Annotated in this window: 74 protein-coding genes and 3 tRNA genes; 47 read left to right on the top strand and 30 right to left on the bottom strand. The window is 67.0% G+C overall.

Translation table 11 applies throughout. From position 1 onward, the window contains the following. Positions 1 to 133: 133 nt before the first annotated feature. Positions 134 to 1,396: an MFS transporter gene (locus tag ATE62_RS11395; RefSeq protein WP_058808550.1), complete on the top strand. Its 1,263-nt coding sequence runs from the start codon at positions 134 to 136 to the stop codon at positions 1,394 to 1,396. A gap of 181 nt (positions 1,397 to 1,577) precedes the next feature. Here ATE62_RS11395 and rsmD read toward each other — a convergent pair whose 3' ends face one another. Next, on the bottom strand, positions 1,578 to 2,120 hold the full coding sequence (gene rsmD, locus ATE62_RS11400; protein ID WP_058808549.1) for a 16S rRNA (guanine(966)-N(2))-methyltransferase RsmD: 543 nt from the start codon (positions 2,118 to 2,120) through the stop codon (positions 1,578 to 1,580). Then, positions 2,120 to 2,977, bottom strand: a complete 858-nt coding sequence (locus ATE62_RS11405) for a pseudouridine synthase (protein WP_058808548.1) — start codon at positions 2,975 to 2,977, stop codon at positions 2,120 to 2,122. The genes rsmD and ATE62_RS11405 overlap by 1 nt, the downstream gene beginning before the upstream one ends. Before the next feature lie 155 nt (positions 2,978 to 3,132). Here ATE62_RS11405 and ATE62_RS11410 point away from each other — a divergent pair, with 155 nt between their 5' ends. From ATE62_RS11410 to ATE62_RS11420, 3 genes are all read left to right on the top strand, one after another. After that, on the top strand, positions 3,133 to 3,570 hold the full coding sequence (locus ATE62_RS11410; RefSeq protein WP_058808547.1) for a response regulator: 438 nt from the start codon (positions 3,133 to 3,135) through the stop codon (positions 3,568 to 3,570). A 229-nt stretch (positions 3,571 to 3,799) separates the two neighbouring features. Further along, positions 3,800 to 5,356, top strand: a complete 1,557-nt coding sequence (locus ATE62_RS11415; protein WP_156420570.1) for an AmpG family muropeptide MFS transporter — start codon at positions 3,800 to 3,802, stop codon at positions 5,354 to 5,356. 4 nt (positions 5,357 to 5,360) lie between these two features. Beyond that, the gene (locus ATE62_RS11420; RefSeq protein ID WP_058808546.1) at positions 5,361 to 6,104 is read left to right on the top strand and encodes a tetratricopeptide repeat protein; all 744 of its coding nucleotides are present in this window, start codon (positions 5,361 to 5,363) and stop codon (positions 6,102 to 6,104) included. Positions 6,105 to 6,172: 68 nt separating this feature from the next. On the opposite strand, the gene ATE62_RS11425 is transcribed toward ATE62_RS11420, so the two are convergent. After that, positions 6,173 to 7,336, bottom strand: coding sequence for a CaiB/BaiF CoA transferase family protein (locus tag ATE62_RS11425; protein WP_058808545.1), 1,164 nt, complete (start codon positions 7,334 to 7,336; stop codon positions 6,173 to 6,175). 118 nt (positions 7,337 to 7,454) lie between these two features. Between ATE62_RS11425 and ATE62_RS11430 the strand changes: the two genes are divergently transcribed. From ATE62_RS11430 to ATE62_RS11460, 7 genes are all read left to right on the top strand, one after another. Continuing rightward, on the top strand, positions 7,455 to 8,372 hold the full coding sequence (locus ATE62_RS11430) for a hydroxymethylglutaryl-CoA lyase (RefSeq protein ID WP_231736247.1): 918 nt from the start codon (positions 7,455 to 7,457) through the stop codon (positions 8,370 to 8,372). Positions 8,373 to 8,447: 75 nt separating this feature from the next. Continuing rightward, positions 8,448 to 8,852, top strand: a complete 405-nt coding sequence (locus tag ATE62_RS11435) for a hypothetical protein (protein WP_156420569.1) — start codon at positions 8,448 to 8,450, stop codon at positions 8,850 to 8,852. Between the two features lies 1 nt (position 8,853). Continuing rightward, a complete protein-coding gene (kdsA, locus tag ATE62_RS11440) occupies positions 8,854 to 9,711 on the top strand; it encodes a 3-deoxy-8-phosphooctulonate synthase (RefSeq protein ID WP_058808542.1) in 858 nt (285 codons plus the stop codon). 72 nt (positions 9,712 to 9,783) lie between these two features. Continuing rightward, entirely contained in the window at positions 9,784 to 11,046 is a 1,263-nt protein-coding gene (locus ATE62_RS11445; protein ID WP_058808541.1) for a capsule biosynthesis protein, read from the top strand. 6 nt (positions 11,047 to 11,052) lie between these two features. Further along, a complete protein-coding gene (locus tag ATE62_RS11450) occupies positions 11,053 to 12,216 on the top strand; it encodes a glycosyltransferase family 4 protein (protein WP_058808540.1) in 1,164 nt (387 codons plus the stop codon). Continuing rightward, the gene (locus ATE62_RS11455; protein ID WP_197411689.1) at positions 12,213 to 13,013 is read left to right on the top strand and encodes an ABC transporter permease; all 801 of its coding nucleotides are present in this window, start codon (positions 12,213 to 12,215) and stop codon (positions 13,011 to 13,013) included. Before ATE62_RS11450 ends, ATE62_RS11455 begins: the two co-directional genes overlap by 4 nt. 11 nt (positions 13,014 to 13,024) lie before the next feature. Further along, the gene (locus ATE62_RS11460; protein WP_058808539.1) at positions 13,025 to 14,182 is read left to right on the top strand and encodes a hypothetical protein; all 1,158 of its coding nucleotides are present in this window, start codon (positions 13,025 to 13,027) and stop codon (positions 14,180 to 14,182) included. A gap of 6 nt (positions 14,183 to 14,188) precedes the next feature. Here the strand turns inward: ATE62_RS11460 and ATE62_RS11465 are convergent, their stop codons facing one another. Next, positions 14,189 to 14,839 carry an ABC transporter ATP-binding protein gene (locus ATE62_RS11465; protein ID WP_058808538.1) on the bottom strand — a complete coding sequence of 217 codons (651 nt, stop codon included), beginning with the start codon at positions 14,837 to 14,839 and terminating at the stop codon, positions 14,189 to 14,191. A gap of 46 nt (positions 14,840 to 14,885) precedes the next feature. On the opposite strand from ATE62_RS11465, the gene ATE62_RS11470 reads away from it, so the two are divergent. From ATE62_RS11470 to kdsB, 10 genes are all read left to right on the top strand, one after another. Then, entirely contained in the window at positions 14,886 to 15,971 is a 1,086-nt protein-coding gene (locus ATE62_RS11470; RefSeq protein WP_058808537.1) for a glycosyltransferase family 4 protein, read from the top strand. A gap of 51 nt (positions 15,972 to 16,022) precedes the next feature. Next, positions 16,023 to 17,342, top strand: a complete 1,320-nt coding sequence (locus ATE62_RS11475) for a glycosyltransferase family 4 protein (RefSeq protein WP_058808536.1) — start codon at positions 16,023 to 16,025, stop codon at positions 17,340 to 17,342. 5 nt (positions 17,343 to 17,347) lie between these two features. After that, on the top strand, positions 17,348 to 18,466 hold the full coding sequence (locus ATE62_RS11480; protein WP_058808535.1) for a polysaccharide biosynthesis/export family protein: 1,119 nt from the start codon (positions 17,348 to 17,350) through the stop codon (positions 18,464 to 18,466). Positions 18,467 to 18,557: 91 nt separating this feature from the next. Then, the gene (locus ATE62_RS11485) at positions 18,558 to 20,084 is read left to right on the top strand and encodes a capsular polysaccharide export protein, LipB/KpsS family (protein ID WP_156420567.1); all 1,527 of its coding nucleotides are present in this window, start codon (positions 18,558 to 18,560) and stop codon (positions 20,082 to 20,084) included. Positions 20,085 to 20,134: 50 nt separating this feature from the next. Further along, positions 20,135 to 20,983, top strand: a complete 849-nt coding sequence (locus ATE62_RS11490; protein ID WP_058808533.1) for an FkbM family methyltransferase — start codon at positions 20,135 to 20,137, stop codon at positions 20,981 to 20,983. Between the two features lie 53 nt (positions 20,984 to 21,036). Then, the gene (locus ATE62_RS11495; RefSeq protein ID WP_058808532.1) at positions 21,037 to 24,648 is read left to right on the top strand and encodes a calcium-binding protein; all 3,612 of its coding nucleotides are present in this window, start codon (positions 21,037 to 21,039) and stop codon (positions 24,646 to 24,648) included. Positions 24,649 to 24,710: 62 nt separating this feature from the next. Further along, entirely contained in the window at positions 24,711 to 28,820 is a 4,110-nt protein-coding gene (locus ATE62_RS11500; protein ID WP_058808531.1) for a hypothetical protein, read from the top strand. Between the two features lie 55 nt (positions 28,821 to 28,875). After that, a complete protein-coding gene (locus tag ATE62_RS24025) occupies positions 28,876 to 31,821 on the top strand; it encodes a M10 family metallopeptidase C-terminal domain-containing protein (protein ID WP_058808530.1) in 2,946 nt (981 codons plus the stop codon). A 13-nt stretch (positions 31,822 to 31,834) separates the two neighbouring features. Next, positions 31,835 to 32,833 (top strand): SIS domain-containing protein, encoded by a 999-nt coding sequence (locus tag ATE62_RS11510; RefSeq protein WP_058808529.1) that lies wholly within the window; start codon positions 31,835 to 31,837, stop codon positions 32,831 to 32,833. After that, positions 32,830 to 33,621 (top strand): 3-deoxy-manno-octulosonate cytidylyltransferase, encoded by a 792-nt coding sequence (gene kdsB, locus ATE62_RS11515; RefSeq protein ID WP_058808528.1) that lies wholly within the window; start codon positions 32,830 to 32,832, stop codon positions 33,619 to 33,621. The genes ATE62_RS11510 and kdsB overlap by 4 nt, the downstream gene beginning before the upstream one ends. 10 nt (positions 33,622 to 33,631) lie before the next feature. Here kdsB and ATE62_RS11520 read toward each other — a convergent pair whose 3' ends face one another. The 4 genes from ATE62_RS11520 to folK form a co-directional block, all read right to left on the bottom strand. Continuing rightward, positions 33,632 to 34,966, bottom strand: coding sequence for an HlyD family type I secretion periplasmic adaptor subunit (locus tag ATE62_RS11520; RefSeq protein ID WP_058808527.1), 1,335 nt, complete (start codon positions 34,964 to 34,966; stop codon positions 33,632 to 33,634). A 7-nt stretch (positions 34,967 to 34,973) separates the two neighbouring features. Next, a complete protein-coding gene (locus tag ATE62_RS11525; RefSeq protein ID WP_197411688.1) occupies positions 34,974 to 36,695 on the bottom strand; it encodes a type I secretion system permease/ATPase in 1,722 nt (573 codons plus the stop codon). 279 nt (positions 36,696 to 36,974) lie between these two features. Further along, a tRNA-Lys gene (locus ATE62_RS11530) sits at positions 36,975 to 37,050 on the bottom strand. 42 nt (positions 37,051 to 37,092) lie between these two features. Beyond that, on the bottom strand, positions 37,093 to 37,614 hold the full coding sequence (gene folK / locus ATE62_RS11535) for a 2-amino-4-hydroxy-6-hydroxymethyldihydropteridine diphosphokinase (RefSeq protein WP_058808525.1): 522 nt from the start codon (positions 37,612 to 37,614) through the stop codon (positions 37,093 to 37,095). Between the two features lie 23 nt (positions 37,615 to 37,637). Here folK and ATE62_RS11540 point away from each other — a divergent pair, with 23 nt between their 5' ends. After that, positions 37,638 to 38,327 carry a uracil-DNA glycosylase gene (locus ATE62_RS11540; protein ID WP_058808524.1) on the top strand — a complete coding sequence of 230 codons (690 nt, stop codon included), beginning with the start codon at positions 37,638 to 37,640 and terminating at the stop codon, positions 38,325 to 38,327. Here the strand turns inward: ATE62_RS11540 and ATE62_RS11545 are convergent. Beyond that, positions 38,288 to 38,764 carry an RNA pyrophosphohydrolase gene (locus ATE62_RS11545; protein WP_058808523.1) on the bottom strand — a complete coding sequence of 159 codons (477 nt, stop codon included), beginning with the start codon at positions 38,762 to 38,764 and terminating at the stop codon, positions 38,288 to 38,290. The genes ATE62_RS11540 and ATE62_RS11545 overlap by 40 nt on opposite strands. After that, on the bottom strand, positions 38,761 to 39,708 hold the full coding sequence (locus ATE62_RS11550; RefSeq protein ID WP_058808522.1) for an alpha/beta hydrolase: 948 nt from the start codon (positions 39,706 to 39,708) through the stop codon (positions 38,761 to 38,763). Before ATE62_RS11550 ends, ATE62_RS11545 begins: the two co-directional genes overlap by 4 nt. A gap of 186 nt (positions 39,709 to 39,894) precedes the next feature. Between ATE62_RS11550 and ATE62_RS11555 the strand changes: the two genes are divergently transcribed. From ATE62_RS11555 to ATE62_RS11575, 5 genes are all read left to right on the top strand, one after another. Continuing rightward, entirely contained in the window at positions 39,895 to 41,757 is a 1,863-nt protein-coding gene (locus ATE62_RS11555) for a 2-oxoacid:acceptor oxidoreductase subunit alpha (protein ID WP_058808521.1), read from the top strand. After that, positions 41,754 to 42,791: a 2-oxoacid:ferredoxin oxidoreductase subunit beta gene (locus ATE62_RS11560; RefSeq protein ID WP_058808520.1), complete on the top strand. Its 1,038-nt coding sequence runs from the start codon at positions 41,754 to 41,756 to the stop codon at positions 42,789 to 42,791. The genes ATE62_RS11555 and ATE62_RS11560 overlap by 4 nt, the downstream gene beginning before the upstream one ends. A gap of 60 nt (positions 42,792 to 42,851) precedes the next feature. Then, positions 42,852 to 43,238, top strand: coding sequence for a GxxExxY protein (locus ATE62_RS11565; RefSeq protein WP_058808519.1), 387 nt, complete (start codon positions 42,852 to 42,854; stop codon positions 43,236 to 43,238). Between the two features lie 72 nt (positions 43,239 to 43,310). Beyond that, a complete protein-coding gene (locus ATE62_RS11570; RefSeq protein ID WP_058808518.1) occupies positions 43,311 to 44,261 on the top strand; it encodes a metal-dependent hydrolase in 951 nt (316 codons plus the stop codon). Further along, the gene (locus tag ATE62_RS11575; RefSeq protein WP_058808517.1) at positions 44,258 to 45,634 is read left to right on the top strand and encodes a cryptochrome/photolyase family protein; all 1,377 of its coding nucleotides are present in this window, start codon (positions 44,258 to 44,260) and stop codon (positions 45,632 to 45,634) included. The genes ATE62_RS11570 and ATE62_RS11575 overlap by 4 nt, the downstream gene beginning before the upstream one ends. On the opposite strand, the gene ATE62_RS11580 is transcribed toward ATE62_RS11575, so the two are convergent. Continuing rightward, a complete protein-coding gene (locus tag ATE62_RS11580; protein WP_058808516.1) occupies positions 45,624 to 46,037 on the bottom strand; it encodes a hypothetical protein in 414 nt (137 codons plus the stop codon). The two genes, ATE62_RS11575 and ATE62_RS11580, sit on opposite strands and share 11 nt — an antisense overlap. Before the next feature lie 101 nt (positions 46,038 to 46,138). Here ATE62_RS11580 and ATE62_RS11585 point away from each other — a divergent pair, with 101 nt between their 5' ends. Together ATE62_RS11585 and ATE62_RS11590 are read left to right on the top strand one after the other, a co-directional pair. Continuing rightward, positions 46,139 to 47,419, top strand: coding sequence for an SAM-dependent methyltransferase (locus ATE62_RS11585; RefSeq protein WP_058808551.1), 1,281 nt, complete (start codon positions 46,139 to 46,141; stop codon positions 47,417 to 47,419). A gap of 23 nt (positions 47,420 to 47,442) precedes the next feature. Next, complete coding sequence (locus tag ATE62_RS11590) at positions 47,443 to 48,615, top strand: serine hydrolase domain-containing protein (protein WP_058808515.1); 1,173 nt, start codon at positions 47,443 to 47,445, stop codon at positions 48,613 to 48,615. Here ATE62_RS11590 and ATE62_RS11595 read toward each other — a convergent pair. The 3 genes from ATE62_RS11595 to purF all read right to left on the bottom strand — a co-directional run bounded on the left by ATE62_RS11595 (position 48,612) and on the right by purF (position 51,266). Further along, complete coding sequence (locus tag ATE62_RS11595; RefSeq protein ID WP_058808514.1) at positions 48,612 to 49,007, bottom strand: hypothetical protein; 396 nt, start codon at positions 49,005 to 49,007, stop codon at positions 48,612 to 48,614. The two genes, ATE62_RS11590 and ATE62_RS11595, sit on opposite strands and share 4 nt — an antisense overlap. Before the next feature lie 62 nt (positions 49,008 to 49,069). Continuing rightward, entirely contained in the window at positions 49,070 to 49,804 is a 735-nt protein-coding gene (locus ATE62_RS11600) for an SDR family NAD(P)-dependent oxidoreductase (RefSeq protein WP_058808513.1), read from the bottom strand. Between the two features lie 4 nt (positions 49,805 to 49,808). Then, positions 49,809 to 51,266: an amidophosphoribosyltransferase gene (gene purF, locus ATE62_RS11605; protein WP_058808512.1), complete on the bottom strand. Its 1,458-nt coding sequence runs from the start codon at positions 51,264 to 51,266 to the stop codon at positions 49,809 to 49,811. 120 nt (positions 51,267 to 51,386) lie between these two features. Between purF and hisI the strand changes: the two genes are divergently transcribed. The 6 genes from hisI to ATE62_RS11635 all read left to right on the top strand — a co-directional run bounded on the left by hisI (position 51,387) and on the right by ATE62_RS11635 (position 57,725). Next, positions 51,387 to 51,767, top strand: coding sequence for a phosphoribosyl-AMP cyclohydrolase (gene hisI, locus ATE62_RS11610; protein ID WP_058808511.1), 381 nt, complete (start codon positions 51,387 to 51,389; stop codon positions 51,765 to 51,767). Beyond that, positions 51,754 to 52,278 carry a hypothetical protein gene (locus ATE62_RS11615; protein ID WP_082662768.1) on the top strand — a complete coding sequence of 175 codons (525 nt, stop codon included), beginning with the start codon at positions 51,754 to 51,756 and terminating at the stop codon, positions 52,276 to 52,278. Before hisI ends, ATE62_RS11615 begins: the two co-directional genes overlap by 14 nt. Positions 52,279 to 52,343: 65 nt before the next feature. Continuing rightward, positions 52,344 to 52,775, top strand: a complete 432-nt coding sequence (locus ATE62_RS11620) for a MerR family transcriptional regulator (protein ID WP_058808509.1) — start codon at positions 52,344 to 52,346, stop codon at positions 52,773 to 52,775. 66 nt (positions 52,776 to 52,841) lie between these two features. Continuing rightward, entirely contained in the window at positions 52,842 to 54,644 is a 1,803-nt protein-coding gene (locus ATE62_RS11625; RefSeq protein WP_058808508.1) for an acyl-CoA dehydrogenase C-terminal domain-containing protein, read from the top strand. A gap of 506 nt (positions 54,645 to 55,150) precedes the next feature. Further along, a complete protein-coding gene (locus ATE62_RS11630; RefSeq protein WP_058809417.1) occupies positions 55,151 to 56,638 on the top strand; it encodes a phospholipase D-like domain-containing protein in 1,488 nt (495 codons plus the stop codon). Positions 56,639 to 56,702: 64 nt separating this feature from the next. After that, positions 56,703 to 57,725 carry a TIR domain-containing protein gene (locus tag ATE62_RS11635; protein WP_058809416.1) on the top strand — a complete coding sequence of 341 codons (1,023 nt, stop codon included), beginning with the start codon at positions 56,703 to 56,705 and terminating at the stop codon, positions 57,723 to 57,725. Here the strand turns inward: ATE62_RS11635 and ATE62_RS11640 are convergent, their stop codons facing one another. The 5 genes from ATE62_RS11640 to ATE62_RS11660 all read right to left on the bottom strand — a co-directional run bounded on the left by ATE62_RS11640 (position 57,726) and on the right by ATE62_RS11660 (position 63,495). Further along, positions 57,726 to 58,577 (bottom strand): HpcH/HpaI aldolase/citrate lyase family protein, encoded by an 852-nt coding sequence (locus tag ATE62_RS11640; RefSeq protein WP_058809415.1) that lies wholly within the window; start codon positions 58,575 to 58,577, stop codon positions 57,726 to 57,728. An 85-nt stretch (positions 58,578 to 58,662) separates the two neighbouring features. After that, a complete protein-coding gene (locus ATE62_RS11645) occupies positions 58,663 to 59,115 on the bottom strand; it encodes a MaoC family dehydratase (RefSeq protein ID WP_058809414.1) in 453 nt (150 codons plus the stop codon). After that, positions 59,115 to 60,956 (bottom strand): acetyl/propionyl/methylcrotonyl-CoA carboxylase subunit alpha, encoded by a 1,842-nt coding sequence (locus ATE62_RS11650; RefSeq protein WP_058809413.1) that lies wholly within the window; start codon positions 60,954 to 60,956, stop codon positions 59,115 to 59,117. The genes ATE62_RS11645 and ATE62_RS11650 overlap by 1 nt, the downstream gene beginning before the upstream one ends. Continuing rightward, positions 60,953 to 61,399 carry an endonuclease domain-containing protein gene (locus ATE62_RS11655; RefSeq protein ID WP_058809427.1) on the bottom strand — a complete coding sequence of 149 codons (447 nt, stop codon included), beginning with the start codon at positions 61,397 to 61,399 and terminating at the stop codon, positions 60,953 to 60,955. The genes ATE62_RS11650 and ATE62_RS11655 overlap by 4 nt, the downstream gene beginning before the upstream one ends. Before the next feature lie 497 nt (positions 61,400 to 61,896). Then, a complete protein-coding gene (locus ATE62_RS11660) occupies positions 61,897 to 63,495 on the bottom strand; it encodes a carboxyl transferase domain-containing protein (protein ID WP_058809412.1) in 1,599 nt (532 codons plus the stop codon). Positions 63,496 to 63,641: 146 nt separating this feature from the next. On the opposite strand from ATE62_RS11660, the gene ATE62_RS11665 reads away from it, so the two are divergent. After that, positions 63,642 to 65,729: a M13 family metallopeptidase gene (locus ATE62_RS11665; protein WP_058809411.1), complete on the top strand. Its 2,088-nt coding sequence runs from the start codon at positions 63,642 to 63,644 to the stop codon at positions 65,727 to 65,729. Positions 65,730 to 65,802: 73 nt separating this feature from the next. Here ATE62_RS11665 and ATE62_RS11670 read toward each other — a convergent pair whose 3' ends face one another. Further along, positions 65,803 to 66,276, bottom strand: coding sequence for an Lrp/AsnC family transcriptional regulator (locus ATE62_RS11670; RefSeq protein ID WP_058809426.1), 474 nt, complete (start codon positions 66,274 to 66,276; stop codon positions 65,803 to 65,805). 167 nt (positions 66,277 to 66,443) lie between these two features. Here ATE62_RS11670 and ATE62_RS11675 point away from each other — a divergent pair, with 167 nt between their 5' ends. The 4 genes from ATE62_RS11675 (at position 66,444) to ATE62_RS11690 (ending at position 70,839) form a co-directional block, all read left to right on the top strand. Then, positions 66,444 to 68,114 carry a histidine kinase dimerization/phospho-acceptor domain-containing protein gene (locus ATE62_RS11675; RefSeq protein ID WP_231736248.1) on the top strand — a complete coding sequence of 557 codons (1,671 nt, stop codon included), beginning with the start codon at positions 66,444 to 66,446 and terminating at the stop codon, positions 68,112 to 68,114. Positions 68,115 to 68,173: 59 nt separating this feature from the next. Next, on the top strand, positions 68,174 to 69,169 hold the full coding sequence (locus ATE62_RS11680; protein WP_058809410.1) for a polysaccharide deacetylase family protein: 996 nt from the start codon (positions 68,174 to 68,176) through the stop codon (positions 69,167 to 69,169). A 57-nt stretch (positions 69,170 to 69,226) separates the two neighbouring features. Beyond that, a tRNA-Ile gene (locus ATE62_RS11685) sits at positions 69,227 to 69,302 on the top strand. A 58-nt stretch (positions 69,303 to 69,360) separates the two neighbouring features. Next, positions 69,361 to 70,839 carry a M20 family peptidase gene (locus tag ATE62_RS11690; RefSeq protein ID WP_231736249.1) on the top strand — a complete coding sequence of 493 codons (1,479 nt, stop codon included), beginning with the start codon at positions 69,361 to 69,363 and terminating at the stop codon, positions 70,837 to 70,839. A 17-nt stretch (positions 70,840 to 70,856) separates the two neighbouring features. Here the strand turns inward: ATE62_RS11690 and ATE62_RS11695 are convergent. The 3 genes from ATE62_RS11695 to ATE62_RS11705 form a co-directional block, all read right to left on the bottom strand. Beyond that, a tRNA-Pro gene (locus ATE62_RS11695) sits at positions 70,857 to 70,933 on the bottom strand. A gap of 368 nt (positions 70,934 to 71,301) precedes the next feature. After that, the gene (locus ATE62_RS11700) at positions 71,302 to 71,589 is read right to left on the bottom strand and encodes a hypothetical protein (RefSeq protein WP_058809409.1); all 288 of its coding nucleotides are present in this window, start codon (positions 71,587 to 71,589) and stop codon (positions 71,302 to 71,304) included. A gap of 145 nt (positions 71,590 to 71,734) precedes the next feature. Then, entirely contained in the window at positions 71,735 to 73,153 is a 1,419-nt protein-coding gene (locus tag ATE62_RS11705; RefSeq protein ID WP_058809423.1) for a M28 family peptidase, read from the bottom strand. 129 nt (positions 73,154 to 73,282) lie between these two features. Here ATE62_RS11705 and ettA point away from each other — a divergent pair, with 129 nt between their 5' ends. Continuing rightward, positions 73,283 to 74,962 (top strand): energy-dependent translational throttle protein EttA, encoded by a 1,680-nt coding sequence (gene ettA, locus ATE62_RS11710; RefSeq protein ID WP_058809408.1) that lies wholly within the window; start codon positions 73,283 to 73,285, stop codon positions 74,960 to 74,962. Between the two features lie 8 nt (positions 74,963 to 74,970). Continuing rightward, on the top strand, positions 74,971 to 75,414 hold the full coding sequence (locus ATE62_RS11715; protein WP_058809407.1) for a PaaI family thioesterase: 444 nt from the start codon (positions 74,971 to 74,973) through the stop codon (positions 75,412 to 75,414). Positions 75,415 to 75,451: 37 nt separating this feature from the next. Here the strand turns inward: ATE62_RS11715 and ATE62_RS11720 are convergent, their stop codons facing one another. From ATE62_RS11720 to ATE62_RS11730, 3 genes are all read right to left on the bottom strand, one after another. Further along, positions 75,452 to 76,156 carry a DUF899 family protein gene (locus tag ATE62_RS11720; RefSeq protein WP_058809406.1) on the bottom strand — a complete coding sequence of 235 codons (705 nt, stop codon included), beginning with the start codon at positions 76,154 to 76,156 and terminating at the stop codon, positions 75,452 to 75,454. 137 nt (positions 76,157 to 76,293) lie between these two features. Further along, complete coding sequence (locus ATE62_RS11725; RefSeq protein ID WP_058809405.1) at positions 76,294 to 76,872, bottom strand: DUF2846 domain-containing protein; 579 nt, start codon at positions 76,870 to 76,872, stop codon at positions 76,294 to 76,296. Between the two features lie 40 nt (positions 76,873 to 76,912). After that, entirely contained in the window at positions 76,913 to 77,551 is a 639-nt protein-coding gene (locus ATE62_RS11730) for a carbonic anhydrase (protein ID WP_058809404.1), read from the bottom strand. 62 nt (positions 77,552 to 77,613) lie between these two features. Here ATE62_RS11730 and lipA point away from each other — a divergent pair, with 62 nt between their 5' ends. Continuing rightward, positions 77,614 to 78,549, top strand: a complete 936-nt coding sequence (lipA, locus tag ATE62_RS11735) for a lipoyl synthase (protein WP_058809403.1) — start codon at positions 77,614 to 77,616, stop codon at positions 78,547 to 78,549. Next, complete coding sequence (locus tag ATE62_RS11740; protein WP_082662766.1) at positions 78,550 to 78,990, top strand: type II toxin-antitoxin system RatA family toxin; 441 nt, start codon at positions 78,550 to 78,552, stop codon at positions 78,988 to 78,990. A 221-nt stretch (positions 78,991 to 79,211) separates the two neighbouring features. On the opposite strand, the gene ATE62_RS11745 is transcribed toward ATE62_RS11740, so the two are convergent. The 4 genes from ATE62_RS11745 to ispF form a co-directional block, all read right to left on the bottom strand. Continuing rightward, the gene (locus tag ATE62_RS11745) at positions 79,212 to 79,994 is read right to left on the bottom strand and encodes an SMI1/KNR4 family protein (protein ID WP_197411726.1); all 783 of its coding nucleotides are present in this window, start codon (positions 79,992 to 79,994) and stop codon (positions 79,212 to 79,214) included. Between the two features lie 64 nt (positions 79,995 to 80,058). Continuing rightward, on the bottom strand, positions 80,059 to 80,607 hold the full coding sequence (locus ATE62_RS11750) for a CinA family protein (protein ID WP_058809400.1): 549 nt from the start codon (positions 80,605 to 80,607) through the stop codon (positions 80,059 to 80,061). Between the two features lie 5 nt (positions 80,608 to 80,612). Beyond that, on the bottom strand, positions 80,613 to 81,149 hold the full coding sequence (locus ATE62_RS11755) for a hypothetical protein (protein ID WP_058818518.1): 537 nt from the start codon (positions 81,147 to 81,149) through the stop codon (positions 80,613 to 80,615). Position 81,150: 1 nt separating this feature from the next. After that, on the bottom strand, positions 81,151 to 82,299 hold the full coding sequence (gene ispF, locus ATE62_RS11760) for a 2-C-methyl-D-erythritol 2,4-cyclodiphosphate synthase (protein ID WP_058809398.1): 1,149 nt from the start codon (positions 82,297 to 82,299) through the stop codon (positions 81,151 to 81,153). A gap of 98 nt (positions 82,300 to 82,397) precedes the next feature. Here ispF and dusB point away from each other — a divergent pair, with 98 nt between their 5' ends. The 3 genes from dusB to ntrC are packed head-to-tail and all read left to right on the top strand — an operon-like array spanning position 82,398 to position 85,910. Then, entirely contained in the window at positions 82,398 to 83,396 is a 999-nt protein-coding gene (gene dusB, locus ATE62_RS11765; protein ID WP_058809397.1) for a tRNA dihydrouridine synthase DusB, read from the top strand. 10 nt (positions 83,397 to 83,406) lie between these two features. After that, a complete protein-coding gene (locus ATE62_RS11770; RefSeq protein WP_058809396.1) occupies positions 83,407 to 84,498 on the top strand; it encodes a two-component system sensor histidine kinase NtrB in 1,092 nt (363 codons plus the stop codon). Next, the gene (ntrC, locus tag ATE62_RS11775) at positions 84,495 to 85,910 is read left to right on the top strand and encodes a nitrogen regulation protein NR(I) (protein WP_156420619.1); all 1,416 of its coding nucleotides are present in this window, start codon (positions 84,495 to 84,497) and stop codon (positions 85,908 to 85,910) included. The genes ATE62_RS11770 and ntrC overlap by 4 nt, the downstream gene beginning before the upstream one ends. Positions 85,911 to 86,110 lie beyond the last annotated feature (200 nt).

Below are 86,110 nucleotides of genomic sequence, written 5' to 3' on the forward strand. Positions count from 1 at the left end.
CCCCACGGCTTCGCCGCAGGGAGGATTAAGAACGTCCGCTCCCCACCCAAAGCCGACCAAGCGGCATCCCCCTTGCCCCCCTCTCATTCCACGTCCAAAGCCCTCCCCACAACAGGGAGAGAGCAACGCGCACATGAACCTGGCACCCTATCGTGAGCACCGGCGCATCCTGACCGCCAGCCTCGTCGGCACCGCGGTCGAATTTTACGATTTCTACATCTACGGCACCGCCGCCGCGCTCGTCTTCGGCCCGCTCTTCTTCCCGTCCGAATCCGCCTCGGCGCAATTGATGCTCAGCTTCATGAGCTTCGGCCTCGCTTTCTTCGCGCGCCCCGTCGGCGCGATCGTCTTCGGCCATTATGGCGACCGCATCGGGCGCAAGTCGACGCTCGTCGCCTCGCTGATGCTGATGGGCGTCTCGACCCTGCTGATCGCCTTCCTGCCGACCTATGCCATGGTCGGCTGGGTCGCGCCCTTGCTGCTCTGTATCCTGCGCTTCGGCCAGGGGTTCGGGCTCGGCGGCGAGTGGGGCGGGGCGGCGTTGCTCGCGGTCGAGAACGCCCCGCCGGGCTGGCGCGCGCGCTTCGGCATGGTGCCGCAATTGGGCGCCCCCGTCGGCTTTATCGCCGCCAACGGCCTGTTCCTGCTGCTCGGCCTCTGGCTCAGCGACAGCGATTTCGCCGCGTGGGGCTGGCGCATCCCCTTCCTGCTCTCGGCGGTGCTCGTCGGGCTCGGCCTATGGGTCCGCCTCAAGATCGGCGAGACCCCCGATTTTGCCGAGGCACTCGAAGCCGACCGCCCGGTGAGCGTCCCCATCGGTGAACTCTTCAAGCGCCACCTGCTGCCCACGCTCGCGGGCACCTTCGCGGTCGTCGCCTGCTTCGCGATCTTCTACCTCTCGACCAGCTTCGCGCTCGCGCACGGCACCACGGCGCTCGGTTACCCCAAGGAACAGTTCCTGCTGATCCAGCTCGGCGCGATCCTGTTCATGGCGGGCGGCATTGTCTTCGCGGGTTACTGGAGCGACGCAGCGAGCCCGCACAAGGTGCTCACCTGGGGCTGCGGCGCGACGATCCTGATCGGCTTCGCCTTCGGTCCCGCGCTCGCCTCGCAAAGCTGGGGTCTCGTCTTCGCCGGCCTCGCCTCGGCTTTGTTCGTGATGGGCCTCGTCTACGGTCCGCTCGGCGCCTGGCTCACCGGGCTCTTCCCGGTCGAGGTGCGCTACACCGGCGCGTCGATGACCTTCAACGCCGGCGGCATCCTCGGCGGCGCCGCGGCCCCGATCGTCGCGCAGGCGCTCGGCGACTGGCGCGGCACCGCGGCGGTCGGCCTCTACCTCGCGCTGGCGGGGGTGGTGAGTTGGCTCGGACTGCTGATGGTGCGCAGCAGCGCATAAGCCTCCTTCCCCCTTGATGGGGGAAGGATACGCAGCCTTATCGCGAAGCGATTAGGCGAAGTTGGATGAGGGTGACGGTGCGGCCTTGCACCATCGCGTCAGGCCGAGAGCCCACCCCCACCGCTGCGACTAACGAACAAGTTCGTAAGTCTCGCTGCCTCCCCCATCGAGGGGGAGGGTATTAAATGGCCCGCAACAACGTCAGCTTCGCCTTGCCGACCTTGCGCTCGGCATCGATTTCGAACCCCGCCACCTCGACGACCTCCGTCCCGGCGGTCTCGATCGAGATCCAGCTGTCCGCCGCGACCCAGCCCAGCCGATTGAGCTTGTCGAGCGCCACGCTCGCCGCCCCCGTCCCATAGGGCGCGTCGAACAGCAGCAAATCGTAACTCCGCTTCGCCGGCCCCAGGCTCAGCACCGACCCCGCGCGCACATCGGCGCGCGCTGCGGCGCCCAACGTGGCCAGATTCTTCTTCAGCGCCTCGACCGCGTCGCGGTCCTGCTCGCCGAACAGGCAATGCTCCGCCCCGCGCGACAGGGCTTCGATCCCCAATGCCCCCGATCCTGCGAACAGGTCGGCGACGTGCAGCCCCTCGAAACTCCCCAGCCGGCTCGCCAGCATCGAGAACAGCGTCTCGCGCGTGCGATCGGCGGTCGGCCGCGTCGCGTCATTCTTCGGCGCCAGCAGTTTCCGCCCGCGCCACTCGCCCGAAATCACGCGCATCAGCTAAGATGCCGCCGGAATTTGAACAATTCGTCGCGCGGCACGACGTCGACGTCGCCCATCTCCAGCCCCGCGAGCGTGAACTCGCCGTAACGCGTGCGGATCAGCCGGCTGACCTGCAGCCCCAGATGTTCGAGCACGCGGCGCACCTCGCGATTCTTGCCCTCGGTCAGCGTCATCTCGATCCACTGGTTGCGCCCGGTGCGGCGCTCGAGGTTGGCGTCGATCTTGCCGTAACGGATGCCCTCGATTTCGATTCCCATGACCAGCTCCTCGAGCTGCTCCTGGCTGATGTCGCCGAAGGCGCGCGCGCGATAGGTGCGCTCGACCCCGCTCGCGGGCAGCTCGAGCTGGCGCTTGAACTCGCCGTCGTTGGTCAGCAGCAGCAGGCCCTCGGTATTATAGTCGAGCCGCCCGACGGGCATCAGGCGCGGCAGCCCCTTGGGGAGCAAATCGTAGATCGTCTTGCGCCCCTTGGGGTCGCGCGCCGCGGTCAGGCAGCCCGCGGGCTTGTGAAAGCGATAGAGCCGCGTCGACACCGGCTTCGCCACCGGATTGCCGTCGACCGTCAGCCCGTCGAGCGAGGCGAGCAGCGGCGCGGGCTGGACGATGATTTCGCCGTTCAGCGCGATGCGGCCCTCCTCGATCATCCGTTCGACGTCGCGGCGCGATCCGACCCCGGCGCGCGCGAGCAGCTTGGCGATGCGCTGCGGCCCGTCCTCGCGCTCGGCTTCGGCGGGGGCTTTGCGCGGCGGCGCGGCACCGCGTGCGGCGCGGCGTCCGCGCGGCGCGTCGCGCTTGTCGTCGGCAGGGCGCGCGCTGCGCGCGCCGGAACGGGGAGGGCGAGGGGGTTTCATCGGAACGGTTGCGGCTTTCTTGTCGTTATTCGGGGCAAGAGTGTTGCTCTGTGATCACGCTCATAGACGGAAATGCATCACTTCGTCGATGCCAAGCAAAAGGCTGCTTGCACAGGAACGGAGTGGGAGTCATGTCGCCGCTGAAGGGAGTAGTCATGCTGTTCGCATCCCGCCCGTCGTGCATCAAGCGGCTGCTGGTCATCGAGGATGACCCGCTGGTCGCGTTCGATAATGAGCGGACGCTGAAACACAGCGGCTACACCGTCGTCGCATCGGTCGATTCGGGCGAGGCCGCGGTCGCGCTGATGGCGACCGAAACGCTCGACGCGCTCGTCCTCGATCTCGGCCTCGCCGGCGACATGACCGGCCGCGAAGTCGCCCGCCTCGCGCGCGACCGCGGCATCGCGGTGCTGCTCGTCACCGGCCAGTGCCCCGAGGACGCGTCCGAAATCGCGCTCGCTTGCCTGAACAAGCCGCACAGCGCCTCGGCACTGGTCGCCGCGCTGAAGGCGCTCGAGGCGATGACGTGCAAGAACGAAGCCCCGCGCAAGGTCAGCGGCCTGACGACTTACTGGCGCCCCGAGGCGGCGTAAGCATCCGATCCTCCCCGGAACGGGGAGGGGGACCATGCGAAGCATGGTGGAGGGGCACGTGCAGTCGCACGCTCCGTATGACCTCCCGTGCCCCTCCACCACCCTTCGGGTGGTCCCCCTCCCCCTGCGGGGGAGGATCATGAAATACCCGCTTCCAATTTGACCCCAAGCCATTAGGCCTTGGCGCCAAGCACAGAGCCGCTCGCCAGCGGCCCGCGGGGAGCGCCACATGTCGGTCGATTTTATCCGTTTTCTCATTTTCGCCGGCATCCTCGCCGGGCTGGTCGTCGTCGCGCTCGCGGTCCCAGCGTTCCGGCCCTATCTGCGCAAGAATCCCGCGGTCGCCTTCCTGCTCGGCATTTCGAGCGGCTTCCCCTTCACGTTGATCGCGGCCACCATGACTTTCTGGCTGGCGAAGGTCGGCTTCACCCCGACGACGATCGGCTTCGCGGTGATGGTCGGCATTCCCTACACGATCAAATTCCTGTGGGCGCCGCTGGTCGACAAGATTCCCTTGCCCGTTCTGACCAGGGCGCTCGGCCAGCGGCGCAGCTGGCTGTTCGTTGTCCAGTTCTTCCTCGTCCTCTCGATCTGGCAGATGGGCGCGAGCGATCCGCAGCCGGGCGATTATCGCTGGTTCCTGTTCTGGGCGGTCGTCACCGCCTTTTTCTCGGCGACGCAGGACATCGTCATCGACGCCTATCGCATCGAGATTTTGGAAGAAGACGAGTTCGCGCACGGCACCGCCACCAACCAGTTCGGCTATCGCACAGGCAATCTGATCGCGGGCGCCGGGACGATCTATTTCGCCTCGCAGGAAGGGCTGGGGCTCGGCTGGGCGATGGCCTACGGGCTCACCACGCTCTGCGTGCTGCCCGCGGTGCTCGGCGCCTTCTGGGCGGGCGAGGGCAAGTTCGTCGACCGGTTCAGCGATGCATCGGGCATGAAGCCCGGGCAATGGCTCGTCGAGACCGTCGTCAACCCGTTCCGCGAATTCCTGACCCGCGACGGCGCGCTGATGATCCTGCTGTTCATCCTCGTCTACAAGGTCGGCGACGCGATGGGGCAGGCGATGCTCGGCCCGATGATCGTCGACCTGCAATTCGCCGACCTCGATTATATCACCGCGAACAAGATCTGGGGCTTCGCCGCGCTCATCATCGGCTCGGCGCTGGGCGGGCCGTTCGTGCTGTGGCTCGGCATGGGCCGCGCGCTGCTCGTCTCGGTGCTGCTGATGATGTTCTCGAACCTCATGTTCATGGCGCTGTCGATCGCGGGCAACAATTACTGGATGCTGGTCGCGTCGATCGTGACCGAGAATATCACCAGCGGCATCGGCCTGACCGTCGTCGCGGTCTATCTCTCGGGCCTGGCGAACATCGCCTATACCGCGACGCAGTTCGCGCTGCTCTCGTCGGTGGCGGTGATCGGGCGGACCTTCATGGCCGGCCCCGCGGGCTATGCCGCTGAGAAGCTCGGCTGGACCGCCTTCTGGGGGCTCACCGTCGTCGCAGCGGTCCCCGGCATGATCCTGCTGTGGATGATGTGGCGCAAGGGCTATGTCGTGCAATCGATCCGCCAGAGCGGCGCGGTCGACGAAGGCAAGCTCAGGAAACCCGTCGGCGCCGCGCGCATCTTCGGCTTCGCGCTGATCGTCGCGGGGGTCGTCGGCGTGCTGCTCGCCAACCAGCTCGAACTCGCGTCGCCGGTGATGTACGCCTCGCTCGCCGCCCTCCTCGCCGGCGCGCTGCTGGCGTGGAAGGGGCCGGCACCGAAGGCGGCCTGAGCCGATGCTCTGGATCGCGGTCACCATCGCGCTGCAGGTCGCGTGCATCGTCCATGTCTTCCGCCACGGCCGCAACACGGCGTGGGTGATGGCGATCGCCTTCCTGCCGGCGATCGGCATGATCGCCTATTTCATCGTCGAGATCATGCCGAACCTCTCGCGCGACCGCCGGGTGAACCAGGTCAAGGCCAATATCGCCGACAGCATGGATCCCGAACGCCATATCCGCGCCGCGCGCGACGCGGTCGAGTTCAGCGATACGGTCGCGAACCTGCTTGCTTATGGCGACGCGCTGGTGGCGCGCGAGCGCTACGATCAGGCGCTCGACCAGTTCCGCCGCGCCGAGCGCAAGTCGCCGCACAACGACCGTGCGATCGGCATGCGCATCGCCGAAGCGGCCTATGAAGCGGGCCATGTCGACGCCGCGCTCGCCGCGCTCGACGGCCTCCCCGAAACCGGCTCGCAGTCCGAACGCGACCGCCGCGACCTGCTGCGCGCCAAGGTCGCCGAACAGGACGGCCGCAGCGCCGATGCGCTGACGCTCTACCGCAGCATCGTCGACCGCGTTCCCGGCGACGAGGTCCGCTGCCGCATCGCCGCGCTGCTGATCGCCGCTGGCGACAAGCGTGGCGCGCGCGCGGTGCTGCAGGAGGTCGAGATGCGCAAGAAACGCACCCCGCCCGCGATGCTCAAGGCGAATGCCGAGATGTACGACTGGGCGAAACGAATGCTGGCGGAGCTGGGGTAGGGCGGTTTCGGGGCGTCAGGGGAGTTTGGGAGATCAATGGCAACTCTCCACCCCAAAACCATCCTCGCCTACCCCTCGCGCCCCAGCCAGCGTTTCAGCACCTCGTCCGTGTCCTGCCCGACAACCAGCGGGGCCGGGCGCCGCACGCTTCCCGGCGTGCCGGACAGCTTCGGAAACACCCCCTGCATGCGGATTTCGCCCAGCTCGGCATCGGGAACGGCGACCAGCGCCTCGCGCGCCGCGAAATGCGGGTCGGCCAGCATATCCTCGGCGTCGTAGACGCGACCTGCGGGCACCGCGGCCGCCAGCATCTTGGCTTCCAGCTCTTCGATCGTCAGCGTCTTCGTCCATTCGCCGATCAGCACGTCGAGCTCCTCCTGCCGCGCGCCGCGCGCCCGGTGCGTCGCATAGCGTTCGTCTTCGGCCAGCTCGGGCCGCCCCATCGCCGCTGCCAGCCGCGCGAAGACGCCGTCCTGGTTCGCGCCGATCAGATATTCGCCGTCCTTGCACGGATAGACGTTCGACGGCGCGATCGCGGGCAGCGTCGACCCGGTGCGCCGGCGCTTGGTGCCGCTCGCCGAATAGTCCGACACTGTCGATTCCATCACCTGCAGCACCGCCTCGTACAGCGCCGAATCGACGATCTGGCCTTCGCCGGTCTTGCTGCGATGGTGGAGCGCTGCGAGCGCGCCCATGCAGCCGTAAGTCGCGGCGAGCGTGTCGCCGATCGACACCCCCATGCGCGCGGGTGGCAGCTCGGGATAACCGACGATGCCGCGCCACCCGCCCATCGCCTCGCCGATCCCGCCGAACCCCGCGCGCGACGAATAGGGGCCGGTCTGGCCGTAACCCGATACGCGCACGACGATCAGCCCGGGGTTGGTCTTGCGCAATTCCCGGGGGTCGAGGTTCCATTTCTCGAGCGTTCCTGGCCGAAAATTCTCGATCAATATATCGGCCCTGGCGATCAGCTCGCGTGCCAGCGCCTGGCCCTCTTCGCTGCGCAGATCGATCGCGACCGAATATTTGTTGCGCGCGATGACGCGCCACCAGCTTGGGCGGTCGCCCTGGCCCCAGTTGCGCATCTGGTCGCCGCCGCCCGGCGGCTCGAGCTTGACGATCTCGGCGCCCATGTCGCCGAGCAGCTGGCCGCAAAAGGGGCCCGCGATCAGCTGCCCCATCTCGACGACCTTCAACCCCTCCAGCGCCCCGGCGCCGCGCGTCTCCGTCATATCATTCCCTTCGGGCCCATATTTCGCCTAGGAAGGGACCGCCCGCGGTCCTCCTCATCCCTGTGGCCTTGATATACTTAGAATGCTATGTAATTGGCAACCGCAATCTCGGATGAGCGTGAAGATAGGCATAATCGTGAAGCAGAGCAGCATCGAAATCGTCGAAGTCGGCCCGCGCGACGGCCTGCAAAATGAGGCGCTCGCGGTCGCCACCGCCGACAAACTCGCGCTGGTCGAGCGCGCGATCGGATATGGGGCCCGCCGCATCGAGGTGACCAGCTTCGTCAATCCGAAGAAGGTCCCGCAACTCGCCGATGCCGAGCAATTGGTCGCCCAGCTCCCGGTCCGCGACGACGTGACCTACATCGGCCTCGTCCTCAACCGCCGCGGCGCCGAACGCGCGCTCGCGACCGGCCGCATCGACGAACTCGGCGCGGTGTGCGTGACCAGCGACAGCTTTGGCATCCGCAACCAGGGCCAAAGCTCGGACGAATCGCTCGCCGCCGCGATCGAGATCGTCGCGCTGGCCAGGGAAGCCGGCCGCAGCGGCCAGGTCACCATCGCCACAGCCTTCGGCTGCCCCTTCGAGGGCGAGGTCGCGATCGCGCGCGTCGTCGAGATGGCCAAGCGCGCCGCTGACGCCGCCCCGCGCGAGATCGCGCTGGCCGACACCATCGGCGTCGGCGTGCCCTCGCAAGTGTCCGAGATGGTCGGCCGCGTGCGCGAAGCCGTCGCCGGCCTCCCGGTGCGCGTCCATTTCCACAACACGCGGGGTAGCGGCCTCGCCAACGTCTGGGCTGCGGTCGCTGCGGGTGCGGCGACGGTCGACGCCTCGCTCGGCGGGCTCGGCGGCTGCCCTTTTGCGCCTGGCGCCGCGGGCAATGTCCCGACCGAGGACGTCGTCTATATGCTCGAACGCGGCGGTGTCGCGACCGGGCTGGACCTGTCCGCGATCGTCGCGGCCGCGAACTGGTTCACCGGTGTGATGGGCCGCCCTTTGCCCGCGATGGTCAGCCGCGCGCCGGTTTTCCCATAGCGAACGCTGCACACCCAAACTTGTTTTGGCGCGACCGCCGTTGTCTGTCCGCGCCATCCGGTCTACCAAGCCATCATGGGTCGACGCTTGATTATCCACCGCTTTCCCGCGTTCGTGGCGCCGCTTGCGCTGCTGCTTGCCGGCTGCCAGGGCGTCGACAAGGCCGATACCATGGCCGCGGCCGCGCAGACGCAAGCCCCGGCAAGCGCCGCCGCGCTGTGCCCGCCCGACGGCAAGCGCGCCGCCGGGGGCAAGGCGCAGCCCGATGCGCGCTTCGACTGCTACGCCGACGCCGGCAAGACGTGCACCGGCGGCGGCGACTGCGCGGGCGACTGCCTCGTCCCCAACGACCGGGAGTCGCGCGTCCTGCAGCCGGGGCAGAAGGTCGCCGGCGTCTGCCAGGCGACCGCCAGTCCCTTCGGCTGCCGCGCGACCGTCGAGGACGGCCGCGTCGCCACGCCGCGCGTCTGCCGCGACTGACATGACCGGCGACCCGCTCGCAGCGCTGACCGACGGCTTTTTCCTGATCGCGGGCCCTTGCGTGGTCGAGGAAGCAGCGATCATGGACGAGATCGCCGACACGCTCGCCGCGATCCGCGACCGCTTCGGCATCACGACGATCTTCAAGGCCTCGGCGCTCAAGGCCAATCGCAGCTCGGGCGAATCCTACCGCGGCCCGGGCTGGACGAACGGCCTCGCGCAGCTGGCGGCGATCCGCGCGCGGACCGGCTTGCCGGTCCTCACCGACATCCACGAGACGCCCGACGCTGCCGAGGCCGCGGCGGCGGTCGATATCCTCCAGATCCCCGCCTTGCTCTCGCGCCAGACCGCGCTGATCGAGGCCGCGGCGGTGACCGGCAAGCCGCTGCTCGTCAAGAAGGGGCAGTTCATGGCGGGCGCTGACATGGCGCAGGTCGTCGCCAAGATCGACCGCGCGCGGAGCCGCGCCGGCGTGCCCCCGGTGCCGACGATCGCGTGCGAGCGCGGCAATATCTTCGGTTACCAGAATATCGTCGCCGACATGCGCAACCTCGCGATCATGCGCGCGCCCGGCGTCGCGGTCGCGTTCGACGCCGCGCACACGGTGCAGCTGCCCTCGTCGCAGGGGGCGATGTCGGGCGGCCAGCCGCAATTTTCCCCGTTGCTGGCGCGCGCTGCGGTCGCCGCGGGCTGCGACGGGCTGTTCATCGAGGTGCACCCCGATCCCGCGTCGGCGTCGTCGGATCCCGCGACCTCGATGCCGCTCCACCACCTGCCGGCGCTCGTCGAACAATGCGTCGCGCTGCACCGTCTGGTACGCGAGGGCCAAATGCTTGACCTCGATGCCCGCCTAATCTAGCGCCCGATCAAGGGGTTTTACTTTGGCTGGGCTTCGGCGGCTGTTCTTTTTTCGGACTATTTCGGGTCTCCCATGCTCCAGATGAGCCAATATGCCGATGCGTCCCTGACCGCCCCAGCGACCTGGTCGCAGCGGCATTTCCTGTTCCTGCAAGGGCTGCCCGGGCCCTTTTTCCGGATGCTGGCCAAGGCACTCCGCGCCGAAGGGCATCGCACCTCGCGGATCAACTTCAACGGCGGCGACCTGTGGGACTGGCGCGGGCCGGGCGCGACCGGCTTCCGGGGCGATATCGCGGCCTTTCCGGCCTGGTTCGACGCGTGGCTGGCGACGCGTGACGTCAGCGACGTCATCCTGTTCGGCGACAATCGCCCGCTTCACCGCCACGCGATCGTGCTCTGCCGCGCGCGCGGGATCCGCGTGTTCGTCGTCGAGGAGGGCATGCTCCGCCCCGACTTCGTGTCGTTCGAGGAAGGCGGGACCAACTATTGGTCGGCGCTGCCGCGCGATATCGAGCAGCTCCGCCAGATCGCCGCGACGCACGAGGATGCGCCGGTCGAACCCGTCCCGGGCAACGTTCGCCGCCGCATCGTCGAGGCGGTGAGCTATTACGTCGCGCAGACGCTGACGATCCCTTTCTATCCGCGCTACCGCTCGCACCGCCGCAACACGCCGGTCAGCGAGATGTGGGCGTGGATCCGGCGCCGGCTGGGGCGCGGCCGCGAAAATGCCGCGGGCCATGCCGCCGTGGCCGCGCTCGCCGATCGCCGCTTCTTCCTTTTCCCGATGCAGCTCGACGGCGATCACCAGATCGACTCGCATTCGGACTTCCCCGACATGGCGAGCGCGATCGACTGCGTCTTCCACAGCTTTGCCGTGCACGCGGCGCAGGACAGCGCGCTGCTCGTCAAGATGCACCCCTTCGACCCCGATCTCGACGGCTGGCGCGGGTGGGTCATGCAGCGCGCCGCGCGCTACGGGTTGGCGGGCCGCGTTCAGTTCGTCGAGCGCTACGATCTCGCCCCGCTCCTGCAACGCGCCGCGGGCGTGGTGACGATCAACAGCACCGTGGGACCGCTCGCGCTCGCCGAGGGCTGCCCGGTCTTCTGCCTCGGCCGCGCGGTCTACGATATCCCCGGCGTCACCGCCGGTTGCGGCCTCGACCGTTTCTGGACCCAGCCGCCGCCCGTCGATGCCGCCAATTTCGAGACGATGTGCCGTGCCATGCGCGCGACCGCGCTCGTCAACGGCGGCTTCCACCACCCGCGCGCGCTCGACATGCTCGTCGCGGGGGCGGTTCGCCGGTTGCTCGGCGGCGCCCCGCGCGCCGGCGCCTGATCCCGCATGCGGCTGGTTTTCGACGTCACCCGGCTCGTCCGGCGCGGCCATCTGCCCGCGCCGACCGGCATCGACCGGGTCGAGCATGAATATCTGGCCTTCCTGCTCGCGCAGGATCAGCTCGACCTCGCGTTCGAGGCTTATGTCGCACCGGCGGGGTGGGTGTCGCTGTCGCGCCCGGCGGTGACCGGGCTGATGAACGCCCAGCAGCGCCGCTGGAGCGGGCGCGCGGGCGCGGCGTCGGCGCTCGGCGTGCTGCGCCATCTGCGCCCGGTGCCCTCGAGGCGCGGCGCGGGCACACGCTTCATGACCGTCTCGCACCCCGGCGCGCCCGCGATCGCGCAGTGGCGCCGCCGCGCCGACGCCTGCGGCGGCAAGATCGTCTATTTCGTCCACGACCTGATCCCGGTCGAATATCCCGAATATGCGCTCGCCAAGCACGCCGCCGCCAATCGCGCACGCATCGCCGCGGCGACCACGATGGCCGACGGCCTGCTCGTCAATTCGGACTGCACCGCGGGTGCCGTCGCGCGCTTCTGCGGCACCGCTGCGGTGCCGCCGATCGTCAAGCTGCCCTTCGGATCGACGCTGCGCGACAGCGAGGCCGCCGCTCCCGCCACCGCGGGCGACCATCCCTACTTCCTCGTCGTCGGCACGATCGAGCCGCGCAAGAACCATCTGCTGCTGCTCAAGATGTGGCGCGACATGGCACGGCACGCGGGCGCCGCTGCGCCGCATCTGGTCATCGCGGGGCGGCGCGGCTGGGAGAACGGCCATATCCTCGCGATGATCGACCGCTCGCCGGCGCTCCGCGACGTGCTCGTCGAGCTCCAGACCCCCAGCGACGCCGCGCTGCACGGGCTGATGCGCGGCGCCCGCGCGCTGCTCGCGCCCTCCTTCGCCGAGGGTTTCGACCTTCCCGTCGCCGAGGCGCTCGGGCTCGGCTGCCCGGTGATCGCCAGCGACATCCCCGCGCACCGCGAGGTCGGCGGCGACGCGCCGCTGTTCCTCCACCCGCTCGACGCCAAGGGCTGGAGCGCCGCAGTTCGGGATTTTGCCGCGCCCGATTCCCCGCTAAGGGAGGAGCATCTCCGGGCGGCGCGCGCCTGGCGCCCGGCCAGCTGGGACGATCATTTTTCGCGGCTCACCGACTTTCTGGACCAGCTTTGACCCGAACCGCCGACACCGAAGCCTTGCTCCAGCGCCTCGACACGCGGCGGCGGGTGATCGGCGCGCTCGTGATCCGCGAGCTCCACACGCGCTTCGGGCGCGAAAACCTCGGCTTCCTCTGGATCTTCATGGAGCCGGTGCTGCTCGCGGTGGCGGTCGCGGCGCTGCACGGCAATTACACGCTGCCGATCAGCGGCAATGTCCAGCCGGTGCCCTTCGCGCTCGGCGGCTATATCTTGTTCATCATGTTCCGCTCGGTGCTGTCGCGCGCCGAGACCCTGCTCGAGGCGAACCGGCCCTTGCTCTACCACCGCCCGGTCACCCTGTTCGACATGCTGCTCGCGCGCTCTTTGCTCGAAATGGTCAGCACCGGGGCGGTGCTCTTCTTCCTGCTCTTCGCGGCGCAATATCTGGGGCTCGCCGAGCCGATCCACGATCCCTTGCTCGTCATCTTCGCGCTCATCCTGATGAGCTGGTTCTGTTTCGGGCTCGCGATGATCATCATGGCGGCGTCGCACGAAAGCTCGTTCGTCGGGCGGCTCATCCATCCCTTGCTCTATCTGACGCTCCCCATTTCGGGCGCCTTCTACCTGCTCGCCTGGCTCCCCGAAAATGTGCAGCGCGTCGCGGCGTGGGTGCCGACCGTCCATATCTTCGAGCTGCTGCGCGAGGGCCAGTTCCGCGACTTCGCCTCCGACCGTCTCGACATCGCCTATCCCATCGTCTGCTCGGCGCTATTGATGTTGGCGGGTTATGCCGCCATCAGATTCGTCCGGCCCAGGATCGAATTGCAATGACCAGTACCAGCATGACCACCGAACCGGCCGGCGAGGCGGAGGACGCGCGCGCGCCGCTCCAACGCGGCTGGCCGCGCCGCATCGTCCGCAGCGCCTTGTTCTGGATCGTCGTCGTCCCCGTGCTCGTCTCGGCGATCTACCTCTTCCTGATCGCGGCGCCGCAATATCGTTCGGAAGCGCAGTTCGTGATCCGCGGCCTCGACGCCCCGCGCACCGAAACCAACGGCTTCGGCCAGCTCCTCGGCGTCGCCCCGGTGCTCGATCCCAGCGCCAGGGCCAGCTACATCCTCATCGAATATCTCCGCTCGCCCGAGGCGATCCGCGCGCTCAAGTCCGAAAAGATCGACCTCGCGACGGTGTTCCGCCGGCCCGAGGCCGATTTCGTCGCGCGCCTCTCGCCGTCGGACACGACGATGGAGGAACTGGTCGAATATTATCGCGACAAGGTGCAGATCAGCCTCGACAGCGACACCGGCATCACGCGCGTGACCGTCACCGCCTTCCGCCCCGACGACGCGCGCACGATCGGCAATGCCGTGATCAAGCTGGGCGAGGCGCGGATCAACGAGCTCAACCGCCGCCTGTTCGACAATACGGTCACCATCGCGCGCGACGAATTCGGCCAGGCCGCCGACGAACTCGCGGGCGCGCAGGCCGCGATGTCGCAGTTCCGCAACCGCAGCGGCGACATCGATCCCGAAAGCAGCGGCAAGGGCGCGCAGGAACAGGGCTTCGCGCAGCAGGCCGAACTCGACCGCCAGCGCGCGCGCCTCGCCGACATGCGCCGCTACCTCAGCCCGTCGAGCCCGCAGGTGGTGGCGATGCAGGGCTATGTGAGCAGCCTCGAAGCCGCCGCCGCGCGCAACCGCGGCCGCCTGACCGGCGCCCCCGGCGCGGTGTCGCAGCGGCTCGGCGAATATGAGGAACTCGGGCTGAAGCAGGAACTCGCCGCCAAGCGCTACGAAGCCTCGCGCCTCGCGCTGCAGGCGGCGAACGAACGCGTCGAAAAGGAACAGCTCTTCGTGCTCCCGGTGGTCCGCCCGACCGCCCCCGAAAAGCCCGTCTATCCGAAACCCTTCCGCACGCTCGCGACGATCCTGCTCGGCGCGCTTCTGCTCTATGCCTTCTTCATGATCGTCACCGCCGGCATCCGCGAGCACCGCGCATAGGGTCCGTCAGGCGTGCGTGAAATGGCTCGCGATCGCCTCTTCGACGGTGTCGAACTGCAAGACCCGGCCACCCTGGACCGCCATGCCGCGGTCGCAATATTCGCGCAGCGTCGCGGGGTCGTGCGACACCATGAACAGGCTGCAGTCGCGCTTGCGCTCCAGCAGCGCCGCGCGGCAGCGGTCCTGGAAACGCTCGTCGCCGACCGCGGTGATCTCGTCGATGAGGTAGCAGTCGAACGAAATGGCGAGCGACACCGCGAACGCCAGCCGCGCCATCATCCCCGCCGAATAGGTGCGCAGCGGCATGCGCAGATAATTGCCGAGCTCGGCGAAATCCTCGACGAAATCGAGCACTTCCTCGACCGGGCGCCCATAGACGCGCGCGACGAAGCGCGCATTGTCGGCGCCGCTGAGGCTGCTCTGGAAGCTGCTCGACAGGCCGAGCGGCCACGACACCGACATGCCGCGCCGGATCGTCCCGCTGCTCGGCTGCTCGACCCCGGCGATCAGGCGCAGCAGCGTCGATTTGCCCGCGCCATTATGCCCGCACACCCCGACCGATTGGCCTTTTTCGATCGTGAAACTGACGTTATCGAGAACCTGATGGCGCCCGTCGCGGGTCGCATAGGATTTGGAAACCCGGTTGAAGACGATCATCGATACAGGCTCATATGATGGGCCGGCGGCCCGCGTTCGGCCCTAGATGACGCCTCGCGTCGCCCTTGACAAGCGGAGCATCGGCTGGGGGCAGGGGACCGGCATCCGTCGCTACCGCGATGCGCTGCGCCGGTGCATCGAAGAGCGCCCCGACCTGTTCGCGCCGCCGCAGTTGCTGACGGACGCGGCGGAGCCCGGCGCGGCGATCACGCGGGTCGGGCCGCGCAGCTTCGCCGATGCGCAGAAATGGTTCAGCCTGACCGGGCGCCAGCGCAGCGTCGCGCTGAGCCACCCGGTCGACATCTTCCACTGGTCGCACCCTATGCCCCTGTGGGCCAAAGGCGCGCTGAACTTGGTCACGATCCACGACCTCATCCCCTTCGACCAGCCCGAATATTCGGCGATCCCGCCGCGGCGCTTTCGCCGCCTGCTCACCAAGCTCGCCGCAAAGGGCGCCTGCTTCACCTGCGTGTCGGAGGTCACGCGCGAGGCGCTGATCGCCGCCACCGGCATCGATCCGCAGCGCGCGGTCTGCACCTGGCAGCCGGTGGCAACACCGAATGGCGACGGGCCGCTTCCCGCCGGGCTGGAATCAGGGCGCTACATCCTGCTGCTCGGCACCGTCGAGCCGCGCAAGAATGTCCTGCGCGCGGTCGAGGCCTGGCGCGCGGCCGATACCGGACTCAAGCTGGTCGTTGCAGGCCCCGACGGCCATTGGCCCGACCGCCACGAGCGCGCCGCCGCCATGCGCGAGCTCGCGCACCCCAATATTATTCGGCTGCCCTGGCTCGAGGACGCCGCGGTGACGGCGCTCATTGCCAACAGTGCCGCACTGCTGATGCCCTCGCTCGCCGAGGGCTTCGGCCTGCCGCCGGTCGAGGCGCTGCTGGCGGGCGTCCCCGCCATCGCCTCCAATGCGCCGGTATCGCGGGAGATTCTGGGCGACGCGGCGCTGCTCGTCGATCCGTTCGACGTCGGCGCGATCGCCGATGCGATCCGCCGTGCTGTCCGCACGCCCATCGCCCCGAAACGCGACCTTCCGCCTCGCTTCGACCGCTACGGCGACGCCGCCTTTGCGCGGCGCTTGCGCCTTGCCTACGACCAGTTTCTCCAGCTAGGTGGGCCCGATTAAAGCGGAATTTCGAATCGACGATCCACTCCGCCGAATGAAGCCGGAGGAAGAATGCGGGTCGGAATCGATGGTTTTAATCTGGCGCTGCCGTTCGGCACCGGCGTCGCGACCTATTCGATGTCGCTGGCGCATGCGATCCAGAATGCGGGGCACCAGCTTGACGGCCTCTACGGCCTGCGAACACCGTTCCGCAAAGTGCTGCGCAACGTCAATTTTTTCGAAGCGCTCGGCGCCGAATATCAGTCGAAGGCGCCGCGCTCGTGGAGCTTCGGCTGGGGCCGCGAGCTCAGCTGGACGGTCAAGGCACGCAAGGCGCGGCTCGTCGACCTCCACGGCAAGCAGGAGACGCGGCCCTTCGCGCACCGCCTGCCCGATTTCGACCGGCTGTTCACCGTCTCCGACCTGTTCGACCAGGCGATGCGCAATTTCAGCCGTTTCGGAACCTTCACCACCGTCGCCTTGCCCGACCGGCTCGACGTCATGCACTGGACCTATCCCTGGCCGATCAAGGTCGCCGGGGCGAAAAACATCTATACGATGCACGATCTGGTGCCGCTGAAGCTGCCCTACGCCAGCCTCGACAACAAGAAGATCTACCACAAGCTGATGCGCGCCTGCATCCGCAAGGGCGACCATATCGTCACCGTGTCGGAGGCGAGCCGCGCCGACATCGTCGACTTCTTTCCCGAGGCCGAGGGCAAGATCACCAACACCTGGCAGGCGATCAAGCCGTCGGCGCAGAGCCTGAGCCTCGCGAGCGGCGGCGAGGCCGACGTCGCGCAGGCGGTGAAGAGCATCTTCCGCCTCGATTTCCAGGATTATTTCCTCTTCTTCGGCGCGATCGAGCCCAAGAAGAATGTCGGCCGCCTGATCGAGGCCTATCTCGCATCGGGGGTGAAGGCGCCGCTCGTCATCCTCGGCCGCCGCGCGTGGGGCGCCGACGTCGAACTCTCGCTGATCCAGCGCGACGAGACGCGGCCGATGAAGACGATCTTCAAGAATATCCGCCGCATCGACTATCTGCCGCGGCGTCTGCTGATGCTGCTCGTGCGCGGCGCCAAGGGCGTGGCTTTCCCTTCTCTCTACGAAGGTTTCGGGCTACCGATCCTCGAAGCCATGACCTTGGGGACGCCCGTGATCACCGCGAACACCAGCTCGATGCCCGAAGTCGCCGGCGCGGCGGCGCTGCTCGTCGATCCCTATGACGTCCAGCAGATCGCCGCGGCGCTGCGCCGGATCGAGAATGAGCCCGATCTGCGCGCCGACCTGTTCGGCCGCGGCATCGCGCAGGCGGCGAACTTCTCGATGACGACCTATCAGGACCGGCTGACGACGCTCTACGACAGCCTGCTCGCGGGGGGGCGCCGGTGACGCGGATGCGGTCGGCGGCGATCGGTGCGCTGCTCGCAGCGCTGCTCGGCGGCTGTTCGATGCTGCCCTCGGCCTCGCCGACGATCGGGCAGGTGACCAAGCCCGCGGCGCTCGCCGACGGCCGCGCCCTCGACCTCGTCGACCTCACCGAAAGCGGCTGGAGCGAGGAGGATACGCCGATCGCGCCGTCCGCCGCCTGGTCCTTCACCGACGGCACGACCAGCAGCGAACAGATATTGGTCGGCGACAATCTGGAAATCGTGGTGTTCGAGGTCGGCTACCGGCTGTTCGGCGCGATCGACAGCGGCGATGCGAAGGATCCGGCGGTGTCGGCCGCGGGCGCCGCGCTGCCGACGATCAGCGTGCCCGCCGACGGCTATGTCGCCATTCCCTATGTCGGGCCGATCGACGTCCTCGGCCGCACGCCGCAGGGAGTCGCGACCGAAATCCGCGAGCGGCTGCGCGGCCTGTCGCAGCGCGCCGACGTGCTCGTCCGCGTCGCGTCGGGGCCGATGCGCTCGATCACCGTCGGGGGCGAGGTCAAGGCGCCGGGCCGCATCGCGATCACCGCGGCGGGCGAGCGCGTGCTCGACGTCGTCGCCGCGGCGGGCGGCCCGTCCGAGCAGCAGTCGAACCTGATCGTGCGGCTGGCGCGCGCGGGCGACAGCCAGGAAATGCCGCTCGACCAGATCCGCGCCGGCGATGCCGCCAACGTCCGGCTGATGCCCGGCGACGTCGTCCAGTTGCTGAGGCGCCAGCAGAGCTTCTCGGTCATCGGCGCGGCGCGCGACGTGGCCGAGGTGCCGCTCGCCGACACGCCGGTCTCGCTGGTCGAGGGCCTCGCGCGCGCGGGCGGGCCGATCGACAACCAGGCCGACGCGACCGGCGTCTTCGTCTTCCGCTATGTCGACAAGGATATCGGCGGCACGATGACCGCAGTCCCGACGATCTACCGGCTCAACCTGCTCGATCCGCGCAGCTATTTCATCGCCAGCCGCTTCCGCATGCAGGACGACGATGTCGTGCTGATCGCCAACGCCCGCTCGGCGCAATTCGCCAAGCTGGTGCAGATGCTCAACCAGCTGACTTCCCCGATAGTGACCGTCGACGTGCTCACGCGCTGACCGGCGAGCGATGTCCGCGCCACCCTTCCTGCCGATCCCGCCGCATCGCTTTCACAAGGGGTTGCTGCGGCAAGAGGCGACCGGCCCTCCGATGCCCTCCGACAACGAGGTCGACGCTACGATTGCGGCGATCGTCGAAGGGCGGATCGGCGGCTATTTCTGGCAGCCGTTGCCGCCGGATATCCGGACATGGCTGGGCAAACGTGACGACGCGCTGGTCGCTGTAACCTGCACCGACCCCACGCGCCTGCCGCGTCTGATAGAAGCAGCCGGGGGAGGGGCTTCGGTCCTCCTCGTCTGCCCCCACCCATCGGATGCCGCAGCGATCCGCTTCGACGGCCAGGCCGACCCCTGGCCGCTGCTCGATCGCGTGACCCGCGTCTATTGCGACACCCCCGGCGAGACCTTCGCCACGCTCGCGGCGCTCGCTGGAAAACCGCTGATCCAAGTCGAAGCCGATGGATCGCAGCAACCGGTAGAGGGACACGCACAGCGGGTGATCGCCAAGCTGTGCCGCGACTATCGCGCCTATTCGCCCTATGACGGCAGCCCATGGCCGCTCGGCGACCTGCTCGCCTATCTCGCGCTCTGGCGAGCCACGGTCGAGCGAACGCGCGGCATTGATGCCCTGTTCGGCATATCGCACTGGAAACGCCGCCGCATTCGCCAGTTCCTCCTGGGATCGCCCGATGCGGTATTTCGCTCGCGTCCAGCCACGCCTGGAGCCGTCGCCGCCTGGCCCTCGCGCGCCGACCTCCCCGCGCTGGAGGCGGCTTATGGCCGCGAACGCGTGTCCCGCATCGAGGACGGCTTTATCCGCTCGGCGGGGCTCGGCGCCGCGCTCGTCCAGCCCTGCTCGATCATAGTCGATCGCCGCGGCATCTATTACGACCCCGACCGGCCGAGCGATCTCGAGCATCTGCTGCAGCACGCCGAATTCGACGACCGCCTGCTCAAGCGCGCCGCCGACCTGATCGCCGCGATCTGCGCGCACGGCACGACCAAATATAATCTTCGCGGCGCGGCGGTGAGCTTGCCCGAGGGGCCGCCGCGGATCCTGATCGCCGGGCAGGTCGCCGACGACCTCTCGATCACCGCGGGCGGCGGCGCGATGGACTTCGCCGCGATCGCCGCGATGGTCCGCGCGCAGGACCCCGGCGCCACGATCGTCTACAAGCCGCACCCCGACGTCGTCGCCGGGCTGCGTCGCGGCGAATGGCGCGCGCCGGAGATCGCCGCGAACGTCGACCTGATCGTGACCGACGGCGACACCAGCGACCTGCTCGAACAGGTCGATGTGGTGCATGTCCGCTCGTCGCTGCTGGGCTTCGAGGCGCTGCTCCGCGGCAAGCAGGTCGTGGTCCACGGCCGCCCCTTCTACGCCGGCTGGGGCCTCACGCGCGACAGCCTCGGTTTCGAGCGGCGGGGGCGGCCGCTGACGCTCGAACAACTGGTCGCCGCGACGCTGATCCTTTATGCGCTCTACGTCGATCCGGACCGCGGGCTGCCCTGTTCGCCCGAGCATCTGCTCGCGGCGCTCGCCGCCGCGCCGCCGCGTTCGGCCTTGCGGAGCCTCTTCGCACGGCTCGTCGCAATGCCACGAGCCTGGAACAATTGACGCTAGTATCGACAGCTATTGTCCGATAAAGGGCAGGATAAGAGGGGTTTATGGCCGCGGCCGAATATTATGACATCTGGCGGCTGCTGAGCTACCCGCGTTCCGACAACGAAGCCGATATTCGCGGGCTCTGCCGCTCGCACTATCTCGGCGACCATGATGCGCTGTGCCGCGTGCTCGGGCGCTACAAGATGTTCGTCGACACCCGCGACATCGGCATCGCCAGCCATCTGATGATGGACGGCTTCTGGGAAATGTGGGTGACCGAGGCGATGATGCGCAGCGTCCGGCGCGGGTCGGTCGTGCTCGATGTCGGCGCCAATCTCGGCTATTTCACGCTGCTCCTCGCCGACCTCACCGGCCCCGAGGGCCGCGTCCTGTCGTTCGAGCCCAACCCGCTGCTCGCGGGGCTGCTCGACAAGAGCCTGCAGGTGAACGGCTTCGCGGGCTTCACCGACCTCCACCGCCTCGCGCTCGGCGCGGGCGAATCCGAACTGCGGCTCGAGGTGCAGGACAGCTCGCCCGGCGGGGGCCGCATCCTGCTGCCTGGAGCCGGACGGTCGGGCAACACCACGTCCGAAACCGTCGTGCCCGTGCGCCGCCTCGACACGATCGAGCACGCGCTCGCCGCCGAATTCATCAAGATCGACGTCGAGGGTTTCGAGCAGCAGGTCTGGCACGGCATGACCGGCATCCTGAAGCAGCAGCGCCCGCTGACGATCTTCATGGAATTCACCGTCCAGCGCTACGACGACCCGCGCGGCTTCCTCGACGAGGTCCTCGCCTACGGCTTCTCGCTCGAGATCGTGCACCCGGTCGAAGGCATCCGCCCGATCGCGCGCGAGGACATCTTCGCGATGCCGCACAATATCGATCATATGCTGGTGTTCCGGCGGTGACCGCCGAACGTGCACCTCCGTCAGATTTATGAGCTAGGACAGGGTTTTCAACGATGTCGATCATCCCCACGATCAACCGCCCCACGACCAGCCCGGGCTTTACCGAGGAAGTGGATTTCGCAGGCGGTCTGACTGTCGCGAATGGCGAAATCCGCTATTATCGCGGCGATGACATCCGCTTCTATTGGTCCAATGACCAGTGGGTGTACGACATCGTCAACGCCGGCACGGTCTGGGCCTATTCCTCGGCCAATGTGTCGGGCACCATCGTCGGTTTCTACATCGACCGGATCGTGAATTCGGGCACCATCGGCGCCGAAATCGACATCGGCAACGCCGTGGCCGTCACGGTGGGCGCGCGCGGCAGCCTGCTGGAAAACACCGGGACGATCTATGCCGCATCGCGCGGCGGGCAAGCCACGGCGGTCGATCATTGGGGATGGCCGACCTTCATCAATTCGGGCCTCATTGCCGCCTGGTCGTCGCCCGACGGCGAGGTCAATGCATCGAGCGCGGTCGGCATCAAGGCGGTCAATGGCGGGATGCTGCACAACCGGGCCGGCGGCGAAATCCTCGTCGAAGGATCGAATGCGACCGCCGTCAATTTCGGCCGGGGCCGGGTGCCGGCCGAGCATGACGGGCCCGAGATATTGAACGACGGCCGGATCGAGGCGGCGTCCCATCCGGGCGGAAACCCCTCGGTCGGCATCGCAGCGGCGCATCTTGGCGTCGAGCATATGCAGATCGTGAACAACGGCTTGATCCGCGCCGACGTCGCCATTCGCGGCGGATCGGCGACATGGCCCTACAGCCCCGCGGACGAAGTTGTCGAAAATTCGGCCACGGGCCGGATATTCGGCGATATCGAACTCGACCTGGGCAACGACCGGCTGGTGAATGCGGGGCAGTGGACCGGCGATTTCTTCGGTGGCGAAGGCCATGATCATTTCGACACCCGCGCCGGCGTGTGGACGGGTTATGCCGACATGGGTTGGGGCAACGACGAATTTCTCGGGTCCACGGGCAACGATCGCGTCGTCGGTGGCCGCGGTTCGGACCAGCTTTCCGGCGGCGACGGCAACGACCTGCTCGTCGGCGGGGTGGGCAATGACCGGATCGTCGGGGGCGCGGGCAATGATAGCCTGTACGGCGAGTATGACGACGACCTGCTGATCACGTCCGGCGGCGACAAGGTCTATGGAGGTGCGGGCAACGACCGCATCGAACTCGGCGACCTCGGCTTTGCCCTAATCGACGGCGAGGGCGGCAAGGACCGGCTGGTGCTCCCGGGCCTCGCTGGCACCGTCGACATTATGTCGATCGTCAACAGCGGCCGCGTCCTGTCGATCGATGAAGTGGAACTCGTCGCCGGCCGCGCCGCGACGATCGCTGCCGGGGATTTCGGCCCGCTGAACAACCTCCTGCAGATTTTCGGCGCGCCCGGCAGCGATCTTGTCCTGACCGGGAATTGGACTTTCGTTTCGGAGCGCGACTTCGACGGGACGCTCTTTGCCGTCTATTCGGCTGGCAACGGCCGCGTGCTCTGGGTCCAGGCCGGCGTCGACGTCACGATCACCTCGACCGTTCCGGCCGACCGCATAGGCATTCAGCCCGTCGCGGGCGGGGCGCCGGCGCCCGATTTGGCATCGGACCCGGATATCGATCCCAGTTCCAACATCTTCGAGAATATATCGGTGACCATCACCTCCGATATGGTCATCGATCGCGACGAAATCTGGAGTTCGTCCCGCATTTTCAGCTTTGGCAGCGATCTGACCATCACCAACCATGGCCTGATCCGGCAGGCCGGTCTGGTGATCGAGAATCTTTCGGTCTTCATCAACCATGGAACGGTGTCGATCATCGACGATGGTGCAGGCGGCGGGCGCGGTTATGCTGCCAATGCGCACGGCGCGCTGGCGAATTACGGGTCGATCGTTGTTGAGTCGGTGGGCGGCGGGGTCGTCGGCGTCCAGGTGACCGATAGTTTCACGAGGCAGGGCGACGATTTTATCAACGAAGGCCGCATCGTCGCCTCGACCGGCAACGGCACGTCGGTCGGGGGCTATTATACGGGCACCCATCAGAGCACGGGCCGCAACGCCGGGCTGATCGAGGCGCGGGGCTCTAGCGATGTGATGGCGCTCTATCTCTCCGGCGTGGCCGAGTTCGGGAACAGTGGGCAGATTTACGCATCGCTGACGTCCCCCGGCACCGGCTCGGGCCGGGCCCTGCATATTCTGGCGAGCCACTTCGCCGGCACCCACATCACGAACAGCGGGGCGATCGCTGGGCCGACCGCCGTTTTCGTCGAACAGGCGCCGGGTGGCTGGGTCGTCCTCGATAATAGCGCCACAGGTCAGATCGCCGGTGAAGTGCGGTTGGGCAGCGCGGGCGACACCCTGACCAACCGCGGTTCCATCGTCGGAAGCGTCTATCTCGGCGACGGTGACGATCGGTTCGAAAACATTGGCGGGACGCAGCAGGGCGGGGTGTTCGGCGGCGTGGGGAACGACATATATGTCGTCGATACCCAGAACATCCTTCTCTACGAAAGCCAGGGCGAAGGCAACGACAGCGTCACCGCGTCGGCCAGCTATTATCTCTTCGACAATATCGAAAACCTCATATTGTCCGGTTCGGCCGGCAACTTCGGCGTCGGCAATGCGCTGGCGAACACCATCATCGGCAACGCCGGGTCGAACCTGCTGCTCGGCGGCGGCGGCGACGACGTCATCCGCGGCGGTGGCGGCGTCGACAGCCTGTTCGGCGAAAGCGGGGCCGACCAGCTGTTCGGCGAGGCCGGGGTCGATTATCTCGTCGGCGGGATCGGCAACGACATCCTCGACGGCGGCGCCGATGCCGATGCGCTCTATGGCGAGGACGGCGACGACACGCTGATCGGCGGCACGGGTTTCTTCACCGACATCCTCGTCGGCGGGATCGGCAATGACATTCTTCGCGGCAATTCCGGCCTCGGCGACTATGACCTGATGGACGGCGGCGCGGGCAACGACACTTATTATGTCGACACCCCCGACGACCTGACCTTCGAGGCTGCGGGCGGCGGCACCGACACCGTCTATGCCAACATCAACGGCGCGGGCTATTATCTCTACGCCAATGTCGAGAACCTGATACTCGAGGGCAATACGCCCTTCGGCGTCGGCAATGAGCTCGCGAACCGGCTCACCGGCAACGCGATCGGCAATTACCTGCTCGGCGGCGCAGGTAACGACACGCTGAATGGCAAGGCGGGCAATGACGTGCTCTTCGGCGAGGGCGGGGCGGACACTTTCGTCTTCGAGCGCGGCACCGGCGGCGACGTGATCGGCGATTTTGCGCGCGGCACCGACAAGATCGACCTGTCGGCGTTCGGCTTCGCGAATTTCGCCGCGGTCCAGGCGGGCTTCAGCCAGGTCGGCGCCAATGGCGCGATCAACCTCGGCAACGGCGACTTCATCGTGCTCCACAATGTCACGATGAGCCAGCTGGCGCAGGGCGATTTCATCCTGACGGCCTCGGCGCCGAAGATCGAGGATCTCGCCGAAGCGGCGAAGATCGCCGAGGCGTCGGCGGTCGACGCGGGGGGCCCGGCGCTCGACTGGCTGCCCGATCACTGGATGCCGCACTATCGGACGGACTTTCATCTGGGTTTCGCCTGAACCGGCGCGGGCGGGCATTTTGAGGACAGGGGAATGCGGGCGACCGCATGGGGGGAGCGGACATGGCGGCAGACGATAGCGTGGAACTGACCCAGTTGGTGGTGAGCGGGGCATCCGACATCGCGTTCAGTCCCGACGGCTCGCGTATCTACGTTGCCCGGCAGAACGGCACGGTGGTGGTGTTCGATGCGGCGACCGGCAATCAGCTCCAATCCTGGTCGGTGGGCGGCAGCCTTGGCGCGATGAGCGTGTCCGAAGATGGCGCTTTCCTGCTGATGCTGGCGGCCAACGGCGCCATCGTCCACCGCGTCGCCACGGCGACAGGGGCTGTGACCAATTATGCCGTTCCCTCGGGATTGGTGGCATTCGATATCGAAACGACCGATGGCACGCATGCGATCGTTACGTTCAACGTTCCTCCTGCAGCGAGTAGCGGCGTTGCGCGAACTCTCGACTTTTCCACGGGTGCTTTTGCCGATCTACCGCTGCCCGAATTCGGCGGCCCCGCTTATTTGACGGAATCCGGCCGCTACATCCTCGTCGCCACATCGGGTATCAGCAATGGCCCCTTGGCCGTTTATGACGGTGCGACCGATCAGATCGTGGCAAATGGCAATAATTATCAGCCGGGCGTCTTCAACGGCTTCAATTTCGGTATCCAAGCGATCAGCGACGCGCGGGGGCTGATCGCCCAATTCAGCACGCGTTCGGCGATCAATGTCTACGATCTTGCGGTCGGCGCGGTGCGAACGATCGAGGGTATGGCCGAATTCGTGGATGCTTTGGCATTCGATTCCACCGGTTCCATCCTGTATATTCATGCGGTCGACAGCGGTGAGATCATCGCGCTGGAAACGACCGGCTTTACCGTCATCGACCGTTTCCAGGTCGACGTCAGCGTCTGGAACAGCGGGAATGGCACCCGGGGCGCGCAACTCCACATCAGCCCCGATGACAAGCATTTGGTCTATCGCGATCCGAGTTCGGGCCAGGTGACCTACATCGATCTCAGCGTGCGCGACGATATCGTGAACGGCACCACGGGCGCCGATGCGCTCGACGGGGGCAAGGGTGACGACATCTATCTGGTCGACCATCTCGGCGACACGGTGACCGAACGCGCCTTTCAGGGCAACGACCGCGTCAACGCTACGGTCGATTTCCACCTCGGCGCCGGTTCGGCGGTCGAAACCATCGCCGCCGCCGATCTCGCCGCGACGACGCCGCTCGCGCTGTCGGGCAACGAACTCGCGAACCTCATCCTCGGCAACGCCGGCAACAACCGGCTCGCCGGCGGCGGGGGCGATGACCGGATCGAGGGCGGCGCGGGCAACGACCGGCTCGATGGCGGCGCCGGCATCGACGTGATGATCGGCGGCAGCGGCGACGACGTCTATATCGTCGACCGCGAGGGCGACCAGGTGATCGACAGCGCGGGCTTCGATACCGTCGAGGCCAGCATCACCTACACCCTCGGCGCGGGGATCGAGAATCTGGTGCTGACCGGTAACAGCAGGCTCGACGGCATCGGGAACGAACTGGCCAACATCATAAGCGGCAACAACGCCGGCGGCATGCTGTCGGGCGGGCTCGGCAACGATCGTCTGATGGGCGGTATCGGCAACGACTTTCTCGATGGCGGCGACGGCGACGACACGCTGTTGGGCCGGGGCGGGCACGACACGCTCGTGGGCGGTGCAGGCGCCGATACGCTGACCTCGATCGGCACCAGCGCGCTCATGGCGTCGCATCTCTACAACGGCTTCGAGAATCTCGACACGCTGGCCGAGGCCGATACGCTGATCGGCGGCCCCGGGGCCGAGTTGTTCTGGGCCGGTTTCAATGACAGCGTCGACGGCGGCGCCGGCGGCGAAAACACGCTCAGCCTCAATCTCCAGGGCTCCGCCACAGGCGTGCGAATCGATTTTCGACCGCTGACGACGGGCGGGACGGTCGCCAATGGCACCGGCACGATCCGCTCGATCACCGGGCTCAGCACGATCATCGGCAGCCAGGGCAACGACCAGATCACCGGTATTTCAAGCGCCGCGATCTCCCCCTTCTCGGGGCTCACCCTCGACGGCCGCGACGGCAACGACCTGCTCGTCGGCGGAGACGGGGGCGACAGGCTGCTGGGCGGATCCGGCGCGGACACGTTGCGCGGCGGCGACGGGAGCGACTCCATCTTCGCCGCGGGCGAGGATTATGACCCCGCAATCACCGATACCTTCCGCGATGCGCTGTACGGCGAGGGCGGCGACGACGTGCTGTCGGCGGGACGCGGCGACACCGTCGACGGCGGCGAGGGGATCGACAGCCTGTTCCTCAACCTCGCCAATGCCACCGCGGGCGTCACCCTCGATATCGCCGACCTCGCGACCGCGACCGGCGTGACGCTGTTCACCGGCACCATCCGCAATATCGAGGTCATCACCGGCCTGATCCTCCCCAATGCGGGCAATATGGTCAATCTGGCGGGCCAGGCGGGCGAATCGAGCCTGCCCATCTTCGGCGGCACGGCGCGCGACGTCCTGATCGGCTCCGGTTTCCGCGACCAGTTCTACGGCGGCGACGGCGACGACGAACTGCGCAGCGGCGCGGGGAACGACTATGTCGAGGGCGGGGCGGGCAACGACCTGCTCGCCGGCGGCGCCGGGCGCGACAGCCTGTTCGGCGGCTCCGGGATCGACACCGTCAGCTACGACGACGCCGCCAGCGCGGTCACCATCTCGCTCCTGTCGAACTACGCGACCGATTTCGCGAACAATGTCGATGCCTTGAACTCGATCGAAAATGCGGTCGGCAGCCGCTTCGCCGACAGCATCACCGGCGACAATGTCTCCAACGATCTCCACGGCGGCGAAGGCGACGACACCATCGACGGCCGCGGCGGATCCGACAATATCTTCGGCGACGCCGGCAACGACATACTCACCGGCGGGCTCGGCAGCGATGTCATCGACGGCGGCATCGGCGCCGACCGCATGTACGGCGGGCAGAACAACGACAGCTACCGCGTCGACGACAGCGCCGACCTGATCTTCGAAAATGCCGACGAGGGCGTCGACAGCGTCATCGCCTCGGCCAGCCATTATCTGTTCGCGAATGTCGAGCATCTCGAACTCGCGGCGGGGGCGGGCGACCTGTTCGGGGTCGGCAACGCGCTCGGCAACATGATCAGGGGCAACGAGGGATCGAACCTGCTGCTCGGCGGCGGCGGCGAGGATGTGCTGCGCGGCGGCGGCGGGGTCGACAGCCTGTTCGGCGAAAGCGGCGCCGATCATCTGTTCGGCGACGCCGGGATCGACTATCTGGTCGGCGGGATCGGCAACGACGTCCTCGATGGCGGTGCCGACGCCGACTCGCTCTATGGCGAGGACGGCGACGACACGCTGATCGGCGGCGACGGTTTCGTCACCGACATCCTCGTCGGCGGCGCGGGCAGCGACATATTGCGCGGCAATTCAGGGCTCGGCGACTATGATTTGATGGACGGCGGCGCCGGCGACGACCATTATTATGTCGATACGCCCGACGACCTGACTTTCGAGGCGGTCGGCGGCGGAACCGACACCGTCTATGCCAATATCACCGGCGCCGGCTATTATCTTTATGCCAACACCGAAAATCTGGTGCTCGAGGGCAATACCCCCTTCGGCGTCGGCAATGCGCTCGACAACCGGATCACGGGGAACGCCGCGAATAATTACCTGCTCGGCGGCGGGGGCAACGACACGCTCAGCGGCATGGGCGGGAACGACGTGCTGTTCGGCGAAGCCGGCGCCGATATCTTCGTCTTCGGGCGGAATAATGGCGCCGATGTCATCGGCGACTTCCAGCGCGGCTCGGACCGGATCGACCTGTCGGCCTATGCCGCCTCGAACAACCCCGGCGCCGCGGCCATATTCGAATCGCTGCGGATGAACTTCCGCCAGGTCGGCGCCGACGGCGCGATCGACCTCGGCGGCGGAAACCTGATCGTCCTCCACAATGTGACGATGAACGAGCTCACCGTCGACGATTTCATCCTGACCCCGGTCCCGCCCGCGGTACCGAAACTCGCCGCCATACAGGATCATGATTTCGTTTCGCCGCAGGGCGGGCCGGATTTCGTAGACGGCTTCGCTTCGTCGCGCTTCGGTTCGTCTTTCGACCATCTCGCTTGGTTCTGACGATGACTTGCGGCATAGCTGTAGCAACGCCTTCTTTTAGCTGACAGGATCGACCATGGTTCTTCCCTCCCGCCTCCAGACCGTCAGCGAAAGCGGCAATGTCTTCATCGACACGCTCGTCTACGGCGTCGCTTTCCGCCCCGGCACCACGGTCGTCTATGCGCTGCAGGGCAATCCCGGCGATACCGGCCTGAACGGGGGTGCCGCCTGGGCCGCCAACGGCGCCGCCAGCGCCTATGCCGCCGCGCTCGCCAGCTGGTCGGCGGTCGCCAACATTCAGTTCCAGGCGGCGACGGTCGCCTATGACGGAACGGGCAGCCGCGCCGGCTACGACTTCGTCGGCCGCCTCAGCACCACGCTGCCGAACGGCGTGCTGGGCCAGCACACCCTGCCCACGACCGGCGACATGGTCGGCGAGTTCAATACGACGATTTCCTATTTCACCGCCGCCAGCAACCAGCCCGGCGGGCTCAGCTTCCTGACCTTCGTGCACGAGCTCGGGCATGGGCTCGGCCTGTTGCACCCGCACGCTGACGAGCCGGGCGACGACAGTTTCCCCGGCCTGAACGATGCCTTCGAGACCGGTCCCTTCGGGTTGAACCAGGGCATCTTCACGACGATGACCTATAATGATGGCTATGAGGATGTCGGCCGCTCGCCGTCGGCCAATTATGGCTGGCAGATGGGGCCGGGCGCCTTCGATATCGCGGCGGTGCAATATCTCTATGGCGCGAACACGACGACGGGCGCGGGTAACACGACCTACACCATGCCGACGCTCAACCAGGCCGGCACGGGATGGGTCACGATCTGGGACGTCAGCGGCACCGACACCATCTCGGCGCAGGGTAGCCAGGCCAATGCAATCATAGACCTGCGCGCAGCGACCCTGCGCAACGAAGAGGGCGGCGGCGGTTTCGTGTCGCGCAATGGCGGCGTGCTCGGCGGCTTCACCATCGCCAATGGCGCTGTGATCGAAAATGCGATCGGCGGCAGCGGCAACGACCGTATCGTCGGTAACAGCGCGAACAACAACCTGAACGGGGGCGATGGCTGGGATACGATCGTCTATTCGCATATGACGACCGGCGTGACGGTCAATCTGCAGGCCGGGACCTCGACCGGCGACGGGACCGATACGCTGGTGTCGATCGAAAATGCGATCGGCGGCAATGGCGACGACATCCTGACGGCGATCAACGGCCGCGATATCGCAAACGGGACTCAACTCTTCGTCAAGACGGCAACCGCCATCATCTCTTCGCGCGCTACGGCCTATAACCTCGACGGCCTTTTCCGTGGGTCGGGATCCAACTATTCGGTTTCTATCCAGGCCGAGGGTAGCAGCGTCGCCGATCACTATCGGTTCAGCGTGGCGAACGTGTCGGGTCCGTCGACCGTTACCATCGACATCGACAACAGCTTCCGGATGGATTCGATCGTCGAACTGCTGGACAGCCAGGGCAATGTACTCGCCAGCAACGACGACGGCGAGGGCGGTCTCGATCCGGGATCGGCAAATATCTACGACAGCTTCCTGACCTTCACGCTCCCGCAGAATCCGGCCACGCAGACCTATTATATCCGTGTTTCGACCTTTTCCGAGACCGGCCCGGCCAGCGTGTTCGCCGGAAGTTCCTATACGCTCAACGTGACGGCCAACGCGCGTACGCCCGCCAGCGGGAACATCCTGCTCGGATCGCGTCTCGATGGCGGATGGGGCAATGACCAGCTGATCGGCGGTACCGGCGTCGATACGCTGATCGGCGGCAACGGCAACGATACGCTGACCGGCGGAGCCAGCGCGGACCTCCTCTACGGCGGGTCGGGTGACGACAATTATATCGTCGAACGGCAGGACGATCTGGCGTTCGAACTGTTGAACGACGGCGTCGATACGGTGACCGCATCGGTCGGCTACTATCTCTACGCCAATATCGAGAACCTTACCCTTGCGACCGGCGCGGGCGACATTTTCGGTGTCGGCAACGGTCTCGACAATGTGCTGACCGGCAATGCCGGATCGAACCTGCTGATCGGCGGCCTGGGGAATGACGTCATTCGCGGCGGTGCGGGTGTCGACAATCTCTTCGGCGAAATCGGGGTCGATCAGCTGTTCGGCGACGCCGGGATCGACTATCTGGTCGGCGGCGGCGGCGGCGACATGCTCGACGGCGGCGCTGATGCCGACGCGCTCTATGGCGAGGAAGGCGATGACACGCTGATTGGCGGCACAGGTTTCCACACCGACATATTGGTCGGCGGGACCGGCGACGATATGCTCTACGCCAACAGCGGCCTCGGCGACTACGACCTGATCGACGGCGGCGCAGGCAACGACAGCTATTATGTCGACACCCCCGACGACCTGACCTTCGAGGCTGCCGGCGGCGGCACCGACACCGTCTATGCGAACATCAACGGCGCGGGCTATTATCTCTATGCCCATACCGAAAACCTCGTGTTGGAAGGCAACACCCCCTTCGGCGTCGGCAACGAACTCGCGAACCAGCTCACCGGTAATGCCATCGGCAATTACCTTCTGGGCGGGCTGGGTAACGACAAGCTCAACGGCAAGGCGGGCAGTGACGTGCTCTTCGGCGAGGGCGGGGCGGACACTTTCGTCTTCGAGCGCGGCACCGGCGGCGACGTGATCGGCGATTTCGCGCGCGGCACCGACAAGATCGACCTGTCGGCGTTCGGCTTCGCGAATTTCGCCGCGGTCCAGGCGGGCTTCAGCCAAGTCGGTGCCAATGGCGCGATCAACCTCGGCAACGGCGATTTCATCGTCCTCCACAACGTCACGATGAGCCAGCTGACGCAGGGCGATTTCATCCTGACGGCGGCCACGCCCAAGACCGAAAGCTTCGGCGACACGGCGAAGAGCGCAGCGATCGAACTCGCCGACGCCATGCCCGACGCGTCGGCGCCGGCGATCGACTGGAACCCCGATCACTGGATGCATCATTATCAGACCGGCAACAATTTCGGCTTTGCCTAGTTTCCCTCGGACGATGCCCCACAACGCGACCCTTGAGGGTGCGGCCGATCCGCACGACATGCTGTCGCCGGCGAAAAAAGTGCTGCGCTCGCACATCGACGCGCTCGAGCAATTGCTCGCCAGCCTCGACGACGGGCTGCTCAAGCTGGCGATCCGCATCGCCGACTGCCGCGGGCGCGTGATCCTCACCGGCATCGGCAAGTCGGGCATCGCGGCGCGCAAGATCGCCGCGAGCCTCGCCGCGCGCGACGTCGCCGCGACCTTCATGCACGGTGCCGACGCGCTGCACGGCGACCTCGGCATGGTGCGCGCCGATGACATCGTCATCGCGATCACCATATCGGGCGCGTCGAGCGAATTGCTCTACGTCACGCGCCACGCGCGCTCGATCGGCGCCGCGACCGTCGCGATCACCGCGGTGCCCGACGAGGTCGTGCCCGCCTCGTGCGACCATGTCGTCGCCATCCCCGCGCTCGACACTGCGTGCGACTTCGGCATCGCGCCCTTTTCCTCGACGATTTCCAGCATCGCGGTCGGCGACGCGCTGACCATGCTCGTCGCGCGCGAGATCGCCTTCAGCCGCAACCAGTTCGCGCGCCTGCACCCGGCTGGCCGCATCGGCCGCCGCTTCCGCTCGGTGTGCGAACTGATGCTGACGGGCGAGGATCTGCCGACGGTCGGGCCCGACGCCCCGGTCGAGCAGGTCATCGCCGAGGCATCGCGCACCGGCGCGGGCGCCTGCGTCGTCGTCGACGGCGACGGGCTCTTGCTCGGCATCGTCACCGACGGCGATATCCGCCGCCAGTTTCTGGGCGGAACCGCAAGCCGCGCCTCTGGGCTCATGACCGCCGATCCGGTCAAGGTCGGCGACGATGCCGACCAGCACGACGCTTTCGCGATCATGCGCGGCCATCGCATCGCGGTGCTGCCCGTCGTCGCCGACGACGGCCGCACGCTCGCCGGCCTGCTCAACATCCAGGACATGCTGCAGGCGGGCCACCCCGAAAAGTGAGCGCCGCTGCCCGCGACATAGCGATCGTCATCCCGGCGCGCTTCGCCTCGCAGCGCTTTCCCGGCAAGCTTCTCGCGCCGCTCCGCGGTGCCGACGGCGTCGCGCGGCCGCTGATCGAGCATAGCTGGCGCGCGGCCAACGCGCTTGGCGACCTCGCCGATGTTATGATCGCGACCGACGACGCGGCGATCGCCGAGGCCGCGGCGGGTTTCGGCGCACGCTGCGTCATGACCTCCACCATGGCGCGCAACGGCACCGAACGCTGTGCCGAGGCGATGGCCGCGCTCGACGCGCCGCCCGCGCTGGTAATCGACTGGCAGGGCGATTCCCCCGCGGTCGCACGCGCGCATGTCGAGGCGCTGATCGCCGCGTGGCGCAAAGGCGCGGGCCCGGTCCTCACCCCCTTCATGCGCTGCTCCCCCGCCATGCGCGCGCATCTTTCCGCCGAGATCGCCGCGGGGCGGCCCTCGGGGGTGTTCGTCGTCGCCGACCGCGCCGCGAACGCGCTCTATTTCTCGCGATCGCCCATCCCCTGGGGGCCGGAGGCCGACTGGCGGCTGCACGTCGGCCTCTACGCCTATGAGCCCGCCGCGCTCGCCCGTTATGCCGCATGGCCGCCCGGTCCGCTCGAGGTCGCCGAAAGCCTCGAGCAGCTGCGTTTCCTCGAAAACGGCCAGCCGATCGCGCTGGTGGAAGTCGAGCCCGCCGTTGGCGGCTATGGCGACGTCAATTACCCCGCCGATATCGAAAAGGTCGAAACGCTGCTGCGCCGCCGCGGCGCGCGCTGACCGCGGCGGATCACTGCCGGAAGGCGTGGTTGATCTGGTCGAGCAGCGGCTTCAGCAGATAGGACATCAGCGACCGGCTCCCGGTGCGCAGGAACACCTCGGCGGGCAGTCCCGCGCGCAGCTGGCGCTGGATTGGCAGCTCGACCGTCGTCGGCGCCAGCTCGACGCGGATCCGGAAATAGGGCGGCCCGCCCTTGCCGTCGTCCGACGCGTCGGCGGCGAGATAGACGAGTTTGCCCGCCAATTCCGGCGTCACATTCTGTTCGAGCGTCGGGAACATCACCCGCGCCGGCTGCCCGACCTTCAGCTGGTCGATGTCCGACGGCCGCACGCTCGCCTCGACGATCAGCGCGTCCTTGTCGGGCACGACCTGCGCGATCGGCTGGCCGCCGGGTACCGCGCTGCCGATCGTCGTGAAGCCCAGTTTCTCGATCACCCCCGATGCCGGCGCACGCACCACCGACCGCGCGAAGCGGTCGTCGGCGTCGGCGATGCGGATGCGCTGGTCGGCGATTGCCGCCGCGACCTGCGCCAGCTCGGCGCCCGCCTCGGCGCGGCGCGACTGTTCGATCGTCAGTTTCTGCTCGCGCACCTCGGAAATGCGCGCGTTGGTCTGCGCGATATTCGCCTCGAGCGCGCCGATCGAGCCTTCCAGCTCGACCGCCTGCCGCTCGAGCTGGTTGAGCCGGTTCACGGTCACCAGCCGCTTTTCGTACAGCGCGCGCAGCCCGGCGAGTTCGGGCTGGATGATCTCGAGCTGGCGCCGCGCCGAATCGATCTGCACGCGGTAGCTCTGGTTGAGCTGGTTGAACTGCGAAATCCGCTCGTCGAGCAGGCGGCGATTGCTCACCATCTCGGTCGCGCGGAGCTGCAGCAATCGCCGCTCCTGCGCCAGCGCGGTCTGCGATTCGGCATCGGCGGGCGGCGGGAAACCCGCGGGCCAGCGCAGCTGCGAACTGCCCGACCGCTCGGCGTCGAGCCGCGCCTGCCGCGCGAGCAGCTGGCCGAGCGACTGGTTGCTCAGCTCCGAACTCGGCCCCGACACGTCGGTCGCGAATTCCATGATCACGTCATTCTCGCGCACGCGGTCGCCGTCGCGGACCAGCAGGCGCGACAAAATGCCGCCGGTCGGGTGCGAGATCGTCTTGACCCGCGACTGCACCGACAGCGCGCCGCTGCCGACCACCGCGCCGTCGATCTGGACGATCGTCGAGATCGCGAGCAGCGCCGCGACGATCCCGCCCATCAGCCACAGCGCACGCCGCATGCGCGTCCGCAGCGCGGCGGCGACATCGGGCGTCGTGGGAGCTTCTGTCCCCAGGGGCTGGTCGGCGATGTCGGTCATGACGGGCTCAGTTGACCGCCTTCAGCCCGCCGTCGCGCGGCGCCTGCTTGGCGTTCTGCGCCAGCGCGGCGAGCACCTTGTCGCGCGGGCCCCAGGCGGCAACCTTGCCGTCGCGCAGCACCAGCAGCTTGTTCGTCGAGCTCAGGATGCGCGTCTGGTGCGTGACGATCAGGGTGATCGCGCCGCGCGCCTGCGCGCGCTTGATCGCGCCCGCCAGCGCCGCCTCGCCCTCGGGGTCGAGGTTCGAATTGGGCTCGTCGAGCAGCAGCACGAACGGATCGCCATAGAGCGCACGCGCGAGCGCGACGCGCTGGCGCTGCCCCGCCGACAGATTATGCCCGCCCGACCCGATCTCGGTCTCGTATCCCCCGGGCAGCGACACGATCAACTCGTGCACCCCCGCCTGCTGCGCCGCCGCGAGGATGGCGTCCGATCCCGCGGTGGGCGAGAAGCGCCCGATATTCGCCGCCACGCTGCCCGCCAACAGCCCGACCTCCTGCGGCAAATAGCCGAGATAGCTGCCCAACTCGTCGGCATCCCACTGGTCGAGCGCCGCGCCGTCGAGGCGGATCCCGCCGCGCACCGGCGGCCACACTCCGGCCAGCCCGCGCAGCAGCGACGATTTGCCCGATCCGCTCGGCCCGATGATCCCGATGACGTCGCCCGCCTGCGCCTCGAAGGCGATATCGGCGACCGCGATCCGGTCGCTGCCCGCGGGGACCAGCGTCAGCCGGTCGACCTGCATCTGCTTCGCCGGGCGCGGCAGCCGCACCGGCTTCTCGTTCTTGACCGCATTGTTCGCCAGCATCTCGTCGAGCCGGACCCAGCTCTGCCGCATCGCGACGAAGCCGCGCCACTGCGCGATCGCCTGGTCGATGGGCGCCAGCGCGCGGCCCGCGAGGATCGAGCTTGCAAAGATGATCCCGCCCGACGCCTTGCCGTCGATCACCAGCAGCGCGCCGACGCTGAGCACTGCCGACTGCAGGAAGATGCGAAAGATGCGCCCGGTGCCGCCCGCGCGCGCGACGATACGGCTGATGCGGTTGCTCTCGTCCTGGAACGCGCCGTCGCTCGCCCGCAGCCGCGCCGACAGCGTCCCGGTCATGCCGAGCCCTTTGAGCGCCGCGGCATTCTGGAAGCTCATTTCCTGGTCCTGCCCGCGCGCGTAACGCAGCGGCTCGAGCAGCGCCATATTCTTGGCGACCGAGCGCTCGGTGTGCCAGGTCAGCAGCGCGAGCACGACGATGCCCGCCAGCGTCGCGATGCCGAGCCAGGGGTGCAGCAGGAACAGCACCGCGAGGAAGAATATCACCCACGGCAGGTCGATGAACGCCGCGGGGCCGGTGCCCGACATGAAGCCCCGGATCTGGTCGAGGTCCTGCGTCGGGCGCGGCTTGCCTGGGGGCGGCGCGATCGCGAACTGCCATTGCAGCTGCTCGACGCGCGGCGACAGCCGGTCGCCGAAGGCGCGCCCGATATCGACGAGCATCTGCGCACGCGACACGTCGAGCACGCCGTGAAAGACGAAGGCGAGCCCGAACAGTATGAACAGCCCGAACAAGGTCGCGCCGCTGCCGCTCGGCAGCACGCGGTCGTATACCATCATCAGGAAGATCGAGCTGGCGAGCGCGAGGATGTTGATGAAGGCGCTCAGCCCGCCGACGACCAGCAACGGCCCGCGGAGCGAGCGCAGCGCATCGGCCAGTTCGGAATTCCTGGGTAACCGCATCCGAACCATCGAACGAACAAACTCCACGCTTTCAGCGGCGTGATACGGTGAAGCGCCCGAAAGCGCAATCGGAAGCAGGGAAGGGCGATGTCCCGCTTTGCGCGAATAGCCGGCCAATATTGGCGCGCGCGCGGGGCCTTGCAAAAAATGGCGACCCCGAAAGGCCGCCAGTTTGTCTGAAAGGAGACGACTCTCCCCCCGTGGGTCGTCCGGACGGCATATCGCGCGCGGGAGAGGGCTGCATTGATGCAGGTTAGTCGATGGTACAATATTGAATGATGGTGAGCCCTGCTGGGTTCGAACCAGCGACCTACTGATTAAAAGTCAGTTGCTCTACCGACTGAGCTAAGGGCCCCGACGCGGCGGCGCAGTGGCTGCCGCGAAGTGAGCCGTCGCCCTAGTGCGCCGACGCGCGGCGGTCAACCGGCTTTGCCCGCACCAGCCGCGCGGCGAGTTGGCGGACGCTGCGGCCGAGCAGCGGGTGCGGCCATTCGGGCGCGACCGCGCGCAGCGGGCCGAGAACGAAGGCGCGCTCGGCCATCGCCGGGTGCGGGATCGTCAGCGCGGCATCGCTCCACGCGCCGCCCGACCAGAGCAGGATGTCGAGGTCCAGCGTCCGCGCGCTCCAGCGCTGGCCGGTGCGGCGGCCGAAATCGGCCTCGATCGCCTGCAGCCGCTCGAGCATTTCCGGCGGTGGCAGCGGCGAGGCAACGAGCGCGACCGCATTGGCATAGCGCCGCCGCGAGGGGCCGACGGGATCGCTCGCGATGATCGGGCTGGCGTCGACGGGCTCGATATCCTCGCCTTCGAGCGCCGCGAGCGCCGCCATCAGCACCGACCGCGGGTCGCCGAAACGCGCATGGCGCCGGTTCGAGCCGAGGCCGATGGCGTAAAGCGGCAGGGGCGTTGCGTCGGACATGCCTCCGCGCCTAACCCAGCACGATGCAGATTGACAGCCCCTTGCCCGGCACCGAGCCGCCGCGCGATTGCCCGCGCTGTCCGCGGCTCGTCGCCTTTCGCGAGGCTTGCCGTGCCGAATATCCCGACTGGTGGAACGCGCCGGTCTACGCTTTCGGCGACCCCGGCGCCTGGCTCGCACTCGCGGGACTCGCCCCGGGCAAGCATGGCGCCAACCGCACCGGGCGGCCCTTTACCGGCGATTATGCCGGCGACCTGCTCTTCGCGACGCTCGCCCAATTCGGGCTGAGCCGCGGCGTGTATGATGCGCGCATCGACGATGGCCTCACCCTCGACGGCGCGATCATCGTCAACAGCGTCAAATGCCTCCCGCCGCAGAACAAACCTACGCCGCAGGAAATCGCCGCCTGCCGCCCGTTTTTCGAAACGCAGGTGGCCGCGCTCCCCAAGGTTCGCGTGGTGATCGCCCTCGGCAAGATCGCCCACGACGCCGCGGTCCGCGCCGCGGGCGGCCGCCTCGCGGCCTTTCCCTTTGCGCATGGCGCCGTGCACCGGCTCCCCGACGGCCGCGATCTCGTCGACAGCTATCATTGTTCGCGCTACAACACGAACACCGGCCGCCTCACGCCCGCCATGTTCGCCGATGTCTTCCGGACCGCGCTCGCGCTACGCGATCAGACCAAAGGCCCGAACTCCTCGACCAGCCCGCGGTAGAGCGCGCGCTTGAACGGCACGATCAGTTTCTCGATCTCGTTCAGTTCGGCCCATTTCCACGCCCGGAATTCCTGGTGCTTGGTCGCGATATTGACGTCGCTGTCGTCGCCCATGAAGCGCATCAGGAACCAGTGCTGGCGCTGGCCGCGATATTTGCCGCCCCACATCTTGCCGATCAGATGGTCGGGCAGGTCGTAGAAATACTCTTCCTTGCTGCGCGCGATGATCTCGACCAGCCCGCCGTGCACGCCCGTCTCTTCGCCCAGCTCGCGGATCGCGGCCATCTCGGCATCCTCGCCGGGGTCGATCCCGCCCTGCGGCATCTGCCACGCCTCGCTCTTCGTATCGAGCCGCTGGCCGACGAAGATGCGCCCGTCGCGATTGGCGAGCATCACGCCCGCGCAGGGGCGATAGGAGAGTTTGCTGTGATCGATCATGCCGTGCCGGTAGCTTCGGTCACGAGCGCTTTCAAGACGGTCAGCGCGCCGCGGATATCGTCCTTCGCGCTCGGGATCGCCTGCGACAGATTGATATAGCCGTGGATCGTGCCCGCGCCCTCGCGATAGACCGTGGTCACCCCCGCCGCGACCAGCTTCGCCGCATAGGCGCGCCCCTGGTCGCGCAGCGGGTCGAGCCCCGCGGTCGTCAGGACCGTCGGCGGCAGGCCTTCCGCCGGAAAATCGAGCGGCGAGGCGCGATAGTCGGCGGGGTCGGCGGCATAATGATTGCCGAACCAGGTCATGCTGCCCTGCGTCAGCAGATGCCCCTCGCCGAAATCGCGATAGCTCTGCCAGTCGTCGTGCGTCGTCACCGCGGGATAGATGGGGTGGATCGCGAGCACCGGCTTCGACGCCGGCCTGTCGCGCAGGGTCAGCGCGGTCGCGATGGTGAGGTTGCCGCCCGCGCTCTCGCCCGCCAGCACCAGCCCGGTGCACGGAATATTGTCCGCCACCCAGCGCGTCGCCGCCTCGCAATCCTCGGGCGCGGCGGGGAAGGGGTGTTCGGGCGCCAGCCTATAGTCGACCGCGACCACCGGCATGTCGAGCTGCCGCGCCGCCTCGGCGCACCAGCCGTCGTGCGTGTCGAGGTCGCCGATCACCCAGCCGCCGCCATGATAGAAGACCAGCACCGGCCCCACCTCGCGGTCGGGCCGCGTGTCGTAGAGCCGCACGGGAATTTCGCCCGCGGGCCCGGGAATGGTGCGGTCCTCGACCTTGGCGACCTCGCCGCGCGGGCTGTCGGCCATCTGCGCCATCACCCGGAACATCTCGCGCGCGCCCTCGGGCGGCAGCTCCTCCATCTTCGGCCCTTCCTGCGCGTTGAGGAAGGCAAGGAAGCCCGCGACATCGGCGCGCGTATAATGGGTGGGGCCGTCGGTCATCTCAGTCTCTCCCTGATCGATCTTTGCCGCCAGCTATTCGGCATTGCCGGTGCAAATTCAATCGCGAATCGAAACCGACCACGGCCATTCGCTTTGCGGCGCACAATTTTTTCTGAATTGCGGCCCGTGCCGTAGAGGCCTAGGCCGATGTCACAGGTTCGCAAGATTCAAAGGCAGAGATAAAAAATGGCGAGTGCGGTAGAGGACCGGGCCGACGATCGGCAGTCCCCCCTTTCCGATGCAGTGGTGGTTCGATTTGCCGGCGACAGCGGCGACGGGATGCAGCTGACCGGCGGTCAGTTCACCCTCTCGTCGGCGCTCGCGGGCAACGATTTCGCGACCTTCCCCGACTTCCCGGCGGAGATTCGCGCGCCGCAGGGCACGCTGTTCGGCGTCTCGGCCTTCCAGATCAATTTCGGCTCCTCGGCGATCGAGACCGCGGGCGACGCGCCCGACGTGCTCGTCGCGATGAACCCTGCGGCGCTCAAGACCAATGTTCCGCAGTTGAAGCAGGGCGGCCTGATCATCGCCGACGAGGGCGAGTTCAACGACCGCAACCTCGCCAAGGCAAAGTATGACGCGAACCCGCTCGACGACGGCAGCCTTGCCAAATGGCAGCTGCTCAAGCTCAATATCAGCCAGCTCACCATGGACGCGGTCAAGCCCTTCGGCCTCGGCAACAAGGAAGCGTTGCGCTGCAAGAATATGTGGACGCTGGGGCTTTCGCTCTGGATGTTCGACCGCGACCGCCAGCCGCTGATCGACTGGCTCGAGGCGAAATTCGCCAAGGACCCGAACCTCGCCGCCGCCAACGTCGCGGCGCTCAACGCCGGCCACGCCTATGGCGAGACCGCCGAGCTCGCGGGCCCGCTCAAGCAGCATCATGTCGACCCCGCGCCCGTCGCGCCGGGCCTCTACCGCACGCTCACCGGCGCCGAGGGCATCGCGCTCGGCCTCGTCGCGGGCGCGCAGCTTGCGAAGCTGCCGATGTTCTTCGGCGGCTATCCGATCACCCCGGCGTCGGCGATCCTGCATCATCTGTCGCGGCTCAAGGAATATGACGTCACGACCTTCCAGGCCGAGGACGAAATCGCCGCCATCTGCTCGGCGATCGGCGCCAGCTACGGCGGTTCGCTCGGCGTGACCAGCTCGTCGGGCCCCGGCATCGCGCTGAAGGGCGAGGCGATGGGCCTCGCGATCATGACCGAGCTGCCGCTCGTCATCGTCAATTCGCAGCGCGGCGGCCCCTCGACGGGCCTTCCTACCAAGACCGAACAGTCGGACCTCTATCAGGCGGTCTATGGCCGCAACGGCGACGCCCCCATGCCCGTCATCTCGGCGCGCTCGCCCGGCGACGCGTTCGAATGCGCGATCGAGGCGGTGCGTATCGCGGTCCAGTACATGACGCCGGTGATGCTGCTGACCGACGGTTATATCGCCAACGCCGCCGAACCCTGGGCGGTGCCCGACCTCGCAACCTATGAGGATTTCCCGGTCCAGTTCCTGACCGAAGTGCCCGAGGGCGGCTTCAAGCCTTATGGCCGCGACGAAAAGCTCGCGCGCCCGTGGGTCAAGCCCGGCACCCCCGGCCTGCTCCACCGCATCGGCGGGATCGAGAAGGAAGTCGACACCGGCCACATCAACTATGCGCCCGCGAACCACCAGGCGATGACCGACATCCGCAAGGACAAGATCGACGGCATCAAGGTCCCCGACCAGGTCGTCGAACTCGGCGCCGAAGGCGGCAAGCTCGCGGTGGTCGGCTGGGGCTCGACCTTCGGCCCGATCCACCAGGCCGTGCGCCGCAAGCGCGCCGAGGGCCGGGACGTCAGCCATGTCCACATCCGCCACATCTGGCCGCTGCCCGCCAACCTCGGCGAGCTCTTGAAGAGCTATGACAAGGTGATCGTGCCCGAAATGAACACCGGCCAATTGAAGACCGTGCTGCGCGACCAGTATCTGGTGGACGCCAAGCCCGTGAACAAGGTGTCGGGCCAGCCCTTCACCATCGCCGAAATCGAAGCCGCGATCGAAGGAGCGCTCGCATGAACGAGATGACCACCATCGCGCGCCAAACGACGCTCAAGGATTGGGAAACCGATCAGGAAGTCCGCTGGTGCCCCGGCTGCGGCGACTATGCGATCCTCAAGGCGGTGCAGCGCACCATGCCCGAAATCGGCACCGCGCCCGAGAACACCGTGTTCATCAGCGGCATCGGCTGCTCGTCGCGCTTCCCCTATTATATGGAAACCTATGGCTTCCACACGATCCACGGCCGCGCGCCGGCCTTTGCGACGGGGTTGAAGCTCGCCAATCCGGGGCTCGACATCTGGATCGTTACCGGCGACGGCGACGGGTTGTCGATCGGGGGCAACCACACGATGCACCTGATCCGCCGCAATCTCGATTGCCAGATCATGCTGTTCAACAACGAGATCTACGGGCTGACCAAGGGCCAATATTCGCCGACCAGCCGCGTCGGCACCTCGAGCCCGTCGACGCCCTATGGCTCGGTCGATCGCCCCGCACAGCCCGCCGCCTTCGCGCTCGGCGCCGGCGCGCGCTTCGTCGCGCGCGGCTTCGACGTGTCGAAGAAGCTGCCCGACGTGCTCAAGGCGGCGCATGCCCACAAGGGCGCGGCCTTCATCGAGATCTTCCAGAACTGCATCGTCTACAACAAGGACGTGTTCGAGGATTTCGCCGCCCCCAAGGGCGCCGAGGACCGCCAGCTCTGGCTCGAGAATGGCGAGCCGATGCTGTTCGCGAAGGGCACCAAGGGCATCGCGCTCGACAATGAGGAGCTCCACCTCAAGGTCGTCGATGTGGTCGATGGCGACTGGCAGTCGGCGGGTGTGATCGTCCACGACGTCACCAACCGCAGCGTCGCGCACATGCTCGTCGAAATGCGATTCGGCGAATTTCCCATGGCCCTCGGCGTCCTCTACGACGACCCCCGCCCGACCTTCGAAGCCGACGTCTGGCGCCAGAACAAAGCGGCATCCGAGGGCAAGAAAGCCGACCTGCAGAGCCTGCTCAAGAAGGGTCAGACCTGGACGGTAACCGAGGGCGGGCCGGAGCTGTAGCCACAGGGCAGCTCTCTGTTCGTTTCGCGCAAAGAGGCAAAGACGCAAAGGGGGCTGCGCTTGGCAGGTAAGATAGAGGCCTTGGCGAACGTCGCTGTCGATTGTGGGTTTCACATCCACAAGGACATCGGACCGGGCCTCTTGGAATCGGCGTACGAGATGCTGCTTTTCGAAAGCTTGGCCAAACGCGGCCTTCTAGTCGAGCGACAAGTTCCGGTCTCGTTAAAGGCCAATGGCATTGTCATAGACAATGCCTTCCGAGCCGATCTGTTTGTCGAACGAACTTTGCTGATCGAAGTGAAATCGACCGAGGCCCATGCGTCCGTGCATGCGAAGCAGCTATTGACCTATTTGCGCCTTATGGATTTGCCGCTGGGCTTGCTGATGAATTTCGGTGCAGGAACTTTCAAGGAAGGCGTCCGTCGAATCGTGAACAACCATGTCTAACCTAAGGCGGCGCTTCCCCTTTGCGTCTTTGCGTCTTTGCGCGAAAATATTCCTATTCCAACGGCAGAAATCATGGACAACCTGACCCACAGCCTCGTCGGTGCCGTGCTCGGCCAGATGGGGCTCAAGAAGAAGACCGGGCTCGCGATGCCGACGCTGGTCATCGCCGCGAACATTCCCGATATCGATGCCGCCTGCACCGTCTACGGCCAGCTCTCGCTGTCGATGCGCCGCGGGATCACCCACGGCCCGATCGCGCTGATCCTGCTCCCGATCCTGCTCTGGGCGCTGATGATCGGTTTCGACAACTGGCAGGCGAAACGCGGCAAGCGCCCCGCAGACCGGCTGCCGATCCACAAGGGCTGGCTGCTCGCGCTCGCCTATATCGGCTGCCTCAGCCATCCCGCGCTCGACTGGCTCAACAATTACGGCATCCGCCTGCTCGAACCGTTCAGCCATCGCTGGTTCTACGGCGACAGCATCTTCATCATCGACCTGTGGATCTGGATCGCGCTCGGCCTGTCGATCTGGCTCTCGCTCCGCCGCGAACGCGCCAAGGTCGCCGCCTGGACGCGCCCCGCGTGGGTCGGCTTCGCCGCGGTCTGCGCGTACATCCTCTTCAACGGCGCGATCACCGGCACCGCCGAGCGCGAGATCGCGGCGGTCCTCCGCGGCGGCGGTCACCCCGATGCACTCGTCGTCGCCAGCCCCCCGCCGCTCCAATTCTGGAAACGCGACGTCTTCTGGCGCACCGCCGACCGCTACGGTGCCGCCAGCTTCGACCTCGGCTCGGGCGGCAATGTCGACATCAGCGGCGCGCCCACCGGCATGGACGACCCGCGCGTCGCGCCGATGGTCGCCACCAGCCCGGTCGCGCAGGCCTTCCTCTTCTGGTCGCGCATGCCGATAGCCAAATTCGACGCCAAGGGCCGGCTGACCCTCTCCGACCAGCGTTTCGGGAACCCGCTCAGCCGCGGGCAGTTTGAAGTCACAGTCGACCCCAGCCCGGAAGCCAAGCCCTGACCAAACCCGCCATCGTCTGGTTCCGCCGCGACCTCCGCCTCTCGGACCAAGCCGCGCTGCTCGCCGCTGCGTCTGCGGGGCCGGTGATCCCCGTCTATATCCTCGACGACGAGACGCCCAAGCATCGCCAGATGGGCGCCGCCTCGCGCTGGTGGCTCCACCACAGCCTGACCAGCCTCGATGCGGCCTTGCGCGAAAAGGGCTCGCGCCTGATTCTACGCCGCGGCAAGAGCGACGAACAACTGACTCGAATCGCGGAGGAAAGCGGGGCAGGGCAGGTCCATTGCCTGCATCATTACGAACCCTGGTGGCGCAACGCCGAGCGCGCGGTCGCCAAGCACCTCGACCTCATCTGCCACGACGGCAATTATCTCGCCCCGCCGGGCTCGGTCACCACGGGTACCGGCGGACTGTACAAGATCTACACCCCCTTCTGGCGCGCGCTCAAGGAGCGCATGCCGCCCCCGCCGCCGACCAACCGCCCGCGCGACATTGCGGCGCCGCCGAAGTGGCCGGCCTCCGACAGGCTCGCCGACTGGGACCTGCTGCCTACCAACCCCGACTGGGCCACCGGATTCGGCAAGGAATGGAGCCCCGGCGAGGACGGCGCGCGCACCCGCGTCGCCGATTTCATCGACGAAGCCGGCGACTACGACCGCCGCCGCAACCTGCCGTCCGAAGAAGGCAGCTCGCGCCTCTCCCCGCATCTCCACTTCGGCGAGGTCTCCCCCGCCTATGTCTGGAACCGCATCGCCGAAGTCTCTGGAAACACCGATGTTTTCCTGAGCGAGGTCGCTTGGCGCGATTATGCCCAGAATGTCATCCTCCAATTCCCCGACTATGGCGGCCGCAACGCCCGCGAGGCGTTCGACACCTTCCGATGGCGCACCGGAAGCGCCGCCGACGAAGACCTGAAAGCCTGGCAACAGGGCCGCACCGGCTACCCGATCGTCGACGCCGGCATGCGCCAGCTCTGGACCACCGGCTGGATGCACAACCGCGTCCGCATGATCGCCGCGAGTTTCCTCATCAAGCATCTGCTGATCGACTGGCGCCAGGGCGAGCAGTGGTTCTGGGACACGCTGGTCGACGCTGACTACGGCAACAACGCCGTCAACTGGCAATGGACCGCGGGCACCGGCGTCGACTCGAACATGTTCCCGCGCATCATGGCCCCGCTAACCCAGTCGGAGAAATTTGGCGCCGCCGACTATATCCGCGCGTGGGTGCCCGAACTCGCGGGTCTCGACGACACCGCCATCCACGACCCCGATGCACACGCTATGCGCCCGCCGGCTTATCCCGAAAAGCGCATCGGCCACCGCGAGGCGCGCGAACGCGCGCTCGCGGCCTACGCCCGGATCAAGGGCTGACGCGCGGGCGACTGAGCGGGATCGCGATCGCCGCGGCGACCACGGGCAGCACCACCGCCGCGATCACCATCCACACCGGATGCGGGAACATCGTCGTCGTCACGACGCTCAGCGCGATCATGATCGCCCCGATCACCCAGGCGTAGAGCGGTTTCTGCCCGATCTTTGCCGCGACGACGGCCCCCGTGAGCGACCCGAAGAACCAGGCGACGACGACCGCGATCTTGGCGCCGAGCGGGATCACGCTCATCAGCTTCGCCTGATCATCGGGCTTCATCGGGTCGAGCCCGGGCGGCGGCGGAAAGACCATATGACCGAGCCCTTCCAGCAGGGCGACGACGATAAAGGCGGCGACGACGCCCGCCACGACGGCAACGATGGCGCGAACGATGGGATTCTGCATGCTACGACCCTCCCCGGGGGCGGAGAATAGCGGCCCCCTCGCGTCGCGACAACGGCATATGGCGCATTGCGCTTTAACCTTGCTTGCGCGACAAGATGCCTATGAACACGCATGTCAGGCCGAAGCGCGGGGGAGCGCTGCTCCAGGCGGACCGGGCCTTCCGGTCGGGCGGGCTGGCCGCGGCGCTGATGGCGCGCGCACCCGCGGCCTTTTTCCACCGCCGGCTCGACCGGATCGACACCGGGCTCGACCACGGCACGCTCGAAGCGCATCTGCCCGACGGCAGCATCCGCATCCTCGGCGGGCGCGGGCGCGGGCCGACCGCGGTTGTGCACCTCAACAGCTGGGCGGCGCTGGTGCGGCTCGCACTGTCGGGCTCGGTCGGCTGGTACCGCGCGTGGGACAAGGGCGAATGGACGTCGCCCGATCCGGTGCCGCTCTTCGACCTCTTCATGCGCAACGGCGAAACGCTGGGCAATGCCGCGCGCTCGCGCGGGCCGTGGCGCTGGGTCAACCGCGCCGCGCATTTCCTCAACCGCAACAGCCGCAGCGGCGCGAAGCGCAACATCCACGCGCATTACGATCTCGGCAACGACTTCTACCGCCTGTGGCTCGACGAGGGCCTGAATTATTCGAGCGCGCTCTTCGCCGACCCCGCCCAGTCGCTCGAGGAGGCGCAGCTCGAAAAGCTCGACCTGATCCTCGACCGCCTCGACCTTCGCTCGGGCAGCCGGATGCTCGAGATCGGCTGCGGCTGGGGCGCGCTCGCCGAACGCGCGGTCGAGCGCCACGACGTGCTCTATACGGGAATCACCCTCTCGCCCGCGCAAGCCGAAATCGCCGACGCGCGCCTCGCCGCGGTCGACCTGACGGCGCGCAGCCGCGTCGAACTTTGCGACTATCGCGACGCGCAGGGGCCTTATGATGCGATCGCCAGCGTCGAAATGGTCGAGGCGGTGGGGCAGGCCTATTGGCCCGCCTATCTCGACGCGATCGCGCGCCTGCTCCGCCCCGGCGGCAAGGCGGCGATCCAGTATATCCTGATCGATGATGCGCTGTTCGAACGCTACGCCGCCAGCAGCGACTTCATCCAGGCCTATATCTTCCCCGGCGGCTGCCTGATCTCCGAAAGCCGCTTCCGCGCGCTCGCCGAGGAACGCGGGCTCGTATGGCGCAACGTCCAGCGCTTCGGGCGCGACTATGCCGAGACGCTGCGCCTGTGGCGCGAGCGCTTCGACAAGGCGGTGGGCGAGGGGCGGCTGCCGCCCGGCTTCGACGAGCGCTTCGTCCGCCTCTGGCGCTATTATCTGCAATATTGCGAGGGCGGCTTTCGCGGCGGCGGCATCGACGTCGCGCAGGTCACGCTCGAAAAAACAGCCTGAAAACAAAACGGGGGAGGACAGACATGCGAAGATTATTGGCGGCGGCGCTGCTTTGCGCGGCGGCGGCGGGATGCTCGTCTCCCGAACCCGCAAAGACCGACACTCTGCCAAAGGATCTGAACGTGCTCTTCTGGACCCAGGACCAACGCGACGCCGCCTTCCGCACGATGGAGACGGTGCCCAAGGTCGTCGTCAACACCGTCAAGGCCGGCGGCACCGTCTATCCGCTGCCCGCGGGCGAGCCGCTCGACATCGGGCAGGACGTCGACGCCTATATGGCGAAGCAGCGCAATGCCGGACTGATCATCGTCCAGGACGGCAAGATCCGGCTCGAGAAATATGCGCTCGGCTATGCCGCCTCGGGCCGCTGGACCAGCTTCTCGGTCGCCAAGAGCTTCACTTCGACCCTCGTCGGTGCGGCGGTGAAGGACGGCTATATCAAGAGCCTCGACGACAAGGTCACGACCTATATCCCGACGCTCAAGGGCTCGGCCTATGACGATGTCTCTGTAAAGCAGCTGCTCACCATGACCTCGGGGGTCAAATGGAACGAGGATTATACCGATCCCAAGTCCGACGTCGCGCTGTTCAACTTGCAAAAACCCGTCGCGGGCGAGGACATCACCGTCAGCTACATGAAGACGCTGCCGCGCGAGGCGCCCGCGGGGTCGAAATGGGTGTACAAGACCGGCGAGACCAACCTCATCGGCGTGCTTGTGTCGAGCGCGACGGGCAAGACCTTGTCGCAATATCTGTCGGAGAAGATCTGGAAGCCCTTCGGCATGGAGCAGGACGCGGTGTGGATGCTCGGCGCGACGGGGCACGAGATCAGCGGCTGCTGCGTCTCGGCCAGCCTCAAGGATTATGCGCGCTTCGGCCAGTTCATGCTGAACGGCGGCGTCGCGGGCGGGCAGAAGGTGCTGCCCGACGACTGGATCGCCGCGGCGACGGTCAAGCAGACGGGCATCGATATCCCGGGCCGCGGCTACGCCTATCAATGGTGGACCAACGACGACGGCAGCTACGCCGCGCAGGGCATTTTCGGGCAGGGGATCTTCATCGATCCCAAGCGCAAGCTGGTGATCGCCTCGAACGGCAACTGGCCGACCGCGACCGACCCCGAAGGCGTCGGCGCCGCACGCGAAGCCTTCTACAAGGCGGTACAGGCGGCGGTGGACAAGGAGAGCGGCGGTTAAGCCGCTACCGGCTCCGCCATGCCCGTCGCGCGCTGCGCGATCCACGCCGCCAGCGCGGGCAACAGCACTGCCAGCGCCATGATCCACCATTCATCGGCCAGCGTGATCGCGCGGTAGATCGCCGCGCCGATCACCGCGCCGGCGACGAGCCAGCCGGCGCCATTGCCCCCCGACACGCGCATCGCGAGCCAGCTGCCCGCGAAAGTGCCGACGAACCAGCCGATAATCAGCGCGATCGTCGAGCCGAGCGGGATGAGAATCTCACCCGTTTCGAGGTCATATTCGGCGGGGGACAGATTGTTGCCCGCGATCTGGAACAGATAGACGAGGCCGAAGGCGACGACGATGCCGACCACCGCCGCGATGATCGACCGAACAAGACCCTGGGTCATTTGGGTGCCCTTATGAAAATCCGCATTGGCGGACGTCCTAGGGCAGGAAAGCAAAGATCGCGTTAAGCGTCCGCCATCACCTTGGGCAGCGCGTGGTAAGCGGTGCTGTCGAAGCCATCGACCATCAGCTGCGCGACGAAGGCGCCGACCGCCGCGGGTTCCTTGATGCTCTGCGGATCCTCGCCGGGATAGGCGCGCGCGCGCATCTGGGTGCGCGTGCCGCCGGGATCGAGGATCGCGGTACGCACGCCCGAAATATTGCGCATTTCGGCGCCATAGCTCGTCACCAGCGTCTCGAACGCCGCCTTCGACGCCGCGTAAGCGCCCCAATAGGCGCGCGGCTCGCGCGCGACCCCGGTCGACAGCGCGACCAGCCGGCCGCTCGCCGCGCGGCGCAGCAGCGGGTCGAAATTGGCGATCAGCGCCTGCTGCGCGATCAGGTTGAGCGTCAGCAGCTTGTTGAATTCCTTGCCGTCGATCGCCGCGACCGGGGTCAGCGTGCCGAGCATGGCGGCGTTGAGCACCAGCATGTCGAGCTTCTGCCAACGCTCGGCCATCGCGCTTGCGAGGCGCGCGATGCTGTCGCCGTCCGTGAGGTCGAGCGGCGCGATCGTCGCGCTGCCGCCGGCTGCGTGGATGCGGTCCTCGAGCTCCTCGAGCCCGCCCGCGGTGCGCGCGGTGATCACGACATGCGCGCCGCGCGCCGCCAGCGCTTCGGCGATCGCCTCGCCGATGCCGCGGCTCGCCCCGGTGACGAGCGCGACCTGCCCCGCCAGTTCTTCAGACTTGATGATCATGATGTCAGACAACCCGTTCGGCGAGCAGCGAAAATTGGTCTTCCAGCCCATGCTCGTCGAAATCGGTGAGCGTGGTCGGATAGTCGCCGGTGAAGCAGGCGTCGCAATATTGCGGCGTGCGGTCGCTGCGCTCGGCCTCGCCCAGCGCACGATAGAGGCCGTCGATCGTCAGGAAGGCGAGGCTGTCGGCGTTGATGAAGTTCGCCATCTGCCCGACCGTCATCTGCGCCGCGAGCAGCTTGGCGCGCTCGGGGGTGTCGACGCCGTAGAAGCAGCTGTGCTGCGTCGGCGGGCTCGCGATGCGCATATGCACTTCGGCGGCACCGGCATCGCGCATCATCTGCACGATCTTCAGGCTCGTCGTGCCGCGCACGATCGAATCGTCGATCAGCACGATGCGCTTGCCGGCAATGAGAGCCTTATTGGCATTATGCTTCAGCTTGACGCCCAGGTGGCGGACCTTGTCGCCCGGTTGGATGAAGGTGCGCCCGACATAGTGCGAACGGATGATGCCCAGCTCGAACGGAATGCCCGATTCCTGCGCATAGCCGATCGCCGCCGGGGTGCCCGAATCGGGGACCGGGATGACCAGGTCGGCCTCGACGCCATTTTCGCGCGCCAGCTCGGCGCCTATCGCCTTGCGCACCGAATAGACGCTCGTCCCGTCGACGATCGAATCGGGGCGCGAGAAATAGACATATTCGAAGATGCACGGGCGCGCGGGGCGCTCGGCGAAGGGATGGTGCGAGGTCAGCTGGCCGTCGCGGATGATCACCAGCTCGCCGGGCTCGACCGAGCGCACGAAATCGGCGCCGACGACGTCGAGCGCCACCGTTTCGGAGGCGAAAATATAGGCGTCGTTGAGCTTGCCGATCACCAGCGGGCGGATGCCCAGCGGGTCGCGGCAGCCGATCATGCCCTCGGCGGTCAGGCAGATCAGGGAATAGGCGCCCTCGACCTGCTTCAGCGCGTCGATGAAACGGTCGAGCAGGGTGCGATAGTTCGACGTCGCGACCAGGTGGATGATCACCTCGGTATCGCTCGTCGACTGGAAGATCGAGCCGCGGCGGACGAGGATCTTCTTGAGCGCGGTGGCGTTCGAGATATTGCCGTTGTGCGCGACCGCGAAACCCCCGGTCGACAGGTCGGCATAGAGCGGCTGGACGTTGCGCAGCGCGGTCTCGCCCGTCGTCGAATAACGCACATGCCCGACCGCCGAGGCGCCCGCGAGCTGGCGCATGATGTCGTCGCGGTCGAAATTGCCCGCGACATGCCCCATCGCGCGGTGCGTATGGAATTCCTTGCCGTCGAAGCCGGTGATGCCCGCCGCCTCCTGGCCGCGGTGCTGGAGCGCATGGAGGCCCAGCGCGACCACCGCGGCGGCGCTCTCGGCGCCGTGAATACCAAAGACGCCGCACTCCTCGCGGAGCTTGTCGTCGTCGAACGGGTGTGTGGTGAGCATTTTTGTCCAGCTGTGCGGGCAGTGACTGGGGGCGCATATAGGGATGGGAATCGCGATTGTCGCCCCCCCAATTTGACTCTCGCGTGACAGCGGCGTGCAACCTGCTCTAAAGGCCGCTCCATGACCGATCTCCGCGACAGCACAGACCGCTTCGACCCGCGTTTCGACGCCGCCGGGCTGGTGACCACGATCGTGACCGACGCCGCGACCGGCACCTTGCTGATGGTCGCGCATATGAACGCCGACGCGATCCGGCTGACGCAGGAGACGGGGCAGGCGCATTTCTGGTCGCGCTCGCGTGGGCAGATGTGGCGCAAGGGCGAAACGTCGGGCAACGGGCTGACGCTCGTCGAGATGCGCGTCGACTGCGATCAGGACGCGCTGCTGCTGCGGGTCGAGCCCGCAGGACCCGCCTGCCACACCGGGCGCCGCTCCTGCTTCTACCGCCGCGTCGAGGCCGACGGCTCGCTGACCTTCCTCGATGACGATGCGCAGGGCTAGCCTCGCTCTCCTGCTGCTGCTCGCCGCCTGCGGCCGCCCGGCGCCAGAGGCAGGGCAGGGCGATGCCGACAATCCGCTCGAGATGGCGGCGCGCGAACGCGGCGTCGTCCGCCCCGAGGCCGCCGATCTCACCGGCGCCTACGAACGCCGCCACGACATCGGCCGCGACGCGATGTGCGTCGTCCCCGACGGCGCCGGGCGCTGGCGCTTCGCGCTCACCGCCGCTTACGGCCCCGGGCTGACCTGCGAGGCGCGCGGCAAGGTGACGCGCGACGGCGAGGGCTGGCGGCTCGATTTCGCGGGCGCCGAGGGGTGCAGCGCGCTCGTCCGCGAGGAAGAGGACGAGCTCCGCCTGCCCGGCAGCCTGCCCTCGCAATGCGACAATCTCTGCCCCGCGCGCGCCTCGCTGTCGGGCCTGCGCCTGCCGCGCGCCAGCTGGTCCGAGGCCGACGCAAAAGGCTTGCAGATGAAGGGTGATGACGGCAATATGACACGGCCCTGCGGCACCTGATCCGCGGCGCTTTTCCGTCATCCGCCAGCCTTGACGTTCACGTCAACGGAAACTAGACTCGCGCGATGACCGACGAATACGGCCACGCCCATATCGACACCCCCGACCATCTCGGGCGCGAACAGTTCAGCATCACCGACCTGTCGTCCGAATTCGGGGTGACCGCCCGCGCATTGCGCTTCTACGAGGACGAGGGGCTGATCAGCCCGTCGCGCAAGGGCCTGTCGCGCATCTATTCGAAGCGCGACCGTGCCCGGCTCGCCTGGATCCTGCGCGCCAAGCGCACCGGCTTCAGCCTCGCCGACATCCGCGAGATGATCGACCTCTACGACGTCGGCGACGGGCGCAAGACCCAGCGCCAGGTGACGATCGAGAAATGCCAGGAGCGCATCGCGTTGCTCCAGCGCCAGCGCGATGATATCGACAGCGCGGTCGACGAACTGGCGCGCTTCATCGACATGGTCAAGAAGGTCGACGCGCGCCAAATCGCGAACTGAACCCGAAGCCATAGCCTCCCCGGGCGAGACCTGTCGCCAACCCCTGATTTTTCGGAAAGATTCGGCATGCCCGTCTATCGCGCCCCCATCCAAGATTCGCTGTTCCTGATCAACGACGTGCTCGGCATCGAACGCTACTCCAACCTGCCGGGCTTCGCCAACGCCAGCCCCGACCTGGTCGAAGCGGTGCTGACCGAAGCCGGTAAATTCTGCGAGGAAATACTCTTCCCGATCAACTATTCGGGCGATCAGGAAGGTTGCACGCGCCACGACGACGGCAGCGTGACCACGCCCAAGGGTTTCAAGGAAGCCTATAAGGCCTATTGCGATGCCGGCTGGACGCTGCTCACCCAGCCCGAGGAATTCGGCGGGCAGGCGCTGCCGCATGTCGTCGGTTTCCCGGTCGAGGAATATCGCATGGCCGCGAACCAGGCCTTTTCGATGTACCCCGGGCTGACGCAGGCCGCGGTCGCCGCGATCCTCGTCAAGGGCAGCGACGAGCAGAAGGCGGTCTATGTCCCCAGGATGATCTCGGGCGAGTGGGGTGGGACGATGAACCTCACCGAGCCGCATTGCGGCACCGACCTCGGCCTCATCCGCACCCGCGCGGTGCCGAATGGCGACGGCAGCTATGCGGTCACCGGCACCAAGATATTCATCTCGTCGGGCGAGCACGACCTCACCGACAATATCGTCCACCTCGTGCTCGCGAAGACCCCCGACGCCCCCGACAGCGTCAAGGGCATCTCGCTGTTCATCGTGCCCAAGTTCCTCGTCAACGAAGACGGCACACTCGGCGACCGCAATACGCTGCAGTGCGGGTCGATCGAGCACAAGATGGGCATCCACGCCAATTCGACCTGCGTCATGAACTACGACGGCGCGAAGGGCTGGATGGTCGGCGAGGAGAATAAGGGCCTCGCCGCGATGTTCGTGATGATGAACGCCGCGCGCCTCGGCGTCGGTATCCAGGGGCTCGGCCAGGCCGACATCGCCTTCCAGAACGCCGTGCAATATGCGCAGGACCGCCGCCAGGGCCGCGCGCTCACCGGCCCCGCCGATCCGCAGGAAAAGGCCGATCCGCTCTTCGTCCACCCCGACGTGCGCCGCATGCTGATGGACGCCAAGGCGACCGTTGAGGGCCTGCGCGCGCTCTGCCTGTGGGGCGCGCTGCAGGTCGATCTCGCGCATCTCGCCGAGACCGAGGAGGAACGCCAGCAGGCCGACGACCTCGTCAGCCTGCTCACCCCCGTGATCAAGGGCTATGGCACCGACAAGGGCTATGACGTCGCCACCAACGCGCAGCAGGTCTTCGGCGGCCACGGCTATATCGAAGAGCAAGGCATGTCGCAGTATGTCCGCGACGCCCGCATCACGATGATCTACGAGGGCGCCAACGGCGTGCAGGCGATGGATCTCGTCGGGCGCAAGCTCGCGCAGAACGGCGGCCGCGCGGTGCAGGCGCTGTTCGCCGTCGTCGACGGCGAGTGCGCGCGCGCCAAGGACATCCCCGAACTCGCCGATTTCGCGAGCCGCCTCGAAAAGGCCAATGGCGAGCTCAAGGCCGCGACGATGTGGTTCATGCAAAACGGCATGGCGAACCCCAACAATGTCGGTGCCGGCGCGCATCATTATATGCACATCATGGGCATCGTCGCCTTGGGGTCGATGTGGCTGATGATGGCCGAGGCGGCGCAGAAGGCGCTCGCCGCGGGTCGCGGCGACAAGGCTTTCATGGAGGCCAAGCTGGTCACCGCGCGCCACTTCGCCGAACGCTTCATGCCCGACGCCGGCGCGCTCCGCCGCAAGATCGAGGCGGGCAGCGAAGCGATGATGGCGCTGACCCCCGAACAGTTCCACGCGGCGTGATGGCGGCGGCCGACCGATCGGATCGATGACCGTTTTGGGGTGGGGAGCGGACGCTCCTAATCCTCCCTGCGGCGAAGCCGTGGGGAGGGGGACCACCCGCAGGGTGGTGGAGGGGGCGACGCCATAAACGTCGGCTCAAGGCCGCCACCCCTCCACCATGCTTCGCATGGTCCCCCTCCCCATCGCTTCGCGACAGGGAGGATTAGAATGACCGCTTCCGCCCGAAAGCCGCCATCAGCGCGCCCGAGAAAAAACCGCTTTCCTAATAAATCCCGCCATGATCTACCCTGCGGAATGAAGCCTATCCTCATTCGCAGCGCCGCGCGCCGGTCGCGGCTAACCCCTTGTTCCCGCGCGCGATGGGGCGTCAACTTAGTCAACTTCCGTCCAGCGCGTCCGGCCCTGTCCTTTGTCTCGCCATGGGTCTTTTCGGGTCGCCCGCCGGTCAGCGACGATTTCACGGAAAGGGCTCGCAACCAAATCACCCCCAGCGCGTCAGTGCGGTCATGAGCGAGGGTGCGCTTTCCCCGATCGTCGTCGAGGGCCGCAATTGCTGGCGGATCGAACGCGCCGACAAGGCGCGGATGATCGTCGACGCCGCGGATTATTACGCGCTGCTCAGGGACCTGATGGCGGGCGCGAAACAGCGCATCCTGCTCATCGGCTGGGACTTCGACCCGCGCATTCCCTTATGCCCCGACGAAAAGGGGAGGGGCGAGGCGCTCGGCCATTATCTGCTCCGCCTCGCGCACGATACGCCCGGTCGCGACATCGACATCCTCCGCTGGAATTTCGGCGGGTTGAAGCAATTCTTCTCGCCGGCGATCGTGACGATGATCGCGCGCTGGAAACTGACCCGCGCGATCAGCTTCCGCATGGACAGCGCGCATCCGCTGGGGTGCAGCCATCACCAGAAGGTCGCGGTGTTCGACGATCATCTCGCGGTGTGTGGCGGCATCGACGTCAGCTCGCGGCGCTGGGACACGCGCGACCACCCTGACGGCGACGGCCACCGCACCGACCCCGACGGCAAATCCTATATGCCTTGGCACGATTCGACGATGATCCTCGCCGGCCCCGTCGGCAATGCGCTCGCCGAACTCGGCAACGAGCGCTGGCAGCGCGCGACCAAGAAGCCGCTGCGCGAGATTGAGGGCGATGGCGAGAATTGGCCCGACGACCTTGAGCCCGACTTCTTCGGCGTCGACGTCGCCATCTCGCGCACCCGCGCCGAATATGACGGTTATGAGGAAATTCGCGAGATCGAGCAGCTCTATCTCGACATGATCGCGGCCGCCAAGCGCTTCATCTATTTCGAGAATCAATATTTCACGAGCGCCAGGATCGCCGCCGCGATCGCCGAGCGGCTGAACGAGGACGACGCCCCCGAATTCGTTATTGTCATGCCCAAGACCGCCGACGGCTGGCTCGAGCAGATGGCGATGGACGCCGCGCGCGTGCAGCTGGTGCGCGAGATCGCCAAGGCGAAGCACGGCGATCGCCTCCGCGTCTATGTCCCGCACACCGCGGGCGGCGAGCCCATCTACGTCCACGCCAAGACCGCGATCGTCGACGACCGCATGATCCGCGTCGGATCGGCGAACATGAACAACCGTTCGATGGGGCTCGACAGCGAATGCGACGTCACGATCGACGCGGCCTTGTCGGCGAACACCGGGGTCGAGCCGACGATCCGGCGCCTTCGCGAATCGCTGATCGCCGAGCATCTCGGCGTCGAACCGGTGATGGTCGGCCGCGGGTTCGAAGCGTCGGGGTCGCTGATCGACACGATCGAGGGCCTGCGCAGCGGCGAGGGGCGCTCGCTCGAACTGCTCGACCTCGTCAAGCCGGGGCCGTTCGACGAATATATCGCCGAGCACGAACTGCTCGACCCCGAAAGCCCCGACGCGATGTTCGACGCGATCCCCGAGCGCGGGATGCGCAAGAACTGGCACAAGGGTAGGGCGTGGATACGGCGCATCCGTGGACGCTGATTGGCATTTCGCCTGTGACCATAGGCACTTGCGGTGACGCCGCGCCGCCATATGATGACCGGCGATGAGCGATGCCCAAACCACGCCCGACCCGGCAAGGCGGCTTTCCGCCTTCATCAGCCACCACAGCTCGCAGGTCGCGGTCGCGCGCCGACTGAAGACGCTGCTGAAGGAGCGCGGCATCGACGGCTGGCTGGCGCCCGACGACATCGCGGCGGGCACGGCCTTCGACCAGGCGATCCTCGACCAGATCGCAAGGTCGGACGCCATCGTCCTGCTCTTCTGCGCGCAATCGGACCAGTCGCGCCATGTGAAGCGCGAATTGATGCTCGGCGAGGACGGCAGCAAGCAGATCTTGCCCGTGCGGCTGGAGGATGTCCCGGCGCAGGGGCTCGCCTATTGGCTCAAGGATTATCAGTGGATCGACTGGTTCGCCGGCGAGGAGCAGGCGGTCGAGCGCATCGTCGCGGCGATGACCGGCGCGGTGGCTTCGGCCCCTGCAGCGCCGCCATCCCGCCCGCCGGTCGCGGTCAAGCCGTGGCTGCGCCGCCCGCTGACGCTCGGGGTCGGCGGGCTCGCACTCGCCGGCCTGTTCGCGGGCGGGCTCTGGTGGACGGGCGGGACGTCCGGCGGCGGTGGCGACCCGAGCGCCGCGGTCGCCGACAATCCGATCGAACCCGGCATCTGGACGAGCAAGCGCGAGGTCGTGAAGATCCTCTTTCCCGAGGAAATCGCCCCCGAATATGAGGCGCAGTTCAAGCAGCTCATGGAAACCGACCCCGATCCCGAGGATTGCATCGGCGAAAAGGTCGCGGCGAAACCCGATGTCGAGCTGTTCGATCCGGGCAAGCAGTCGGCGTGCACCATCGGCTCTTTCAAGATGAACGGCGGGCGGATCAGCGGCTATCTCAACTGCAAGATCGCGGGCGACCCCAACGGCAACCTCCAGGTCACGGTGCGGGGCACCTATACGCGCACCAGCATGGAGTTCGACAATGTCGTCACCATGCAGACCAGCCAGGGCATGGTCCGCTTCCGCAGCCACGAAACATCGAAATGGGTCCGCGGGCCGTCCTGTATGGCCTGATCAGTCCGCCAGCGACAGGATATGCCGCGCCTGCTTGAGGTGCGGCGCGTCGACCATCTTGCCGTCGACCTGCAGCACGCCGACGTCGGGGTTCGCCGCAAAGGCATCGACGATCGCCTGCGCCCGCGCAACTTCCTCGGCGGCGGGCGTGAAGGCGGCGTTGATCGGGCCGACCTGCGACGGGTGGATCGCCATCATGCCCGTGAAGCCGTCGCGCCGCGCGCGCGCCGCATAGGCGGCGAGCCCGGCCTCGTCCTTGATCGCCGGGAAGACCGTATCGACGGCGGCGGTGCCGGCAGCGTGCGCGGCAAAGAGCGTCATCGCGCGCGCGACCTCATAGGGCGAGGTGTAGCCACCGTCGGCCTCGCGGCTGGTCGTCGCGCCGATCGCCGCGGGCAGGTCCTCGGCGCCCCAGGTCAGCCCGAGCAGCCGGTCCTTCACTTCGCGGTAGCTGCCGAGCGTGAAGATCGCTGCGGGGGTCTCGGTCGCGATCGGCAGGATCGCGGGGAGCGAGGCGTCTTCGGCGGATTCGCTGCGCAGGATGGTGTCGAGTTGCAGGATGCTCGGCGCGCCTTCGGCCTTGGGCAGCATGATCGCATCGGGCCGCGCGCCGATAATCGCGGCGACGTCGGCGGCGGTCAGATGCCCGTCGAGCGGGTTCACGCGCACCAGCGTGATCACCTCGCGCGAGCCCGCCAGATAGTCGGCGATCGCGTGGCGCGCGGCGTCCTTGTTCGCGAGGCTGACCGAATCCTCGAGGTCGAGGATGATCGCATCGGCGCCCGACGCGGCGGCCTTGGCGAAGCGCTCGGGGCGGTCGCCGGGGACGAAGAGGAGCGAGCGTAATCTCATAGTTTTTCCATAGTCCTGAGCCTGTCGAAGCGCGCTTATCGGCCTGAAGCCATGCTTCGACAAGCACGGGGCTATACGAAAATGGTCAGGCGGTGCTTTTCTTCAGCAGCGCCGATCGCTCGCACTGGCACACCGTCTCGCCGCGCTGGTTGATCGCCTTGTGCAGGAAGGTCACGATCCCCGCATTCGGCCGCGACTTGCTCTCCTTGAGCCCCACCACCTCGCTCGTCGCATAGAGCGTGTCGCCGATGAACACCGGCTTGGGCATCACCAGCTTGTCATACCCCAGGTTCGCGACCAGCGTCCCCAGCGTCGTATCGCCGACCGACAGCCCGATCATCAGGCTGAAGGTGAAGGTGCCGTTGACCAGGATCTGGCCGAATTCCGACGCCTTCGCCGCCTCGATGTCGAGGTGCAAGGGCTGCGGATTGTGCGTCATCGTCGTGAAGAGCAGATTGTCGGTCTCGGTCACCGTGCGGCGGATGTCGTGAGTCAGCGTGTCGCCGACCGCCCATTCGTCGAAATATTTGCCGGCCATCAGCCCTCTTCCTTCTCGATCCGCACCAGCAACGCCTCGACCTGTACCTGTCCGCCGGCGACCGCGTTGAGTTCGGCGACGACCCCGTCGAAGGGCGCGGTCAGGCTGTGCTCCATCTTCATCGCCTCGAGCGTCAGCAATTTCTGGCCTTTGGTCACCTTGTCGCCCGCTGCGACGTCGACCGCGATGACCTTGCCCGGCATCGGCGACAGGATCGCGCCATCGCCCGCCGCGCCGCCGGTGCTTCCCGCGGCGCGCCATGGGGCGAGCTGCCACACCGACCCGCTCTCGGCGACGAGCATCGCGGGCGCCGGGTCCTCGGCGCCGGGGCCATGGAGCGCCACCTCGACGCGCTTGCCGTCGAGCAGGAAGGGCGCGCTACGCACGTCGGGCGCATTGAGGCGGAAGCCTGCCTGGAGCGACCGCGGCGTCATCGCCATCGCGGCGTTGGTCAGCGCCTGCGCCGACGGTTCGGGCTCGGCGGTCATGCTGTCGCCGTCGCGGCCGATCAGCCCGGTATCGACGCTGCCGGCGACGAAATCGGGGTGGTCGAGCGCGTTGATAAGGAATGCCGAATTACTCTTCACCGGCCAGATCGCGCTGTCCTCGAGCATCTCGGACAGCAATTCGCGCGCCTCCTCACGGTCCTCGCCCCAGGCGATCACCTTGGCGATCATCGGGTCATAGAAGGGCGAGACTTCGGCACCCTCATAGACGCCGGTATCGACGCGCCCGCTATGCTCGGGGAGCTGGAACAGCTCGAGCGTGCCGATCGAGGGCAGGAAACCCTTGGCGGGATCCTCGGCATAGAGCCGCGCTTCCATCGCCCAGCCGTTGATCGCCAGTTCGTCCTGCGCCAGCGGGATCGGCTCGCCCGACGCGACGCGCAGCTGCCATTCGACGAGGTCGACCCCGGTAATCTCCTCGGTCACCGGATGCTCGACCTGCAGCCGCGTGTTCATTTCCATGAACCAGATGCGGTCGGCGCGGAGGCCTTCGCTGGCGTCGGCGATAAACTCGATCGTCCCTGCGCCGACATAATCGACCGCCTTCGCGGCGCGCACCGCGGCGGCGCAGAGTTCGGCGCGCGTCGCTTCGTCCATGCCGGGGGCAGGGGCCTCCTCGATGACTTTCTGGTGGCGGCGCTGGAGCGAGCAGTCGCGCTCGAACAGATGCACGACATTGCCGTGCGTGTCGCCGAACACCTGCACCTCGATATGGCGCGGGGTCAGGATATATTTCTCGATCAGCACATGGTCGTTGCCGAACGACGCCGCCGCCTCGCGCTGGCACGAGGCGAGCGCATCGGCGAAGTCTACGGCGGCATCGACCTTGCGCATCCCCTTGCCGCCGCCGCCCGCAACCGCCTTGATCAGCACGGGGTAGCCGATCTGTGCGGCCTGCTCGCCGAGGAAGGCGGGGTCCTGGTTCTCGCCCATATAGCCCGGCGTCACCGGCACGCCGGCCGCGGCCATCAGCTTCTTCGCGGCGTCCTTCAGCCCCATCGCGGTGATCGACGAAGGCTTGGGCCCGACCCAGACGAGCCCCGCATCGGCGACCGCCTGGGCGAACTCGGCATTCTCGGAGAGAAAACCGTATCCGGGATGGATCGCTTCCGCCCCGGTGGCCTTGGCGGCGGCGATGATCTTCTCGCCGATCAGATAGCTATCGCGCGCCGGGGAAGGCCCGATATGCACCGCCTCATCGGCCTCGCGCACATGCAGCGCCTTCGCGTCGGCGTCCGAATAGACCGCAATTGTTCGGATACCCATCTCGCGCGCGGTGCGGATGATACGGCAGGCGATTTCGCCGCGATTGGCGATGAGGAGGGATTGGATCACAGCCGATCCTCCCCGGAACGGGGAGGGGGACCATCCGAAGGATGGTGGAGGGGCACAGGCGGGTTACCTTGCCGTTCGCTGATCTTCATTGCCCGTTCCTTGCACACTTCAACTATTCGCGTCACCGCGCTCTCCAGACCTGTCATGATGGCCGTCGCCGGCACACGCAGAGTCGCGACATGCTGCGATTTCAGGAAGTTCGACCGGGCTGCATCCTGTTGTGCCGCCCGTTCGCCTTCATGAGCTTTGCCATCCACTTCGATGGCCAGGCGTACTGCCGGGCAATAGAAGTCCAATATGTAGACGCCCGCCGGATGCTGACGCCGAAACTTGAAACCGTCCGGTCTCCCTCTAAGCACGCGCCAGAGCATAAGCTCTGGCAGGCTCATCTCGCTCCGCAACTTGCGCGCACGCTTGAGCGTCTCCTGCGGCCCATTGATCACAAAACCGATCCTCCCCGGAACGGGGAGGGGGACCACCCGAAGGGTGGTGGAGGGGCACATGCGGGTAAGATAGACCTTTGATTTCCGATTTGCGCCTGCCAAAAATCAGGGACCGTCGTTTCCAGATTCACGCCGCCGCGCATGCCTGCCCGTACCCCTCCACCATGCTTCGCATGGTCCCCCTCCCCGTACCGGGGAGGATCGTCGCGATTGGCGATGAGGAGGGAGTGGGTCATTTCCACCTAGTCCGGAAGCTTATCAGCGAACACGACACAACCTTTTCCAGCGGCAGCAATGCGCATCAAGTCTTCGGTCGTACGAGCGCTCATTCCACGAATGAATAGCCGGGCTCCTTTTCCAGATGCTGCTGATGCAATTCGCATCAAATCTTCGGTCGTACGAGCGCTTCCTCTAAGCTCCATGCCACCTCCGGCTGCGGCAATCCGCATTAGATCTTCCGTCGTTCTGGCTTCAAACATGGCTCATCTCCCATAGGATCACATCCTGAACACCCCGAACCCGCGCTCTTCCACCGGCGCATTCAGCGTTGCAGCAAAGGCCAGCCCCAGCACATCGCGCGTCTGGGCCGGGTCGATGATGCCATCGTCCCACAGCCGCGCGGTCGCGTGATAGGGGTTGCCTTCGTCTTCATATTTCTGCCGGATCGGCGCCTTGAAGGCTTCGGCCTCCTCGGGCGTCCATTTGTCGGCGTCGCGATGCACCGTCGCCAGCACGCTCGCCGCCTGCTCGCCGCCCATCACCGAAATCCGCGCATTGGGCCAGGTGAACAAAAACCGCGGCGAATAGGCGCGCCCGCACATCCCATAATTGCCTGCGCCGAAGCTGCCGCCGATCAGCACCGTGATCTTCGGCACCGTCGCGGTCGCGACCGCGGTCACCAGCTTCGCGCCATGTTTTGCAATGCCTTCGGCCTCATACTTCCCACCGACCATGAAGCCGCTGATATTCTGCAGGAAGAGCAGGGGAATGCGCCGCTGCTGCGCCAATTCGATGAAATGCGCGCCCTTCACGGCGCTTTCGCTGAACAGTACGCCGTTGTTGGCGAGGATCGCGACCGGGATGCCCCAGATATGCGCGAAGCCGCACACCAAGGTGCTGCCGTAATTCGCCTTGAACTCGTGAAACTCGCTGCCGTCGACGACGCGCGCGATCACCTCGTGCACGTCATAAGGCGCGCGCACATCCTGCGGGATCACGCCATAGAGCTCGGCCGCATCATATTTGGGCGGCCGCGGATCCTTGATCGCCACGTCGAACCCCGCGTCGCTCCCCAAATGGCTGACGATATCGCGCACGATCGTCAGCGCATGCTCGTCATTCTCGGCGAGATGATCGACGACGCCCGATTTCTTCGCGTGGAGATCGCCGCCGCCGAGGTCCTCGGCGCTGATTTCCTCGCCCGTCGCCGCTTTCACCAGCGGCGGGCCGGCGAGGAAGATCGTGCCCTGATTGCGCACGATCACGGTTTCGTCCGACATCGCGGGCACATAGGCGCCGCCCGCGGTGCAACTGCCCATCACGCAGGCGATCTGCGGGATGCGCTTCGCCGACATCGTCGCCTGGTTGAAGAAGATGCGCCCGAAATGATCGCGGTCGGGAAAGACCTGGTCCTGGTGCGGCAGGTTCGCGCCGCCGCTGTCGACGAGATAGATGCACGGCAGGCGGTTCGCCTCGGCAATCTCCTGCGCGCGGAGATGCTTCTTCACCGTCATCGGATAATAGGTGCCGCCCTTCACCGTGGCGTCGTTGCACACGATCATGCACTGGCGCCCCGACACGCGCCCGATGCCGCAGATCAGCCCGGCGCCGGGCACTTCGCCCTCATAGAGGTCGTTCGCCGCGAGCTGGCCGATTTCGAGGAAGGGCGAGCCCGGATCGAGCAGCCGCTCGACGCGTTCGCGCGGCAGCAATTTGCCGCGGCTCGTGTGGCGCTCGCGCGATTTTTCGTTGCCGCCCAGCGCCGCTTCGGCGACGCGCGCGCGCAGCTCATCCTTCAGCGCTTCGTTATGCGCGGCATTGGCGCGATAGCCCTCGCCATCGGCATTGATCATGGTTCCCAGGACCGGTGCGCTCACGTCGATTTCTCTCCCGTTCAGAAAGGCGGGGTTAGCCGGTCGTTCGTCGATTGGAAAGCGCCGCAGGCCGAAATCGGGTGGCGTTGAAACCATCGGCACACAGGCCCGTTGCTTCGGCATATTTTCCCAACACAAGGTCGTCCGCCATGAACCATCGCTTCCTCGCCATCCTGCTGTCCAGCGCCGCCATCCTCGGCTCCACCGCCGCCTGTACCAGCGGCAAGGAGGAAAGCAGCGCCGCTTACACCGTCGGCACCGACCTCGGCATCAGTAAGGCCGCGATGGACTCGGCGGCCAAGCCGGGCGACGATTTCTACGCTTACGCCAACGGCAATTGGGACAAGACCACCGAAATCCCTGCCGACCGCTCGTCGATCGGTGCCTTCTATGTGGCGCAGCTCGAAACCGAAAAGCGCAACCGCGAGCTGGTCGACGCGATCGTCAAGGGCGACGCCGCTGCCGACACCAACGAGGGCCGCATCGCCGCTTTCTACAAGGCCTATACCGATACCAAGGCGATCGACGCCGCGGGGATGAAACCCGTCGCCGCCGACATCGCGCGCTTCGACGCGATCGCCGACAAGGCCGCGCTGTCGAAGGTGCTCGGCGAGCAGACGCGCGCCGACGTCGACCCGCTCAACGCCACCGATTTCGGCACCGAAAATCTCTTCGGCCTCTTCGTGACTCAGGGGCTCGCCACCCCGGGCGAAGTCATCCCCTATATGCTGCAAGGCGGTCTCGGTTTGCCCGAGCGCGAATATTATCTGTCGGCCGATCCCAAGATGGCTGCGATCCGTGACCAATATCAGGCCTATATCGCCAAGCTGCTGACCGCCGCGGGGCAGCCCGACGCTGCCGCGAAGGCCAAGCGCATCTACGACCTAGAGGTCAAGATCGCCAAGGCGCATGCGACGCGCGAACAGAGCGAGGATTTCACCAAATCCGCCGCGGTCTGGACCAAGGGCGATTTCGCCAAGAAGGCGCCCGGCATCGACTGGGACGCCTGGTTCGGCGCCGCGGGCCTCGCCGGCGCGGGCAAGTTCGGCGCCTATCATGCGAATGCGATCACCGGCCTCTCGGCGCTCGTCGCCTCCGAACCGCTCGACGCGTGGAAGGACTGGCTCGTCTTCCACCAGATCAACAGCCACAGCGACGTGCTGCCGAGCGCGGTCGACAGCGTGCATTTCGCCTTCTACGGCACCACGCTCGCCGGCACCCCGCAGCAGCGCGCCCGCGACAAGCGCGCGCTCGACGCGCTCGACATCTATCTCGGCGATGCGGTGGGCAAGGCCTATGCCGACAAATATTTCCGCGCCTCGGCGAAGGCCGAGGTGTCCGACATGGTCGCTGGCATAAAAGCGGCCTTTGCGAAGCGCGTCGAGACGATCGAATGGATGGCGCCCGAAACCAAGAAGGAAGCGATCAAGAAGGTCGAGGGGATCGCGGTCGGCGTCGGCTATCCCGAGAGCTGGCGCGATTACGGCGCCTATACGATCAGCGCGACCGACGCCTATGCCAATGTCGTCGCGGGCGAAAAGGCCGAGACCGCGCATCAGCTCGCCAAGATCGGCAAGCCGATGGACAAGGGCGAATGGTGGATGGTGCCGCAGACGGTCAATGCGGTGAACCTGCCCGTCCAGAATGCGATGAACTTCCCCGCCGCGATCCTCCAGCCGCCCTTCTTCAACGCCAAGGCCGACCCCGCGTTCAATTACGGCGCGATCGGGGCCGTCATCGGCCACGAGATCAGCCACAGCTTCGACAACAATGGCGCGGCGTTCGATGCGACCGGCGCGCTGCGCAACTGGTGGACCGCCGCCGACCTCGCCAAGTTCAACGCCGCGGGCGACGCGCTCGCTGCGCAATACGACACGTACAAGCCGTTCCCCGACCTCGCGCTCAACGGGCGGCTGACGCTGGGCGAGAACATCGCCGACGTTGCAGGACTGCAGGCGGCTTACGACGCCTATCGCGCCTCGCTCGGCGGCAAGGAGGCGCCGGTGATCGACGGCTTCACCGGCGACCAGCGCTTCTTCATCGCCTTCGCGCAGACCTGGGCGACCAAGATGCGCGCCGAGGCGCTCCGCGCCCGCGTCGCGACCGACGGCCACGCGCCGGGCATGTACCGCGCGCTGACGGTGCGCAACCTCGACGCCTGGTACAAGGCGTTCGACGTGAAGGAAGGCGACAAGCTGTATCTGGCGCCCGACAAGCGCGTGCGGGTGTGGGGCTAAGGTAGCGCCGCGGTTCGGCGCGGGCCTGATATCCTCCCCGTGGCGTGGCCATGGGGAGGATATGGACGGCGGCTCAGGCCTCGACCGGGATGCCCGCGAGCTGTTTCGCGGTGCGGATCGTCAGCGAGGTTTTCACGCTCGTCACATTGGGCGCCGACGTCAGATGCGCGGTCAGGAAGGACTGGAAGCTCTGCAGGTCGCGCGCGACGACCTTCAGCAGGAAGTCGATCTCGCCGTTCAGCATATAGCATTCGCGCACCTCGGGCAGCGCGCCGACATAATCCTCGAACGCCTTCAGATCGGCCTCGGCCTGGCTGCGCAGGCTGACCATCGCGAACACCGTGATGCCGTAACCGAGCTTCGCCGCGTCGAGGTCGGCGTGATAGCTGCGGATCACCCCCGATTCTTCCAGCGCGCGTACGCGACGGAGGCAGGGCGGGGCGGTGAGTCCCACCAGCTGAGCCAGCTCGACATTGGTCATCCGCCCGTTTTTCTGCAGTTCGTGCAGGATTTGCAGGTCGATCTGATCGAATTTCTGGCTCGCCATCATTGTAACTTCCGTTTCTCTCTAACGGCATGACCATAATTATATTTCAGGCGATTGCAATTGTCCCACAATGCGACGCGCGTGGTTAAGGCGCTTTCATGACCAGCGGATTCACGCTAGCCGGTAAAGATACGCTAACCAGTTCAAGGGGTGGGGGCCCGCACCGCGTGACCGCCGATACGATGATCGCGACCATCTTGCGCCAGGCGCCGGCCGACGGGCGGTCATGCGTCGCGGCTTGGCGTCAGCTCTCCGATATTCTGGCGCAGCGCGGCAATCAACTGGACGATGACGATATTCGTCGTTCGCTACACGCGCTCGCGGTCCTGCGTCCGCAGATCCCCGAAGGCGTGCGCCGCGACTGCGCGCGCGCCATCGCCCGTCACAGCCGCTTTGCGCCGATCGTCGCGCTCTATGCCAACGACGTGCCCGCGGTGTCGCTCGCGATGCTGCGCGATGCGCAATTGTCGGAGGCCGACTGGCTCGCGCTGCTGCCCGCGACGGGACCGATGGCGCGCTCCTTCCTGGCCGCGCGCGGCGACCTGCCCGAGGGCGTCAAGCGCGCGCTCGCCAGCCTCGGCGCCGCGTCGGTCGCGCTGCCGCAGCCCGACCCGATGCCCGAGGCCGAGGTGATCGCGATCGTCGAAGCGGCGCCCGCGCCGACTCCGGCGCCAGCGCCCGCCGAATCGGAACCCAGCCAGATCAGCGAGCTCGTCCGCCGCATCGACAAATATCAGTCGGCGCGCGGCCAGTCGGCGCCCGAGCCTCGCCCGGCGCAGCCCGCGCGCGACAGCTTCCTTTTCGAAACCGGGCCCGACGGCGTGGTCCACTGGGTCGAGGGTATTCCGCGCGGCGCGGTGATCGGCCTGTCGATCGCCGAGGCGGCGCTCGGCGGCGAGCCCGGAACCGACGGCGTCGCCGCGGGCGCCTTCCGCCAGCGCGCCGAGATGATCAACGCGCGCATGATGCTCGAGGGGGCCGAAGCCGACGCCGGCGAATGGCGCTTCTCGGCGCTCCCCTGGTTCGACCGCGCGACCGGTCAGTTCCGCGGCTATCGCGGCAGCGCGCGCCGTCCGCAGCGCAACGAAATCCCCTACGGTCTGCCGGCCGAAGAGGATAATGCCGGCGATTCGATCCGCCAGCTGATCCACGAACTCCGCAGTCCCTTGAACGCGATCTCGGGCTTTGCGCAGATCATCTCGGGCCAGATGTTCGGCCCCGTCAGCCACACCTATCGCGCCATGGCCGACACGATCGTCGCCGACGCCGCCGCGGTGCAGGCGCTGATCGACGACCTGCAGGCCGCGACGCGCGCCGCCGCCGAACCCGCCCCGCCCTCGGGCGAAAACAGCGATATCGGCGCGATCACCGCGCAGGTCGAGTGCGACCTCGCGCCTTTGCTCGCCGAACATGGCGTCGGCATCAGCATCTCGCGCGTCGGCGGGCCCTTTCATGCCGCGGTCGAGGATCTCGCCGCGCGGCGCATGGTCGGCCGCCTCATCACCGCGCTCGTCGACGTCTCCGAATCGAACGGCGCGCTCGTCGGCCAGTTGCTCACCGACGGCGTGGAGAAGGGCGAGCTGCAGCTGCGCCTCGTCCGCCCCGTGGCGATCCGTTTCACGCCGGCGCGTGACCTGCTCGACCCGAGCTACAGCCCCGAGGGCGATGCGCCGGGCGCCGCGATCCTCAGCCTCGGCTTTTCGCTGCGGCTCGTCGACAGCCTCGCGCGGGCTGCCGGGGGACGCCTCGATATCGGGCATAACGCCTTGACCTTGCACCTTCCCTCGGCCAGTCCGGGCGCTGCTGCGGACCAGCCGGTCCCGCGGCAGCACGACTGACCGGAGCGGGGCGCTTCGGGAACATAGGGGAATATCCGGTGCCGCAGGCCGGAAGTCTTTTGGCGTCTCCGCATGCGTCCGACGTCGTGACGCTCGCCGACGGCGAGCGCCCGCGTTTCTGGGTCACCATCGACACCGAAGAGGATTTCGACTGGTCGGCGCCCTTCGCGCGTACGGGCTTCCGCCTCGACTCGGTCCCCGCGCTCGCCGATTGCCAACGCTATTTCGAGGGCGCGGGGGTTGCTCCCATCTATCTCGTCGACTGGCCGATCGTCGCCGACGACGGCGCGGTCGACATCCTCGGCGCGGCGCAGGCGGCGGGGCGGTGTGACATCGGCGCGCAGCTCCACCCCTGGGTCACCCCGCCGCACGACGAGACGGTGGGTGAGCGCAACAGCTATACCGGCAACCTTCCCGTCGAGCTCCAGCGCGCCAAGATGACCGCGCTGCGCGATGCGATCCAGGGCCGCTTCGGCGTCCAGCCGCTTGTCTATCGCGCCGGGCGCTACGGGCTCGGCGGCTACACCGCCGCGATGCTCGCCGACCTCGGCTTCCGCTGCGACACCTCGGTGCGCTCGGGCTTCGACTATCGCCGCGGCTACGGCCCCGATTATCACGCGATGCCGCTCAAACCCTGGTGGGTCGAGACGCAGGGGCGGATGATCCTCGAAGTTCCCGTAACGACGCTCTTCGGCGGCCTGCTCGGGGACCTCGGCCGCCCCGCCTATCACCGCGCCGGCGCGAGCGGCCGCGCCGCGCTCGCGCGCCTCGGCCTGTCCGAACGCATCGCGCTGACGCCCGAGGGCATTCCCGCCGAGCGCGCGTGCAAGGCGATCGACATCGCGATCGCGCAGCGGCTCCCGGTGCTCAACTTCTCCTTCCACTCGCCCTCGCTCCGGCCGGGCAACACGCCCTATGTCCGCACCGATGCCGACCTCGCCGCCTTCTACCGCTGGTGGGACGTGGTGCTCGCGCATCTGGCGAAGCGCGGGATCGCATCGACCACCGCGACCGAGATATTGGCGATGGCCGAGCGCCGTTCGGCCGCGGGCTGAGCGTTGCCGCTTGCCAAGGCTCGCCGCGCTCCGCTATCGCCACGCCATCCCCCCCGGGGGCCTGTAGCTCAATGGTTAGAGCTGGCCGCTCATAACGGCTAGGTTGCGGGTTCGAGTCCTGCCGGGCCCACCATTTTCCTTGCAAATCGAAACCCATCCCGCTCCATATCGGGAACGATAGAGGAGAGGGAATGATGGGGAAGAAGCGCGTGATCCTGCTCGGCGGCCTGGCGGTGCTCGCTATGGTTGCCGGAACCGTCGCGGTGCGCACCGCGAGCTTCACGCCCGCCGATATCGCCGACGGCAGCGACGTCCGCCTCGCTGCGGCGCCCGCCTACGACCTTGCGGCCGCGGTCCAGCATTTGAGCGCCGCGGCGCAGATCCCGACGATCTCGCACCAGGATCCCGCCGAGAACCAGGTCGCCGAATGGGACAAGCTCCACGCCTGGCTCGCGGCGACCTACCCGGCGACGCACGGCGCGATGACGCGCACGATCCTGCCCAACCGGACGCTGGTCTATCATTGGGCGGGCAGCGACGGGTCGCTCGAACCGATCATCCTGATGGCGCATCAGGACGTCGTGCCGGTGACCGCGGGGACCGAGAAGGACTGGAAATATCCGCCTTTCGCCGGGACGATCGCCGAGCAGGCGGTGTGGGGCCGCGGCAGCGTCGACGACAAGGGTTCGCTCATCGGGCTGTTCGAGGCGGTCGAGGCGCTGGCGAAATCGGGCTTCAAGCCCAAACGCGGCATCTATCTTGTCTCGGGCCATGACGAGGAAGCGGGCGGCAGCGGCGCGGTCGCCGCCGCGGCGCTGCTCAAGGGGCAGGGGGTGCAGGCGATCTTCACCCTCGACGAGGGCAGCATCGTGCTCACCGACACGCCGGTGATCGACGGCCCCGCGATCATGATCGGCATCGCCGAAAAGGGCTATGCGACGCTCAAGGTCACCGCCAACGCCCCCGGCGGTCACAGCTCGATGCCGCCCGCCGAAACCGGCGTCGAGACGCTCGCCAAGGCGGTGCTGGATATCACCGGCGATCCTTTCCCGATCGAGCTGCGCGGTCCCGGCGCCTCGATGATCGAGGCGCTCGCCGCGAAGAAGGGCGGCACCACCAAGATGGCGGTCGCCAACCCCTGGCTCTTTGCACCGCTGCTCAAGCGCCAGCTCGGCGGCGCGCCGACCACCGCCGCGGCCTTCCACACCACCATCGCGCCGACGATGCTGGAGGGCAGCCCCAAGGAGAATGTCCTGCCGCAATCGGCCAATGCGCTGATCAACTATCGCATCGCGCCGTGGAATCGCTCGGCGGACGTGATGGCGCGCGCCAGGGCCGCGGTCGGCGATGCCAAGGTCGATCTCGCCTGGGTCGGCACCCCGCGCGAACCGTCGCGCGTCTCGTCGACCAGCTCGCAGGGCTGGAAATGGATCGCCGCCGCCGCGCGCGCCGACGCGCCGCACGCGGTGCTCACCCCGACGCTCGTCGTCGCGGGCACCGACAGCCGCAGCATGGAGCCGGTGTCGAAGGACGTCTATCGCTTCATGCCGATGCATTTCTCGCTGAAGGAATCGGCGATGATCCACGGCACCAACGAACATATGCGCATCGACAGCTTCAAGCGCATGATCGATTTCTACGCCCGGCTGATCGCGACGTCTGCGGGATAGGGGCCGGGTGGGGGAATTGGTCGGGGAGACAGGATTCGAACCTGCGACATCCTGCTCCCAAAGCAGGCGCGCTACCGGGCTGCGCTACTCCCCGAACCGCGACGGGCCTTAGAGCGGGGATAAGGACAAGTCCATCCCGTCGGTGAAGCGGACACTGGATGGCGGCTTTTGGGTGGTTAGCGGCCATACTAATCCTCCCTGTCGCGAAGCGATGGGGAGGGGGACCGCCGCGAAGCGGTGGTGGAGGGGTGGCGGGCTGAAGCCGACGCTCAAGGCCTCGACCCCTCCACCATGCTGCGCATGGTCCCCCTCCCCACGGCTTCGCCGCAGGGAGGATTATTAGGGCAGCCGCCCGAAACCGGTCATCCCGGCACAACGACCACAGCTCCAAACGAAAAAAGGCGGCCTTCCCGAAGGAAGACCGCCTCTTTCGTTTCGGTCATTGCCCCGAAGGGCTGTGACTTACTTCTTTTCTTCAGCCGGAGCGGCCGGAGCAGCCTTGGCGTCGGCGGCCGGAGCAGCAGCGGCGTCGGCCGGAGCGGCGGTCGCAGCAGCGTCGGCACCAGCGGCAGCAGCTTCGGCGCCTTCAGCGGCGGCGTCGGCGCCAGCAGCGGCGGCGTCGGCACCGGCTTCGGCAGTCGCGTCAGCGGCCGGGGTCTCGGTGGCGGCGGGCTCTTCAGCAGCCTTTTCACCGCAAGCGGCGAGGGCGAACATGCTGGCAGCAACGGCGATAGCAGCAAACTTCTTCATGATGTGTGGCTCCCTAAAATGCCTTTCCGCGGTAGGGAAAATCCCGTCACGCGAGCCGCGGGATTTAGCCGTTCCGTGCCAATCGTCAACAAAAATAATTGAGTTGGCGCGCCTCCCGCGGAAATCCTACCGTTTTGGTTGAGTATTACGGCAGCTCGGCATCGGCGCTGTTCGCGAGAATCGCCAGAGTCGCGGTCCACGCCACCACATTCTGCCGCAATTGCGCCGGATCGATCTTGTCGAGCGTGTCGTCGGGGGTGTGGTGCAGGTCAAAATAGCGCGTGCCGTCCTGCTGCAGGTCGATCGTCGGCACCCCCGCCGCGACGAGCGCGCCGATGTCGGCGCCGCCGCCCGCCGGAGTCTTGCCGCGCACGATGCCAAAGGGCGCCAGCGCGGCCGCGATCCGGTCCTCCAGCGGCTTGGCGCTCGCGGGCAGCTTGAAATCGACGCGCCACACGCGATCGGCGCCGAAATCGGATTCGAGCGCCACCGCGTGCTTTTCGGTCCCATGCTTGTCGAAATAGGCCTTGCCGCCGAACACACCGACCTCCTCGGCGCCGGCCCACAGGACGCGGATCGTGCGCCGCGGTTGGCCCGCGCGCATGACATGCTTCGCCGCAGCGGTGACGATCCCGCAGCCCGAGGCGTCGTCAATCGCTCCGGTCCCGAGGTCCCAGCTGTCGAGATGGCAGGCGATGATCACCGGCGAAGCGGCGGGGTCGCTGCCCGGCACTTCGGCGATCACATTGCCCGAATATCTGGTGCCCAGGTCCTGGGGGGTGAGCACCAGCTTCATCCGCAGCGGCTCGGGCGTATAGCCGAGGGGCGTCTCACTGGTGCGCATCGTCAGCGTGCGCTGCCACTGGCGCACCAGCTGGTCGGCGTCGGGGTTCGACAGCGCGCCTGCGGGGATCGGCTTCACCCCGGCTTCGAAATTGGTCCCGCCGGTGTGCGCCCCGCGATGATTGTCGGTGCCGATCGAGCGGATCACCACCGCGATCGCGCCCTTCTTCGACGCGGCATTGGCGCCCACAAAGCGCCCGCGGCCATATTGGCCGTAACCGCTGCCGTCCTGCGCACGCTCCATCTGGTTGTCGATGAAGACGATCTTGCCCTTCACGTGGATATCGGGGGCTGCGAGCAGCGCGTCGTAGCTCGGATAATAGGCGACATCGCCCTCGATCCCCATGGGTCCCGTCGAGGCGCTGTTGCCGAGCGCGGCGATATGCAGCTTCTGCGGCAGGAAGGGGCCGGTCAGCGAAGCCTCTTCGGCGCCGCGCACCCACACCTTCATGTCGAACTGCTCCTCGCGCACATTGGCGAAGCCCATCGCCTGCAGCCGCGCGACGGCCCAGCGCCGCGCCGCGGATTCGGCCTCGGTCCCCGCCATGCGCGGGCCGATCTCGGTGGTCAGGTCCTCGGTGATCGACCAGGCGATATCCTCGCCCTGCTGCGCCAGTTCGACCGCGCTCGGCGGCGGCGGGATCGAGGCAGCGGCGGCGGTCGAGGCGAGGAGGGTGGCGGTCAGCCCGGCGAGGCGGGCGAGGGGAGCGGCGATTTTCATGCCGCCGTCGTAACCGCGCGCGCCGTGTGCGCAAGCGTCGATTGCCAATCCGCCGCCCATTCGCTAACCGGCGCGCAACATCTCTCCCGGCCGCCCGCGCGCGGCCCAGCCAAGACCGGAGCAAATCCCATGGCCGCCCAATATAGTTTCGTGATGAAGGGTCTCGGCAAGACCTATCCCGGCGCGCAAAAGCCGACGCTCAAGGACCTGAGCCTGCAATTCTACCCCGATGCCAAGATCGGTATCGTCGGCCCGAACGGCACGGGTAAATCGACGCTCATGAAGATCATGGCCGGCATCGACAAGGACTTCACCGGCGAAGCCTGGCCGGGCGAGGGGATCAGCGTCGGTTACCTCGCGCAGGAGCCGCAGCTCGACCCGACCAAGACGGTCAAAGAGAATGTCATGGACGGCGTCCGCGGCGTCGCCGACATGATGGACCGCTTCAACGAGATCAGCACGCTGATGGCCGATCCGCCGGAGGACGCTGATTTCGAGGCGCTGATGGAGGAAATGGGCACGCTCCAGGAAAAGATCGACGCGGTCGACGGCTGGACGCTCGACAACCAGCTCGAAATCGCGATGGAAGCGCTGCGCTGCCCGCCGGGTGACTGGAGCGTCGAGAATCTGTCGGGCGGCGAGAAACGCCGCATCGCGCTCACCCGCCTGTTGCTGGAAAAGCCGTCGATCCTGCTGCTCGACGAACCGACCAACCATCTCGACGCCGAAAGCGTCGCCTGGCTCGAAAAGCATCTCGTCGACTATCCCGGCAACGTCATCCTCGTCACCCACGATCGCTATTTCCTCGACAATGTCGTGAACTGGATCCTCGAACTCGATCGCGGCCGCTACTTCGTCTACGAAGGCAATTATTCGACCTATCTCGAAAAGAAGGGCAAGCGCCTCGAGCAGGAAGCGCGCGAGGACCAGGGCCGCCAGAAGGCGATCAAGGACGAGCTCGAGTGGATCCGGCAATCGCCCAAAGCCCGCCAGGCCAAGTCGAAGGCGCGTATCAAGTCGTTCGACCAGCTCGTCGAGGCGCAGGAAAAGCGCACCCCCGGCAAGGCGCAGATCGTCATCCAGATCCCCGAACGCCTCGGCGGCAAGGTGATCGAGGTCGCGAACATCTCGAAGGCCTATGGCGACAAATTGCTCTTCGAGGACCTGTCCTTCACCCTCCCCCCGGGCGGCATCGTCGGGGTCATCGGCCCGAACGGCGCCGGCAAGTCGACCCTGTTCAAGCTGATCACCGGCCAGGAAACCCCCGACAGCGGTAGCGTCACGATCGGCGACACCGTCCGCCTCGGCTTCGTCGACCAGAGTCGCGACGATTTGAAGCCCGACAACAATGTCTGGCAGGAAATCTCGGGCGGCCACGAGCTGATGACCATCGGCAAGCACGAGATGCAGACGCGGGCTTATGTGGGCGCCTTCAACTTCAAGGGCGTCGACCAGCAGAAGAAGGTCGGCCAGCTCTCGGGCGGCGAACGCAACCGCGTCCACCTCGCCAAGATGCTCAAGGAGGGCGGCAACGTCCTCCTGCTCGACGAACCGACCAACGACCTCGACACCGAGACGCTCGCCGCGCTCGAAGAAGCACTCGAGAATTTCGCGGGCTGCGCCGTGGTCATCAGCCACGACCGCTTCTTCCTCGATCGCCTCGCGACGCACATCCTGGCGTTCGAGGGCGACAGCCATGTCGAATGGTTCGAAGGCAATTTCGAATCCTATGAAGAGGACAAGATCCGCCGCCTCGGCGACGACGCCACGCGTCCGCACGCGACGTCGTACAAGAAGCTGACGCGCTGAGCCTGCAGGTGGGGGAGGCCGCTCCGATCTCGTCGAGTGCGATCCGGCTCGACGCCGACGCACTCAACGCCTTTCTGGAGCAGGCCTTTCCGCACGCCCAGCCGGGCACGCGCGGCCATGTCGTCTCCGCCGTGCCCGGCCATGTCCAGGCGCGGATGGATCCGGGTGACAAGGCGCTGCGCCCCGGCGGGCTGATCTCGGGCCCGACGCAGATGGGTTTCGCCGACATGGCCGCCTATGCGCTCGTCCTCGCGCATATCGGCCCCGTCGCGATGGCGGTTACCAGCGCGCTCAACTACCAGTTCCTGCGGCCCTGCCGCCCCGGCCCACTCTTCGCCGACGCAACAATGCTGCGACTCGGCAAGCGGCTCGCGGTGATGGACGTCCGCATCTGGACCGACGATGCCGACAAGCCCGTCGGGCAGGCGCAAGTGACCTACGCGATTCCGTGAGCCGCGCTCCTCCCCGGCACGGGGAGGATCTAATCGCTCAATATTCCAGCTTCGGATACCAGCTCGTCCCGCGCCCGCCGGGCGTCAGGTCGAGGATGTTCCACAGGCTCGCGATATCGGGCGCGTCGCGCGGGTCCTGTCCGGGGTCCGCCATGTCGGCGGTCATCTCGCTCTTCCAGAACAGCCGGATCCCGCTGCCATTGCGCTTGTACACGACCAGTGCCGGGTCCTCGCCCCCGTCCGCGTGGAGCAGCCGGAAATCGCGCGCATAATCGTCGCCGACCGTCTGCACGAAATCGAGCGCCTGCCAGCCGCGTTCTGCGGCGAAGGCCATTTGCCGCTCGACCGGGCTGCGCCCCAAGATCTTCAGCGCCACGCGCTGCTTGATGTCGTTCGCATTGCCGTTCACCGACCCCAGCCAGTTGGTGCACATCGGGCACGGCCGCGCGCGCTCGGGCCCGTACATCCAGAAATAGGTGACCAGCGTGTCGTGCTCGCCGAACAGCTCGGCCAGCCCCAGCTCGGCGCCGTCTACATCGCGGAATCGGTAATCCGCCGTGATCAGCGGCCCCGGCGGCAGCGCGCGGCGCTGTTCGGCGACGCGCGTCATCTTGCGGCGGAGGTCGATTTCCTCGGCCAGCAAGGATTTTCGGGCCTTGGCATAATCATCGTCTTCGCCGGGGATTGCGCGCCGCCGCGACGCGAGCGCCGGGGCGGCCAATAAAGGCTGGCGAAGGGCCATTCATGTCTCCCTGATTGCGACCTGTCATCGCTTTGCCATCTTGGCCCGGGAGCGCAAATCGGCTGCTCGCACACTTCGCTCGCCTCGACCGGGAAGCGCCCCGAATCGGCGACGAAATGCGGGCGCGCGAAAGCAAGTTACGCGGGCGCCACTTCCCACAGGATCAGCTTGGTCGCATTGACATCTTCGCGGGCCTTGGCTGCATCCGAGCGGCTGAGCTTCACCCCGCCCTTTAGCGCGCCCATTTCGATCATCGCGTCGATCACCACCACACCCCCCGCGCCGACATCGACCTCGATCTCGTCGGGCCGCGCCAGCTTCGCCTTGGCGGTGCCGACCTGGATATGATGCTTGCCGGGCTCGACATCGGCCATCAGCATCTGTCCCGATTTGATCTGCCCCTGCGCCGTGCCGTCGAGGGTGACATTCATTCCCTGCAGCGCAGCGACGAAACCGCGGCGGGTGACATAGATGCGGCCTTTGCCTTCGGGCGCCTGCATCCGCCGCGCCTCGGCCAGTGCCGCCGGATCCGCCTTCTGCCCGCTCTTGTTGCTAGACAGCGCCCAGATGCAGAAAACGACCACGCCGATCAGGAACAGGGGCGCCAGGATCATCATCGTGCCTTCGCCGACCAGGCTGGCGATCGATGGCCCCATGAAAGCCCCGACGATGGCCGCGAAAAAGATGATCGTCAGCCACATCGCATTCTTGCTCATGTCCGTTCCCCTGTCTGCGGCGCAAGAGTCATTGAAGGTCTCAGGCCGGTGCAAAATCTCCCGTCGCGTCGTCCAGCACATGCAGCACCCCGTCGCTGATCGCGAAGAAGGCGCCGCGCAATTTCAGGGTCCCGCGCCGTTCCTTCTCCTGGATACAGGGGAAGGTGCGCAGATTCGCTATGCTCACGCGCACAGCCGCCATTTCCATCGCGCGCCCCGCGTCGCGATTGTCGATATCGACATGCTCGGCGCGCACTTCGGCGCTGGCGTCGTCGAGCATCGCGATCCAGTCGGCGATGAAGCCGCCATGGCCCGGCTCGGCGCCCTCCATCGATTTATGCAGCGCGGCGTGGCACCCGCCGCACAGCCCGTGTCCCATCACGACGATTTCCTCGACCTTCAGGAATTGCACTGCGAATTCCAGCGCCGCCGACACGCCGTGGCGCCCCGGCGTCGTCTCGAACGGCGGCACCAGCGCCGCGACGTTGCGCACGACGAAGATTTCGCCCGGATTGGTGTCGAAAATCTGCGAGGGTTCGGATCGGCTGTCCGAACAGGCGATCACCATCACCTTCGGCGACTGGCCCTCGGCCAGCTGTTCCCAGCGCTCGCGTTGCTGCGCCCAACCGCCGTTACGGAAACGGCGATATCCCTCGATCATGTCTGCAAAGTGAGTCATGCAGGCGCCTTAGCATAGGTAGAGAGGTTGAGAAGAGGCGCGAGCAAGACTATGTGGGCGCCATGAACGCTCCCGCCCAGCCCGCATCACTCCCCAGCCAGCGCACCCGCAAGCCCGACTGGATTCGCGTCAAGGCGCCGACCAGCCCCGGTTACGCCGAAACGCGCAAGCTGATGCGCGAGCTCAACCTGCACACGGTGTGCGAGGAAGCGGCCTGCCCGAACATCGGCGAATGCTGGACCAAGAAGCATGCGACGGTGATGATCCTCGGCGACACCTGCACCCGCGCCTGCGCCTTCTGCAACGTCAAGACCGGCATGCCGCGTGCGGTCGACCCGTTCGAGCCCGAACATACGGCGATCGCGGCGGCGAAGATGGGGCTCAGCCACATCGTCATCACCTCGGTCGACCGCGACGATTTGCCCGACGGCGGCGCGAGCCAGTTCGTGAAGGTGATCCAGGCGCTGCGCCGCGAGACGCCGCAGACGACGATCGAGATTCTGACGCCGGACTTTCGCAACAAGCCCGAAAGCGCGGTCGCGGCGATCGTCGATGCGCGCCCCGACGTCTATAACCATAATCTCGAAACTGTTCCGCGGCTCTATCCGACGATCCGCCCCGGCGCGCGCTATTATGCCTCGCTGCGCCTGCTCGAAAGCGTCAAGCGCCGCGATCCGTCGATCTTCACCAAGTCCGGCATCATGATGGGACTCGGTGAGGAGCGGATGGAGGTCCATCAGGTGATGGACGACATGCGTAGCGCCGACATCGATTTCATGACAATGGGCCAATATCTCCAGCCGACCCCGAAGCACGCCAAGGTGATCGACTTCGTCACTCCGCAGGCGTTCGACGCCTATGCGCAGATCGCGCGCGCCAAGGGCTTCCTGCAGGTCGCGGCCTCGCCGCTGACACGGTCGAGCTACCACGCCGGCGACGATTTCGAGGTCATGCGCGCCGCGCGCGAGGCGCAGCTCGCCCGCGCAAAGGCCGACTGATTGCCGAGGCACCAGGAAAGCCGGATCCTGCCGTACAGCGCGGACCAGATGTTCGCGCTGGTGTCGGACATCGCGCATTATCCCGACTTCCTGCCCTGGGTCGTCGCGCTCCGTATCCGCAGCGACAGCGAGCATGAGGCGGTCGCCGACATGATCGTCGGCTTCAAGGGGCTGCGCGAAAGCTTCTCGTGCCGCGTCCACAAGGACCGCCCAGACAGCGTCACCGTCAGCTATATCGACGGCCCGATGCGCCACCTCACCAACGAATGGCATTTCGTTCCTACCGAGGATGGCGGCTGCCGCGTCGACTTCATGGTCGACTTCGCCTTCCGCAGCCGCATGTTCGAGGCGCTGGCGGGCCAGATGTTCGACAAGGCGCTGAGGAAGATGATCGCGGCGTTCGAGGCGCGCGCGGACGCGCTTTACGGGGTGGCGGCGTGATTATGGCTCGTACGCTTTTGCGCGGCGTTCGCAGTGCCTAGGCGTGTACAGGGTGCCATTGGCCTGCTCGCCGGCAGCCTGATCGTCGTCGCCTTCTTTGGCGGATCTTTGCAGAATGTCGCGCCCGCTCTAACGGCGGCAGCGATATTGTTCGGGGTCGCCTTGATTGTGCGTCAAAGGCAGAAGCGGAAGAACTGAGCCATTGTCGTGGCCGGGGCCCGTTAAGCGTAAGGACCCGGCGCCCCAAGCAGTTTGCGCGCGCCCTCGTGGAAATGATCCGATGGCGGATTGCGAAGGGCGAATGCCCGCAACCGTGCTTCGCCTGGCTCGACTTTCAGGCGAAAATTGCCGCTTTCGAGCAGGTCGGCGATCCAACCGAGAAATTGGCCGAGCGATTCCGCAAGCACGACCTTCACCTCCTCGTCGCGGCCATAGAGGATGATCTGCCCGACCCGGCCTCCGGGCCAGGGATCGAGGTCGATGCCGATATGATTGCCCGATCCGTCATGGGTCAGCGGAATCCAGCGGCGATTGATATAGGCGGGGTCGACGGCGCCCCCGGGCCAGCCGCCGCCGGGAATGACATAAGGGTCGCCCTTGAAATAGGCGAGAATCTTGACCCAGCTCCGCCACTGGGCTTCGACCTCGGCCAACGGAAGCAGCGGCAATCCGTAGATATGCCCATGCCGGTCGTCATTCTCCCCGTCGTGCCACCGATATAACTGGTGCCACGACGATGGCATGGCGACGCCCACGACACGTTCCAGGGCGTCGAGCGCCGCGTCGTTTGCGGGGAGGTTGAAGGTATATTCGTCGGTCGGTAGATGCGCCGCATACCATCGGTCCAGCCGGGCTAGTACCGGTGCTATATCTTCTTCCAGCGCTGGCTTCGGTCGGCCGGTCGGCCTCTTCGGCGCCGCGTTCGACTTCTTGTCCGACGGCCCTTCTCGTAGCGCCAACGAACTGCAGAAGGCCGGACCCACGATCAGCGCCGCGATCCCCACGAGCGAGGCGCCGACCAGCAGCTTTCGTCTGTCCTTGTCCATGCCGCCCGCGAACGTGCCGACTTCACGCCGGCAGCGCAATATCCTCCGACGGCCCCATCGCGTCGCGTTCGGGCAGCAACAGGTCGAGCGCGAACATCGCCGCCGCATGACGGATCGATGCGCGGTCGCCGCCCTCGAACTGCACGCGCTGGGTGAAATATTCGTCGGGGTCCTGCCCGCGCAGCCCGCGCGCGAAGACCACCAGCCCGACCGGCTTCTTCTCCGATCCGCCGCCGGGTCCGGCGATGCCGGTGATCGCGACCGCGACGTCGGCATCGCTGTTCGCCAGCGCGCCGGTCACCATCGCCCAGGCGGTCGCCAGCGACACCTCGCCGAAGGTCTCCAATATCTCGCTGCTGACGTCGAGCTGGCTTTGCTTCGCGTTCGCCGAGTAAGTGATGAAGCCGCCCGAGAACACGTCGGAACTCCCCGGAATGTCGGTCAGCGCGACGCACACCATGCCGCCGGTGCAGCTCTCGGCCGCCGCGACCTTGCGTCCCGCGGCGCGGTTGGCGGCGAGCACGGTCTCGGCGAGGGTGTCGCGCGCTTCGTTTCGATCGGGTTCGGACATGGCGGCTATTCGGCGCAGACGTTGGGCGAGCGCTGCTTTTCGCCGGGCTTGTCGTCGCCCGTCAGCGCCAGAATCGCGGCCATGAAATCGCCCGCCTGCTTCGGCGACATCGCCGCCAGCGACGCGACCAATGTATCGACGTCGCGGCATGAGCCGGGCTTGATCTCGCCCTCGATCATCGTAGGGATCATCGCCTCGACCAGCGGCTGCAGCAGTTCGTCGGGCATTTGCTCCATCACCGAGGGATCGGTTTCGCCCTCATCGGCACCGAATTTCATGAACGCTGCGCGCGCGGTCGGCCAATTGTCCGCTTGCACGGCGCGATAGCTCTCGATCATCGCCTCGACGCCCGTCGCCAGAAAGGCATCGGCGGGCAGATGCGCCGCGCACGTGTTGCGCACCCCTTCGATCACCGACGGCATTGCATAACCCATCATGCCCGCGATCTCGGTGCGCGTGATGCATGTCTGCGCGACGGCCTGCGCCGGCATTCCCACCATCGTCATCGCCGTAGCTACGGCCAGCAAGCCCCTGTTCTTCATATCATTCCTTCCACAGGATCGTCGCGACCGCCTGCGCCGCCAGCCCCTCGCGCCGCCCGGCGAAGCCCAGCCCCTCGGTGGTCGTCGCCTTCACGCTTATCCGCGAAAGGGGCAGGCGCGCAATTTCCGAAATGCGCAATCGCATCGCCTCGCGGTGCGGCCCGACCTTCGGCGCCTCGCCGACGATCGTGAGGTCCAGATGCTGGATATCGCCGCCGCGATCGGCGACGCGCTGCACCGCATAGTCGAGGAAGCGCCACGATTCGGCGCCCTTCCACTGCGGGTCCGACGGCGGGAAATGGCTGCCGATATCGCCGTCCGCGGCCGCGCCGAGCACCGCGTCGGTGATCGCGTGCAGCGCGACGTCGGCGTCGCTGTGCCCCGACAGGCCGTGGCTGTGCTCGATCCTTATGCCGCCCAGCCATAGCGGCTTGCCCGCCACCAGCCGGTGCACGTCATATCCCATGCCCGTCGCGATCCGCATCGTCTCTTTCTCCACGCCGAGCAGGCTCTCGAGCATCGCGAGGTCCTCGGCAAAGGTCAGCTTGTGCAGCCGCGCGTCGCCCGCGACCAGCGCTACCGGCTCGCCGAGGCGCCGCACCAGCTGCGCATCGTCGCTCGCCGCCGCGCCTGCGGCCTCCGCATGCGCGCGCCGCAACGCGCCCAGCCGGAAGGCCTGCGGCGTCTGCACCCGCGCGAGCTCGGCCCGGTCGACCACGTCCGCATCGGCCTGCCGCACGATCGTGTCGGCCACCGGCAGCACCGGGATCGCTGCCGCCGCGCCCTCCGCGATCGCCGCGATCAGCCGCGCAATCACGTCGCGGCCAACCCCCGGCCGCGCGCTGTCGTGCACCAGCACCACCGCATCGTCGTCCAGCCCCGCCAGCGCCGCCAGCCCGCGCGCCACCGAATCCTGCCGCTCGGCTCCCGGCGCCGCGCGCTTCCAGCCGGCGGGCAGGGCGATCTCGTCGGCGCTCACCAGCACGCCTGGGTAGGCCGCCAGCGCGTCGAGGCTCCACTGCAGCACCGGCTTGCCCCCCAGCATCGCCTGCTGCTTGGGCGCGGCAAAGCCCGTACGCGCCCCGCGCCCGCCCGCGAGCAGGATGATCACGATCGTCGGCGGGCCGGAAAGGGGAGCGGATTCGTCCATCAGCAGAGGCGGGTAGCGCAGCCCCGGCTTGCGGGAAAGCCGCTTAGCGTGTAGGGGCGTGCACAAATTTTAGGCAATTTAACCCGAAAGTCTCCCCCATGGCGGCGCTCAGCCCCATCCAGATCGGCCATATCACCATCGCGGATCCGGTGATCCTCGCGCCGATGACCGGCGTCACCGACCTGCCGTTCCGCAAGCTCGTGCGCTATTACGGCTCGGGGCTCAACGTGACCGAGATGATCGCCAGCCAGGCTGCGATCCGCGAAACGCGCCAGTCGATCCAGAAAGCCGCCTGGGACCCCGTCGAGGAACCCGTGTCGATGCAGCTCGTCGGCTGCACGCCTTACGAGATGGGCGAAGCGGCCAAGCTCAACGAGGATCGCGGCGCGTCGATCATCGACATCAACATGGGCTGCCCGGTGCGCAAGGTCACCAACGGCGACGCCGGCTCGGCGCTGATGCGCGACCTGGGGCTCGCCGCCGCGCTGATCGACAGCTGCGTCAAGGCGGTCAGCGTGCCCGTCACGGTCAAGATGCGCATGGGTTGGTGCCACGACAGCCTCAACGCGCCGGAGCTCGCGCATATCGCCGAGGATCTAGGCGCCAAGCTCGTCACCGTCCACGGCCGCACCCGCAACCAGATGTACCGCGGCGAGGCCGACTGGGGCTTCGTGCGCCGCGTCAAGGACGCGGTCTCGATCCCCGTCATCGTCAACGGCGACATCTGCTCGTCGGACGACGCCAGGACCGCGCTCGCGCAGAGCGGCGCAGACGGCGTCATGATCGGCCGCGGCGCTTACGGCCGCCCCTGGCTGCTCGGCCAGGTGATGGCGGCGCTGCGAGGCGAGGCCGAGCGCCCCGACCCCGGCCTCGACGAACAATATGACGTCATTACATCGCATTACCGCGCGATGATCGAGCATTATGGCGAAATGACCGGGGTCAATATGGCGCGCAAGCACCTTGGATGGTACGTCAAGGGGCTGCACGGCTCGGCCGAATTCCGCAACAAGGTCAACCAGATCCCCGACAGCAAGTCGGTCCTCGACGCGCTCGAAGCCTTCTACGGCCCGCATCTGACCAAGGCTGCTGCATGAGGCCCGCTGCGTGAGCGCGCTGACGTCGAGCATCCCCAGTTTCGACCATGACGAGCTGATCCAGTCGCATCCCGTCGCGACCCTGCTCATCGACCGCAACGGCGTCATCCTCTTCGTCAACGCCGCCGCCGAACAACTCTGCAACACCGGCCGCGCCGCGATGGTCGGGCACGTCGTCTACGACGTCATCGCAATGGACCGCAATTACCGCCAGCGGATGAGCGATCCCGCTTATTCGGCGCTCTTCGCGCACGGCGCCGACATCTCGGTCGGCGGGCGCAAGGCGATTTCGGTCGACATGCAGATGGTGCCCTATGGCGGCACCGGCCACCGCATCCTCGCGCTCGTCCCCTCGCAGCGCGAGGCCGAGCTGATGGGCGGCGCGATCGGCCGCTCGGGCCGCGCCGCGGGCGCCGCCGCCTCGATGCTCGCGCACGAGATCAAGAACCCGCTCGCCGGCATCCGCGGCGCCGCCCAGCTGCTCGCGCGCGGCGCCGACGCCGGCAAGGCGCGCTTCACCGAACTGATCGTGGCCGAGGTCGACCGCATCGCGACCTTGATCGACCAGATGGAGCATTTCTCGCGCGGCCAGCCGATCGCCTGCGACGCGCTGAACCTCTACCAGCCGATCCACCAGGCGATGGAGGCGGTGCGCGCACGCCAGCTGCCCGGCATCCGCTTCGCCGAAGATTTCGACCCCTCGCTGCCGCTCGTGCTCGGCAACCATGACGCCATGGTGCAGATCCTGCAGAACCTCCTTACCAACGCCTCCGAAGTGCTCGTCGGCCGCGACGACGGCGTCGTGCGCCTCGCCACCGCCTATCGCCATGGGCTGTCGATCGACAATGGCGACGGCCGCGGCCGCATCGCGCTGCCGATCGAGGTCAGCGTCAGCGACAACGGCCCCGGCGTCCCCGCCGAAATCCGCGGCGACGTCTTCGATCCCTTCGTCACCACCAAGCGCGAGGGCAGGGGGCTCGGCCTCGCGCTCGTCGCCAAGCTCGCACGCGACATGGGCGGCACGGTCCAGCATATGCGCGACGGCGAATGGACGCGCTTCCGCGTCCACCTTCCCGCCGCGCAGCAGGGGCGCAGCGCATGATCGGCAAGACGATCCTGCTCGTCGAGGACGATCCGACGATCGCGCTGATCATCCGTGAGACGCTCGCCGAGGAATGCGGCAGCTTCGCCGCGGTCACCAGCGTCGCCGAGCGCAACGCCTGGCTCGCCGCCCATTCGCCCGACCTCGTGATCACCGACGTCGTGCTGCCCGATGGCGACGGCATCGACTCGCTCCCCGGCGCGAGGCTCGCGCCCGATGTGCCGGTGATCGTGCTTTCGGCGCAGAACACGCTCGACACTGCAGTCCGCGCGACCGGCATCGGCAGCTACGATTATCTGCCCAAGCCCTTCGACCTCGAGGATCTGATCGCCAGCGTCCGCGCCGCGCTCGCGCGCCGCGGCAGCGAGCCCGCGGCGGCACCCGACGTCGGCCCCGCCGACAGCCACGGCCTCGTCGGCCGCGCGCCCGCGATGCAGGCGGTGTACCGCACCATCGCGCGCCTCGCCTCGAACGACCTCGCGGTGCTGATCCTCGGCGAATCGGGCACCGGCAAGGAGGTCGTCGCGCGCGCGATCCACGCCACCGGCCTCCGCCGCGCCGGGCCCTTTGTCGCGATCAACATGGCCGCGATCCCGCGCGAATTGATCGAGGCCGAGCTGTTCGGCCATGAAAAGGGCGCCTTCACCGGCGCGACCAGCCGCAATGCCGGGCGCTTCGAACAGGCGGCGGGGGGCACGCTCTTCCTCGACGAGATCGGCGACATGCCGCTCGACGCCCAGACGCGGCTGCTGCGCGTGCTGCAGAGCAACGAATATTCGACCGTCGGGGGCAGCCAGTCGCTGCGCGCCGACGTCCGCGTCGTCGCCGCCACGCACCGCGACATGCGTACGCTCATCGCCGACGGGCGTTTCCGCGAGGATCTCTTCTACCGGCTCAACGTCATCCCGGTCACGCTCCCGCCGCTTCGCGACCGCCGCAGCGACATCGCCGCGCTCGTCCGCCATTTCGTCGACAGCGGGCGCCGGTTCGGGCTTCCCGACCGCCAGTTCGCTCCCGACGCGATGCAGATGCTCGAACGCTATGACTGGCCCGGAAACGTCCGCGAACTCGGCAACGTCGTCCAGCGCCTCGCGGTGCTCTCGCGCGACACGACCGTCTCGGTTCGCGATGTCGAGGCGGTGCTCCACGAAAGCGGCGAGGGGATATCGATCGTCGCCCCCCGGGACGCGATCGGCCGCGCCGTCGACGACTGGGCGCGCGAGGAACTCGCGACCGACTACGACGGCACGCTGCACGAACGCCTCGAAGCGATCGTCGAAGCCGCCCTCTTCCGCCGCGTGTTGCGCGACGTGCGCGGCAACCAGCTCGAAGCGGCGCGGCGTCTGGGCATCAACCGCAACACGCTGCGCAAACGGCTGGGCCAGCTCGATATCGACCCGACGCGGGCTTAGGGGCAGTTTTCGGGCGGTTGCGGTCGTTGAGGGATTGAACTGTTTTCCCCTCCCGCAGGCGGGAGGGGCAGCGAGACTTGGGCGCTCGCGCCCTAGTCGCAGCGGGGTGGGCCATTGCAGCGTTGCTGCCCACCCCCAACCCCTCCCGCAAGCGGGAGGGGAGATCGACGTCCGCTAACCACCCCAAACCAGACACGTCC

Source organism: Sphingopyxis sp. HIX, assembly GCF_001468285.1.
Lineage (GTDB): Bacteria > Pseudomonadota > Alphaproteobacteria > Sphingomonadales > Sphingomonadaceae > Sphingopyxis.

Coding starts and splice junctions, on each gene's coding strand:
- ATE62_RS11410 (WP_058808547.1), top strand. CDS start 3,133: ATGCTGTTCGCATCCCGCCCGTCGTGCATCAAGCGGCTGCTGGTCATC.
- ATE62_RS11555 (WP_058808521.1), top strand. CDS start 39,895: ATGGCGAGTGCGGTAGAGGACCGGGCCGACGATCGGCAGTCCCCCCTT.
- ATE62_RS11625 (WP_058808508.1), top strand. CDS start 52,842: ATGCCCGTCTATCGCGCCCCCATCCAAGATTCGCTGTTCCTGATCAAC.
- ATE62_RS11465 (WP_058808538.1), bottom strand. CDS start 14,839: ATGATCGTCTTCAACCGGGTTTCCAAATCCTATGCGACCCGCGACGGG.
- ATE62_RS11730 (WP_058809404.1), bottom strand. CDS start 77,551: ATGACTCACTTTGCAGACATGATCGAGGGATATCGCCGTTTCCGTAAC.
- ATE62_RS11670 (WP_058809426.1), bottom strand. CDS start 66,276: ATGGCGAGCCAGAAATTCGATCAGATCGACCTGCAAATCCTGCACGAA.
- ATE62_RS11495 (WP_058808532.1), top strand. CDS start 21,037: ATGTCGATCATCCCCACGATCAACCGCCCCACGACCAGCCCGGGCTTT.
- folK (WP_058808525.1), bottom strand. CDS start 37,614: ATGTCCGACGCAACGCCCCTGCCGCTTTACGCCATCGGCCTCGGCTCG.
- ATE62_RS11550 (WP_058808522.1), bottom strand. CDS start 39,708: ATGACCGACGGCCCCACCCATTATACGCGCGCCGATGTCGCGGGCTTC.
- ATE62_RS11580 (WP_058808516.1), bottom strand. CDS start 46,037: ATGCAGAATCCCATCGTTCGCGCCATCGTTGCCGTCGTGGCGGGCGTC.
- ATE62_RS11595 (WP_058808514.1), bottom strand. CDS start 49,007: ATGACCCAGGGTCTTGTTCGGTCGATCATCGCGGCGGTGGTCGGCATC.
- ATE62_RS11720 (WP_058809406.1), bottom strand. CDS start 76,156: ATGGCCCTTCGCCAGCCTTTATTGGCCGCCCCGGCGCTCGCGTCGCGG.
- ATE62_RS11510 (WP_058808529.1), top strand. CDS start 31,835: ATGCCCCACAACGCGACCCTTGAGGGTGCGGCCGATCCGCACGACATG.
- ATE62_RS11545 (WP_058808523.1), bottom strand. CDS start 38,764: ATGATCGATCACAGCAAACTCTCCTATCGCCCCTGCGCGGGCGTGATG.
- ATE62_RS11635 (WP_058809416.1), top strand. CDS start 56,703: ATGAGCGATGCCCAAACCACGCCCGACCCGGCAAGGCGGCTTTCCGCC.
- ATE62_RS11755 (WP_058818518.1), bottom strand. CDS start 81,149: ATGAAGAACAGGGGCTTGCTGGCCGTAGCTACGGCGATGACGATGGTG.
- ATE62_RS11690 (WP_231736249.1), top strand. CDS start 69,361: ATGATGGGGAAGAAGCGCGTGATCCTGCTCGGCGGCCTGGCGGTGCTC.
- ATE62_RS11590 (WP_058808515.1), top strand. CDS start 47,443: ATGCGAAGATTATTGGCGGCGGCGCTGCTTTGCGCGGCGGCGGCGGGA.
- ATE62_RS11485 (WP_156420567.1), top strand. CDS start 18,558: ATGCCCTCCGACAACGAGGTCGACGCTACGATTGCGGCGATCGTCGAA.
- ATE62_RS11415 (WP_156420570.1), top strand. CDS start 3,800: ATGTCGGTCGATTTTATCCGTTTTCTCATTTTCGCCGGCATCCTCGCC.
- ispF (WP_058809398.1), bottom strand. CDS start 82,299: ATGGACGAATCCGCTCCCCTTTCCGGCCCGCCGACGATCGTGATCATC.
- ATE62_RS11665 (WP_058809411.1), top strand. CDS start 63,642: ATGAACCATCGCTTCCTCGCCATCCTGCTGTCCAGCGCCGCCATCCTC.
- rsmD (WP_058808549.1), bottom strand. CDS start 2,120: ATGCGCGTGATTTCGGGCGAGTGGCGCGGGCGGAAACTGCTGGCGCCG.
- ATE62_RS11460 (WP_058808539.1), top strand. CDS start 13,025: ATGACCACCGAACCGGCCGGCGAGGCGGAGGACGCGCGCGCGCCGCTC.
- ATE62_RS11750 (WP_058809400.1), bottom strand. CDS start 80,607: ATGTCCGAACCCGATCGAAACGAAGCGCGCGACACCCTCGCCGAGACC.
- ettA (WP_058809408.1), top strand. CDS start 73,283: ATGGCCGCCCAATATAGTTTCGTGATGAAGGGTCTCGGCAAGACCTAT.
- ATE62_RS11615 (WP_082662768.1), top strand. CDS start 51,754: ATGCGCAGGGCTAGCCTCGCTCTCCTGCTGCTGCTCGCCGCCTGCGGC.
- purF (WP_058808512.1), bottom strand. CDS start 51,266: ATGCTCACCACACACCCGTTCGACGACGACAAGCTCCGCGAGGAGTGC.
- ATE62_RS11425 (WP_058808545.1), bottom strand. CDS start 7,336: ATGACGGAGACGCGCGGCGCCGGGGCGCTGGAGGGGTTGAAGGTCGTC.
- ATE62_RS11445 (WP_058808541.1), top strand. CDS start 9,784: ATGCTCCAGATGAGCCAATATGCCGATGCGTCCCTGACCGCCCCAGCG.
- ATE62_RS11570 (WP_058808518.1), top strand. CDS start 43,311: ATGGACAACCTGACCCACAGCCTCGTCGGTGCCGTGCTCGGCCAGATG.
- ATE62_RS11560 (WP_058808520.1), top strand. CDS start 41,754: ATGAACGAGATGACCACCATCGCGCGCCAAACGACGCTCAAGGATTGG.
- ATE62_RS24025 (WP_058808530.1), top strand. CDS start 28,876: ATGGTTCTTCCCTCCCGCCTCCAGACCGTCAGCGAAAGCGGCAATGTC.
- ATE62_RS11405 (WP_058808548.1), bottom strand. CDS start 2,977: ATGAAACCCCCTCGCCCTCCCCGTTCCGGCGCGCGCAGCGCGCGCCCT.
- ATE62_RS11480 (WP_058808535.1), top strand. CDS start 17,348: ATGCGGTCGGCGGCGATCGGTGCGCTGCTCGCAGCGCTGCTCGGCGGC.
- ATE62_RS11435 (WP_156420569.1), top strand. CDS start 8,448: ATGGGTCGACGCTTGATTATCCACCGCTTTCCCGCGTTCGTGGCGCCG.
- ATE62_RS11725 (WP_058809405.1), bottom strand. CDS start 76,872: ATGAGCAAGAATGCGATGTGGCTGACGATCATCTTTTTCGCGGCCATC.
- kdsA (WP_058808542.1), top strand. CDS start 8,854: ATGACCGGCGACCCGCTCGCAGCGCTGACCGACGGCTTTTTCCTGATC.
- ATE62_RS11520 (WP_058808527.1), bottom strand. CDS start 34,966: ATGACCGACATCGCCGACCAGCCCCTGGGGACAGAAGCTCCCACGACG.
- lipA (WP_058809403.1), top strand. CDS start 77,614: ATGAACGCTCCCGCCCAGCCCGCATCACTCCCCAGCCAGCGCACCCGC.
- dusB (WP_058809397.1), top strand. CDS start 82,398: ATGGCGGCGCTCAGCCCCATCCAGATCGGCCATATCACCATCGCGGAT.
- ATE62_RS11620 (WP_058808509.1), top strand. CDS start 52,344: ATGACCGACGAATACGGCCACGCCCATATCGACACCCCCGACCATCTC.
- ATE62_RS11450 (WP_058808540.1), top strand. CDS start 11,053: ATGCGGCTGGTTTTCGACGTCACCCGGCTCGTCCGGCGCGGCCATCTG.
- ATE62_RS11525 (WP_197411688.1), bottom strand. CDS start 36,695: ATGCGGTTACCCAGGAATTCCGAACTGGCCGATGCGCTGCGCTCGCTC.
- hisI (WP_058808511.1), top strand. CDS start 51,387: ATGACCGATCTCCGCGACAGCACAGACCGCTTCGACCCGCGTTTCGAC.
- ATE62_RS11420 (WP_058808546.1), top strand. CDS start 5,361: ATGCTCTGGATCGCGGTCACCATCGCGCTGCAGGTCGCGTGCATCGTC.
- ATE62_RS11470 (WP_058808537.1), top strand. CDS start 14,886: ATGACGCCTCGCGTCGCCCTTGACAAGCGGAGCATCGGCTGGGGGCAG.
- ATE62_RS11395 (WP_058808550.1), top strand. CDS start 134: ATGAACCTGGCACCCTATCGTGAGCACCGGCGCATCCTGACCGCCAGC.
- ATE62_RS11540 (WP_058808524.1), top strand. CDS start 37,638: ATGCAGATTGACAGCCCCTTGCCCGGCACCGAGCCGCCGCGCGATTGC.
- ATE62_RS11600 (WP_058808513.1), bottom strand. CDS start 49,804: ATGATCATCAAGTCTGAAGAACTGGCGGGGCAGGTCGCGCTCGTCACC.
- ATE62_RS11705 (WP_058809423.1), bottom strand. CDS start 73,153: ATGAAAATCGCCGCTCCCCTCGCCCGCCTCGCCGGGCTGACCGCCACC.
- ATE62_RS11475 (WP_058808536.1), top strand. CDS start 16,023: ATGCGGGTCGGAATCGATGGTTTTAATCTGGCGCTGCCGTTCGGCACC.
- ATE62_RS11585 (WP_058808551.1), top strand. CDS start 46,139: ATGAACACGCATGTCAGGCCGAAGCGCGGGGGAGCGCTGCTCCAGGCG.
- ATE62_RS11640 (WP_058809415.1), bottom strand. CDS start 58,577: ATGAGATTACGCTCGCTCCTCTTCGTCCCCGGCGACCGCCCCGAGCGC.
- ATE62_RS11700 (WP_058809409.1), bottom strand. CDS start 71,589: ATGAAGAAGTTTGCTGCTATCGCCGTTGCTGCCAGCATGTTCGCCCTC.
- ntrC (WP_156420619.1), top strand. CDS start 84,495: ATGATCGGCAAGACGATCCTGCTCGTCGAGGACGATCCGACGATCGCG.
- ATE62_RS11490 (WP_058808533.1), top strand. CDS start 20,135: ATGGCCGCGGCCGAATATTATGACATCTGGCGGCTGCTGAGCTACCCG.
- ATE62_RS11630 (WP_058809417.1), top strand. CDS start 55,151: ATGAGCGAGGGTGCGCTTTCCCCGATCGTCGTCGAGGGCCGCAATTGC.
- ATE62_RS11645 (WP_058809414.1), bottom strand. CDS start 59,115: ATGGCCGGCAAATATTTCGACGAATGGGCGGTCGGCGACACGCTGACT.
- ATE62_RS11500 (WP_058808531.1), top strand. CDS start 24,711: ATGGCGGCAGACGATAGCGTGGAACTGACCCAGTTGGTGGTGAGCGGG.